The organism is Lysinibacillus zambalensis, assembly GCF_040183165.1.
Lineage (GTDB): Bacteria > Bacillota > Bacilli > Bacillales_A > Planococcaceae > Lysinibacillus > Lysinibacillus zambalensis.
The window spans coordinates 173,015-284,316 of sequence record NZ_JBEGDG010000004.1; the positions used below are offsets into that span (position 1 = coordinate 173,015).

112 protein-coding genes, 1 tRNA gene, 1 riboswitch and 1 other annotated feature (1 of these 115 cut by a window edge) are annotated in these 111,302 nt (G+C 37.7%); of the genes, 87 read left to right on the forward strand and 26 right to left on the reverse strand.

Annotated features, from left to right (window positions below; all coding sequences use genetic code 11):
* The 11 genes from mutM to ABNX05_RS07985 all read left to right on the forward strand — a co-directional run.
* Positions 1-98: the 3' portion of a bifunctional DNA-formamidopyrimidine glycosylase/DNA-(apurinic or apyrimidinic site) lyase gene (gene mutM, locus ABNX05_RS07935; RefSeq protein WP_349659226.1), read on the forward strand. 775 nt of this gene lie to the left of the window's left edge; only the last 98 of its 873 coding nucleotides appear in the window; its start codon lies off the left edge, out of view; it ends in the stop codon at positions 96-98.
* A 13-nt stretch (positions 99-111) separates the two neighbouring features.
* Positions 112-705: a dephospho-CoA kinase gene (gene coaE / locus ABNX05_RS07940; RefSeq protein WP_349659227.1), complete on the forward strand. Its 594-nt coding sequence runs from the start codon at positions 112-114 to the stop codon at positions 703-705.
* Between the two features lie 620 nt (positions 706-1,325).
* Complete coding sequence (locus ABNX05_RS07945) at positions 1,326-2,348, forward strand: glyceraldehyde-3-phosphate dehydrogenase (protein ID WP_349659228.1); 1,023 nt, start codon at positions 1,326-1,328, stop codon at positions 2,346-2,348.
* Positions 2,349-2,544: 196 nt separating this feature from the next.
* A complete protein-coding gene (gene nrdR / locus ABNX05_RS07950; RefSeq protein WP_049667519.1) occupies positions 2,545-3,015 on the forward strand; it encodes a transcriptional regulator NrdR in 471 nt (156 codons plus the stop codon).
* Positions 3,016-3,030: 15 nt separating this feature from the next.
* Positions 3,031-4,413 carry a replication initiation and membrane attachment family protein gene (locus ABNX05_RS07955; protein ID WP_349659229.1) on the forward strand — a complete coding sequence of 461 codons (1,383 nt, stop codon included), beginning with the start codon at positions 3,031-3,033 and terminating at the stop codon, positions 4,411-4,413.
* Positions 4,414-4,415: 2 nt separating this feature from the next.
* Entirely contained in the window at positions 4,416-5,354 is a 939-nt protein-coding gene (dnaI, locus tag ABNX05_RS07960) for a primosomal protein DnaI (RefSeq protein ID WP_349659312.1), read from the forward strand.
* A 518-nt stretch (positions 5,355-5,872) separates the two neighbouring features.
* Positions 5,873-7,804, forward strand: a complete 1,932-nt coding sequence (gene thrS / locus ABNX05_RS07965; RefSeq protein ID WP_349659230.1) for a threonine--tRNA ligase — start codon at positions 5,873-5,875, stop codon at positions 7,802-7,804.
* Between the two features lie 864 nt (positions 7,805-8,668).
* On the forward strand, positions 8,669-9,172 hold the full coding sequence (gene infC, locus ABNX05_RS07970) for a translation initiation factor IF-3 (RefSeq protein ID WP_024363824.1): 504 nt from the start codon (positions 8,669-8,671) through the stop codon (positions 9,170-9,172).
* 31 nt (positions 9,173-9,203) lie between these two features.
* The gene (rpmI, locus tag ABNX05_RS07975; protein WP_004226312.1) at positions 9,204-9,404 is read left to right on the forward strand and encodes a 50S ribosomal protein L35; all 201 of its coding nucleotides are present in this window, start codon (positions 9,204-9,206) and stop codon (positions 9,402-9,404) included.
* A gap of 58 nt (positions 9,405-9,462) precedes the next feature.
* Positions 9,463-9,822 (forward strand): 50S ribosomal protein L20, encoded by a 360-nt coding sequence (gene rplT / locus ABNX05_RS07980; RefSeq protein ID WP_053592414.1) that lies wholly within the window; start codon positions 9,463-9,465, stop codon positions 9,820-9,822.
* A gap of 93 nt (positions 9,823-9,915) precedes the next feature.
* Positions 9,916-10,176, forward strand: a complete 261-nt coding sequence (locus ABNX05_RS07985; protein ID WP_349659231.1) for a DUF1294 domain-containing protein — start codon at positions 9,916-9,918, stop codon at positions 10,174-10,176.
* An 80-nt stretch (positions 10,177-10,256) separates the two neighbouring features.
* Here ABNX05_RS07985 and ABNX05_RS07990 read toward each other — a convergent pair whose 3' ends face one another.
* A complete protein-coding gene (locus ABNX05_RS07990) occupies positions 10,257-10,652 on the reverse strand; it encodes a sigma-w pathway protein ysdB (RefSeq protein WP_079561567.1) in 396 nt (131 codons plus the stop codon).
* Positions 10,653-10,755: 103 nt separating this feature from the next.
* Here ABNX05_RS07990 and ABNX05_RS07995 point away from each other — a divergent pair, with 103 nt between their 5' ends.
* From ABNX05_RS07995 to ABNX05_RS08005, 3 genes are all read left to right on the forward strand, one after another.
* Complete coding sequence (locus ABNX05_RS07995) at positions 10,756-11,241, forward strand: dUTP diphosphatase (protein WP_349659232.1); 486 nt, start codon at positions 10,756-10,758, stop codon at positions 11,239-11,241.
* Positions 11,242-11,335: 94 nt separating this feature from the next.
* On the forward strand, positions 11,336-12,424 hold the full coding sequence (locus ABNX05_RS08000) for a M42 family metallopeptidase (protein WP_079561565.1): 1,089 nt from the start codon (positions 11,336-11,338) through the stop codon (positions 12,422-12,424).
* A 289-nt stretch (positions 12,425-12,713) separates the two neighbouring features.
* Positions 12,714-13,328, forward strand: coding sequence for a cysteine peptidase family C39 domain-containing protein (locus tag ABNX05_RS08005; RefSeq protein WP_349659233.1), 615 nt, complete (start codon positions 12,714-12,716; stop codon positions 13,326-13,328).
* A gap of 134 nt (positions 13,329-13,462) precedes the next feature.
* Here ABNX05_RS08005 and ABNX05_RS08010 read toward each other — a convergent pair whose 3' ends face one another.
* Positions 13,463-14,458: a serine hydrolase domain-containing protein gene (locus ABNX05_RS08010; RefSeq protein ID WP_349659234.1), complete on the reverse strand. Its 996-nt coding sequence runs from the start codon at positions 14,456-14,458 to the stop codon at positions 13,463-13,465.
* 23 nt (positions 14,459-14,481) lie between these two features.
* Positions 14,482-14,829, reverse strand: coding sequence for a MarR family transcriptional regulator (locus ABNX05_RS08015; protein ID WP_349659313.1), 348 nt, complete (start codon positions 14,827-14,829; stop codon positions 14,482-14,484).
* Positions 14,830-15,147: 318 nt separating this feature from the next.
* Between ABNX05_RS08015 and argF the strand changes: the two genes are divergently transcribed.
* The 9 genes from argF to ABNX05_RS08060 all read left to right on the forward strand — a co-directional run bounded on the left by argF (position 15,148) and on the right by ABNX05_RS08060 (position 23,336).
* Positions 15,148-16,113: an ornithine carbamoyltransferase gene (gene argF, locus ABNX05_RS08020; protein WP_349659235.1), complete on the forward strand. Its 966-nt coding sequence runs from the start codon at positions 15,148-15,150 to the stop codon at positions 16,111-16,113.
* 375 nt (positions 16,114-16,488) lie between these two features.
* Complete coding sequence (locus ABNX05_RS08025) at positions 16,489-17,415, forward strand: LysR family transcriptional regulator (RefSeq protein WP_349659236.1); 927 nt, start codon at positions 16,489-16,491, stop codon at positions 17,413-17,415.
* Positions 17,416-17,716: 301 nt separating this feature from the next.
* Positions 17,717-19,045 (forward strand): LLM class flavin-dependent oxidoreductase, encoded by a 1,329-nt coding sequence (locus ABNX05_RS08030; RefSeq protein WP_349659237.1) that lies wholly within the window; start codon positions 17,717-17,719, stop codon positions 19,043-19,045.
* 48 nt (positions 19,046-19,093) lie between these two features.
* Positions 19,094-20,101 carry an LLM class flavin-dependent oxidoreductase gene (locus ABNX05_RS08035; protein ID WP_349659238.1) on the forward strand — a complete coding sequence of 336 codons (1,008 nt, stop codon included), beginning with the start codon at positions 19,094-19,096 and terminating at the stop codon, positions 20,099-20,101.
* Between the two features lie 12 nt (positions 20,102-20,113).
* Positions 20,114-20,386: a glutaredoxin family protein gene (locus ABNX05_RS08040; RefSeq protein WP_349659239.1), complete on the forward strand. Its 273-nt coding sequence runs from the start codon at positions 20,114-20,116 to the stop codon at positions 20,384-20,386.
* Between the two features lie 15 nt (positions 20,387-20,401).
* A complete protein-coding gene (locus tag ABNX05_RS08045) occupies positions 20,402-21,226 on the forward strand; it encodes a transporter substrate-binding domain-containing protein (RefSeq protein ID WP_349659240.1) in 825 nt (274 codons plus the stop codon).
* Positions 21,227-21,252: 26 nt separating this feature from the next.
* Complete coding sequence (locus ABNX05_RS08050; RefSeq protein ID WP_349659241.1) at positions 21,253-21,957, forward strand: amino acid ABC transporter permease; 705 nt, start codon at positions 21,253-21,255, stop codon at positions 21,955-21,957.
* A 12-nt stretch (positions 21,958-21,969) separates the two neighbouring features.
* Positions 21,970-22,677 (forward strand): amino acid ABC transporter permease, encoded by a 708-nt coding sequence (locus ABNX05_RS08055; RefSeq protein ID WP_349659242.1) that lies wholly within the window; start codon positions 21,970-21,972, stop codon positions 22,675-22,677.
* 146 nt (positions 22,678-22,823) lie between these two features.
* Positions 22,824-23,336 carry a GNAT family N-acetyltransferase gene (locus tag ABNX05_RS08060; RefSeq protein ID WP_079563197.1) on the forward strand — a complete coding sequence of 171 codons (513 nt, stop codon included), beginning with the start codon at positions 22,824-22,826 and terminating at the stop codon, positions 23,334-23,336.
* 76 nt (positions 23,337-23,412) lie between these two features.
* Here ABNX05_RS08060 and ABNX05_RS08065 read toward each other — a convergent pair whose 3' ends face one another.
* Together ABNX05_RS08065 and ABNX05_RS08070 are read right to left on the reverse strand one after the other, a co-directional pair.
* A complete protein-coding gene (locus tag ABNX05_RS08065; protein ID WP_349659243.1) occupies positions 23,413-24,024 on the reverse strand; it encodes a hypothetical protein in 612 nt (203 codons plus the stop codon).
* The gene (locus tag ABNX05_RS08070; RefSeq protein WP_349659244.1) at positions 24,021-24,656 is read right to left on the reverse strand and encodes a hypothetical protein; all 636 of its coding nucleotides are present in this window, start codon (positions 24,654-24,656) and stop codon (positions 24,021-24,023) included. The genes ABNX05_RS08065 and ABNX05_RS08070 overlap by 4 nt, the downstream gene beginning before the upstream one ends.
* A gap of 230 nt (positions 24,657-24,886) precedes the next feature.
* Here ABNX05_RS08070 and ABNX05_RS08075 point away from each other — a divergent pair, with 230 nt between their 5' ends.
* From ABNX05_RS08075 to ABNX05_RS08095, 5 genes are read left to right on the forward strand one after another with little or no spacing between them, the layout of a single operon-like run.
* The gene (locus ABNX05_RS08075; RefSeq protein ID WP_349659245.1) at positions 24,887-25,519 is read left to right on the forward strand and encodes a hypothetical protein; all 633 of its coding nucleotides are present in this window, start codon (positions 24,887-24,889) and stop codon (positions 25,517-25,519) included.
* Positions 25,516-26,115: a hypothetical protein gene (locus ABNX05_RS08080; RefSeq protein ID WP_349659246.1), complete on the forward strand. Its 600-nt coding sequence runs from the start codon at positions 25,516-25,518 to the stop codon at positions 26,113-26,115. Before ABNX05_RS08075 ends, ABNX05_RS08080 begins: the two co-directional genes overlap by 4 nt.
* Positions 26,115-27,257 (forward strand): ABC transporter substrate-binding protein, encoded by a 1,143-nt coding sequence (locus ABNX05_RS08085; RefSeq protein ID WP_349659247.1) that lies wholly within the window; start codon positions 26,115-26,117, stop codon positions 27,255-27,257. Before ABNX05_RS08080 ends, ABNX05_RS08085 begins: the two co-directional genes overlap by 1 nt.
* 13 nt (positions 27,258-27,270) lie before the next feature.
* Positions 27,271-28,272 (forward strand): FecCD family ABC transporter permease, encoded by a 1,002-nt coding sequence (locus tag ABNX05_RS08090; protein WP_349659248.1) that lies wholly within the window; start codon positions 27,271-27,273, stop codon positions 28,270-28,272.
* Positions 28,269-29,090, forward strand: coding sequence for an ABC transporter ATP-binding protein (locus ABNX05_RS08095; protein WP_349659249.1), 822 nt, complete (start codon positions 28,269-28,271; stop codon positions 29,088-29,090). The genes ABNX05_RS08090 and ABNX05_RS08095 overlap by 4 nt, the downstream gene beginning before the upstream one ends.
* 59 nt (positions 29,091-29,149) lie before the next feature.
* Here the strand turns inward: ABNX05_RS08095 and ABNX05_RS08100 are convergent, their stop codons facing one another.
* Positions 29,150-30,529, reverse strand: a complete 1,380-nt coding sequence (locus tag ABNX05_RS08100) for an FAD-binding oxidoreductase (RefSeq protein WP_349659250.1) — start codon at positions 30,527-30,529, stop codon at positions 29,150-29,152.
* Between the two features lie 77 nt (positions 30,530-30,606).
* Positions 30,607-30,816, reverse strand: coding sequence for a small acid-soluble spore protein SspI (sspI, locus tag ABNX05_RS08105; RefSeq protein WP_079563188.1), 210 nt, complete (start codon positions 30,814-30,816; stop codon positions 30,607-30,609).
* 490 nt (positions 30,817-31,306) lie between these two features.
* On the opposite strand from sspI, the gene ABNX05_RS08110 reads away from it, so the two are divergent.
* From ABNX05_RS08110 to ABNX05_RS08120, 3 genes are all read left to right on the forward strand, one after another.
* Positions 31,307-31,828, forward strand: coding sequence for a sigma-70 family RNA polymerase sigma factor (locus ABNX05_RS08110; protein ID WP_349659251.1), 522 nt, complete (start codon positions 31,307-31,309; stop codon positions 31,826-31,828).
* 263 nt (positions 31,829-32,091) lie between these two features.
* On the forward strand, positions 32,092-34,188 hold the full coding sequence (locus tag ABNX05_RS08115; protein ID WP_432760132.1) for a bifunctional diguanylate cyclase/phosphodiesterase: 2,097 nt from the start codon (positions 32,092-32,094) through the stop codon (positions 34,186-34,188).
* Between the two features lie 156 nt (positions 34,189-34,344).
* Positions 34,345-34,644, forward strand: a complete 300-nt coding sequence (locus tag ABNX05_RS08120; RefSeq protein WP_349659253.1) for a hypothetical protein — start codon at positions 34,345-34,347, stop codon at positions 34,642-34,644.
* A 129-nt stretch (positions 34,645-34,773) separates the two neighbouring features.
* On the opposite strand, the gene ABNX05_RS08125 is transcribed toward ABNX05_RS08120, so the two are convergent.
* The 3 genes from ABNX05_RS08125 to ABNX05_RS08135 form a co-directional block, all read right to left on the reverse strand.
* Positions 34,774-34,965 carry an H-type small acid-soluble spore protein gene (locus ABNX05_RS08125; protein ID WP_079563186.1) on the reverse strand — a complete coding sequence of 64 codons (192 nt, stop codon included), beginning with the start codon at positions 34,963-34,965 and terminating at the stop codon, positions 34,774-34,776.
* A gap of 12 nt (positions 34,966-34,977) precedes the next feature.
* Entirely contained in the window at positions 34,978-35,139 is a 162-nt protein-coding gene (locus ABNX05_RS08130; protein WP_197144730.1) for a YfhD family protein, read from the reverse strand.
* Positions 35,140-35,364: 225 nt separating this feature from the next.
* Positions 35,365-36,780: a LysM peptidoglycan-binding domain-containing protein gene (locus tag ABNX05_RS08135; protein WP_349659254.1), complete on the reverse strand. Its 1,416-nt coding sequence runs from the start codon at positions 36,778-36,780 to the stop codon at positions 35,365-35,367.
* A gap of 605 nt (positions 36,781-37,385) precedes the next feature.
* Between ABNX05_RS08135 and ABNX05_RS08140 the strand changes: the two genes are divergently transcribed.
* Positions 37,386-37,520 (forward strand): BBE domain-containing protein, encoded by a 135-nt coding sequence (locus ABNX05_RS08140; RefSeq protein ID WP_349659255.1) that lies wholly within the window; start codon positions 37,386-37,388, stop codon positions 37,518-37,520.
* 13 nt (positions 37,521-37,533) lie between these two features.
* Here ABNX05_RS08140 and ABNX05_RS08145 read toward each other — a convergent pair whose 3' ends face one another.
* Positions 37,534-37,929, reverse strand: a complete 396-nt coding sequence (locus tag ABNX05_RS08145; protein ID WP_349659256.1) for a (deoxy)nucleoside triphosphate pyrophosphohydrolase — start codon at positions 37,927-37,929, stop codon at positions 37,534-37,536.
* Positions 37,930-38,179: 250 nt separating this feature from the next.
* On the opposite strand from ABNX05_RS08145, the gene ABNX05_RS08150 reads away from it, so the two are divergent.
* The 5 genes from ABNX05_RS08150 to ABNX05_RS08170 all read left to right on the forward strand — a co-directional run bounded on the left by ABNX05_RS08150 (position 38,180) and on the right by ABNX05_RS08170 (position 47,893).
* Positions 38,180-38,944 carry a TrmH family RNA methyltransferase gene (locus ABNX05_RS08150; protein WP_349659257.1) on the forward strand — a complete coding sequence of 255 codons (765 nt, stop codon included), beginning with the start codon at positions 38,180-38,182 and terminating at the stop codon, positions 38,942-38,944.
* 1,074 nt (positions 38,945-40,018) lie between these two features.
* Positions 40,019-41,056 carry a phenylalanine--tRNA ligase subunit alpha gene (pheS, locus tag ABNX05_RS08155; protein ID WP_197144733.1) on the forward strand — a complete coding sequence of 346 codons (1,038 nt, stop codon included), beginning with the start codon at positions 40,019-40,021 and terminating at the stop codon, positions 41,054-41,056.
* A 12-nt stretch (positions 41,057-41,068) separates the two neighbouring features.
* Positions 41,069-43,486, forward strand: a complete 2,418-nt coding sequence (gene pheT, locus ABNX05_RS08160) for a phenylalanine--tRNA ligase subunit beta (protein ID WP_349659258.1) — start codon at positions 41,069-41,071, stop codon at positions 43,484-43,486.
* Positions 43,487-43,726: 240 nt separating this feature from the next.
* Positions 43,727-45,694: a methyl-accepting chemotaxis protein gene (locus ABNX05_RS08165; RefSeq protein WP_349659259.1), complete on the forward strand. Its 1,968-nt coding sequence runs from the start codon at positions 43,727-43,729 to the stop codon at positions 45,692-45,694.
* Positions 45,695-45,925: 231 nt separating this feature from the next.
* Positions 45,926-47,893: a methyl-accepting chemotaxis protein gene (locus ABNX05_RS08170; protein ID WP_349659260.1), complete on the forward strand. Its 1,968-nt coding sequence runs from the start codon at positions 45,926-45,928 to the stop codon at positions 47,891-47,893.
* Positions 47,894-48,017: 124 nt separating this feature from the next.
* On the opposite strand, the gene rnhC is transcribed toward ABNX05_RS08170, so the two are convergent.
* A complete protein-coding gene (gene rnhC, locus ABNX05_RS08175) occupies positions 48,018-48,944 on the reverse strand; it encodes a ribonuclease HIII (protein WP_349659261.1) in 927 nt (308 codons plus the stop codon).
* Between the two features lie 133 nt (positions 48,945-49,077).
* On the opposite strand from rnhC, the gene zapA reads away from it, so the two are divergent.
* From zapA to ABNX05_RS08255, 16 genes are all read left to right on the forward strand, one after another.
* Positions 49,078-49,338: a cell division protein ZapA gene (zapA, locus tag ABNX05_RS08180; RefSeq protein ID WP_079563177.1), complete on the forward strand. Its 261-nt coding sequence runs from the start codon at positions 49,078-49,080 to the stop codon at positions 49,336-49,338.
* Positions 49,339-49,343: 5 nt separating this feature from the next.
* A complete protein-coding gene (locus tag ABNX05_RS08185) occupies positions 49,344-49,883 on the forward strand; it encodes a CvpA family protein (protein WP_079563176.1) in 540 nt (179 codons plus the stop codon).
* Positions 49,884-49,942: 59 nt separating this feature from the next.
* Positions 49,943-51,652 (forward strand): DNA polymerase/3'-5' exonuclease PolX, encoded by a 1,710-nt coding sequence (polX, locus tag ABNX05_RS08190; protein WP_349659262.1) that lies wholly within the window; start codon positions 49,943-49,945, stop codon positions 51,650-51,652.
* 18 nt (positions 51,653-51,670) lie between these two features.
* Positions 51,671-54,037, forward strand: coding sequence for an endonuclease MutS2 (locus tag ABNX05_RS08195; RefSeq protein WP_349659263.1), 2,367 nt, complete (start codon positions 51,671-51,673; stop codon positions 54,035-54,037).
* A gap of 21 nt (positions 54,038-54,058) precedes the next feature.
* Positions 54,059-54,472, forward strand: a complete 414-nt coding sequence (locus tag ABNX05_RS08200; RefSeq protein ID WP_197144741.1) for a DUF350 domain-containing protein — start codon at positions 54,059-54,061, stop codon at positions 54,470-54,472.
* A 531-nt stretch (positions 54,473-55,003) separates the two neighbouring features.
* On the forward strand, positions 55,004-55,957 hold the full coding sequence (locus ABNX05_RS08205; RefSeq protein WP_349659264.1) for a nuclease-related domain-containing protein: 954 nt from the start codon (positions 55,004-55,006) through the stop codon (positions 55,955-55,957).
* Between the two features lie 708 nt (positions 55,958-56,665).
* Positions 56,666-58,357: an AMP-binding protein gene (locus ABNX05_RS08210; protein ID WP_349659265.1), complete on the forward strand. Its 1,692-nt coding sequence runs from the start codon at positions 56,666-56,668 to the stop codon at positions 58,355-58,357.
* Positions 58,358-58,521: 164 nt separating this feature from the next.
* Positions 58,522-59,103, forward strand: a complete 582-nt coding sequence (gene fadR / locus ABNX05_RS08215) for a fatty acid metabolism transcriptional regulator FadR (RefSeq protein ID WP_079563171.1) — start codon at positions 58,522-58,524, stop codon at positions 59,101-59,103.
* A gap of 14 nt (positions 59,104-59,117) precedes the next feature.
* The gene (locus ABNX05_RS08220; RefSeq protein ID WP_197144744.1) at positions 59,118-59,891 is read left to right on the forward strand and encodes an enoyl-CoA hydratase; all 774 of its coding nucleotides are present in this window, start codon (positions 59,118-59,120) and stop codon (positions 59,889-59,891) included.
* 117 nt (positions 59,892-60,008) lie between these two features.
* On the forward strand, positions 60,009-60,782 hold the full coding sequence (locus ABNX05_RS08225) for an electron transfer flavoprotein subunit beta/FixA family protein (RefSeq protein ID WP_197144745.1): 774 nt from the start codon (positions 60,009-60,011) through the stop codon (positions 60,780-60,782).
* 51 nt (positions 60,783-60,833) lie between these two features.
* Positions 60,834-61,811, forward strand: a complete 978-nt coding sequence (locus ABNX05_RS08230; RefSeq protein WP_197144746.1) for an electron transfer flavoprotein subunit alpha/FixB family protein — start codon at positions 60,834-60,836, stop codon at positions 61,809-61,811.
* Between the two features lie 331 nt (positions 61,812-62,142).
* Positions 62,143-62,376 (forward strand) — a binding site (T-box leader).
* Positions 62,377-62,541: 165 nt separating this feature from the next.
* Positions 62,542-63,891 (forward strand): amino acid permease, encoded by a 1,350-nt coding sequence (locus tag ABNX05_RS08235; RefSeq protein WP_197144747.1) that lies wholly within the window; start codon positions 62,542-62,544, stop codon positions 63,889-63,891.
* A 133-nt stretch (positions 63,892-64,024) separates the two neighbouring features.
* Positions 64,025-64,336, forward strand: coding sequence for a thioredoxin (trxA, locus tag ABNX05_RS08240; RefSeq protein WP_004226420.1), 312 nt, complete (start codon positions 64,025-64,027; stop codon positions 64,334-64,336).
* A 491-nt stretch (positions 64,337-64,827) separates the two neighbouring features.
* Positions 64,828-66,624, forward strand: a complete 1,797-nt coding sequence (gene uvrC, locus ABNX05_RS08245; protein ID WP_349659266.1) for an excinuclease ABC subunit UvrC — start codon at positions 64,828-64,830, stop codon at positions 66,622-66,624.
* Between the two features lie 627 nt (positions 66,625-67,251).
* A riboswitch (Lysine riboswitch) is annotated at positions 67,252-67,430 on the forward strand.
* A 216-nt stretch (positions 67,431-67,646) separates the two neighbouring features.
* Positions 67,647-68,873, forward strand: coding sequence for an aspartate kinase (locus ABNX05_RS08250; RefSeq protein ID WP_349659267.1), 1,227 nt, complete (start codon positions 67,647-67,649; stop codon positions 68,871-68,873).
* 125 nt (positions 68,874-68,998) lie between these two features.
* Positions 68,999-70,258, forward strand: a complete 1,260-nt coding sequence (locus ABNX05_RS08255; RefSeq protein WP_349659268.1) for a methyl-accepting chemotaxis protein — start codon at positions 68,999-69,001, stop codon at positions 70,256-70,258.
* Positions 70,259-70,308: 50 nt separating this feature from the next.
* On the opposite strand, the gene ABNX05_RS08260 is transcribed toward ABNX05_RS08255, so the two are convergent.
* Complete coding sequence (locus ABNX05_RS08260) at positions 70,309-70,743, reverse strand: YslB family protein (RefSeq protein WP_349659269.1); 435 nt, start codon at positions 70,741-70,743, stop codon at positions 70,309-70,311.
* Positions 70,744-71,015: 272 nt separating this feature from the next.
* On the opposite strand from ABNX05_RS08260, the gene ABNX05_RS08265 reads away from it, so the two are divergent.
* From ABNX05_RS08265 to ABNX05_RS08325, 13 genes are all read left to right on the forward strand, one after another.
* Positions 71,016-71,630, forward strand: a complete 615-nt coding sequence (locus ABNX05_RS08265) for a succinate dehydrogenase cytochrome b558 subunit (protein WP_197144751.1) — start codon at positions 71,016-71,018, stop codon at positions 71,628-71,630.
* Positions 71,631-71,697: 67 nt separating this feature from the next.
* Positions 71,698-73,452 carry a succinate dehydrogenase flavoprotein subunit gene (gene sdhA, locus ABNX05_RS08270; protein ID WP_349659270.1) on the forward strand — a complete coding sequence of 585 codons (1,755 nt, stop codon included), beginning with the start codon at positions 71,698-71,700 and terminating at the stop codon, positions 73,450-73,452.
* 5 nt (positions 73,453-73,457) lie between these two features.
* Entirely contained in the window at positions 73,458-74,237 is a 780-nt protein-coding gene (gene sdhB, locus ABNX05_RS08275) for a succinate dehydrogenase iron-sulfur subunit (RefSeq protein WP_132357129.1), read from the forward strand.
* Between the two features lie 386 nt (positions 74,238-74,623).
* The gene (locus ABNX05_RS08280; protein ID WP_349659271.1) at positions 74,624-75,082 is read left to right on the forward strand and encodes an acyl-CoA thioesterase; all 459 of its coding nucleotides are present in this window, start codon (positions 74,624-74,626) and stop codon (positions 75,080-75,082) included.
* A gap of 168 nt (positions 75,083-75,250) precedes the next feature.
* Complete coding sequence (locus ABNX05_RS08285; protein ID WP_004226437.1) at positions 75,251-75,472, forward strand: helix-turn-helix domain-containing protein; 222 nt, start codon at positions 75,251-75,253, stop codon at positions 75,470-75,472.
* A 75-nt stretch (positions 75,473-75,547) separates the two neighbouring features.
* A complete protein-coding gene (locus tag ABNX05_RS08290) occupies positions 75,548-76,000 on the forward strand; it encodes a MarR family winged helix-turn-helix transcriptional regulator (protein WP_053484913.1) in 453 nt (150 codons plus the stop codon).
* A gap of 10 nt (positions 76,001-76,010) precedes the next feature.
* Complete coding sequence (racE, locus tag ABNX05_RS08295) at positions 76,011-76,808, forward strand: glutamate racemase (RefSeq protein WP_349659272.1); 798 nt, start codon at positions 76,011-76,013, stop codon at positions 76,806-76,808.
* Positions 76,809-76,940: 132 nt separating this feature from the next.
* Entirely contained in the window at positions 76,941-77,690 is a 750-nt protein-coding gene (rph, locus tag ABNX05_RS08300) for a ribonuclease PH (RefSeq protein WP_349659273.1), read from the forward strand.
* Between the two features lies 1 nt (position 77,691).
* On the forward strand, positions 77,692-78,285 hold the full coding sequence (locus tag ABNX05_RS08305; RefSeq protein WP_349659274.1) for an XTP/dITP diphosphatase: 594 nt from the start codon (positions 77,692-77,694) through the stop codon (positions 78,283-78,285).
* A gap of 12 nt (positions 78,286-78,297) precedes the next feature.
* Positions 78,298-78,801 carry a metallophosphoesterase gene (locus ABNX05_RS08310; RefSeq protein WP_349659275.1) on the forward strand — a complete coding sequence of 168 codons (504 nt, stop codon included), beginning with the start codon at positions 78,298-78,300 and terminating at the stop codon, positions 78,799-78,801.
* A 132-nt stretch (positions 78,802-78,933) separates the two neighbouring features.
* Entirely contained in the window at positions 78,934-80,394 is a 1,461-nt protein-coding gene (locus ABNX05_RS08315; protein WP_349659276.1) for a protein adenylyltransferase SelO, read from the forward strand.
* 1,149 nt (positions 80,395-81,543) lie between these two features.
* Positions 81,544-81,723, forward strand: coding sequence for a DUF2639 domain-containing protein (locus ABNX05_RS08320; RefSeq protein WP_349659277.1), 180 nt, complete (start codon positions 81,544-81,546; stop codon positions 81,721-81,723).
* A gap of 61 nt (positions 81,724-81,784) precedes the next feature.
* Complete coding sequence (locus tag ABNX05_RS08325) at positions 81,785-82,474, forward strand: YqjF family protein (RefSeq protein ID WP_349659278.1); 690 nt, start codon at positions 81,785-81,787, stop codon at positions 82,472-82,474.
* A 14-nt stretch (positions 82,475-82,488) separates the two neighbouring features.
* Here ABNX05_RS08325 and ABNX05_RS08330 read toward each other — a convergent pair whose 3' ends face one another.
* Positions 82,489-83,154, reverse strand: a complete 666-nt coding sequence (locus ABNX05_RS08330) for a hypothetical protein (RefSeq protein WP_349659279.1) — start codon at positions 83,152-83,154, stop codon at positions 82,489-82,491.
* A 61-nt stretch (positions 83,155-83,215) separates the two neighbouring features.
* On the opposite strand from ABNX05_RS08330, the gene ABNX05_RS08335 reads away from it, so the two are divergent.
* The 4 genes from ABNX05_RS08335 to ABNX05_RS08350 all read left to right on the forward strand — a co-directional run bounded on the left by ABNX05_RS08335 (position 83,216) and on the right by ABNX05_RS08350 (position 84,649).
* Positions 83,216-83,398, forward strand: a complete 183-nt coding sequence (locus tag ABNX05_RS08335; RefSeq protein WP_349659280.1) for a hypothetical protein — start codon at positions 83,216-83,218, stop codon at positions 83,396-83,398.
* Between the two features lie 261 nt (positions 83,399-83,659).
* Positions 83,660-83,733 (forward strand) — tRNA-Arg (locus ABNX05_RS08340).
* Positions 83,734-83,871: 138 nt separating this feature from the next.
* Complete coding sequence (locus ABNX05_RS08345; protein WP_349659281.1) at positions 83,872-84,018, forward strand: hypothetical protein; 147 nt, start codon at positions 83,872-83,874, stop codon at positions 84,016-84,018.
* A gap of 91 nt (positions 84,019-84,109) precedes the next feature.
* The gene (locus ABNX05_RS08350; RefSeq protein WP_349659282.1) at positions 84,110-84,649 is read left to right on the forward strand and encodes a tyrosine-type recombinase/integrase; all 540 of its coding nucleotides are present in this window, start codon (positions 84,110-84,112) and stop codon (positions 84,647-84,649) included.
* Between the two features lie 174 nt (positions 84,650-84,823).
* Here ABNX05_RS08350 and ABNX05_RS08355 read toward each other — a convergent pair whose 3' ends face one another.
* A complete protein-coding gene (locus tag ABNX05_RS08355) occupies positions 84,824-85,387 on the reverse strand; it encodes a DUF6241 domain-containing protein (RefSeq protein ID WP_349659283.1) in 564 nt (187 codons plus the stop codon).
* 676 nt (positions 85,388-86,063) lie between these two features.
* On the opposite strand from ABNX05_RS08355, the gene ABNX05_RS08360 reads away from it, so the two are divergent.
* The 3 genes from ABNX05_RS08360 (at position 86,064) to ABNX05_RS08370 (ending at position 88,504) form a co-directional block, all read left to right on the forward strand.
* A complete protein-coding gene (locus tag ABNX05_RS08360; protein WP_349659284.1) occupies positions 86,064-86,264 on the forward strand; it encodes a hypothetical protein in 201 nt (66 codons plus the stop codon).
* A gap of 434 nt (positions 86,265-86,698) precedes the next feature.
* Entirely contained in the window at positions 86,699-88,057 is a 1,359-nt protein-coding gene (locus tag ABNX05_RS08365) for a lytic polysaccharide monooxygenase (protein ID WP_349659285.1), read from the forward strand.
* A gap of 159 nt (positions 88,058-88,216) precedes the next feature.
* Positions 88,217-88,504, forward strand: a complete 288-nt coding sequence (locus ABNX05_RS08370; protein WP_049667586.1) for a hypothetical protein — start codon at positions 88,217-88,219, stop codon at positions 88,502-88,504.
* A gap of 195 nt (positions 88,505-88,699) precedes the next feature.
* On the opposite strand, the gene ABNX05_RS08375 is transcribed toward ABNX05_RS08370, so the two are convergent.
* From ABNX05_RS08375 to fdhF, 3 genes are read right to left on the reverse strand one after another with little or no spacing between them, the layout of a single operon-like run.
* Positions 88,700-89,746, reverse strand: a complete 1,047-nt coding sequence (locus ABNX05_RS08375; protein ID WP_349659286.1) for an Mrp/NBP35 family ATP-binding protein — start codon at positions 89,744-89,746, stop codon at positions 88,700-88,702.
* 12 nt (positions 89,747-89,758) lie between these two features.
* The gene (locus tag ABNX05_RS08380; protein WP_337989154.1) at positions 89,759-90,235 is read right to left on the reverse strand and encodes a helical membrane plugin domain-containing protein; all 477 of its coding nucleotides are present in this window, start codon (positions 90,233-90,235) and stop codon (positions 89,759-89,761) included.
* Positions 90,236-90,239: 4 nt separating this feature from the next.
* The gene (gene fdhF / locus ABNX05_RS08385) at positions 90,240-93,173 is read right to left on the reverse strand and encodes a formate dehydrogenase subunit alpha (protein ID WP_349659287.1); all 2,934 of its coding nucleotides are present in this window, start codon (positions 93,171-93,173) and stop codon (positions 90,240-90,242) included.
* 617 nt (positions 93,174-93,790) lie between these two features.
* On the opposite strand from fdhF, the gene ABNX05_RS08390 reads away from it, so the two are divergent.
* The 3 genes from ABNX05_RS08390 to moaA are packed head-to-tail and all read left to right on the forward strand — an operon-like array spanning position 93,791 to position 96,028.
* The gene (locus ABNX05_RS08390; protein ID WP_079563076.1) at positions 93,791-94,138 is read left to right on the forward strand and encodes a Na-translocating system protein MpsC family protein; all 348 of its coding nucleotides are present in this window, start codon (positions 93,791-93,793) and stop codon (positions 94,136-94,138) included.
* A 12-nt stretch (positions 94,139-94,150) separates the two neighbouring features.
* On the forward strand, positions 94,151-94,987 hold the full coding sequence (gene fdhD, locus ABNX05_RS08395) for a formate dehydrogenase accessory sulfurtransferase FdhD (RefSeq protein ID WP_349659288.1): 837 nt from the start codon (positions 94,151-94,153) through the stop codon (positions 94,985-94,987).
* A gap of 24 nt (positions 94,988-95,011) precedes the next feature.
* Positions 95,012-96,028, forward strand: a complete 1,017-nt coding sequence (gene moaA, locus ABNX05_RS08400) for a GTP 3',8-cyclase MoaA (protein WP_349659314.1) — start codon at positions 95,012-95,014, stop codon at positions 96,026-96,028.
* Positions 96,029-96,125: 97 nt separating this feature from the next.
* On the opposite strand, the gene moaC is transcribed toward moaA, so the two are convergent.
* Genes moaC through ABNX05_RS08415 form a run of 3 tightly spaced genes read right to left on the reverse strand, consistent with a single transcriptional unit; the run spans position 96,126 to position 97,682 of the window.
* Positions 96,126-96,608 carry a cyclic pyranopterin monophosphate synthase MoaC gene (moaC, locus tag ABNX05_RS08405; protein WP_349659289.1) on the reverse strand — a complete coding sequence of 161 codons (483 nt, stop codon included), beginning with the start codon at positions 96,606-96,608 and terminating at the stop codon, positions 96,126-96,128.
* A complete protein-coding gene (locus ABNX05_RS08410; protein WP_349659290.1) occupies positions 96,601-97,191 on the reverse strand; it encodes a molybdenum cofactor guanylyltransferase in 591 nt (196 codons plus the stop codon). Before ABNX05_RS08410 ends, moaC begins: the two co-directional genes overlap by 8 nt.
* Complete coding sequence (locus ABNX05_RS08415; RefSeq protein WP_349659291.1) at positions 97,188-97,682, reverse strand: MogA/MoaB family molybdenum cofactor biosynthesis protein; 495 nt, start codon at positions 97,680-97,682, stop codon at positions 97,188-97,190. The genes ABNX05_RS08410 and ABNX05_RS08415 overlap by 4 nt, the downstream gene beginning before the upstream one ends.
* Before the next feature lie 120 nt (positions 97,683-97,802).
* Between ABNX05_RS08415 and ABNX05_RS08420 the strand changes: the two genes are divergently transcribed.
* The 5 genes from ABNX05_RS08420 (at position 97,803) to moaD (ending at position 101,628) form a co-directional block, all read left to right on the forward strand.
* Entirely contained in the window at positions 97,803-98,819 is a 1,017-nt protein-coding gene (locus ABNX05_RS08420; protein ID WP_349659292.1) for a thiazole biosynthesis adenylyltransferase ThiF, read from the forward strand.
* A gap of 14 nt (positions 98,820-98,833) precedes the next feature.
* Complete coding sequence (locus ABNX05_RS08425; RefSeq protein WP_349659293.1) at positions 98,834-100,126, forward strand: molybdopterin molybdotransferase MoeA; 1,293 nt, start codon at positions 98,834-98,836, stop codon at positions 100,124-100,126.
* Positions 100,093-100,617 (forward strand): molybdopterin-guanine dinucleotide biosynthesis protein B, encoded by a 525-nt coding sequence (mobB, locus tag ABNX05_RS08430; protein WP_349659294.1) that lies wholly within the window; start codon positions 100,093-100,095, stop codon positions 100,615-100,617. Before ABNX05_RS08425 ends, mobB begins: the two co-directional genes overlap by 34 nt.
* A gap of 305 nt (positions 100,618-100,922) precedes the next feature.
* Positions 100,923-101,402 (forward strand): molybdenum cofactor biosynthesis protein MoaE, encoded by a 480-nt coding sequence (locus ABNX05_RS08435; protein ID WP_349659295.1) that lies wholly within the window; start codon positions 100,923-100,925, stop codon positions 101,400-101,402.
* The gene (gene moaD / locus ABNX05_RS08440) at positions 101,395-101,628 is read left to right on the forward strand and encodes a molybdopterin converting factor subunit 1 (RefSeq protein ID WP_349659296.1); all 234 of its coding nucleotides are present in this window, start codon (positions 101,395-101,397) and stop codon (positions 101,626-101,628) included. The genes ABNX05_RS08435 and moaD overlap by 8 nt, the downstream gene beginning before the upstream one ends.
* A 111-nt stretch (positions 101,629-101,739) precedes the next feature.
* On the opposite strand, the gene modB is transcribed toward moaD, so the two are convergent.
* Positions 101,740-102,396, reverse strand: a complete 657-nt coding sequence (gene modB / locus ABNX05_RS08445) for a molybdate ABC transporter permease subunit (RefSeq protein ID WP_349659297.1) — start codon at positions 102,394-102,396, stop codon at positions 101,740-101,742.
* A 3-nt stretch (positions 102,397-102,399) separates the two neighbouring features.
* Positions 102,400-103,185, reverse strand: a complete 786-nt coding sequence (gene modA, locus ABNX05_RS08450; RefSeq protein ID WP_349659298.1) for a molybdate ABC transporter substrate-binding protein — start codon at positions 103,183-103,185, stop codon at positions 102,400-102,402.
* Positions 103,186-103,583: 398 nt separating this feature from the next.
* On the opposite strand from modA, the gene ABNX05_RS08455 reads away from it, so the two are divergent.
* Positions 103,584-104,492, forward strand: a complete 909-nt coding sequence (locus ABNX05_RS08455) for a substrate-binding domain-containing protein (protein ID WP_349659299.1) — start codon at positions 103,584-103,586, stop codon at positions 104,490-104,492.
* A 52-nt stretch (positions 104,493-104,544) separates the two neighbouring features.
* On the opposite strand, the gene ABNX05_RS08460 is transcribed toward ABNX05_RS08455, so the two are convergent.
* The gene (locus ABNX05_RS08460; RefSeq protein ID WP_349659300.1) at positions 104,545-105,597 is read right to left on the reverse strand and encodes an ABC transporter ATP-binding protein; all 1,053 of its coding nucleotides are present in this window, start codon (positions 105,595-105,597) and stop codon (positions 104,545-104,547) included.
* 448 nt (positions 105,598-106,045) lie between these two features.
* On the opposite strand from ABNX05_RS08460, the gene ABNX05_RS08465 reads away from it, so the two are divergent.
* Positions 106,046-106,246 (forward strand): cold-shock protein, encoded by a 201-nt coding sequence (locus ABNX05_RS08465; protein WP_053484870.1) that lies wholly within the window; start codon positions 106,046-106,048, stop codon positions 106,244-106,246.
* Between the two features lie 274 nt (positions 106,247-106,520).
* A complete protein-coding gene (locus ABNX05_RS08470) occupies positions 106,521-106,859 on the forward strand; it encodes a hypothetical protein (protein WP_349659301.1) in 339 nt (112 codons plus the stop codon).
* Between the two features lie 62 nt (positions 106,860-106,921).
* On the opposite strand, the gene ABNX05_RS08475 is transcribed toward ABNX05_RS08470, so the two are convergent.
* Positions 106,922-108,298 (reverse strand): MATE family efflux transporter, encoded by a 1,377-nt coding sequence (locus tag ABNX05_RS08475; RefSeq protein WP_349659302.1) that lies wholly within the window; start codon positions 108,296-108,298, stop codon positions 106,922-106,924.
* A gap of 517 nt (positions 108,299-108,815) precedes the next feature.
* Here ABNX05_RS08475 and ABNX05_RS08480 point away from each other — a divergent pair.
* The 3 genes from ABNX05_RS08480 (at position 108,816) to ABNX05_RS08490 (ending at position 110,382) form a co-directional block, all read left to right on the forward strand.
* Positions 108,816-109,193, forward strand: a complete 378-nt coding sequence (locus ABNX05_RS08480) for a hypothetical protein (RefSeq protein ID WP_349659303.1) — start codon at positions 108,816-108,818, stop codon at positions 109,191-109,193.
* A gap of 49 nt (positions 109,194-109,242) precedes the next feature.
* Entirely contained in the window at positions 109,243-109,782 is a 540-nt protein-coding gene (locus tag ABNX05_RS08485) for a TlpA family protein disulfide reductase (RefSeq protein ID WP_349659304.1), read from the forward strand.
* A gap of 96 nt (positions 109,783-109,878) precedes the next feature.
* The gene (locus ABNX05_RS08490) at positions 109,879-110,382 is read left to right on the forward strand and encodes a DinB family protein (protein WP_349659305.1); all 504 of its coding nucleotides are present in this window, start codon (positions 109,879-109,881) and stop codon (positions 110,380-110,382) included.
* A gap of 108 nt (positions 110,383-110,490) precedes the next feature.
* Here ABNX05_RS08490 and ABNX05_RS08495 read toward each other — a convergent pair whose 3' ends face one another.
* Positions 110,491-110,793, reverse strand: coding sequence for a hypothetical protein (locus tag ABNX05_RS08495; protein WP_349659306.1), 303 nt, complete (start codon positions 110,791-110,793; stop codon positions 110,491-110,493).
* Positions 110,794-111,302: the final 509 nt, after the last annotated feature.

Sequence of the window (111,302 nt, forward strand, 5' to 3'; positions counted from 1 at the left end):
TGTATGGGAAGAAGATGTGTCCAACGTGTGGAACTGCAACGAGCCAAATGACGATAGGTGGGCGCACATCAGTCTTTTGCCCAAATTGTCAACATTAAAGGGGATTTAACTATGATTATCGGACTAACAGGAAGTATAGCGAGCGGAAAAAGTACAGTAGTAAAAATGATGACAGCACTTGGTTTACCAATTGTCGATGCAGATATTGTAGCGCGTGATGTTGTTGAACCAGGAACGGAGACTTTAAAGCTAATTGTTGAAAATTTTGGACAAGATATATTGCTAGAAGACGGGAGTTTAAATCGTGCTAAGCTGGGCGATATTATTTTTCACGAGCCTGTTAAGCGTAAAATGTTAAATGATATTATGCATCCTGCTATTCGTAAGGAAATGTTACGCCAGCGTGATGCGTATATAGAGGACGGAGAAAAGCATGTTGTCATGGATATTCCACTTTTATTTGAAAATAAATTACAGCATTTTGTTGAGCGCATTATTGTGGTATCGGTTAGTGAAGAGGTACAGCTACGTCGATTAATGGAGCGTAACAACTTATCAAAGGAGGATGCACTAGCCCGAATGCATTCTCAGTTACCAATGTCAGTCAAAGAAAAAGGTGCTCATGCGGTTATTTACAACAATGAAAAATTAGAACAAACAGAGCAACAACTGAAAAAAATCCTGACATCTTGGGACGTATTATAATTAATTAAAAATCTGTAAATTCATTCGATGCGTAGCAATGACATATTGCTACGCATCATTTTTTTCTCAACACAATCTAAGAATAGACTTATAACAGAGACCGATATTGTGCATCTGCTATTGCTTCTGCTACGCTTTCACACAGAAAAATATTATTATGAAGTTTCATCACTGTAAATTAGAGTGATATGCCAGAAGATATACACTTTGTGAAGTGGTTGATTGGAGTGGAGGCTAGGCGACTCCTTGGGGATTAGCGTCACAGATGAGACCCTGCAGCGAAGCGAAGCGGCTCATCGGACGCCCCCAGGAAAGCGCCCGGCCGGAACGGAAATCAACCCCTTGTTTTGCCGAAGAGCCATACTATATTTAATATGACACCCTATTTCATAGACGTTATTGTGTTTTAAAAACATGGATGCATAGCAAAAACACTTTGCTATGCATTTTTTTGTGAGTTTATACCATAATAAGGACTAATTTAGGCGATTTTATTTTTCAGAAAATAAGAACTTTAATATTATGAATATATAATGTTCATCTTTTTTGAAATTGTGTTATACTAATCACCATAAAGTATATAATTAATCTGAGTTTGCACTCACAGGAGGATTTTATAAATGACAGTATCAGTTGCTATTAATGGTTTCGGACGTATCGGACGTATGGTTTTCCGCCAAGCGATCGTACAAGAAGGTTTAAATATCGTTGCAATTAACGCCAGCTATTCAGCTGAAACGTTAGCACATTTGATTAAGTATGACACAAATCACGGAACGTTCGAGGGTTCAGTGGAGCCTGCAGGCGATGCTTTAATCGTAAATGGTAAACGTGTTCAAATTATTAGCGAACGCGACCCATTAAAATTACCATGGGCAACAATGGGTGTGGATATCGTTATTGAAGCAACTGGTAAATTTAATGATCGTGAAAAAGCAGCAATGCACTTAGAAGCAGGCGCGAAGAAAGTAATCTTAACTGCACCTGGTAAAAACGAGGACGTAACAATTGTTTTAGGTGTAAATGATGAGAAACTTGATATCACAAAACATGATGTTATTTCAAATGCTTCTTGTACAACAAACTGCTTAGCACCAGTTGCTAAAGTATTAAATGACACATTTGGTATCGAAAACGGTTTAATGACAACAGTTCACGCTTATACAAATGACCAAAAGAATCTAGACAATCCACATAAAGATTTACGTCGTGCACGTGGTTGCGCACAGTCTATCATTCCAACATCTACAGGTGCTGCAAAAGCATTGAAATTAGTGTTACCGGAATTAGAAGGCAAAATTCATGGTATGGCACTTCGTGTTCCGACACCAAACGTATCATTAGTTGACCTAGTAGTTGATTTAAATACTGATGTAACTGTAGATTCTATCAACGCTGCATTCGTTAAAGCAGCTACTGAAGGTCCAATGAAAGGTATTTTAAACTTCTCAGTTGAGCCTCTAGTATCTTCTGATTACAATACAACAACTTACTCTTCAACAGTAGATGGACTTTCTACAATGGTATTGGGTAACCGCAAAGTGAAAGTGCTTGCTTGGTACGACAATGAGTGGGGTTATTCAGCACGCGTTGTAGATCTTGTTAAAAAAGTGGCAAAAGCATTAGAAACGGTTAATGCATAACCAAGCAAATATGTTGAGCACATTGAAATCCGAGTGATTTCAATGTGCTTTTTGTATTAGATTGTAAAATCTATGCTTGTACTTTCTGCTTTCAAGGCTTATCATGAGCACACTATCGTCAATGCGCTTTTCTTATACATAGGAAATTTGTTATAATAGAAATACTAAAATGTTGTGAAATCAGGAGAGTAATTATATGAGATGTCCATCTTGCCAATTTAACGGAACGCGTGTTGTGGATTCGAGGCCAGTTGATGATAATAAAGAAATTCGTAGACGTCGTGAATGTGAGTCATGTGGCTTCCGCTTTACAACGTTTGAAAAAATTGAAGAGACACCGTTAGTTGTAGTGAAAAAAGAGGGTTCACGAGAAGAATTTAGCCGTGAAAAGGTACTTCGTGGACTTATTCGTGCTTGCGAAAAACGACCTGTTTCTCTTGAAGTTCTTGAAGGACTAGTAATGTCTATTGAAAAAGATCTTCGCCGTATTGGGAATTCTGAAGTCCGATCTGAGGATGTAGGGGAAATGGTAATGGATCGCTTAGCGAAAATCGATGAGGTTGCATATGTGCGCTTTGCATCGGTATATCGTCAATTTAAGGATATCAATGTCTTTATTGAAGAAATTAAAGAAATTATCCAACGTCAAACAGAGCAGAAATTATAGGGAATAGAGAGGGGAATGACGTTGATCCATTTGTATAAGGAATTACAGCCTGCTGATTCTTTTGACATTCGTCTACCTCATGCACTTTCTACGCAGGAACGTCAATTAGTAACGCTATTTTATCAGCCTTTAATTGGAGCGGAACCAATCAGCCTTTATTTAACATTATGGGCAGAGGCTGAGCAAATGCCAAAGCAGCAAATGACACATTATTATTTAATGAATGTGTTAGGGCTTCCTATTGGCAAAGTATTTGAGGCACGTATTGCGCTTGAAGCAATTGGCCTGTTACACACATGGAAAAAAGAAGATGATGGCGAACGGAGCTTTTTATATGAGCTGATACGTCCACTTGATGCGGATAGTTTTATGAAAGACCCACTGCTGTCGATGTTTTTATTTAGTAAAATTGGGGAGCAAGCTTATCGGAAGTTACGTCAACGTTTTATTCCATCTACAAGAGATGCAGAATTTAAAGATGTATCACGTGCCTTCATAGATGTTTTTAAGCCTGTAAGTACAAGGATTCCAGATGATTTACATGCAGATACTAGTCGTAAGGATACACAGCAAAAGATATATCCGTTTTATTTTGACCAGTTTGACTTTGAACTACTGCAAGCGGGCTTATCGGAGCAATTAGTCCCGGCAAGCCTACTAACATTTGAGGTGCGTGAAACAATAGCGAAATTAGCATTTTTATATCGCTTAACGGTACTCGATATGCAAAAGGTAGTAATTCTGGCATTAGATGATGATCTAGGTATTTCATTGGAACGTTTACGTAAGGCCGCTGCGGATTTTTATAAGCTAACGGTATCAAAAGAACCACCAAAGCTTGCTAGAGTGACTGAGCCGTCATCCGTAGAAGAACCCGGCCAAAAAACAAAGGACCAGGAGCTTCAGCAATATTTAGAGACGACTCCACCAGTGCAAGTATTGCGAGATATCAATAATGGCAAAGAACCGCTACAGACCTCCGTACAGCTTGCAGAGAGTTTAATTGTCCAGCATGGAATGCCGGTAGGGGTTGTTAATGCTCTTCTGGAATATGTAATGCTAACAACTGATATGAAGCTACCTAAGAAATATGTGGAAACGATTGCGGATCATTGGGTACGTAAAAATATTCAAACAGCAAAAGAAGCAATGGAGCTAGCACGTAAAGAACATGATAAGTACACTACGTGGAAAAATAAACCCCAGTCTTCGGCAAAAAAGAACTCTTACACAAAAAATCGCCGAGAGGAAAAAGTACCAGATTGGTTTTATAAGCGTAATGAAAAATCAGAGGAAGTATTAAAAGATACAACAAATACTGGCACTACTGATTTTGAAAAGGAAAGACAAAAGATACTGGAAAAATTAGGTAATATTCAAAATAAGGTAGGTGAATGACAATCGAACCGATTAATGGACCATTAAAAAGAGCAATTAAGGTACCATCATTTCAAGAACGATATGAAGCGATGCGTAAAGAAATATTAGAAAACCCTCGTGTGCAAGAGTTTTTAGCTGAACATATGGATGAGTTAAGCTATGATGCGGTTGAACGTAATTTACCGAAGCTCCATGAATTTATTAGTCAATCTACAGTCTGCTGTGGCTGTGACAATACAGAAAATTGTACAAATTACTTAAAAGGTTTTTTACCTACTTTACGTGTAGTAAGGAGTACTGTTGAAATTGATTATGTACGATGCGAGCAAAAGATACGTGAAGATGAGCGCCGTGATGTTGCTAATATGATAGCAAGTATGCATATGCCAAAGGATGTGCTACAAGCTACTATAAGTGATTTATTTATTGATGATCATACACGTGTTGACATTGCAAACCGTGCGGCTGATTTTGTTCAAAATGTACTAGATACAGGGAATTTGCCTTCTAAAGGCTTTTATTTGTATGGTCAATTTGGAGTGGGGAAATCTTTTGTGTTAGGCGCATTAGCTAATGAACTTGCGAAGGCTAAAGTAAAGTCAGTTGTAGTTTTTGTGCCTGAATTTTTACGAGAAATGAAAAATGCAATTGGCGATAACACATTGAATGAAAAAATAGACTATGTGAAAAAGGCACCAGTGCTAATGCTTGATGATTTAGGAGCCGAAACAATGACTGCTTGGACGCGAGATGAAATTTTAGGGACTATTTTCCATTACCGCATGGCAGAGCAATTGCCAACATTCATTACATCTAATTTTAATTACGATGAGTTGGAGCATCATTTAGGACAGTCACAAAAAGGTGACATAGAAGTCGTGAAGGCTGGACGTGTTATGGAACGTATTAAAGCCTTGACAGAGCCGATTAAAATGGGCGGGCAAAATAGACGTATGTAAGATTGGCAGTTGCATTTTATGACAATCGAGCGTATACTGTCACATATAATAATTAACTTCTTTCAACTGGTGTCCAAACACTTACTGAAAAAGTTAAAGCCTTCGGATTATGCCGAGGCATAATTGATCAAATGCATTGATGAGGACATGAATTTTGTGTAAGGCTTTTAGAGAGGGAAGTCATTGGCTGTAAGCTTCCTAGTTTGAGCACATTATTTACTACCTGCTGAGCAGCGAAAGGGATAATCTTTCGCCGGTCCCTAGCCCGTTAGCTAGCCTTGAGCTTCGTCTGACTATAAAAAGTCGGAAGGAAGAAGGGTGGAACCACGAGCATACGCTTCGTCCCTTTCGTAGGGACGGAGCTTTTTTTATTTTCGTTCAGTGGAAAATAGTGGTGAACGAATGCGGATGTAGTTCCTTTTCAGTGAGTGTCCAAACACCTATTGAATGAGGATCAATTCCGGGGATTCTTTGACTTCAATCATGCATCACAACAAAACTATAAGGAGTGCAGAAAAATGTCAGATATGATTAAATTAACTTTCCCAGATGGCGCTGTAAAGGAATTTGCAAAAGGCACATCTACTGATGACGTAGCATTATCGATTAGCCCAGGACTTCGTAAAAAAGCATATGCGGGTAAAGTAAATGGTGTCTTAGTCGATTTAAAAACACCAATTGAAGAGGATGCAACAATCTCAATTATTACTCAGGATGATGAGGAAGCACTGGAAATCTTACGTCACTCTACTGCGCACTTAACAGCACAAGCGATTAAACGTTTATACCCAGATGTTAAACTTGGTATCGGTCCAGTTATTGAAGGTGGCTTCTACTACGATATCGATTCACCAACTCCAATCACTGCTGAAGACTTACCAACAATCGAAAAAGAAATGAAAAAAATTATCGCTGAAAACCTAGAGATAGAGCGCAAAAATGTTAGCCGTGCAGAAGCACAAGCGATCTATGAAAAAATCGGCGATGAATATAAATTAGAATTACTTGAAGCGATTCCAGCAGATGAGCAAGTTTCTATTTACCATCAAGGTGAATTTTTCGACCTTTGCCGTGGTATCCACGCACCATCAACTGGCAAGCTTCGTGAGTTTAAACTTCTTTCATTAGCTGGTGCTTACTGGAGAGGTAACTCAGATAACAAAATGCTACAACGTATTTATGGTACAGCTTTCTTTAAAAAAGAAGAATTAAAACATCACCTACAAATGCTTGAAGAAGCAAAAGAACGTGATCACCGTAAAATCGGTAAAGAATTAGAGTTATTTACAACTTCTCAAAAAGTTGGTCAAGGTTTACCGCTATGGCTACCAAACGGTGCGACAATCCGTCGTGTTATTGAGCGCTATATTGTAGATAAAGAATTATCTCTTGGTTATAAGCATGTTTATACACCAGTACTTGGTTCTAAAGAGCTGTATCAAACTTCTGGTCACTGGGATCATTACCAAGACTCTATTTTCCCACCAATGGAAATGGACAATGAAACATTAATTATGCGTCCGATGAACTGTCCTCACCATATGATGGTGTACAAAAACAGCAAGCATTCTTATCGTAACCTACCATTACGTATTGCTGAGCTTGGTACAATGCACCGTTACGAAATGTCAGGTGCTGTTTCAGGTTTACAACGTGTACGCGGGATGACTTTAAATGATGCACATATTTTCGTTCGTCCAGACCAAATTAAAGTGGAATTCCAAAAAGTAGTACAGTTAATTTTAGAAGTTTACAAAGACTTCGATTTAAATGATTACTCATTCCGTTTATCTTACCGTGACCCAGCGGATACTGAAAAATACTTCGACGACGATGCAATGTGGGAAAAAGCACAAAGCATGTTAAAAGAGGCAATGGATGAGCTTGGCTTAGATTACTTTGAAGCTGAAGGTGAAGCGGCATTCTACGGTCCTAAACTAGACGTGCAAGTAAAAACTGCAATTGGTAAAGAAGAAACTTTATCAACAGTTCAGCTTGACTTCTTATTACCAGAACGCTTTGACTTAACTTATGTAGGAGAAGATGGTAAACCACATCGTCCAGTTGTTATTCACCGTGGTGTAGTATCAACTATGGAACGCTTCGTTGCCTTCTTAATCGAAGAATACAAAGGTGCATTCCCAACATGGTTAGCACCAGTACAAGTTGAAGTCATTCCAGTTTCAAACGAAGCACACTTTGATTATGCTAAACAAATTGAAGAGCAATTAACTGCAGCAGGCTTACGTGTTGAAATGGATGACCGTGAAGAGAAACTAGGTTACAAAATTCGTGAAGCACAAATGAAAAAAATCCCGTATATGCTTGTTATCGGAGATAAAGAAGTAGAGGCTGCTGGCGTAAACGTACGTCGTTACGGCTCAAAAGATTCAGAAACAATTAGCTTCCAAGACTTCTTATCTAACATTAAAGCAGAAATTACAAAATAATTTTAACTTCTATTAGCATGATGGTTGATATAAGTTAATTGAAGTGAAGACTGGACGACTCCATGGGGGATTGGCGTCACAGATGTGACCATGTAGCGCATCGGACGCCCCCAGGAAGCTCTGTTCTGTGCGAAAGCGAAGCGGCAGCAACAAATGTTTTACCTGTGCGAAAGCGAAGCGGCAGCAACAAATGTTTTACCTGTGCGAAAGCGAAGCGGCAGCAACAAATGTTTTACCTGTGCGAAAGCGAAGCGGCAGCAACAAAGCGCCCAGCCGGAACGGAAATCAACGACCTCACATCAGGATGATAACCACTATAATGGTTTAGATTAAAAGTTTTTAGGTTACTTTATCTTCATTCAGAAGAAGATTCCCACTTCTAAAGGTGTAGAGATAAATGGGTATGTGGTTCCTTTTTAGTGTGTATCCAAACTCATACTAAATGAAGATAAATCCTCCGGCGGATGTCACGGATTTTGAAAGGAATGAATTGTGCTGGCACAATTCAAAATCCGGACGCAATTACGCCAAGGCGAAATTGTTTTAGAAATAAGCTAAAAAACATTTGACAGCATATTAAAGTACATGTTAATATAGTTAAGGTTAATGAATACAAAGTTTGTGGTTGAAGTAGAGGCTGCCCGCTTCTCACCTGATACAACGCTCTTGGGCTGTGAACAGGTATGACACGTTGAATTGTTTTGCGTAGACTTGCGCATGCACATATAGCGGGCGGACATCTTCAAAGTGTCCGCCCTTTTTTTATGGACATGACAAGATGATGTACCGTTCAACCGGGCAAGACTTTGCCCAAACCATGTATTCGCGACAACTACTTGGAGGTGGATTACTATTAGCAAAGACATGTATGTAAACGAAGGCATTCGCGCACGTGAACTTCGATTAATCGATCACAATGGTGACCAGCTTGGTGTAAAGACACGTAACGAAGCGCTAGAAATCGCCACTCGTGTAAACTTGGATCTTGTCCTTGTGGCCCCTCAAGCCAAGCCGCCAGTCGCTCGTATCATGGACTATGGTAAATTTAAGTTTGAACAGCAAAAGAAAGACCGCGAAATTCGTAAAAATCAAAAGGTCATCGTAATGAAAGAGGTTCGTCTGAGCCCAACAATCGATGAGCATGATTTCCAAACGAAGCTACGTAATGCGATTAAATTCCTTGAAAAAGGTGATAAAGTTAAATGTAGCTTACGTTTCAAAGGTCGTGCGATTACACATAAAGACATTGGTCAACGTGTGTTAGATCGTTTTGCTGAAGCTTGTGCTGAAGTATCGACGGTTGAACAAAAACCGAAGATGGAAGGCCGAAGCATGTTCTTAGTTCTTCAACCAAAGAACGAGAAATAATATTAGACGAACAGTTTAGGAGGAATTCGACATGCCAAAAATGAAAACTCACCGTGGAGCTGCGAAACGTTTCAAAAAAACGGGTTCAGGTAAATTAAAATATGACCGTGCTTATGGAAGCCACTTATTCGCAAACAAATCTACAAAACAAAAACGTCACCTACGTAAAGCAAACATCGTTTCATCTGGTGACTTCAAACGCATCAAATCATTACTTGTTTACATGAAATAATTTGACAACACAAAATAACTAATATTCATTTTTTAATGAAAAGCAGGAGGTAATTCATATGCCACGCGTAAAAGGCGGAACAGTGACGCGCAAACGTCGTAAAAAAGTATTGAAATTAGCTAAAGGTTACTACGGTTCAAAACATACATTATATAAAGTTGCTAACCAAGCAGTAATGAAGTCAGGTCAATATGCATACCGTGACCGTCGTCAGAAAAAACGTGATTTCCGTAAATTATGGATCACTCGTATCAACGCAGCTGCTCGCATGAACGGTCTTTCATACAGCCGTTTAATGCACGGATTAAAAGTTGCTGGTATCGAAGTTAACCGTAAAATGTTAGCTGACCTAGCTGTAACTGATGCAGCAGCATTCACTCAATTAGCAGACACTGCAAAAAAAGCAGTAGCTAAGTAATTTTTGACAAAGTTATTGAAAGACTGATGGATTTATCCGTCAGTCTTTTTTGTGTTAGAGTAGTAGTAAATAGAAAATTTAAAGGAGTATTCAATGGGACAGGCATTATTAGCGTATATGGCGATTGTTTCTATCGTCCTGCTTGTTATGATGGGCATGGATAAATCAAAAGCAAAAAAACATGAATGGCGTATTGCAGAACGTTCACTATTTACATTAGCAATTGCTGGAGGTGCAGTAGGTGGCGTGCTAGGAATGTATTTATTCCGTCATAAAACACGACATAACAGCTTTGCATTTGGTTTCCCAATGCTAGCAGCTATTCAAATTTTTATCCTAGTACAATTATGGTGATATAACCGGAAAATGTTCCGACAAATCACAAAAAGATTCCGATAAAACCTGAGAATGTTCCGATAAATAAAAACACATCCTCATTCTGAGGATGTGTTGTGCATAAGCTTTTCAATGGGCTGCTTCCAATTTATTTTTGCGCTCGGATAGTTCAATAGAATTTCTTGCTGTAAGTATACAAAGTCTTTTTTCGTAAAACCTTGCAGTGTAGCGGCGTCACGGGCGCCAACGAAAATCGTCACAACTTCAAAGGCATCTTCAGTCGTGCCGAGGTATTTTTCACCTTCGAAAAGAGCACCCTTGTAAGAGATGAAGAAATTTTTCCGGACATTTTTGACGTCATCATAAAAATAATATTGGCCTTTTTCATAGGCCTCATCAAGTTTTCGCTTAGGATCGGTTATATAACGAATCGCTTTATAAAATACATAGATAATAAGCGTAATAACAGCAAGACGAATAAGTAACGGCAACATTTTTAATTTCCCCCTTGAAGAAAGGTTATTCCTTCCTATACGATTGTAAGGGACAATTAGTTTCACTTTATATAAATATTTTTAAGAAATTTAGGAGAAAAATATGAATTTACAAAAATTGTTTAAAATGCAAAAAGAGCTTGATGATTTCATCGAAAAAACACAAAATATTGAACGTGATGTATTTAAAGAAAAAGGTTTAGCCTTAATGGTAGAGCTAGCCGAACTTGCAAACGAGACACGTTGCTTTAAGTTTTGGAGCACAAAGGGAGCTTCAGAACGTGATGTGATTCTAGAAGAATATGTGGATTCGATTCATTTTATATTATCACTTGGCCTATTAAAAGGTTTTACAGCGATAGAAAAATGGCCAGTGATTGAAGAGAAGAGAGATTTAACAGAGACATTTTTAATGACACAAGACAATATTTTAAGTTTTATTAGTCAACCAACTGAGGATAGATATTTAGTGATCTGGCAATGCTATGGATTACTTGCGTATAATCTAGGCTTTACGTTTGAGGACGTAGTTGCGGCATATATAGAGAAAAATGAAGAAAATTATAATCGTCAGCGTTCGGGGTATTAAAGTAAGAAATCCAACAATTTTCAGACGATTTAACTAGGAATATTTCGGTAAACGAAGTATAATAGAGGAGATATAAGAGTCGGGAGGTAAAAGGATGACACAGCTAGATTCAACATTACAAATGTTTAAAGATTTAACAGATGCGAATGGTATTGCAGGTAATGAACGTGCACCGCGCGAGGTCATGAAAAAATACATTGGACCATATGCAGACTTAGTTGAACAGGATAATTTAGGTAGCGTCATTGCTAAAAAAGTTGGCGATGAAAATGGCCCTAAAATTATGGTTGCAGGTCATTTAGATGAAGTAGGCTTCATGGTTACTCAAATCGATGACAAAGGGTTCATCAAATTTCAAACTGTAGGCGGCTGGTGGAGCCAAGTTATGCTTGCACAGCGTGTAACAATTACAACACGTAAAGGCGATGAAATTATTGGGGTTATTGGTTCTAAGCCACCTCATATTTTACCAGCAGATGTACGTAACAAAGTGGTAGACATTAAAGACATGTTTATCGATGTTGGTGCAGCTTCAAAAGAAGAAGTGCTTGAATGGGGCGTACGTCCTGGCGATATGGTAACACCATATTTCGAATTTAATGTGATGAAAAACGAAAAATACTTATTAGCAAAAGCATGGGATAACCGCATTGGTTGTGCAATTGCCATTGATGTTATGAAAGCTTTGCAAAATGAAAAGCATCCAAACATCCTTTATTCTGTAGGGAATGTTCAAGAGGAAGTAGGACTTCGTGGTGCGAAAACAGCTACACATAAAATCCAACCAGATATCGGATTTGCTGTCGATGTAGGTGTAGCAGGAGACACACCAGGAGTAACTGCAAAAGAATCAACTAGTAAAATGGGTGCTGGTCCACAAATCGTTGTTTACGATGCATCGATGGTCTCACACCGTGGCTTACGTGAATTCGTATTAGATGTGGCTGATGAGCACAATATTCCATATCAATTCGAGGCAATGGCTGGTGGCGGTACAGATGCTGGTTCTATCCACGTAACTGCAAATGGTATACCAGCACTATCAATCGGTATTGCTACACGTTACATCCATTCACATGCAGGTATTTTACATCGTGATGATTATGATAATGCTGTAAAATTAATGGTGGAAGTTATTAAAAAATTAGACCGTGATGCAGTGAATAAAATTATTTTTGACTAAGCGTGGAAAGAACTAAATAGATATACCATAATTTTGCCTTCTAACAAAAATGTTAGGAGGCTTTTTTGAAAAATAAAGGACTTGCATACTAGAAGTTCAATCATACACGCCTGTTAAAGATACCGAGACGATATGGGGAGGTCTAATTCCTGAGTACCAATATTTGTAAATGTGTTACACTCTAGATATAATAACTGATTATTCAGTTATTCAACTGATTGGGTAGGGTTAGTGAAAGAAGTACTTGGAATAATGTTGCGATTTGGACGCAAAGTGATGGGGGAGTAGTATGTTTATAGTTAGAACAGCTATTTTATGGATTATTATATCAACGATCATTAATGCATATTTAATGACATTACCCATACCTGTTTTACGAAAAAGAGATTATCCGGCTAGCTATCTAATTAAACACAATAATAGGATAGATATACAAAACAATAGGGAATGTGCAGCGTTTTCAACAGCATATGTGTTGCGTCATTTTGGAATGGAGGCCGATGGTGATGAGTTATATACTAATTTCCCTAGTAAAACGAGGTCAGGCAATGTATATCCAAAGGGAATCCGTACGGTGTTAAGAAAAAAGGGATTTAAAACAAGCTATTATAAAGGAAATATAAATACATTAAAGTACGAAATTAGTAAAGGGACTCCCGTAATTGTTTTTATTAAAGTACATAAGGATCGTAATAATTTGCATTTTGTCCCTGTCGTAGGATATGACAAGGAGTATGTCTACCTTTCAGAATCACTAAGGGAACTGGCGAATTGTAATGATGATAACAATAGCTATAATCGAAAAGTTCCTATTAATGAATTTAGGAAATTGTGGAATGTGAAAAATATTAATATGGTTCATTATAGCAATACTTACATAACTGTAGACGCCACACAGAGCTAATGATATTTTTACTCTAACAGCCCTCAAACTTAAATATTTGAGGGCTGTTTTTTATGTCGATAAACTAAGAAGGTTAGGTGATAAATTCAAAATTGTTATCGATATTTTAACAAAAGATAAATTCATATAATCATCTATTGAACCTTTAAAAGCTGCAATATATCTTTACCAATTTGACTAGGGTTTGCCGCCAAAATAGGAGATCGATAATTTGATAAAACAACGACGCCTGTTTGTTGTGCTTTATCAAAACCTAAATAACTAGAGAAAGCTTTCGTCGAACCATTATGCCAAATGATATTGTGATCGAGTTGCCATCCTAGACCAATACCTATATTTTCTGAAAAAGTTTCAGTCGTTTGATGGGTTAATGTATAACCTAAATTTTCATCACTTAAATGTACTTTCGTAAATTTTAATAGATCATTAACAGTTGAACGGACTGCCCCTGCTGCCATAAATTCATTCATTTGGAGTGGTGGCTTTTTATGTCCAAGGATAGTATATCCTTGCAATACTGCCTCTGCTTGATCGGTAGGGATAGAGATAAACGTATTTGGCATATTTAAAGGATCTGTTAATCTTTGTTTGATAGCAGTTTCAAAATCAGTATGAAGTGTATTAGCTAAAATATATCCTAAAAGCCCCATTCCTACATTAGAATATCGAAATTTAACTTTTGGCTCGTCTGTATGCGTTATAAAATAATGTATAGTCTCGTCCAGTGAATATTGACAAAAAGGATCACGAGGTGTTTGCGCATCAAAAACATTGTAAATGTTCTTCAGCACGCCTATTCCCGGTAGCCCAGAAGTATGATTGGCTAAACGTTTGAGGGTAACTGGATGAGTATCGGGAATTGTGGAAAAGTATTTGCCTATAGAATCTTCGACATGGATTTTTCCTTCCTGAATCATTTCCCCTAATATGGATGTAGTAAAAACTTTAGAAATCGAGCCAACTTCATATATATAAGACTTTTCTTCCAGTATAAAATTCGAGCCACCGAAAGTAAAAGTAGCTTCCTGACCTTGAGAAATGATACCAATGGATAAAGCAACATTTGGGCGAGTTTTTATATAAGGATAAGCAATTTTAAAAATGTCCTTTTTTAAATTATGTAAATCCACAAGAATACCTCCATTATGAACGCTTATTTTTTTCCTGCTCCTCTGAAATAATAGAATGTAATTTCGAAAGTATGTCCTTTAATTGTAACAAAGTCCTCTCGATGGAGCTTTGAATAATATTTATAAATAAGAGCAAGCTCAATTTCCTCCTGCTTTTGAAAATAAGGATGCCCCTGTTCATCTAGTTCTATAATCACTAATCTACGATCCTTTTTACTCATAGTTCTTTTTATAAAACTTTCTTGCTCCAGCCTATTTACTAATTGGCTAACAGCACTCGCGGATGTCCCCATTAACTTTGCTAATTCATAAGTTTGAAGGGGCCTTTCGTCTGAAGAAGATTTAAAAATACCGCTTGTTTTGTAGTTAATGTTTCATCCAACAAAGAGGAAAATTCTTCGGTTAACCTTAAATTGGTTTCATATTAACTTGATTAATCTCCTTAATAAGATGTACCAATTCCTTATCCATACGTTTTACCACCAAAATAATTAATATATATAAATTATAAATATGTATTAACAATAATGCAATTTCCTTGAATATGCATAAATATTCGATTATTCGCATTTTTGACACATCGGAAGATAAAATTCTAACTTTTTAAAATAAACATAAAAATTCAGTTGATTTTATAATTATGCATTGTTATACTAATCCCAACAGCAACGAAACAAGGAGTGAAGGCTATGAAATTACTTGAGGAAGTACAGCTAAAGTTAGTAACTAGCTTAAAAGATAAGGACTTATTAACCCTGCTAGACTATACAAGTGAAGAGGTTCAGCAGTTAGTTGAGTTATCGACACAGCTAAAAATGATTACTAAAGAAGGAAAATGTCCGAAGCTACTTGAAGGTAAGACACTCGGTATGATTTTTGAAAAACATTCAACTCGTACTCGTATTTCATTTGAAGTAGGTATGAACCAATTGGGCGGAAAAGGTATGTTTATGCATGCACGTGATTTACAGATTGGTCGCGGTGAATCTGTTTATGATACAGCACATGTGCTATCAGGTTATTTAGATGGCATTATGATTCGAGCGAATTCTCATGCAATGGTTGCAGAGCTTGCAGAGCATGCATCTATACCGGTAATAAATGGATTAACGGATATTTATCACCCATGCCAAGCTTTAGCGGATTTAGAAACAATCTTTGAACATAAAGGTGAACTAAAAGGGCTTAAAATTGCGTATGTTGGAGATGGCAACAACGTGGCACACTCATTAGTAGTCGCTTCAGCGCATGTAGGAATGAATGTGGCAGTGGCAACACCGGTTGGCTATGAATGTGACGCAGAAGTGATTGCGAAGGCACAGGCTATCGCAGCAGCAAATGGTAGCATAATTACAATTACAAATGATCCTGTGGAAGCAGTTTTAAACGCGGACGTAGTATACGCTGATGTATGGACGTCAATGGGGCAAGAAGAGGAAACTGCAAAACGTTTACAAGATTTTACTGGGTACCAAATAAATGATGAGCTTGTCGCATACGCAAAGCCGAATTATATGTTCTTGCACTGTTTACCAGCCCATCGTGAAGAAGAAGTAGCGTCATCTGTTATTGATGGTCCGAATTCCTATATTTTTGAGCAAGCTGAAAACAGACTTCATGCGCAAAAAGCGGTACTTGCATCAATTCTAGCATAGAACTTTAATTGCTCTACATTGAGTAAGCACAAATTTGCTTTATAGCTATACTTCTCGATTTGAGAAGTACTATATAGACAGAGTTCATATTGGCAACAGGGGGTGTCAATGTGAATAACATAACGGTGGTTGCAGACAGAGGGCTGTAAACCACGCGCGATGTATGTGATCAAGATGGATGACCACATCGCTACATAATAAAGTAACCTGGGAGACGCTAGGTTGCTTTTTTCTTGTTACGCTGCCTTTCAAGGGCGCTCTTTGAATAAACAGTTACTTTGTAAAAATATAAAACCTAGTTTTCCAATCTTTTATAGAGAATTAAAACAATTATCTATATAATAAGATAAATAAGTAATTTGAGGAGGGCTCCGGTTGAACATTGATCATATCGAGGCATTTTTATATGTCGTGCATTATAAAAGTATCCATAAGGCCGCCAATGCATTATTTTTATCTCAACCGACTGTGACGGCTCGTATTAAATCATTGGAGCGAGAGTTGAATGTCGAGTTATTCCATCGCGATGGGCGAAGTGTAATATTATCAGATAAAGGGAAGGACTTTGTTCCATTTGCGACACAGATTGTGGAAACTTTTCAACGAGGGAAAAAACAATTAGAGGAAACGCAGGAATCTGATAAGGTGTGCATTGGTACAAATGGAGTCACAGCACAATATTTTTTAGCTTACGCTTTGCCGAAATGGAAGAAAGACTTTCCGCATTTGCATTTTCAAATCATCACAGGTTCAACAGCGGTAATTTTAGAGAAACTGCAAAGTCACCAAATCAATATGGGTCTTATTCAATATGTTCATACGGAAGGAATTTACAATGAGCTATTGCTAAGTAATGCGGTTAAACTTGTGATGCATCGGGAGCACCCCTTTATACAAAATAATGTAATGAATGCAAAGGAACTGGCACGACAGAAAATGGTGTTTTTTGAATGTGGGGCTTTTGATTGGAATTATGTGCATAAAATGTTTGAGGTAGAGGGCGTATCAGCAAATATTGAAGTGCGAACGGATCATTTAGAAGTAGCGAAAGAATTTATCCGTACAAGGGAGTATATGAGCTTCTTACCACATCTTTGTGTAAAAAAAGAGCTTGAAAATGGTGAATTTGTTGAGGTTGATGTTAAGCATTTACTTGATATGAATCAGCACATTTTTTTAACGTATAAAAATAAAGAGACGCTCGCACCAGCTTTTTGGAAAACAATAGTAGAGACAGCTGTACAATTTGAAAGCCTTCAAGAAAATTTAGCTACTTTCAGCAGTGGTCAACCACTTCCTTAGGTGGTGAGATGAATGCGGGTGTCCGGATTCGGCTTTGTACTTGCACAAAGAACTCCTTTCCGATTCCGTAATATCCGCCGGAGGCTTACGATTATGCCGAGACATAATTGATATTGATAAAATATTTTATAAGACAGTAAAATTTTTTCTATTATGTAGCCCATTGCAAATTGTATAAATGAACGGTATTATCTTCCTCAATCCTATTTTATTTATGATTTCATAAATAAAGTATTTTTTTAAACTTAAAACATACTTAACCACTATGTTTAGTAAAAATAAAATTTGAGGAGGAGTAAATATGGTGAGACAGGACAAAATTCGATTCGGGGCTATTATTCATGGTGTAGGTGGTAATATTTCAAGCTGGCGTCATCCTAAGGTTGCTAGCAATCAAAGTGTAAGCTTGCCGTTTTATATTCAACAGGCACAAAAGGCTGAGCAAGGGAAATTTGATGTTGCTTTTATTGCGGATGGTTTGTTCATCAATGAAAAATCGATTCCTCATTTTTTAAATCGATTCGAGCCACTAACTATTCTTTCGGCGCTAGCAGTAGCAACTAAAAACATCGGGTTAGTAGGCACTGTATCAACCTCCTATAGCGAACCATTTACAGTGGCGCGTCAATTTGCCTCGTTAGATCACATTAGTGGGGGGCGTGCAGGATGGAATGTTGTCACGACCCCGTTAGAAAGCACTGCCTTAAACTACAATAAAACAATTGAGCAGCACCCTAGTCACGCAGAGCGCTATCTTATTGCTGAGGAATATTTAGAAGTGGCAAGGGGATTATGGGATTCATGGGATGACGATGCTTTCATTGCAGATGTAGAAAATGATGTATTTTTTGATCCGACTAAGCTACACACATTAAATCATCAGGGCCAATATTTTTCAGTACAAGGTCCGCTAAATATTGCGCGCTCTAAGCAAGGGCAGCCCGTTATTTTCCAAGCGGGTTCTTCAGATGCAGGAATTCGATTAGCCGCAAAGGATGCAGACGCAATCTTTACACATGGTACGTCATTAGAAGAGTCACAGAAATTTTATAAAAGAGTAAAGACTGAGGTTGCAGCATTTGGACGCAATCCAGATGAAGTTAAAATTTTCCCAGGAATTTCTCCGATTATTGGCGATACGCTCGAGGAAGCGGAAGCGAAGTATCAAGAAATCGTTGAGCTCGTTTCGATAGAGCGTGCACTTGCTTATCTTGGTCGATATTTCGATCATCATGATTTTACACAATATGATGTAGATGCTCCGTTCCCAGAGCTTGGTGAAATAGGAGCAAATAGCTTTAAAAGTACGACTGATTATATTAAAAAATATGCCAAACTAGAAGAGTTAACATTGCGACAAGTTGCTTTACGTGAAGCAACCCCAAAAACGGCGTTCTTTGGCACAGCAGAGCATGTTGCTAATTTCGTACAGGAATGGTTTGAACAAGAGGCGGCTGATGGTTTTATTATAGGTGTTACTGTACCTGGAGCACTGGAGGATTTTGTAGATAAGGTTGTGCCGATTTTACAGGCTAGAGGGCTATATCGTGAAGAATACGAGGCAGACACATTACGTGGTAACTTAGGTTTACCATTTAAAGAAAGCCGTTATATCAAACAATCTGTCTAAAAACCTAGTAAACATATATGAGTAATTGTATTTAGAGGAGGTAAGTGTATGAGCTATTCATTAGGTATATTAGATCAAAGTCCGATTATTGAGGGTGCTACAAATGAGCAGACCTTACAAAAAACGGTGGCTCTAGCACAAAAAGCAGAGAAATTGGGTTACTCACGTTTTTGGGTGTCAGAGCACCATAATACAGATACATTAGCGGGATCATCTCCAGAGGTATTAGTATCTTATCTACTTGCTAAAACAAAGTCTATCAATATCGGGTCGGGTGGAGTGATGCTTCAGCACTACAGCCCATACAAAGTAGCTGAAAATTTTCATGTTCTCGCATCGTTGGAGCCCGGGCGAGTTGATTTAGGCATAGGGAAGGCACCGGGCGGTTTACCCCTCTCTACGAAGGCGTTGCAATATGGCACGCTCAATCAAGGCGAAGATTTCGAGGGAAGATTATCATTTTTGCAGCAATTAATTGATCAAACTGTACCATCTGAGCACGAGTTATATGGAGTGCAGGCAACGCCGATTCCAAAGGTAAAGCCAGCATTATTTTTACTTGGGGCAAGTCCACAAAGTGCCGCCCTTGCAGGCACATTAGGCATTGCGTTCGTCTTTGCTCGATTTATTAATAGTGACAATGACGTGTTAGCACAAGCAGTTACAGCATATCGCAAGCATTATCCAAACGGTCATTTCGCTGTTTCTATCGCAGCCTTTGCAGCCCCTACAAAAGAAGAGGCGAAAGAGTTAATTGGTGATCAAAAAATTACGAAGGTGCATTTAGCGAGTGGTAGAAGCCTAACATTACAATCGGTAGAACTTGCAGAGAAATTTGGGCAGGAATCTGGAGAGACATTTACGGTGAAGCAATATGATGCAGATATTGTATACGGTACTCCAGAAGACATTAAAACGGTATTAGATGACTATCATGTGCGTTATCAAATTGATGAGTTTATTTTGCATACGCCTGTGTTGAAGGAATTTGAACGGGAACGATCATTTGAACTTTTAAGTCCAGTAAATTTGCAGCAAAAAGAAGCGGTAAGCTAGGAGGAAATGAACATGGCAAAAAATATAGATGTAATTGTTTGGTCGAAGCAAGGCTGTAGCTATTGTGATGAAGTGAAAACATATTTACAACAACAAGGCATTTCATACAAAACAGTGGATGTAACACATCAGGATGCATTTCGTGAAATTCTTGAAATAAAATATGGTGTCCGTTATGTCCCGGTTGTCGAAATTGGAGCAAATGGCGTCTTTAAAGCAGTAACAGAAATTGGGTTGGAGCATTTAAAAGCAGTACTTGCTGTTGATCTACCATCGCATGCATAAGAAGAGAGGGAGTTTATGAAAAAATTATCGTTTTATCTACTATTATTGCTAACTTTACTTTTAACAGCTTGTACAAATACGGAAAAGTCCGAAGGGGATACTAGTGAAAATAGTGCAGCACAAGGTGGCAAGGACGTTCAAAAAATCATTGTTGGTACAGGAACCCAATTTCCAAATATCTGTTTCATAGATGATAAGGGGAATTTAACAGGATATGATGTAGAGCTTGTTCGTGCCATTGATGAGAAGCTACCAGAATATGAATTTGAATTTAAAACAATGGAATTTTCAAATTTATTATTAAGTTTAGAGACAAGGAAAATTGACTTTATTGCCCATCAAATGGAGGTCAATAGTGAACGAGAGGAGAAATTCCTCTTTAATAAAGAGCCCTATAATGTATTCCCATTACAAGTAACAGTCAATGCAAAAAACAATTCTATTCAATCCATTGATGATTTAAAGGGGAAAAACATTAGTGTTTCACCAACTAGTAACTCGGCTGTCTATATAGAGAAATACAATAAGGAACATAATTTAGGCGCTAATATTATCTATTCTTCCGGCTCGGTTGATATTCACAATCAACTTGCGACAGGTCGAATCGATGCAATCATTACAACACCATTTGCAGTAAAGTACTATAACGAAAGTAATGAGGCGCAGGAGAAGGTTGTAGGAGATGCTTTATTAAATTCAAAAGTTTACTTCTTATTAAATAAAGACGAGGCTGTCTTGCAAGAGCGACTGGATGATGCAATTCGAGAATTAAAGGCAGACGGCGTCATTAGTAAGCTAAGTAAGAAATGGCTAGGTGACGATTATACGGTAGACTTCTAAACGAAATAGGAGAGGGAGAAGGAAGTATGGCTAATGATTTTGACTTCACACTAATTGCAAAAGTACTTCCAATATTGCTTCAGTATTTACCAGTAACACTTGAAATTTTAGTGTTCGCCACTATTTTAGGCATGCTGCTCGGTATAGTGATCGCTATACCAAAGCTGCTACACATACCAGTTTTGAAGCAAATCATAACGATTTATATTTCGTTTATTCGAGGTACGCCGATTTTAGTGCAATTGTTTTTAGTGTTTTACGGTATACCAGCATTATTGAAACTTGTGCATATTGATGTAACAAGAATGGATGCTATGTATTTTGTAATTATTACTTATACGTTGAGCAATGCTGCATCGTTTGCAGAGATTTTTAGAGCGGCAATTTTAACAGTTGATCGTGGACAAATGGAGGCAGCTTATTCAGTTGGATTAAGTGGAATACAGGGCTTTATTCGCATAATTCTCCCTCAGGCGATTCGTGTGGCCTTTCCCAATATGGCAAATACGATGATAAGTTCATTAAAGGATACGTCTTTAGCATTTTCAATTGGCGTTATGGATATGGTGGGACGTGGAGAAACGCTAATTGCTTCAACGACAAGAGCACTGGAAATATATTTGGCGCTGGCCATCGTTTATTATGTCATTGTTATTTTGTTAGAAAATGTATTAAAGCGCAATGAACGGTATCTTAATCGATATATGCCTAAGGAAACTGCATCTAGTTAGGGGGTACTGGCTATGACAATAGATATTGCTTTTATTTTTGAAGCGTTAAAAGAAATTAGTAAAGTATTGCCGTTAACGTTGTTCATGGCAGTTACACCTGTCTTATTGGGCACTTTAATCGGCATTATTGTTGCATTTATTCGGATACAACAAACCAAATTTCTCGCACCATTGTTTAATTTTTACGTATCTTTTTTTAGAGGCACACCTATCATTATGCATATTATGCTTGTTTATTTTGGCATACCAATTGTTGTTGATGTCTTTGCCAAGGCTTTAAAACTTGAGATTCAATCAAGCTCTATACCTATTTTATTTTTTGTTATTTTTGCTTTGACGCTAAGTGCAGGAGCTTATGCTTCCGAAATAATTCGGTCCGGTATTTTAAGTGTACCAAAGGGACAGTTAGAGGCAGCATATGCAGTCGGTTTAACATTTTCACAGGCGATGCGACGCTATATATTACCCCAAGCATTTAGTAAATCCATCCCTAATTTCACAAATGTCTTTATTGGTTTCTTACATGCCACGTCACTAGCATTTTTCCTTTCAGTTAAAGAGTTAACTGGGATTGCGAATATCGTTGCTTCTATTAATTTAAAATTTTTGGAGGCATTTATCGCTGTCGGGCTAATTTATTGGGGTGTTTCAGTTATCATTGAATGGCTTGCCCATCGTATTGAAAAAAGAGTAACTGCCTATAGTAAGGGCGGCATTTAACTCCTTTTCGGCGAATGTCTTTTGTACCGAAAGCGTAGCGACAGGTATTCAAACTTTCGCTGAAAAGAGTACCTCAGGCTAAGAGACGTAATTATGCTGAGGCATAATGGATATATAGATGATTAAATAGAAAAGGGGATTGAACAATGGCAGTAGCTGAAATAGTGATTGAGCATTTGAAAGAGGAAGACTATGCCCGGTATTTAGAGGTTCTAGTAGAGAGTTATGCACAATATGAAAAAGAATATGAAAACCCAGAGAACTGGGCATCGTACTTAAGTGATATTCGCGCATCTGTTGGTAATCCAAATGCAGAAACCATTTTAGTAGCAAAGCGTGGCAATGAGATTTTAGGGGGACTGCAATTATTTACAGATTCCGAAAAAGCGTATGGTCTGCCGGAGCTTGACATAAAGTCTACCATTGTACGCTTACTGGGCGTCCATCCTAAAGGTAGAGGGCTAGGTATTGCTAAAAAATTGTTGCATGAAAGCTTCGACTTTGCACGCAATCGTCAGGATCAAGCATTATATTTGCACTCAGGTGATATTATGCAGGCTGCTATTAATCTTTATTTATCGCTGGGCTTCGTAAGAGATGAATCTAAAGAGTTTTATAAGGGAGGTAAGCTTGTAAAAAGTTTCCGCTATGATTTATAAATTTTCGTAAAATTTTTTAGGCCATAGGAAAGGGTTGATTCACCCTTTTCTATGGCCTTTACTTTTAAATCAGCGCTTATAAAATTTTTCCATAGGCTAAATACGGGAAAAATCCTTCAAAGAAACGCTCGGTTGCTGGCATAAAGTAAGATCCGAAATGGAAATCAGGATCTAATGTCGTAATAATCCATGTTCCGCCAGTAGAGGTAGTATCAATATATAAAACAGCACCACCATCTTCCATCGAAATTAAAATATCTGCATTCTCAGGAGGCCAGAAGACGCCATGTTGATGCCATGTGCAGTCAGCGAGTGTTAAATAACCGTTAAATAGAGGGTGTTTTGGTTGTTGTAATACTAGACCACTTGAAGCATCTTTTTCAAGCCACCACCAAAAATTCGTTGGTCGTTCTTCCCATTGTTGTGCTGGTAGCCAATTCCATGGCTGTGGTCCAAATGCAACTACAATTCCACCTTTATCAGCAAATGATTGTATTTTTGTCACGCTAGCAAGTAACAGTTTGTGATTTAATTGAGAGGGAACAATTAGTACGTCTAAGTCGTCGATGTCCGTTTCTAGGAAATCGGGATGATAAATTAATTTTTTTATATATTGATTGAATTTTGGCTCGTGGAACGTCCGATAATGTGACTCATTACCACTATATATAACACCGATTTTTCTCATTGTACTGTGCTCTCCTTTAATGATTGTACTTCTGCTTCAAGCCATGCTAAAAATTGTGGGCGAATAAGGTCTGTTGATTTGTTTTCATTAGCATAGCCCAGTAAATCCCGTCCTGCATGGACTAAGATGGTACCATTTGTTGTAGAACGATCTACATATGTAACCGCCTTACCATTTGAGAAAGTAAGTAATATTTCTGCATCTTCTGGTGCGTGATGATAACCACGTGCAAAAAAGCCAGCAACTCCTTTTTTAAATGTCATATCTTCGGTAGTTACACCTTGGAAAATAGATGAATCTGCAGTCGGAAAAACCTCATAATCTTTATAATTACGAATAAGCTGTGGCATAAATGGACCACAGCCTGGTAGCCATTCGCGGAATAGATGGCCACAATACACTACGATTTTTTTCTCTTCTAAAAAGGCAGCAATCTTCTCACGTTGACTATACAAAAATTCTTGATCAATAAAGTTTGGTATTAGGATAACATCCACATTCTCCAAATTTGCATATGCAAAATCATATTGATCAATTATTTTTGATTCATTTCCTGTATCTTTTTGCATACGACCATTCACACCGAAAGCATGTCCAGGGTCTAGTTTTAGTATCGAAATCGGGTCACTCATATTTTATTCCTCCAAAAATAAAGTTAAGTAATAAATTATATTGAAAAAGCATTTTATGCCTTTTGAATATATTGTTCGAGGAAAAAATTCCCTCTAAAATGTCTTGGAAACAAAAGGAAGAGCATAAAACTAGTTTGACAATGATAATCATTATCACTATACTGTAATATGTATTTAGATGCAAATGATAATCATTTTCAATAAAGCTAAGATAGAAAGAAGGGTTCGTTTTGCAACCAATTGCTTATGTTGGTATTGATATACAGTTTTCGAGACTGACAGATGAGGATCGAAAGCGAGGATTAACATTTTTATATTTATACGATTTACCGTATACCGATTTACGTGCCTACACAGGCCTAATTATTACTAATTTAGTAGAAGAGCAATTTTTATTAGAGCATAAAGATGTTTTGAATCAATATTTGTCTCAGGGAGGCGTTATTTTTTCACTTACAGAGACATCATTACCTTGGCTAGTAGGAGTTCCTAGCTGGAAGCGTTCTCCGATTCCGTTAAAGGATCGTGAAATAATTATAAAAGAGCCAATACATCCATTATTCGCAGGTATTGATGCTTATGACATTAACTACCGTAAAGGAGTTCGAGGATTTTTTTCTCGTGGTTATTTCGAAAAGATTCCACTGCATGCAGAAGTACTTGTGACGGATCAAAGTGGTGCGACGATCATATATGTGGATCGTGATTCAACAAATGGCACAATTTTTGCAGGTGCAGGGACGGATATTTATCGGGTATTTATCGATGAAGATAATTCCTCGCGATATTTAAGTTTGCAAATGCTTACATGCATCCGAGAAGAGTATGAGCGCAATCAATTGAAGGGAGTGGAGACACAATGATTGGTATCGTAACAAATGGATTACCCTTTCAAAACCGATTTTTTGAAGACCGAGAATTTCAATATTTATATGATGATATTTTACATATTCGTGAATTACATCGATATAATTTAGCAGATTATGACACATTGATTTTATCATGCCGCCTTGATATTCCCCATTTGAGACGTTATCAATCCCAGCTTATCTCATTTATTGAATCGGGTAAGCGACTCATTATTTTTGGTGAGATTTTAGATAATTGGTTTCCTACAATTGATTGGGAGGATTCGGAAGTGAATTTCAGCTGGTGGGTACGCGAAGACGGCGATTTACCAATGAGCGAGCGAAATACGACACATCCATTATTTACCTATATAACGCTTCATAATATGAAGTGGCATTATCATGGTTCGTTTTTACCACCAGTTGGTGCGCAATCATTACTAGACATACCAGGTGGTCGTTCACTATTTTATATCGACAACGTAAGTTTTAAAGGTGAATTAGTTGTCACAACACTAGATCCAATGTTCCATATTGGGCTTGGTTTTATCGATCAGTCGAAGCCCTTTTTACACGGAATGGCAAAATGGTTAAGAGAGGAAGAGAGTTAATGAAAAAATATGGTTATTTAGCTACGCTAGCATTAACAGCAATGCTTGCAGCATGTGGCAGTCAAGATGGAGGATCAGCGTCAAATCAATCTGCTGAATCTTCAAAAGCGGAAGTTCAGTCAACAGTAGAGGAAAAAATTGTGACGGATCAGCTTGGGCGTGAAGTAACAGTACCGGGCAAAATTGATCGTGTCGTGACAGGAGGAATATTACCTTATTTCTCTACATGGTATGTCGCTACAAACTCAACGAAAGAAATTGTTGGTATGCATCCAAATTCGTATAATGCCGCGAAAAATTCAATTTTAGCCAAAATCTCACCAGATGTTTTAAAAGCAGAAACATCATTTATTCAAAATGGTGAAGTGAATGTGGAAGAATTAATGAAAATAAATCCACAGCTCTACGTTGAAATTGCAACAGATGAGAATTCAATTAACAAAATCACTGAAGTGGGAATTCCAGTTGTTGCTGTAAAAGCTATTGATGCGGCAGCTGCTGAGCCTCTAGCAACATTCAATAGTTGGTTGACATTAACGAGTCAAATAACAGGAACAACTGACCGTGCTGATCGCTTTTTAGATGAAGGTAAAAAAGTGCAGTCCGAACTTAATTCTAAATTGAAAGATGTTGCCACAAAGGACAAGCCACGAGCAATGATTTTACATATGCATAATGATAAATCAATTACTGTCGGTGGTAGAAATTTCTTCGGTAACCAGTGGCTTAATGCAACTGGAGCTATAGATGTAGCTGAAAATGATGTAGACGGAAGAAAAGAAGTAAATATGGAGCAAATCTATGCTTGGAATCCAGATATCATTTATATCACTAACTTTACTGAAACACAGCCGGAGGATTTGCTTGAAAACAAGGTGGATGGTCAGGATTGGAGTCAGGTGAAAGCTGTTCAAGATGGAAAAGTTTATAAAATTCCATTAGGTATTTATCGTTGGTTCCCACCAAGTGGTGATGCGCCATTAATGCTAAAATGGATGGCACAAAAAAATCACCCAACGTTATTCAACTATAAAATTGAAGATGAGATTAAAGCTTACTATAAGGATTTCTATGAATTTGATGTTTCAGATAAGGAAGTCCACTCTATTTTAAATCCTTCTTCAGATGCAGCGAAATATTAAGGACTGATTGTAAATGAAGAAATGGAAAATGTTACTTTTATGGTTGCTACCGATTTTTGTAGCAATCGTCTCTCTCGGTGTTGGACGGTTTGAGGTAAGCTTGGAGCATATTATTAAAATCCTAGCTTCTCAAGTATTTCCTGTTGAGCAAACATGGACAAATATGGAAGAAACTGTAGTTATGAATATTCGGTTACCTCGAATCTTACTTGCACTATTAATTGGCGGTGGTTTATCGATTGCGGGTGCAGGCTTTCAAGGTATGTTTGGGAATCCACTAGTATCTCCTGATATATTAGGTGTTTCTGCGGGTGCAGGGTTTGGAGCATCGCTTGGGATATTATTATTTGGGCAAAACTTTATTGCACAAATGATGGCGCTGATTTTTGGATTAGGTGCAATTGGCTTTACGTATTTAATTGCAGGGGCAAAGAAAAATGCACCAATTTTTATGTTTGTCTTAGCTGGTGTTGTTACGTCTGCACTCTTTAATGCATTAATTTCCTTAACAAAATTTGTGGCTGATCCAGAAGAAAAACTTCCAGCCATTACTTACTGGTTAATGGGGAGTCTTGGTACCGCGACCTATAAGGATTTATATATTGGTGGACCACTAATATTAATGGGAATTTTACTTTTATACTTGCTTCGTTGGCGATTGAATATTTTAACATTGCCGGAGGACGAGGCAGCATCAATGGGAATTCCCGTTACTCGTTTAAAGTGGTTCGTCATTTTAGGAGCGACTTTAATTACAGCCGCATCCGTGGCAGTTGCTGGTATTGTTGGGTGGGTCGGTTTAATTATTCCACATGTTGCACGTATGCTAGTCGGGAATAACAATCAATTTGTATTACCTGTATCTGTAGCTATTGGTAGTATTTATTTATTAATAATTGATGATTTAGCTCGTTCATTAACAGCAACAGAAATACCTTTATCTATTTTAACAGCAATTATTGGAGCGCCTTTCTTCGCTTATTTATTACGCCGTTCAGGAGGAGGCTGGGCATGAAAATTGAAGTGATAAACGGTAATTATCATTATGAAAAAAAACGAAAAAGATTACCTGATTTATATGCACAAGACATCAATTTCACGTTGGAGCCAGGTGAAATAATGGCGATTCTAGGTCCGAACGGAGCAGGGAAAACGACGATGTTAAAATGTATAACTGGGTTACTTGAATGGAAAAAAGGAGAAACTTTCATAGACGGCAAATCGCTTGCAACATTAAATCGTAAAGAACTATGGAAACGTGTTGGATATGTACCCCAAGCGCATAAAATGGTATTTGGATTTTCTGTAGAAGAGCTTGTCGTTATGGGGAGGGCTCCGTATATTAGTACCCTTGCTCAGCCATCTGCGAAGGATTTGGAAGCGGCTCATCAAGCACTTGAAATGGTTGATATTTTACATCTTGCTAAAAAATCATGCAATGAAATTAGTGGTGGTGAATTGCAGTTAGCTTTAATTGCAAGAACGCTTGTTTCTGAACCAGAAGTTTTGATTTTAGATGAACCTGAGTCGCATTTGGATATTCAAAAACAAATAGTTATTTTACAAACGATTAAGCGTTTATCAAAGGAACGTGGAATCTCATGCATAATTAATACCCATTACCCAAATCATGCATTTTATCTAGCAGACCGAGTCTTGATGACTGCAAAAGAAAAAGGCGTCATCTACGGTAAAGTACAAGAGGTAATGACAGAAGTAAGGATGAAGGAATTTTTCGGTATTGAGTTGAAAAAAGTAATATTTGAAGAAGGAGATTACCTGGTTGAAACGATGATACCAAGTGCATTAGGGACTGAGCGTAACAGTCGATAATCTCCAAAAATAAACACGGTCCCTCCTTTCATGGCGAGATCGTGTTTTAAGTATCTACCTTATATGTTGAAAATTTTCCCTGGATTCATAATGTTATGTGGATCAAGTGCTGCCTTTATGCTCTTCATCACTAATAAAGACGTTCCATGCTCTGTAGACTGATATTTCATTTTCCCAATACCAACACCATGTTCACCGGTACAAGTGCCACCACGCAGTAAAGCAAATTGGACGATATGTTCATTGAAGCGGTTGGCTTTTGCTTGCTCCTCAGCATCGTTTGGATCTAACATTAACAAGGCGTGGAAGTTACCGTCTCCTACGTGACCTACAATTCCGCCTGCAAGACCAACTTCCTCAAGCTGTTCACGAGCATACAAAACGGACTCAGCAAGCATAGATATCGGCACACAAACATCAGTCGACATAAGCTTTTTCCCCGGATAGGCATGGATATAAGCATAGGCCAATGAATGGCGCGCCTCCCATAGCTTATTACGAGCTGCATTGTCATGTTCAAATTCAACAGAAAGACAGCCAAAGTCCGCAAAAATTTCTCTAGCAAATTCTATATCTGCATGCATACCAGCTTCATTTCCGTAAAATTCTAAAAATAGTGTCGGTTTCTCGTCATAGGATGTTTCATTATAAATATTTGCTTGTTTAATAGAGGCTTCATCGACCAGTTCAACACGGCCAATTGAAATGCCCACTTGCAGCAATGCGGTTACTGCATTGACAGCATCGCCAACTGTCGCAAAAACTGCACGTCCCGCCGCTACAAATTCGGGTATACCATAGACTTGTAAAGTCAACTCTGTAAAGCAACCTAGCGTACCCTCAGAGCCAATGAAAAGGCCATTCAAGTGATAACCAGAAGAAGACTTCGCTGCTAAGCTACCGGTATGAATGACTGAACCATCTGCGAGTACAACCTCTAAATCTCTTACTTGATCGCGCATAACACCATAACGCACTGCGGTTGTTCCACTGGCATTCGTTGCCGCCATTCCACCTAGTGTAGCATCAGCACCCGGGTCAACTGTGAATTGAAGTCCGTGTTTTTTTAATTCTTTATTCAATTGGGCACGTGTTACACCCGGTTGTACTTTTACTAGCAGGTCGTCTGGTCGAATTTCTAAAATAGCATTCATTTCAGAGAAATCGATAGAAATGCCATTTGCAATGGGAATTGCATTACCTTCTAAACTTGAGCCAACACCAAAAGGTACGACTGGTACACGTTCCGCATGCGCAAATTTTAAGATGGCACTGACATCGGCCGTGGAACGAGGAAAGGCAACGACATCTGGTAAGCTCATTGTATGATGAGATTCATCCTTTCCATGTAGCTGTCGCACCGTTTCGTTTGTTGACACCTGTTCTTCAGATAAAACTTTTTTTAGTTGATTTACTATTAATTCTACAGCAACAGTCATTCCAATCCCTCCTAATTTTCTGATAAATTAAACTTTATCATGCATTTATAGGAAATGGAATGAACTGCTATAAAAAATTAGTGAGCAAAGGCTTTTTCTAATTTTTGGGTAAATGCATCCTGCTCAGCAGGACTAGATTGCTGCCACCATTTTTCGAAAAACACACCAAGCCCTGGAAGTAAATGCTCTTCACCACGGCTAATTGCATCCTCGACAATATCTTTAAATTCAGCCGCTGATTGTCCATGTACGTTTGTCGTAATCGCATCTCTTATTTGAAAATTCATCTATTTCGCCTCCTTAGTAGTAATTTGTCCAACTCTTTAAGAAATATGTATAGAATTACAGTTCAACTATGCCACGGCATAATTGTAGCTGCCGCTTTGCTTTCACACAGATAAACAATGCGTCCATAATCGGCTTTGTGCTTAGGTCTGCGTGAGGGCCGACACGATGTCGAACATTTTGGTAATGCCACAGGACGTGGCGTTTAGGTCAGTTCGCCGTTATCGAATGGATGTGGTGATTTTCGGCTAACATCCCCTAAGAACTCCTTTCCGATTTCCATGACATTCGCCGGAGGCTTTAACTTCTGAAAGAAGTTAAAACATATCATTTTTTAAATATCACACTATTGTTGCGTATAAATATTAAAAAGTGCTTATAAAAACTTGCTGATCATATTGATAAAAGGGCTGTTCGACATCCTTATAGCCTATTAACTAAGATAGAGGCACCTAGGAATAATGGACTGTGCACAGTCGACAGGACAATAGGATGACAACACAGCATAATAAAAAGTTATCAACTGAACTACCATTTGATGAAGTATTAGAATTAGTCCAGCCGATGATCACATCAATTTTGTTAAAGTGCCAAATTTATAAGGATTTTGAGTATTATCGTCATATAGCATCCATAGCCGTGTGGAATGCTTGGCGTAAAGCAGATCAAACAAAAGGACTGTTTTCTGCTTATATTTATACAACCGTTAAAGGAGAAATTTTAAAAGAGCTTTCAAAGGAAAAGAGTTTTGAAAATATGAATACACCTATGGATCATGAAACGATAAATTATATTCGAGATCATGATATAAGTGAAAGAAATCCAGCTCTTTTAGAATGGTTTATGTCTCATTTGAAATTAGAGGAAAGAAAAATAGTACTACTTTTTTATGTAGAAGGTTATAGTTACTTGGAAATTGCTAAAGAACTAGGTGTATCTGTCGAGGCAGTTAAAAAAAGACGTACAAGAATAATGATTAAGCTTCGCGAGTTGTTAAATTCTAAAGAAGAATAATGCTATAAAGCAATAAAGGTATGCTAATATCAGTGAAAAATGAATATTGGCATACTTTTAAAATTTGCATACAACTTCCAATAAAAATGCTATGATTTGTAAGAAGTCAAAGAAAAATACAATTTTTAATTTTATATTCCCTTTGGATAGAACATATTACCTATCTAATTTGATATATATTGGTTGGAGGGTTTCTGTTGGAGAATAGGTTGAATCAATTTGAGATAAAAAAGAAAGAGATTTGGTATATAGTATTGCCACTAATGCTAGTGTTACCTTTGTTAGGTTTAAGTAATCAAGTACTTGGTTCTTTTAATGAAGAAAGTTACATTTGTTTGAATTTGATTATACAAGTACTAACTATTGTATTTACAATGGCAATCGCTATTCAATCGTGGCTCGTTTTTTCACATTTATTATCAAATCAAACATTATACATAGGTAATTTATTTTTTATCATCGCCTTGTTTGAATTAGTGAACTTGTCATTGACTCAATATCCAATGGCTGAAACACTATATTTGGAAATATGGTTGGATTTAATAAAGCGTTTATGCTTATCAATCGGTTTTCTCTTTATTATTTTAAAGCCAAAAAAACGCTTAACGATGAAAGATCGTAATTATTCATATAGCAGTTCCTTATTATTTGTACTACTGATTCTTTTTCTAGTGTATCTCTCTTCAAAATATTTTTTACTTGAAGAACAATTATTACTGAAAGCAAACGCTATTGTTCATTTGTTGTCTGCTGTCTTACAAGGTGTAACGATAGTGATTTTAAGTAAGTATAAAGAAAAGCTGCCTAAACGAGTTATGTGGCTAATTAGCGCAGCAATGTATTTAATTATTAGTGATATTTTCTTTGCATTCATCAAAGATTTAAAATCAATTTGGGGCTTTTCAGCATTAATTTATCAATTTTTTGCATTCTTCTTTTTCCTAAAAGCTATTTACTATACAACTGTTGAAAAACCATTTCAGCAACTTTTAAAAATACAGCGAGATCTTGAGCATTCACAGCAGGAGCTTCATTTTCAAGCTTTTCACGATGACATTACAAAGCTTCCAAATGAACATTTATTATTGAAAACCTTAAAAGAGGATTTACATGACAATAGTCGTCAAAAAGCAATCATTGCGATTGAGATTGATCGCCTTGCCGCTATCCGCTCATCTATAGGTATTAATTATTCTAATACAATGATGAAGCTCGTAGCAGAGAGAATTCAAGCTATATTACCACCTCATTATTTTGCAACAAAGCTTCTTGAGGGGCAGTTTATTATTTATATTAATCATGTGAAGACGAGGGAAGAGTTAGTACAATTTTGCTTGAATTTGAAGAGCGCTATGAAAAGACCATTACAAGTACACCTATTCACACTCACTGGGAATCTTAATATTGGGATTGCCCCGCATGAAGAAAATTGCTCAGGTGAAGAGCTTTTAATGCATGCGCAGTTAGCAATGAGAGAAGCTAGCCAAATACCTCAAAGAGTTCTTTTTTATAAGCCGTATATGTCAAATGGTCTTGCTGATCGTCTATTGCTTGAACAAGAGCTCCATAAAGCATTAGCTAATGAAGAATTTTACTTAGATTTTCAGCCACAAGTAAATATAAAAACGGATAAAATTGACTCTGTTGAAGCACTAGTACGATGGCGTCATCCAACCCGTGGCTTTGTTTCACCTGAACAGTTTATCCCGATTGCAGAAGAATCTGGCCTTATTATCCCTTTAGGGAAATGGATTTTAGAGACGGCGTGCGCTCAAGCAAAAATATGGAGGGAGCAAGGTTTACCACCAATGAAGGTTGCCGTAAATTTATCTATCGGACAATTATTCCAGCAAGACTTAGTGCATATGGTACAAGAAATTTTACAATGTACAAAATTAGAACCAAAATACTTACAATTAGAAATTACGGAAAGTATGACGATGAACATCGATCAAATAACGCAGCTACTTCATGAATTAAAGACAATTGGTATCCAAATTGCTGTTGATGACTTTGGGACAGGGTATTCGTCGCTTTCATATTTAAAAGATTTTCCGATTGATTGTTTGAAAATTGACCGGACGTTCGTACGAAATATTCAACATAATCCAAATGATGAAGCCCTCGTTTCTATGATTTTATCCATGGCAAAGCATTTAAGATTAAAGGTTGTTGCCGAAGGAATTGAAGAAGTGGAGCAACTTGCTTTCCTCATAGACGGTGGCTGCGATTATATCCAGGGCTATTTATTTAGTAAGCCGATTTCCGCAGAAGAGATTTCCAATAACTTTAAGGAGTTACATAGGCGAGCAAGAGATGTTTTAAAAGAGTTCAAATATGAAGAGGATTTCGTAATATAAAGTTAGGCTTATCAGAGACGGGAAATAGAGCGACGGATGGAAGGGCGATAGCGACGGATGGAAGGGCGATAGCGACGGATGGAAGGGCGATAGCGACGGAAAGAAGAGTCGGGGCGACGGAAAGAAGTCGGAGCGACGGAAAGAAGAGCCGAAGCGATGGAAAGAAAAGCCGAAGCGACGGAAAGAAGAGCCAGGGCGACGGAAAGAAAAGCCGAGGCGATGGAAAGAAAAGCCGAAGCGACAGAAAGGAGTCGGGGCGACGGAAAGAAGAGCCGAAGCGACGGAAAGAAGAGCCGAAGCGACGGAAAGAAGAGCCGAAGCGACGGAAAGAAGAGTCGAGGCGGCGGAAGAAAAGCCGAGGCGGCGGAAAGAACCGCCAAAGTGGTGGTAGAACGGCCAAGCGTGGATAGGACCTCCAAAATCGTGGATAGAAATTGGAATGGCATGCCAGAATAAATACTCATTTTACCGAATTGCAATACTTTTTTAGATAGGATACTTACCTTAGTTCATTGATTTAATAGTTTTTCACAACATAAAAACTGCTTACTTCAACTTCATCATTGAAAGTAAGCAGTTTTATATTTAATGTGCGAGGTACTCTTCCTTTAATTCTCCTATGTCCACTTCGGATCGTTCTTCCAAAGAACGCCGTAAATGAACAGTTGCTGTTTTACCATCATCGTGAAGCTTGTCAATCCAGATTGATACGCCATTATAGCTTACTTCATATTCTTTTGGTGAGGCGACAATTTCTTGTGCACGTTCAAAATCCACTTGAAGCCCCCCTTATTTTTTTGTCTTACCTTCTTTAGTAACCGTATTAATCAGGTTCATAAACTCTTGAGAAAATTCTTCACTAACTTTGTTTGGTGCTATTTTTTGGTTTTTTGGCGTTTGAGGTAATGACCCTTTGTTTGCGCTTTGACCTTGCTTATTGTCTCTTCCCATGTTTAGTTTCTCCTTTCGTTTTGATATTTCTTAATATGGCTTTGATTTGATTTTTTATCATGGGAAAAACTAGGGAAAGATAAGAATTTATTGTAGAAATGTTTAGAACTTTTTGGGTTAATAATAAAGCCTTAAATGCGCAAACTAAGTTATAATAACGCCTTCCTAAAACGGTTCATCGGACATCCTAGAAAGCGTCTAGTCTAGCGAAATTACCCTCATGTTTTATAATGAAACTTTTTTAATGGAAAAATCATTATTTAATAGCGCCCAGTTTTGAGGGAAAGGAAAACCTAATGCCCAATAACTTATACCTCGAAGATTATATTGCTTCGTCATGTCAAACTTAGCTTGTGCACTTCTAGCATCTTCAAACCATACCTCGTGATTTCTACCTTGTTCATCGACATAACGGAAATATGGTGACTGTGCGGTTCTATCATATTGAATGGTTGCGCCATATTTTCTTGCTCTGTTAAGTGCTTCTTGAGAGCTAAATGTTTCTGCCTCTTGACCTTTAACATGTGGTAGAAGCCAATCGCGAGCATAAATTTCAAAGCCTAAAAATATTTTGTTAGCAGGTATAACTGATAATGCATATTCCACAACTTTTCTCATTTCGTTAATAGGTGAAATTGCTTGTGGTGGACCAAGTCGATATCCCCACTCATATGTCATCAAAATAACAAAGTCTGCAATTCTTCCGTGTGCTTCATAATCATGTGCCTCGTATAAAGTGCCTGTCTGAGTTGCGCTCGTTTTTGGCGCAAGTGCCGTTGATACTAGGAATCCTTTTGGGTGAAGGGTATCAACAGCTAATTGAAGGAAAGTGTTATAATTTTCCCGATCTGCTGGAAGAACGTTTTCAAAATCGACGTTTAGAACTTTATAGCCCTTTTCCTGCATCACTTGTAAAGTGTTGTCGATAACCTTTTTCCTTAATTCTGCACTAGATAAAATAACATGTGATAAGTTGGAACCGGCTTCTGTGGAAGAGAAATTCGTAAGTGTCAGCATAGGAGTGACGTTTTTGACAATGGCAGCATCAATCATTTCTTTATCCTTTATAGGCTTTAGTGTTCCATCCTCCTTCACCATATAAGCAAAGGGGCTAAAATAAGTTAGTAAATGACCAACCGCGTTTATCGACTGCACAGCTTCTTTAGGCTCTTCATACGTATAAGCATTTACTTCAATGGAAGGCTTTGTTCTCGGAATAATCAAATGCGTACCAGCATAAATCATGTTTGGATTTGTAATTTCATTTTCTAAAACAATTGCTTGCACAGTCGTTCCATACTGCGTGGCAATTTGCGATAAAGTCTCCCCTGGTAGCACAATATGTGTAATGGGTGGAATAATTAGTGTAGTGCCAGGTGTTAAAACATCTGGATTCGTTAAATGGTTTTCTGTGATAATCGATTGCATAGTCACCCCATATTGTTGGGAGATTGACCATAAGGTATCACCCCTTTTTACAATATGGGTTGTGTAAGGGGAAGGGATAACGAGTGATTGTCCGATTACTAATTGGTTTGGATTAGATAAAGCGTTTAATTGGATAATGGAGTTGATAGGTACAGAATAGCTGTTTGCAATTTGCCAAAGCGTTTCACCAGCGCTCACCACATGAATAATCATTAGGACACCTCCTTAGTGGTTTCAATATAGCATCATATGTATGAATAAAGGGAATGAGCATTTATCTTTCATTTTTACGTGATAAAAATTACAAACTTCATATTCTCAAGGTGAGTTTATAGGTACAACATCTGAGCTAAAGAAACCACTCCATCTATAAAAAAGCAGGTTCACCAACGAGCATATGGATAAAGGAAGGACCGTATATTAAAGCTGTAGAGTTTTTTGATTTACCGAGCGGCAATAAAACAGCTCTTCGTAAAAGGTCAGGATCCTTTATTGAAACGCCATTCCCTCATGCTGCCATTGTATAAATGAAAGAAATTTTTTCTAACGCACCCAATAGAAATGTATCCATTTGGCAGCAATCGCTTAGAGGGGCAGTAAGTCAAATTACATCAAGTCGAACAGCTTATTATTATGGAAATGCTTTAATTGTTTAGGAGTATATTACATTGTGGAAAAAGCTAAAGAGGAAGAAAAAATATTCATTGGGTAGAAAATTTAAGGCGGGCTTTATCACCTTTCACAACTGGAGATGATGTAAATTTACCAGATCGTTTTATAAAAATTGGCCAACTGCCTATTATGGTCGTAATCTTAGAATGCTTAGAGAAGTAAAGGGAAAATACGATCCGTTAAATGTATTTAATTTTCTTCAAAGTATTCCACCACCTGCTTTAAGTCCAATTGATGAAGACGACTACTCAGTGGGAGATGAAGAAAATCCCACTGAATAAATTCTCTTTACCACTACTTTTCTACAAGTATTTTATTTATCGCTGGAATATCAGCAGGAGCAAAATTAAGATTTAGAAGTTCATGTCGAGGAACCCATCTAATGGCAGTATGTTCTAGTAGAACCGGCTCTCCTTGTACAATCGACGCTTTAAATGTTTCTAAGCGTACTATAAATTTTTCGTATTCATAAATGGTATCCTCAACCTTTTCTCCAACTTGTATAGAGCAATTAAATTCCTCTAATATTTCACGGGATAAAGCTTGCTCAGGCGATTCGCCCTCTTCGATTTTACCACCAGGAAATTCCCAATAATTTGCTAGTACCATATTAGGATTTCTTAACGCACAAAAAATTTCATGCTTTTCATTTTCAATAATGGCACCTACTACATGTACATTTTTTTTCATTTGTTTTCATCCCCGTTGCGCATTGTTAAAATATTGAAAATTATAACATATATCACTGGATATCTAGTAGGGAATAATATTGCTCATTTACATAGCGTGGGGTTGATTTCCGTTCCGGCTGGGCGCTTTCTTTCCGATAATTGGTAAACGGAGAGATAACAATTAAACTGTTTTTTGCATGACTATGTAATTGTCGTTTTCTACTGTATAATAATGAACATTATATAGGAAAAAGGCGGTACGAGGAACGATGAAAAAAATTGAATCTACGCAAAATGCGTTAGTGAAATATTGGAAGAAACTAGCGACGACACGGAAAGAGCGTGAAAGATCTGGAGAATTCATAGTAGAGGGATTCCATTTGGTGGAGGAAGCATTAAAAAATAAGGAGCAGGTGCTGCAGCTAATTGTACGTGAAGGTGTTGATTTACCAATGCTTTGGCCAATCGATAATGTAGCGACAATAGAAGTAACAGCGGCTGTTGTCAAAGAGTTTGCTGAAACAGAGACATCCCAAGGTGTATTTGCAGTTTGTAAGCAGCCTTTGTTAAAAGATGATGTAATGGCTTCATGGCGCAAGGTGCTACTAATTGACGCCGTCCAAGATCCAGGAAATATTGGGACGATGATTCGTACTGCTGATGCCGCTGGTTTGGATGCAGTAATTCTCGGGAAGGGCTGTGCTGATCTATATAATCCTAAAACGCTTCGCTCTGCACAAGGATCACATTTCCATATTCCTGTCCTTCGTGGTGATTTAGAGGAATGGATTGAGCAGCTACAAGATAATGATGTACCTGTATTTGGTACTGCTTTAGATGAGGATGCAGTTGTCTATAGTGATATTGAACATACTGGTTCATTCGCTATCATGATGGGGAATGAGGGTAGTGGCATTCAACCACAACTACTTTCAATGACAGATCAAAATATGATTATTCCAATTTTGGGACAAGCAGAGTCTTTAAATGTTGCAGTAGCAACAGGAATCGTTTTATATGGATTTGTAAAGTAGTAAATCAAAGCAATTACAACTGTGGTTATAAGTATACGGTGACATCTGTTGGCCAAAGTGGCTCATCAGACGCCCCCAGGAAGCTCTGTGCGAAAGCGAAGCGGCAGCAACAAATGTTTTAACTGTGCGAAAGCGAAGCGGCAGCAACAAATGTTTTAACTGTGCGAAAGCGAAGCGGCAGCAACAAAGCGCTCAGTCGGAACGGAAATCAACCACACGTTATGGTGATGATCCTAAAAATTTCCGTTAGAACCATTATTATCGATGGCAATAGGCACATGGCTCTTGATTTGAATTGGTATAGTATTGTATAATCACATGTAAAATGTATATATGAATACTAAATGCTTTGACCGGGAAGTAGTAAAGATTGTGAATGGACGACAGGGAGCGTAGGCCGGAGATTGAGAGCCAGCGCCGTACCAATGCAGTTTTGAATTCATCTCGCGAGCAGCTACCGGGACCAGCGAAATGCTGTAAAGGTTTGCCGGCTTTAATCTAGTCGTTATGTCAATGAAGTGATTGTGAGGAGTTTGCCTTGCAATAACTAGGGTGGTACCGCGAATATGTCCTCGTCCCTTTTTTAGGGGCGAGGTTTTTTTGTGCCATCGAAGTATCGGCATTTATCTTCATTCAGCAAATCTTTTTGAGCGAAAGTGAAACGTTAGCTACAAATGTTTTATGTACCGAAAGCGTAGCGACAGGTACAGAAGGCTCCCACCTTTGAAGGTGGTGAGATAAATGCGGATGTGGTTCCTTTTCAGCTGGTTCAAAAAACTACTGAATGAATATAAAGCCTCCGGCGGATATCACGGATTTTCAAAGGAATGAATTTAAGGATGTTAGCCTAAAAATCTTCGCATCCTGCGAAAACGGCTGACTGACCTGCATCGGTAAAAACGCCAAGTCCTGTGGCATTACCGAAATGACCGACATCGTGTCGGCCCTCGTGTTGCTGACGCTACGTTAGCACTGCGCTTTCGCACAAAAAACATCTGCAGGCCTGGGCACAATTCAAAATCCGGACGCGATTACGCCAAGGCGAAATTGATTTAATCAAGGAGGGTTTATTACATGGAAGAGCAATTAAAGCAATTAGAGCAAGAAGCACTTGCTAAAATTGAAGCGGCAGCAAATTTAAAGGAATTAAATGATGTGCGAGTAGCATATCTAGGGAAAAAAGGACCTATCACTGATTTATTAAAGGGGATGGGGAAATTATCAGCTGAGGAACGCCCGAAAATGGGTGCCTTAGTCAATACAGTTCGTGAAAATGTAACTGCTGTATTAGAGGAAAAGGTTACGGTACTAGAGGAAGCGGCAATTGCTGAAAAATTAGCGAGTGAGTCGATTGATGTCACTTTACCTGGTCGTGAAATTAAAGTTGGGAATCGTCATCCATTAACACGCGTTATTGAAGAAATTGAAGATTTATTTATCGGTATGGGCTATGAAATTGCAGAAGGTCCGGAAGTGGAGAAGGATTATTATAACTTCGAGGCACTGAACTTACCGAAGGGACACCCTGCTCGTGATATGCAAGATTCGTTTTATATTTCCGAGGAAATATTATTACGTACGCATACATCTCCTGTGCAAGCTCGCACAATGGAAGAGAAAAAAGGTGAATCGATTCGCATTATTTGCCCAGGGAAAGTATTCCGTCGTGACAACGATGATGCTACACACTCTCACCAATTCATGCAAATTGAAGGATTAGTGATTGGTGAAAACATTCGCATGAGTGACCTTAAAGGTACGCTTGATACATTAGCGAAAAAAATGTTCGGTGCAGACCGCGAAATTCGACTTCGCCCAAGCTTCTTCCCGTTCACAGAGCCATCTGTTGAAATGGATATTTCTTGCTTCAAATGTGGTGGTTCTGGCTGTAACGTATGTAAAGGTACAGGTTGGATTGAAATTTTAGGAGCTGGTATGGTGCATCCAAATGTACTTGAAATGGCTGGCTATGATCCGAAGAAAGTATCAGGCTTTGCATTCGGTATTGGTGCTGAACGTATTGCAATGTTGAAATATGGTGTCGACGATATTCGTCATTTCTATACAAGTGACACACGTTTCTTATCACAATTTGAGCGAACAGAGGCGTAAGGAGGATAAAAAATGTTAGTATCATTAGAATGGTTAAAAGATTATGTAAGTGCACAGGATTTAACGTCTGAACAGTTAGCTGAAAAAATTACGCGCTCTGGAATTGAAGTAGATGCAGTAATTGATCGTGCTAACGGAATGGATAAAATTGTTGTCGGCTATGTCGTTTCAAAAGAGAAACATCCAGAAGCTGATAAATTAAATATTTGCCAAGTGGATGTGGGTGAAGCTGAGCCACAACAAATTATTTGTGGTGCTCCAAACGTTGATGCTGGTCAAAAAGTAATTGTCGCTCGTCCAGGTGCACATTTACCAGGCGGCATTAAAATAAAAAAAGCAAAACTTCGAGGACATGAATCAAACGGTATGATTTGTTCATTACAAGAGGTAGGAATCGAAGGTAAACTTGTACCTAAAGCATATTCTGAAGGGATTTATGTGCTTCCTGCCGATGCTGAGGTTGGTTCAGATGCCCTTGCTATTTTAGGTCTACGTGACACAGTATTAGAGCTTGGCCTAACACCAAACCGTTCAGATGCATTGTCAATGCTAGGTGTAGCGTACGAGGTTGGGGCAATTCTATCTGAAGAAGTGAAGTATCCAGAAATCGCCTACAGCACATCTTCTGAAAAAGCTGAAGACATGTTAAAGCTTCGAGTGGAAGATTTACAAGCAAACCCAATGTATGTAGCAAAAGTTGTGAAAAACGTAAAAATCGCAGAATCACCTATGTGGCTACAAAATCGCTTAATGGCAGCAGGTGTACGCCCGCATAATAACGTTGTCGATGTAACGAACTACATTTTAATGGAATACGGCCAACCGCTTCATGCCTTTGACTACGATAGCCTAGCAACAGGTGAAATTGTAGTGCGTAAAGCAGCAGAGGGCGAAAAAATTACTACTTTAGATGAGCAAGAGCGCACATTAAAAGCTACAGATTTAGTCATTACAAATGGCAAAGAGCCGGTAGCTATCGCAGGTGTAATGGGCGGTGCAAACTCTGAAGTAAATGATTCTACAACAACAGTTGTAATTGAATCTGCTTACTTCGACGGATTATCTGTACGTCAAACATCGCGTCATCTTGGACTTCGTTCAGATGCTTCTGCTCGCTTTGAAAAGGGTGTAGATCCTAACCGTGTGTTACCTGCTGCAGAGCGTGCTGCAGCGCTACTAGCTGAATTAGCTGGTGGTGAAGTGTTAGAAGGAACGTGCATCGTTGATGAACTAGATAAATCACCAGCACGTGTTGTCGTTTCGCCAGATTTCATTAATGAACGTTTAGGTATGAAAATTTCACTAGAAGAAATGCTATCTATTTTAGAGCGTCTTAAATTTGGTGTAGAAGCAGCAAATGGTTTACTAATCGTTGATGCACCAACACGTCGTCAAGATATTAAAATTGAAGAAGATATAGTAGAGGAGATTGCTCGTCTATACGGCTATGAAGAAATTCCGCTGACTTTACCAGAGGGAGCAAACCAAGTAGGCCGTCTAACACCATATCAAGCGAATCGTCGAGTAGTTCGTAATTATATGGAAGGCGCAGGTCTTTACCAAGCTGTAACTTACTCACTAACTTCAGAGGCATTGTCACAACGCTTTGCATTGAAAGCTGAGCCAGTAACACGTTTACTAATGCCGATGAGCGAGGACCGTTCAACTCTACGTCAAAGTCTTATCCCGCATTTAATTGAAGCTGCTGCTTATAATGTTGCTCGTAAGGCTGACAATGTGGCATTGTATGAAATTGGTTCAGTATTCCTTGGTCAAACAGAAGAAGGGCTACCATATGAGGAAGAGCATGTGGCGGCAGTAGTAACAGGCAAATGGCTTGACCATGCTTGGCAGGGTGAGAAAAAAGCAGTAGATTTCTTCGTCTTAAAAGGCATTGTAGAAGGTGTTATCGGTAAGCTTGGTTTAGAGGACCGTATTTCATTTGTGAAAGCTGAAGTAGATGGATTACACCCAGGACGTACTGCTAGCATTCTTTTTGATGGTGAACAAGTCGGCGTTATCGGTGGATTACATCCAGCAGAACAAAAAGCATGGGGTGTAAAAGACACATATGTAATGGAGATGAATCTCGTAACATTATTAAATGCTAATGCAAAAGAAGCACCTCTTGCCTATACACCAGTGCCTCGTTTCCCAGCAATGTCTCGTGATATTGCGCTTATCATGAACCGTGCAACAACTGCTGGTGAAGTTATTACTGCGATTCGTTCTGCAGGCGTGAAATTATTGAAAGACGTTCGTGTATTCGACGTATATGAAGGTGAAAAAATGGAAGCTGGTAAAAAATCAGTGGCATTCTCCCTAACATACTTCGATCCAGAACGTACATTAACAGATGAAGAGGTTGTTGCAGCACATAATAAAGTGTTAAAAGCTATTGCAACAATTGAAGGCACAGAAGTACGCTAAATTAATAATTTTTTTGTGAGCTGTCTCGTAATGAGGCAGCTTTTTGTTTTGTTAACATCATTAGACTGTTATAAGGTTGTTTTCACAGGAGTATGAGAAAAAGGAGAGAAGATACTTTAAGCTAATTCCATATCTAAGTTTTTCGTCAATATTTAGAAATAACAAAAAATAAATTTTTGACCCATATTAACTGTATAGTAAGTTTTGGATAGAAAATTTTACTATGGGGTGATAGCTAATATGAAAAATCAACGAAAAAGAAGAGGCCTTTCCGTGCGAGCCCGATTAATATGGGCGTTTGCTTTGACACTTTTAATCCCCAGCATTGCTATTGGTTCGTTTTCGTATTTGAAGTCTTCTGATCAATATCATAAGGAATTAAGTGAAAGCTCACGCGAAAATGTAAATTTATTAAATACACTCATCTCAAATGAGATATCACCTATTCAAAGTGATGTGGAATATTTAGCTGCTTCTTTTAATAAGAATGTGCAAGATGCAGATGCTTTAAAGGAATTAGAAAAATATAATGCTTTACATAGCAACGTCTCTGTTGTCAACTTGGCAATTGAGGGGCACAAATTTATGCGTGAGCCACAAGCTGAATCTTCAACTGATTATGATCCATTTACGCGACCATGGTACTTAACGGCTATTGAATCACCTGGCAAAAACGTTATGATTGATCCATATAAATCAACAATTACAGGTGAATTAATATTAGCAGTATCAGCTGGTTTACAGGATCGTTCAGGGGTTATTTCTATTGGTTTAAATTTGGACGGAATTTCCGAGCTAGTGAAATCAGTGGAAATTGGTGATAATGGCTATGCTACTTTAGTAAATGCCAATAATCTTATTATTGCTGATCCACAGTTAGAGGTAGGATCAGAGCTCAAAAAGTCATATATAGAAAAGATGCAAGGAAAAGAAGATGGTAGTTTTACCATTAAGGAAGATGGAAAAGAGTATCAAGTGTTCTTTACTACCAATAAACTAACAGGTTGGAAAATTGTTGGTACTATGGATTTAGCAGATGTAGGAACTGTTACAAAACCAATTTTAACAAACACTGTGACAGTCATTGTTATTGCTCTTATCATATTTGGAATCATTGGTGCCTTCATTATAAGATCAATCATTCAGCCATTACAAAAGTTGTCAATAGTAGCTGAGCAGGTAGGAGACGGTGATTTACGCAATTTAATTGAAATTAAAAGAGAAGATGAGATAGGTAAATTGGCGGATATATTCAATAAAATGATTCTATCTTTGCGTGGTGTAGTTGGTAACATTGGTGAGGAATCAAATCAGTTAGCTGCATCATCGGAGGAACTTACTGCAAGTACATCGGAAAATAAACGAGCTACATCACAAATTGTTGATTCCATTCAAACATTTGCTGAAACGGTTGATGTGCAAGCAGAAACAATTAATGATAGCACTAACGCTGTACTTGAAGTGTCTTCATCGATTCAACAAATTGCAGTAAAGGCCGATACCGTTAATGAAATGTCGAATAAAGCAATGGAGGCTGTTATGATAGGAGACAAAACTATTCAAACAGCAATTGGCCAAATGGAAATGATTCAAAGTACTGTTCAGGAACTGGAAAGTACGGTTCAAACATTAAGTAATCGTTCAAATGAAATCGGACGTATTGTAGAGGCTATTACGCAAATTGCTGATCAAACAAATCTTTTAGCTTTAAATGCTGCAATTGAAGCTGCTCGTGCTGGTGAGCATGGAAAAGGTTTTGCAGTTGTTGCTGATGAGGTACGAAAGCTTGCAGAGCAATCCGCACAATCGACAATGCAAATAAAAGATATCATTGGTTATATTCAAGCCGATACAAAACTAGCGGTTGAATCAATGACTGCTGGCTCAGCTGAAGTCGTAAAGGGAATTGAAGTAACAAATATGGCAGGAAAGTCATTCAAAGAAATTAATAATAATGTACAAAGCGTAACCTACGAAATAGGAGAAATTTCAGAGACAGCAAAAGTTATTTCTGAACACTCCAATCAAGTGGCAATCGGAATTGAAAGTGTGCTTCTGCAAACAAATGAAAATACAGCAAATGCACAAAATATTTCCGCTGCAACAGAGGAACAGCTTGCTTCTATGGAAGAAATCGCTGCATCGGCCGAAGCCCTTGCTAAAATGTCTGAAAATCTACAACAAACGATTAAACAGTTTAAATATTAAGGCTAAACAAAAATCCAATTATAATAATTCTTTTGTGAGCTGTCTCGTAATGAGGCAGCTTTTTTAGTTGGAAAGCCGTCAGGCGAACGTATTGAGTAACAGCTACTGCATACTTTTTGGATATTTCGCGTTTTTAATAATATTTTGAAATAACAAAAAATAAATCTTGAGTATTTATTATGTGTATAGTAGAAATTGGATAGAAAAAAATAGTAAGAGGAGATAATGATTTTGAAAGAGTATCGAAAACGAAAAAGCTTATCTGTGCGTGCTCGGTTAATCTGGGCTATTACAATGACACTCTTAATTCCGAGTATTGCAATTGGTACATTCTCATACTTGAAATCAGATAATTTATATTATAACGAATTAAGTGATAAATCTCGTGAGAATGTCGATTTAATAAATACTTTAGTTACAAAAGAAATTTCCCCAATCATAAGTGATGCAGAATATTTGGCTGCTTATTTTAATAAGGATTGGCAAGATGCAGCAGCATTAAAGGAATTAGATAAATACAATGCTTTACATAATAGTGTTTCAGTAGTTGCGTTAACTCTAGAAGGCCATGGTTTTTTACGAAATCCATATCATGAAATGCCTTCTGATTATAATCCATTTTTGCGTCCTTGGTATTTAAAGGCTATAGAGTCGCCGGGTAAAGGCGTCGTGATGGACCCATATAAATCAAATATTTCAGGCGATTTAACTTTAACTGTAGCGGCAGAATTGCGTGACAAATCCGGGGTAGTTTCCATAGATTTGAAACTTGGCGAAATTGCGGAGCTCGTAGATGCTGTAGAGATTGGGAAAAGTGGCTATGCCTCATTAGTGAATGCCAATAATCTTACGATAGCAGATCCGAATGTTGAAGTAGGAACTAAGCTGAAAGATTCGTACATAGAAAAGATGCAAGGAAAAGAAGAAGGTAGCTTTACAATTCAGGAAGATGGCGAGGAGCATCAAGTATTTTTCTCTACTAATAAACTAACAGGGTGGAAAATTATCGGTGTTATGGATGTAGCGGATGTCACAGCTGTCACAGCGCCAATTTTAAAATCGACTATAGCAGTCATTGTTACTGCTTTAATTATTTGTGGGATCATAGGTGGCATGATCATTGCCTCAATCATTCGTCCACTAAAAGAACTATCTACAGTTGCTGAACAAGTAGGAGAAGGAGATTTACGTAATTTTATCAACATAAGAAGAGATGATGAAATTGGGAAACTGGCTACTATTTTTAATAAAATGATTTCTTCGTTACGTGAAGTAGTTGGTAATATTGGTGAGAAATCGAATTTATTGGCCAATTCTTCAGAGGAGTTGACTGCAAGTACTGCAGAGAATAAGCGAGCAACATCACAAATTGTTGATTCCCTTCAAAAACTTTCTGAAACGATTGATATGCAAGCAGAGACTGTTAGTGAAGGTAATAGTGCTGTACTGGAAATGTCATCATCTATTCAGCATATTTCTGCAAAAGCAGGTGCAGTAAGTGATATGTCTAATAAAGCTATGGACGCTGTTATGATCGGTGATGAGACTATTCAAACAGCTGTTCAACAAATGACCATGATTCAGAATACTGTACAAGCACTAGAAAATACAGTGCAAACATTAGACAAGCGTTCTCACGAAATTGAGCACATTGTTGAGGCTATAACCCAAATTGCTGATCAAACAAACCTATTAGCTTTAAACGCAGCAATTGAAGCTGCACGTGCGGGTGAACAAGGAAAAGGTTTTGCGGTCGTAGCTGAAGAGGTACGAAAGCTAGCTGAACAATCCGCACAATCCACGCTGCAAATTAAGGATATTATTTCGCAGATTCAAGAAGATACAAATCTAGCAGTTGAATCAATGGCTGCTGGTTCAGCTGAGGTCGTCAAGGGGATTGATATAACAAACATGGCAGGAAAGTCATTTGAAGAGATTCGTACGAATGTACAAAGTGTAACCTCTGAAATAGGACAAATTTCAGAAGCATCTAAAGTTATGTCTCAACACGCCAATCAAGTGGCGATGGGGATTGAAAGTGTGCTTGAACAAACGAATGAAACTACAGCAAGTGCACAAAATATTTCCGCTGCAACTGAGGAGCAACTTGCTTCTATGGAAGAAATCGCAGTATCAGCCACTACCCTAGCTAAAATGTCTGAAAATCTTCAACAAACGATTCAACAATTCAAATATTAGTTGAAACGAAAACTTTTTGATAAGTTTTGTATATAAAAAATTTCGCTAACTTCAGTAGAAAGCAAGTTGTATAAAACTTGTTATCTGCGTGAGTATAGCGAAATTTTTTGTCTATAAGTCCAATTTATTTCATCTTTTTAGCTTTCTCGGTATTCGCAAAATGCCATTTCGTAATGCAACGTAAAAATTCCTCACCTTGTTTTCGCCAAATGCGAGCTGCTAAGGCATCTACTTTTGCTGAAGCCCCCTTCAACAACTCTATCCCGGCAATCTCACTCAGTCGGTCCATTTCTTTTAAAAACGCCGCACGAGCTAATATCGATGCAGTTGCTACTGAAACATGTAATTGCTCGGCCTTCGTAGAAAATAGCACATCATCTCGAACAATATCTCGTTCATTTTTTAAATAATTGTAATACACGCCACGTTCCGCAAACTGATCTATCAAGATCTGTTCTGGTTTTTCGGGAGCCATTTTTGACAGTGTATTTTTAAGTGCCTTATTATGCATCATAGCTTTCATTTTACCTTGTGAGTAGCCTCGTGACTGTAATTCGTTGTATTTTTCATTGCGTAGTACAAGCACACTATGGACGCAAGCTGCACGTAAATCGGGTGCTATTTTACGCATGTAATCATCTGTTAGCATTTTGGAGTCTTTGACACCAAGTTCGTTAATAAGCGCAATTTTTGATGTAGGGACATATACGGCCGCAACTGTAATTGGACCAAAGTAATCGCCAGTACCCGTTTCATCTGAGCCTAGTACCGACATCGTAGCAAAACCTTCTGGCAGGGCGTCACCCTTTGCTCCAATCGATGATGTTTTCTGTGTGTTTGTTACTTCTACGTCTCCCCAGCGTGCAGCTTCTCGCTCAGCGCCTCCCCCTTGGAACATTAATTTTCCTGATTTGTACATCGTAATGGCTGTATCAGGGAGCTTTGCAGCAAAGATTACCCCTGGTGCTTTACGTTCTACAAAATGATTTGCGTAGTAGGACATCACCTCTTTTTGTATATTTGTTGATATTGAAAGTACAATATTTGACATTTCCTCGTTCCTTTCTGTCCTCGTTGTTCACAATTTTATACCTTTCATGGTATGATAATAAATAGCTTTTTTGTGTAAGTTGCTCACAATCGGAAAAATCGTGAGCACAAAAATTAAAAAGGGGGGTGCGACTATGGGAAATCAAGAAAAGAATAAAATTTCTGTGGAAATATATGGTCATACATATAAAATGGTCGGCTCTGAATCCATTGGACATATGCGACTTGTCGCTTCTATTGTTGATGACCGTATGCGCGAAATGAATGTACATAATCCCTCTCTTGATAGCACAAAGCTTGCCGTTCTTACAGCAGTAAATACCGTTCACGATTATTTACTATTAAAAGAACGAATGGAGCAACTAGAAGAAGAAGTGAAAAAATTAAAGGGTTGAAGTGAATGTTAGATCTAATCATATTAGCGGTACTATTAGCCGGGCTCATCGTTGGAGCAAAACGTGGTTTCATTGTACAGATGATGCATATCGTTAGCTTTATAGTTGCCCTAATTGTTGCGTATATCTATTATAAACCATTAGCACAAAAAATGGTGTTTTGGGTCCCGTATCCAGGGGTAACGGATTCAGGTAGTCTTGGAGTAGTCATTGATAGCCTGGATATAGACCGAACTTTTTACCGTGTTATTGCATTTGCTGTCATATTCTTTGCGGTGAAAATTACAATGCAAATTGTGGCATCGATTTTTGATTTTATAGCGTATTTACCTGTATTAGGTACAGTGAATCGTTGGCTGGGAGCATTGTTAGGCATGATTGAAAACTATTTAATTATGTTTATCTTGCTTTACATTCTTGCTTTATTACCAGTTGATTCTATCCAAAGTTTAATGTCGAAGTCGTTGTTAAGTGGTCTCATTTTGGAGCATACCCCAATTATTACGAGCATGTTCCAAAACTGGTGGTATATTTATATGCAATAGCAAACTGTGCACTTCTCTCGGTTTTGAGGGAAGTGTTTTTACGATAGGAGGAATTCCCAATGAACAAAAAAACAATTATTCGCACACTAGAAAAGATTGCGTTGTATATGGAATTGCAAGGGGAAAATCCATTCAAAGTGTCGGCCTTTCGAAAAGCTGCTGGTGCACTTGAGGGAGACGAGCGCTCATTGAGTGAGATGGAAGATGTAACAAAGCTTAAAGGTATAGGTAAAGGTACAGCTGCTGTTATTGAGGATTTAATAACAAATGGTGAATCGAGCTTATTAAAAGAATTAGAAGACATTGTACCAAAAGGATTGTTGCCGTTATTAAAACTTCCAGGCTTAGGTGGTAAAAAAATAGCTAAGCTTCATCAAGAGTTAGGAATTGATTCTGCCGAAAGTTTAAAGGCAGCTTGTGAAGCTTGTAAAGTTCGTGAGCTAGCAGGCTTTGCGGCAAAAACAGAAGAAAAAATTTTAAAAGAACTTGCAAATTTATCAAATCGATCAGAACGTTTACCGATTTGGCAGCTTGAGCCTGTTGTTTTACAAATTGAAGCGCTTCTAGGTAGTATGGAAGAAGTTGAGCGTTTTTCTGTTGCTGGAAGCTTCCGCCGAGCAGCAGAAACAAGTAAAGATATTGATTTTATTGTTGTAACGAAAGCAGTTGAGGCTGTACGTGAAAAGCTACTGAATGAGCTTTCTGTACAAGAAGTAATAGCTGCTGGTGATACAAAGATTTCAGTTATTTTAGATTTAGAAGAGCCTGTAAGTGTAGATTTTCGATTAGTGAAAGCTGCTGAATATGCAACGGCCTTACATCATTTCACAGGCTCGAAAGATCACAATGTCCGCATGCGTCAGATTGCAAAAGCCCGTGGTGAAAAGATTAGTGAATACGGTGTGGAACAAGCGGATGGCACTGTTTTAACGTTTAAAGATGAAGCGGAATTTTTTGCGCATTTTGATTTACCATTTATCCCACCTAGCTTGCGTACAGGAACAACAGAATTTGATAAAACGGATGACATTCAACATCTTGTGAAGTTAGAAGATATTAAAGCAGATTTACATATGCATACGACGTGGTCTGATGGTGCATACTCTGTAGCTGAAATGGGCGAGGCATTAATAGCACGTGACTATCAATATAGCGTTATTACCGACCATTCACAATTTTTAAAAGTAGCAAATGGTTTAACGCCAGAGCGTTTAACAAAGCAACGTGCTGAAATTGAGGCATTTAATGAAGCACATCCAGATTTCCATTTATATGCGGGGACAGAAATGGACATTTTGCCAGATGGTTCACTCGATTTTGAAGATGATGTGCTGAGAGAGTTAGACTTCGTCATTGCCTCTATTCACTCTAGCTTTACGCAATCGCAGGACAAAATTATGGCGCGCTTACTGACGGCGATACAAAATCCGTATGTTCATATGATTGCACATCCAACTGGCCGCATTATTGAGGATCGTACTGGCTATAATCCTGATATGGAGCAATTAATTGCTTGGGCGAAGGAGTATGGTAAAATTTTAGAGTTAAATGCGAATCCATATCGTCTTGATTTATGTGTTGAGCATTTAGAAATGGCTTTAACAGCTGGCGTGCCCGTAGCAATCAATACGGATGCCCACGATATTGCTCATTTACGCTTTATGGATATCGGGGTACGCTACGCAAACAGAGCATGGTTGAAAAAGGATATGATTGTGAATACATGGACGCGAGAACAATTTGAAGCGTTTATTCGACGAAATAAATAGGTTGAGGAGGTGTTCTCAGTGATTGCAGAACGCGCATTGAAAACACTAGAATATGATAAAGTACGTCAGCAAGTGGCTACATACTGTACTTCTTCAATCGGTAAATCTGCCGTTGATGAACTTGTACCACAGACAGACTATGAAAAGGTTGTACAATTATTAGAAGAAATGGATGAAGGACTGTCCATTTTACGTGTTAAAGGCAATGTACCAATGGGTGGGATTTTTGATGTACGACCAGCTGCAAGGCGTGCACAAATCGGGGGCATGCTTTCAGCGATGGAATTAATGGAAGTATCAAGTACGATTCGAGCTAGTAGAATTCTTCGTAATTTTATTGAAGATATAGAATCAGAAGAAGTGATTGATACTCCTCATTTCATCGCCAAAAAGGAAGCAATGCCTGTTTTGACGGGCTTGCAGCATGAAATCAATAACTGTATTGATGAAAATGGCTCAGTGCTAGACTCTGCAAGCCAAACGTTGCGATCCATTCGCCAATCTTTGCGCGCTGAGGAAGCTAAAGTACGATCTAAGCTGGAAAGCCTTACACGCGGGAGCAATGCTTCAAAAATGCTCTCAGATACACTTGTAACGATTCGAAATGATCGCTTCGTTATCCCTGTTAAGCAAGAATACCGTCATCATTATGGTGGAATTGTGCATGATCAATCATCTTCTGGTCAAACATTATTTATCGAGCCAGATTCGGTTGTTCAAGCGAATAATGAAATTCATCGCTTAAAAATGAAAGAGCAAGCTGAAGTTGAACGCATTTTACTTGCATTAAGTGCGATGGTCGAGGAAGTAGCTCCAGATCTATTTAACTTAGTAAAAGTACTAGGCGAGATTGACGTCATTTTAGCTAAAGGCAAGTACGGTCAAGCGAACAAATGTACAATGCCTAAAATGAATAATGATGGCTACATTCGACTTGTGCGTGCACGTCATCCACTATTACCGATTGAAACGGCCGTTGCTAACGATATTGAATTCGGGAAAGATATAACGGCAATTGTCATTACAGGACCAAACACTGGTGGTAAAACTGTCACTTTAAAAACAGTTGGATTGTGTACATTAATGGCACAGGCTGGATTACCAGTGCCTGCACTTGATGGTTCTGAACTTGCTGTTTTCAAACAGCTTTTCGCGGATATTGGGGATGAACAGTCAATTGAGCAATCACTGTCAACATTCTCTTCTCATATGGTCAACATAGTAGATATCTTACAAAAGTTTGATGATGAATCACTCGTACTATTTGATGAATTAGGTGCCGGTACGGATCCTCAGGAAGGGGCTGCTCTAGCCATCTCCATTTTAGATGAAGTACATGGTCGCGGTGCCCGCGTGATGGCAACGACGCACTATCCTGAGCTAAAAGCATACGGCTATAATCGTCCAGGAGTAGCTAATGCGAGTGTAGAGTTCGATATCGAGACATTGAGTCCAACATATCGCCTACTAATCGGAGTACCAGGTCGCTCCAATGCATTTGAAATTTCAAGTCGCTTAGGCTTACCTGAGTCGATTATTGACCGTGCGAAAAGCTTTACAGGTACAGATCGCCATGAGGTGGAGTCCATGATTGCTTCACTTGAAGAAACTCGTCGCCAATCAGAAGATGACGCAGAACGCTCTCATGAATTAATGATAGAGTCTGAAGCCCTACGCAAAGAGCTACAAGGAAAACTACAAGCTTACGAAGAACGTAAAGAGGCACTCGATAAAAAAGCGAAAGAAAAAGCACGTAAAATTGTTGATGAAGCAAAAAGAGAAGCAGAATCAATTATTGCTGAGCTTCGAGAAATGCGCAAAAATGCAGACCAAGTTGTTAAAGAGCATGAACTTATCGATGCTCGTAAACGATTGGAAGAAGCTACACCGCTTGAAAATAACAAAGTGCTGAAAAAAGCAGCACAAGTAAAGGCCCGTGCACAAAACTTAGTTGTCGGAGACGAGGTAAAGGTGTTAAGCTATGGACAACGGGGAACATTGCTCGAAAGAGTATCGAATTCCGAATGGGTTGTCCAAATGGGTATTTTGAAAATGAAAATCTCCGATAGTGACCTAGAGTACATTAAACCAGAAAAAGAACCTGTACAACGTATGGCTGGTGTAAAAAATCGCAGCAATCATGTGAAATTAGAATTAGATTTACGCGGCGAACGATATGAAGATGCTATTTTACGTACAGAAAAATATATTGATGATGCCTTGCTTGCTAACTATGGGCGTGTATCAATTATTCATGGTGTCGGTACAGGTGCACTACGTCAAGGAATTCAAAGCTATTTGAAAAAGCATAAGCGTGTAAAATCCTTCCGTTTTGGTGAAGCCGGCGAGGGGGGCTTAGGCGTCACAGTTGTGGAATTGAAATAAGCTGTAAAGGGGACGGAGAAAATGCTGAATTCTAGCTTTTGGCGATATCCAATTATCGAAACGGCAGGATATTTTAGTGTTGTCGTATTGTGTTTAGTCGTCTCGATGGCATTGTTCGAAGTCGTTACGAAATATAAAAATTGGGAAGAAATTAAAAAAGGTAATATCGCTGTGGCACTCGCAACAGGCGGGAAAATACTGGGAATCTGTAATATTTTTCGCTTTTCCATTGCGCGCCATAGTACTTTAAGTGAAATGATTGGCTGGGGCCTTTTTGGTTTTACATTATTAATTGTGGCATATTTCTTATTTGAATTTATGACACCACGTTTTAATGTCGATCAAGAAATCGCAAATGATAATCGCTCAGTCGGCTTCATTTCCTTTACCATTTCAGTCGGTCTATCGTTTGTTATTGGGGCAAGTATTGCATAGGAGTGTAATGACATGGAAAAATTAGCAAAAGTACTAATCGTTGTCTGCATCGCATTTTTGGCAGTCGGTGTCTATTATATGATGACCGTTTAAACAAAAAACGCATCCTTTTATGAGGATGCGTTTTTTTATTGATAGGGTGAAGAGAAGAACTGCTACTCGGATAGCGGGGGCAGGGGAAAGTGATCGGGTAACTCGGAAAACTGATCAGGTAGCGAGAAAAAGTGATCGGGTACCTCGGAAAACTGATCAGGTAGCGAGAAAAAGTGATCGGGTAGCTCTGAAAACTGATCAGGTAGCGAGAAAAAGTGATCGGGTAGCATAGAAAACCGCTCAGGTTGTATCGAGTCAGTAAAGTGTAGAATCACTCAGAAGTGTAACACCCAGGCAGTAAAAATCTAGGTATCCACAAATTTTCTTAAATATAAAATATCGCGTACATTTAATCGCTTAAATTTTTATTTTATAAAAAGCTATATGCAAAGGTAAAAATAATTGCTATATTCAAGGCAAAAAGAAGGGAGTACCTTCATGTTATTAAAACCATTTGAGCAAGCAGCAATGATAACTGGATTACGTGCGTTGGTTCAGCGATTGGATTCGAGTCATCCGCTTCATTTAAAAATTTCTCAAGATTTACAGCAGTTAGAAGCAGGTGATTTTGGAGAGCAGAGCATTATAAGAGAATTACAAAAGCTATCTCGGAACCTTGAAATCTATATTTTACATAATATTACTTTATTTGAACCTGTTCCTATTCAACTTGATGTCGTAGTTATTACTCCGTATGCTGTTGTTATAATTGAAAGCAAAAATATACGAGGTAATATAGAATTGAAGCGTAGCCCAAGGCAAATGGTCCGTGTTTTAGAGAATGGAGATAAACATATTTTCAATCACCCAGAAATTCAACTCGATGAATATATTTTTGGCTTAAGTGAATTTTTCAAACAGCTAAATTTGCAAGTAGATATATTCGGTATCATAGTTTTCCCCTTTAATAATGCTGAAGTTTACTACGAAGAAGGTAAGTATCCAGTTTTAATGAGGCGTGAATTAACATATTTTCTTAGACAACATATTAGTAATAGTAAGTCAAAAAGTAAGATTCCAACATCAAAAATAGCCAACCTTTTACGTAAGCATCATCGTGTTTTTCAGACTCCCCCACTATGTATACATTATAATATTGATCCCAAAGGTATTAAAAAAGGTATATTTTGCAGACATTGTTATCAATTTAATTTAATCCGGCAAAAACAAAGTTGGTTTTGCCCGAAGTGTAAGATATATGATAAAACCGCGGCTAATCAAGCATTGCAAGACTACTGTTTATTAATCGATGAGAAAATTAATACGCAAACTGCTCGTTATTTTTTAGAATTATCAAATCGACATCTTGCGAAAAGAATAGTACAAGAATACTCCAATAAAAAGGAGGGACACAATAATCAAACCGTTTATTATTTGAAGGATAGGCAATGATGCAGGAGAAATTAGCTCCTGAAGTTTCGAAAGCTGCTTGGGTAGTGTCAAAAAACTGATCAGGTAAAGAGAGAAACTGCTCGGGTAGCTCCAAAACTGATCAGGTAAAGAGAGAAACTGCTCGGGTAGCTCCAAAACTGATCAGGTAGAGAGAGAAACTGCTCGGGTAGCTCCAAAACTGATCAGGTAGAGAGAGAAACTGCTCGGGTAGTTCCAAAACTGATCAGGTAGAGAGAGAAACTGCTCGGGTAGTTCCAAAACTGATCAGGTAGAGCAAGAAACTGTTCGGGTAGCTTCAAAAACGGCTCAGGTGCGGAGAGGAAGCGGCCAGCTGATTGTGTCATCGCATTTAATAAATAACAACCTTAAAAAAAATCATAAGTTACATCAACCTCATATGAATCATCGCAAAATACTACTAAAACCTATTAATATTCCTTCATCTATCTAAAAAGTTAGCATTAAAAAATTATTCTTCTAATATAGAAATATGAACTCAGTCTTGAGTATGAAAAAAGCAAGAGTGAATGAGTATTCATAAAGTACATCGATCCAAACCCTAAGAAATGTAGTTATATAAATGTTGTTAAATGCATAATAATTAATCGTAAATGCATTTATTTTCTATTTTATGTTTGAAAGAGTATTTCTTTTTCATTATAATTAAAATAAGAGTTTACAAAGTTTGGGGCAAAGGGGAGAGGACGTATGACAACAAAACCATGGCTATCAAATTATCCTGAAGAAGTACCATCGTCTTTAACGTTTGAGGAAATTCCTGTGCAAGAGTTTTTGACACGCGCCTATAAAAAGAATCCATCCAAAGTTGCGATTCATTTTATGGGAAAGGATTTGACGTATACTGAGTTATATGAGTCAGCGCTTAGGTTCGCAAACTATTTACAAGCCCTTGGGGTGGAAAAGGGAGATCGAGTAGCGATTATGCTACCAAACTCACCACAAAGTGTAATCGCTTACTACGGGGCAATGTATGCTGGAGCGATTGTCGTACAAACAAATCCACTTTATACTGAGCGTGAACTTCAATATCAAATGGCTGATTCAGGTGCGAAAGTAATTTTATTGATGGATATTTTGTATCCACGTGTTATGAAAATTATTAAAGAAACTGCGCTTGAAAATGTAATTGTCACAGCTATTAAAGATTATTTGCCATTCCCTAAAAATTTGGTGTATCCATATATTCAAAAAAAGCAGTACGGTTTTAGTGTCAAGGTTGAACATAGTGGTCAAAATCATTTATTCACAGAAATTATGCGCTCCGCTCCCATCAAAATGATTGATATTCCATTTGATTTTGAAGAGGACATTGCACTGCTTCAATATACAGGTGGAACGACTGGCTTTCCTAAGGGTGTGATGCTAACCCATAAAAACTTAATTGCTAATGCAACGATGTGTGATGCATGGATGTATAAATGTATACATGGAGAGGAAACCATTATGGGCATTCTACCATTCTTCCATGTCTATGGTATGACTACTGTTATGTTATTATCCGTTTTCACGCAAAATAGAATGGTGTTATTACCAAAGTTTGATGCAGAGACGGCGTTGAAAACGATAGATAAGCAAAAACCGACTCTTTTCCCAGGTGCACCGACCTTATATATTGGTCTATTAAATCACCCGGATATTGCAAAGTATGACTTATCATCTATAAAAGCATGCTTAAGTGGTTCTGCTTCATTGCCAGTAGAAGTGCAGGAGAAATTTGAAGCGGCTACAGGGGGAAAGCTTGTAGAAGGATATGGTTTAACAGAAACTTCTCCTGTCACACATGCTACACCTATTTGGGGAAAGCGTGTCATGGGCTCAATTGGTTTACCTTGGCCAAATACGGATTCAGTAATTTTACGTACAGGGGATACAGAGGTGCTTCCAGTCGGTGAGGTAGGAGAAATAGCTGTAAAGGGGCCACAGGTTATGAAAGGTTATTGGAATCGTCCTGAAGATACAGCAGCGTCGTTCGTAGATGGCTGGTTTTTAACAGGCGATCTGGGCTATATGGACGAAGAAGGGTATTTCTATGTAGTTGACCGTAAAAAAGATATCATTATCGCAGGTGGTTTTAATATTTACCCTCGTGAAGTAGAGGAAATATTATATGAACGAGAGGAAATCCAAGAATGTGTAGTTGCGGGCATACCGGACCCGTATCGTGGAGAAACAGTAAAAGCTTATATTGTTTTAAAAGAAGGATATTCGATTACGGAAGACGAATTAAATAAATATTGCCGTCAAAACTTAGCCGCTTTCAAAGTTCCGCGCTATTATGAGTTTAGAGATGAGCTACCGAAAACGGCTGTTGGGAAAATTTTGCGTCGCTCGTTAGTAGACGAGGAAAAAACAAAAATGGTGAATAAAGAAGCAAAATAAATACGTGGTAAAGTATTGACAAGCAAAGTTGTAAATTATAATATGAAAATATGAATGAATGACCATTCATATTTTCATATTTTTTTAGGTTACCACGTCACATCCTTCGCAATAGATCAGCATGAATGGGGCGTGTGCAAGTTTTTTTAGGTGGTGATATAAAGGTGAAACGTGATAAGCCAAAATATAAGCAAATTATTGATGCAGCTGTCATCGTTATTGCAGAAAATGGGTATCACCAAGCACAAGTATCGAAGATTGCTAAACAGGCAGGGGTGGCCGATGGAACAATCTATTTATATTTTAAAAATAAAGAAGATATATTAATTTCTGTCTTTAATGAAAAAATGGCTGTTTTTGTAGAGTCATTACAAGATATAATAGAAAATGGAAGTACGTCTAAGGACAAACTTTCACGAATGATCGCAAATCATTTTAATGTTCTAGCGACAGATCGATACCTAGCGACCGTCACACAATTGGAACTACGACAATCGAATAAAGATTTACGACTAAAGATTAATTCGGTGTTAAGAGAGTATTTAAAATTACTGGATCAAATTTTAATCGAAGGTATGCTATCAGGTGAGTTCAATCAAACGATGGATGTGCGCTTGGCGCGTCAAATGGTGTTTGGAACCATTGACGAAACTATTACGTCGTGGGTTATGAATGAATATCGATATGATTTGATAGAACAGGTTCCAAAAGTTCAGGCATTAATCTTGAACGGTATTAAAGCTTAAAAGGATGTGGAGAAATGGAATTTCTAAGTTGGAAAGCAGAGGATGGAGTAGCGATTATTACAATTGCACGCCCACCAGCAAATGCATTATCTCGTGGAATCATCTCCGAAGTAAATGCTGTGCTAGATGAAGTAGAAAATGATGACACTGTACGTGTCCTTGTACTTCATGGCGAAGGTCGTTTCTTCTCAGCAGGTGCAGACATTAAAGAGTTTACAGAGGTTGTTTCTGGTGATGAATTTTCAAAGCTAGCGAGCAATGGTCAACAAGTTTTTGAGCGAGTTGAAACGTTCTCTAAACCTATTATTGCTGCAATTCATGGTGCTGCACTAGGCGGGGGCTTAGAATTAGCGATGAGTTGTCATCTGCGCTTTGTGACAGAGTCTGCGAAATTAGGACTACCTGAATTACAATTAGGTCTTATTCCAGGTTTTGGGGGTACACAACGTCTACCACGATATGTAGGAGTTGCAAAAGCTGCAGAAATGATGTTCACAAGTGAGCCGATTTCTGGTACAGAAGCTGTACAATGGGGTTTAGCAAATCGTGCATTTACAGATGAAGCATTACTAGAAGAAACGTTAAAGGTAGCAAAGAAAATTGCGAAGAAGAGTCCGGTAGCTTTAAAAGCTGCTATTCAAACATTGCAATATGCAAAGCATGCTTCATTCTATGAAGGGATTGAGGCGGAAGCAAAATCCTTTGGTACAGTATTCGTTTCAGAAGATGCAAAAGAGGGAATTCAAGCATTTATTGCAAAACGCGAGCCTGTGTTTACTGGTAAATAATATTCCATCAGTGTCGATAGCGACTTGAAAGAGTGTTATCGACGTTATCGACACTGAAAATATATAATATTTATAAGTTTACTTAGAAATAAAAATCGTTTCAGGGGGTATGGATATATGAATATTTTTGCATTAATTAAACGTACGTTTGATACAGAAGAAAAAATCGTTGTGTCGGGTGGTAAAATCCAAGAGGATGGCGCAGAATTCATCATCAATCCTTACGATGAATATGCCATTGAAGAAGCTATTCAAGTACGAGACGCTGCAGGCGGTAAAGTAACAGTTGTTTCAATTGGTGGCGAAGATGCAGAGAAGCAATTACGCACAGCACTTGCAATGGGAGCTGATGAAGCGGTTCTGATTAATACAGAAGACGATCTAGATGAATTGGATCAAAATGCAGCAGCATATATTTTGGCTGAATATTTAAAAGATAAAGACGCTGATTTAATTTTATCAGGAAACGTTGCAATTGACGGAGGCTCTGGTCAAGTAGGACCTCGTGTTGCAGATTTACTAGGCATTAACTATGTTACAACAATTACAAAGCTTGAAATTGATGGAACATCTGCGAAAATTGTACGTGATATTGAAGGTGACTCAGAAGTAATCGAGACATCTTTACCACTTTTAGTAACAGCTCAGCAAGGTTTAAACGAGCCACGTTACCCATCTTTACCAGGGATCATGAAAGCGAAGAAGAAACCGCTTGCAGAACTTGAGTTAGATGATTTAGATATCGATGAAGATGATGTAGAAGTTAAGGTAGAAACAGTTGATATTTTCTTACCAGCTCAAAAGGCTGCAGGTCGTATTCTTGAGGGCGAACTTTCTGCTCAAGTAAAAGAGCTAGTAAACCTACTTCATACAGAGGCAAAAGTAGTTTAAGTCATCTGATGACACAAATCGAATCTTAAAGGGTAACGGAGGGAATATACTATGTCAAAAAAAGTATTAGTATTAGGTGAAGTTCGTGAAGGAAGCTTACGTAATGTTTCTTTCGAAGCAATTGCGGCTGCAAAGCAAATCGCTGATGGCGGTGAGGTTGTTGGTGTTCTTTTAGGAGATGCTGTAGCAGGTTTAACGGGTCCATTATTTGAATATGGTGCTGACCGTGTTGTAACGGTAGAGCATCCACATTTAAAACAATATACATCTGATGGCTATGGCCAAGCTTTATTAGCTGTAATTGAGGAAGAAAAGCCTACAGGTATCGTGTTTGGTCATACTGCAAACGGTAAAGATTTATCACCAAAAATTGCAAGTAAATTACAAGCGGGTCTTGTATCTGATGTAACGTCTATGGAAGGTGCTGGTGATGATGTTGTATTCATCCGTCCAATTTACTCTGGTAAAGCTTTTGAAAAAGTGAAAGTAAAAGACGGCTTAGTTTTAGCTTCAGTTCGTCCAAATAATATTGCGCCGTTAGAAAAAGTAGCAGGAAAATCTGGTGACATCACTTCTCTTACTGTAGATATTACAAACCTTCGAACAATTATTAAAGAGGTTGTACGTAAATCTTCAGAGGGTGTCGATCTTTCAGAGGCAAAAGTAGTTGTAGCAGGTGGTCGTGGCGTAAAGTCAGAGGATGGCTTTGAACCATTAAAAGAGCTAGCAGATTTACTTGGAGGTGCAGTTGGAGCTTCACGTGGTGCATGTGATGCTGAATATTGTGACTACTCACTTCAGATTGGTCAAACAGGTAAGGTAGTAACACCGGACCTTTACATTGCAGCGGGTATTTCTGGAGCAATTCAGCACTTAGCGGGAATGTCAAATTCAAAAGTAATTGTTGCGATTAATAAGGATCCAGAGGCAAATATTTTCAAAGTTGCGGACTACGGTATCGTAGGCGATTTATTTGAAGTAGTGCCTCTTCTAATCGAAGAATTTAAAGCGTTAAAAGTGAACGCATAATAAATGTGCAGGGAGGATGTATCTTCCCTGCTTTTTTTGTTGAATTTTTTGACTTTTTAAAGTTATTGCAAAATAAAATGTTGACATAATTAATTTTTGAACGTATAGTGATGAATATTAAATTAACTTATTTCAGCGGATCAAACACTCACTGAAATAGAGGAACTCAGTCTAAGAACGCCACGTCCTGTGGCAACGACTGAGTGACCGACATCCTGTAGGCCCAAAGCCTCCGGCGGATGTCACGGAATCAGGAAGGAGTTCTTTGTGCAAGCACAAAGCTGATTCCAGACGCAATTATGTCGAGGCATAATTGATTTTTATTCAAAAAAGAAACGCAAAGATTAGGAGTAGTAAAAGCTCATTATTTGGTGAAGAGAGCTGCGGGTTGGTGCAACGCAGTCCAATAAGACTTTGAACTTGCCTATGAGCGGTGGAATGAATGGGATTTTCATAATATTCTATTTGTTGAACGGTTAACCTTCGTTACTAGGTTTTTAAGTAGGGTTCTTAAAGAACCAATTAGAGTGGTACCGCGGTTTGCTTATGGCATATCGTCTCTTCTTTCATTTGTTAATGAAGGAACAGACGATATGCCTTTTTTTCGTCTAGGCTAAAGCGATCCCTTGGGCAAAAGTGGAGGAACGTTTACTTTTGCTTCGGGCTCTCCAGCGCTTGTCGGATGTAAACGAGCTCTTTAGCGCATTTGTTGATTTTAGGAGGTAAGGAAATGGAAAACGGCAATCAGAAATTAAAAAGAACGATGACCTCACGGCATATTACGATGATGGCTTTAGGTGGTGCCATTGGTGCAGGGTTATTTAAAGGAAGTAGTGCAGCTATTGATATGGCAGGGCCATCAGTACTTATTGCGTACTTAATTGGTGGGATAATCCTGCTGTTTGTAATGCAAGGTTTAGCAGAAATGGCAGTCCGTAATAGCGAAGCCAGAACATTTAGAGATCTAGTGCAAGCCGTTTTAGGAAAGTATCCAGCTTATTTCCTAGATTGGATTTATTGGAAAATGTGGGTGTTGAATATTGCTGCAGAATCTATAGTTGCGGCCATTTTTATTCAATATTGGTTGCCAGATTACCCGATTTGGATACTTGCATTATCTGTTTCAGTGTTAGTTACAGCCGTAAACTTGTTATCAGTGAAAGTCTTTGCTGAAACTGAATATTGGCTGGCGTTAATTAAAATTACCGTTATTGTGGTGTTCATTATAGCGGGATTAATTTTATTGCTTGTTACTTTTGGTAATCATACAGCTGTTGGTTTTTCTAATTTAACGGAACATGGTGGTTTCTTCCCGAACGGATCAATGGGATTGATTTCTGCAATGCTTGTAGTTATTTACTCTTATGGTGGTACTGAAATTATTGGTATTACATTAGCTGAAACGAAGAATCCTGAAAAAGTAGTGCCAAAAGCTGTTCGTAGTACATTAGTACGTATTGTAACCTTTTATTTAGTTCCTTTCTTTATTATCGTTAGCTTGATTCCTTGGAATGAAGTAAATGGGGTGCCGGAAAGTCCGTTTGTGATGGTCTTTAAAATGGTTGGGATTCCTGGTGCTGACCATATTATGAACGCTGTTGTTATACTCGCAATTATTTCGTCAATGAACTCAGGGCTTTATGGTTCATCACGAGTTCTGTATACACAAGCTGTAGACGGGCGTGTTCCTAAAATCTTTGCATATTTATCAAAACGAAAAGTTCCGGTATATGCCATATTAATGTGTACCTTCGCTTTATATATAGCTGTAATATTTTCTTTATTTGCGGGAAGCAGAACTTTTGATTTCCTAATGGGTTCACTTGGATATACCGTGTTATTTATTTGGCTAATTATTGCGATTGCACATCTGAAATCGCGTAAAAAACAGTCAGAAAAAACAAGTACTTATGCAGTAAAATGGTTCCCTTACACAACTTGGATAGCTATTATTGCGTTAAGTGCAATCCTAATTGGTATTATTTTTACAACATCTATTATCGTAACAGGTATTACTTTAGCTATTTATCTCTTTATTACGTTAACCTATGTCTTTAAAGGTCGTTTTCAAGAAAATTAGGAAACACTAAAAATGAACTTAATGCCTTAATCGACCTGAATTTTCATAAATTATGCATACTAGGCAGATTGTTCGCTCAAGAGAATTTATCCATGCTATACTACAAACATAGTAAGTTTAAGGAGGATTTCAAATGGCAATTGTACATGCAACAGATGCAACTTTCCAAGATGATATTAAAGAAGGGTTAGTACTAGTAGACTTTTGGGCTGCTTGGTGCGGACCTTGTAAAATGATTGGACCAGTTCTTGAAGAAATGGATGCTGCAGGTAGTGCGGCTAAAATTGTAAAAGTAGATGTAGATAACAACCAAGGTACTGCAGCGCAATATCAAATTATGTCTATCCCATCTTTACTACTTTTCAAAGACGGTGAATTAGTAGACAAAACTGTTGGTTTCCAACCAAAAGAAGCGTTAGAAGCATTTATCGCAAAACATGCTTAACTTCTTTCAGCGAAGTCTCTCACCTCTACAGTTGGTGAGATGAATGCGAATTTTAGCTTCTTTTCAGGGGTGTCCAAACACCCGCTGAAATTGAGGAACCCAGTCTAAGAACGCCACGTCCTGTGGCAACGACTGAGTGACCAACTTCGTGTTGACCTAAAGCCTCCGGTGGATGTCACAGAATCGGAATAGGGGATGTTTGCCTAAAATCATCGCATCCAGGCGATAACGGCTAACTGACCTGCATCGGTAAGAACGCCACGTCCTGTGGCATTACCGAAATGACCGACATCGTGTCGGCCCTCGTGCAGGCCTAAGCACAAAGCCGATTCCGGCCGCAATTATGCCGAGGCATAATTGATTCTGTAAGAAAAAAAGAGTCGAGCCATCAATAGATGTGCTTGGCTTTTTTTCGTTATATAATAAAAAGAGAGCTATGGATAGGGCAATGTGGTATGCAAAGCTCTATAAAAAGGGGGGGCAGGTAGGCGATGAATGATTTAATTAAACGAAAGCTTGAAATTTTACCAGATCAGCCTGGCTGCTATTTGATGAAAGATCGACAAGGTACTATTATTTATGTCGGGAAAGCAAAAGTGTTGAAAAATCGAGTTCGCTCGTATTTTACTGGTACGCATGAAGGGAAAACACAGAGACTTGTAAGCGAAATAGAAGATTTTGAGTACATTGTAACATCCTCCAATATCGAAGCATTAATTTTAGAGCTTAATCTTATAAAACTACATGACCCGAAATACAATGTTATGTTGACGGATGATAAAACGTATCCGTATTTAAAAATTACAAATGAAAAACATCCACGACTTATTACAACACGAAAAGTGAAAAAGGATAAGGCAAAATATTTTGGTCCATACCCAAATGCGTATGCAGCAAGTGAGACGAAAAAGCTGCTAGATCGTTTATATCCTCTTCGAAAATGTGTACAACTTCCTTCAAAGGTTTGTTTGTATTATCACATGGGGCAATGTCTAGCTCCTTGTGTGAAAGAGATTGATGTTGACACTTACAACGATATGATTGAAGATATGACAAAATTTTTAAATGGTGGGGTTGAAGAAGTTAAAAAAGAGTTAGAGGTAAAGATGCTAGCGGCCGCAGGAAATTTAGAGTTTGAACGTGCAAAGGAATTTCGCGATCAAATTGCACATATTGATACAGTCATGCAAAAGCAAAAAATTGTATCAAGTGATACAACAAACCGTGATGTATTTGGTTATGCAGTCGAGAAGGGCTGGATGTGTGTGCAAGTTTTCTTTGTCCGTCAAGGAAAGCTCATTGAGCGTGATGTCTCGATATTTCCGATTTATCAAGATGCAGAAGAGGAATTTTTAACATTCGTTGGGCGCTTTTATGACAAGCTAGAGCATATTAAGCCTAAAGAAATTTTTATCCCCCAATCTATTGATGCGGATATTTTAACGGAATTATTAGAAGTAAAGGTACTAACACCAAAACGTGGGCAAAAAAAAGAGCTTGTTGATTTAGCGATTAAAAATGCTGAAATTGCTGTAGCAGCGAAGTTCCAGCTTATTGAACGTCAGGAAGAACGCACAATAGGAGCATGTGAGGCGCTCGGTGAAGCTATGGGCATTTCTGTGCCTTTACGGATCGAAGCTTTCGATAATAGTCATATGCATGGAACAGATGCTGTATCTGCAATGGTTGTATTTATCGATGGAAAACCTGCAAAGAAGGAGTATCGAAAATACAAAACACGTACAGCTGCCAAGCACGATGATTACGGGGCAATGCGGGAAGTGATCCGTCGTCGTTACACACGAGTATTAAAAGAAGGTCTACCTTTACCAGATTTAGTACTAATTGATGGCGGGAAGGGGCAAATGGAAGTCGCACGGGAAGTATTAGAGGATGAGCTCGGCCTTGTCATTCCAATTGCCGGATTAGCAAAAGATGACAAGCATAATACGTCTCAGCTTCTATTTGGTGATCCACCTGAAGTAATTGCATTAAAGCGCACAAGTGATGGCTTCTATTTACTGCAACGAATTCAAGACGAAGTACACCGCTTTGCTATTACTTTCTTACGACAGCAGCACGAGAAGCATGCTATACAATCTGTCCTCGATCAAATAGAGGGAGTTGGTCCAAAGCGAAAACAGCAATTACTTAAGCATTTTGGCTCTGTCAAAAAAATTCGTGAGGCAAGTGTGCAAGCATTACAGGAAGCTGGGATGCCGGCTAGTCTAGCTAGCAATATCCATACTTATTTTCATTCTGCAGAAAATACTACCTCTGAAGGGTAAGTGAGATGAGTGTAAATGGAATTCCTTTTCGGTGGGTGTCCAAACACCTGTACCTGTCGCTACGCTTTTGGTACAAAAGACATTTGCTGAACGAAAATAGAGCCTCCGACGGATGTCATGGAATCGGAAAGGAGTTCTGAGGGGATGTTAGCCTAAAACCATCGCATCCATGTGATAACGGCTAACTGACTTGCATCGGTAAAAACGCCACGTCCTGTGGTATTATCGAAATGACCGATTTCGTGTCGGCCCTCGTGTCGCTGTCGCTACGTTAGCACTGCGCTTTCGTACAATAAATATCTGCAGACCTAAGCACAAAGCCGATTTTGGACGCATTGTTCATCTGTAGCGAAAGCAAAGCGACAGCGGCAAATGTTTTCTGCGCGAAAGCAAAGCGACAGCGACAAATGTTTTCTGCGCGAAAGCAAAGCGGCAGCGGCAATTACGCCAAGGTGAAATTGATTTTAATCAAGAGACATTGTCAAAGGATTAGACGTATGCTAAGGTTTGTATATACATAGCTATTCAATATAGCAATGTCATACACAGCATCTTAGTTATAAGTAGTTTCTACTTATTAAATTGGAAATTTCTTCGCTAAGATTCAATTAAATACAATCACTATTTAGTGATGATAGAGGTGCAAGGTTCAAGAGTAGTACATACGAGGACGAACAAGTCCAGTGAAAATGTATGAAAGGGGAACTTGCCGAAGTGGAGCATCGTTGTTTCCGATGCTGTGCTGGTTTTACATTTAAGAGATGTAAGACTGTCGATTCTAAACGTTTCGGAGAGCTATCACACATGCGCAAGTTACTTTTATTGTACATGTTATAGGCGGCTTTCACGTTATGTGAGAGCTGCCTTTTTAGATTTCTCGAAACAACATTTTTTCAAGGCTGTTACTCTTACCTAAGAGTTGAAGGATGTTATTTGCTTTTGCGATGTTTTTTGTGAAAGCTGCAAAATTTTAGCTACTTTATAATCAGCGAAATGATTAAATACGAAGGAGAATGAAAAGAATGGAGAGAATTGTGATGAAATTTGGTGGTGCTGCATTAGCATCAACTGAACACATTCAAGATGTTGCAAAAAAGGTAATTGCAGAAAAGGAAAGTGGTTTTGATATTGTCGTTGTCACTACAGCAATGAGAGGGACGTCTAAAGAATTAGCAAAGATGGCTTGTAATCTATCAGACAATGCGTCTAAACGTGAACTAGACGCACTATTGTCAACAAGCTCACAACTATCAAGTGCATTAGTGGCAATTGCTTTGCAGGAAGAAGGTTATGATGCAGTGTCATTAACAGGCTGGCAGGCAGGTATTCAAACCGATGTGGTGTATGGCAATGCACGAATTGATGTGATAGAAGCTATTCGAATAGAAGAGTATTTAACTCAGGGGAAAATCGTCGTCGTTGCAGGGGAACAGGGGATCGGCAATTCACGGAATATTACGACGCTTGGTAAAGGTGGTGCGGAGACGACGGCTTTAGCTATTGCTGCAGCATTAGAGGCAGAGCGCGTAGATATTTATACGAATGTGGATGGAGTCTATACAGCTGATCCAAGTCAGATTGCTGGGGCACAAAAGGTAAAAGAAATTTCATATGATGAAATGCTAGAGCTATCAAACTTAGGATCACAAATTTTACACCCACGGGCTGTAGAAATAGCAAAGAAGTTTCAAATCCCAGTTATCATTCGGTCAAGCGAAAAAGATACAGAAGGTACTTTATTGAAGGAGGAAGTTGAAATGGAGAAAAATTTAATTGTACGTGGTGTTGCCTATGAGTCAGACGTAATTCGCCTAACGGTAGGGTATGATGCTTATTCTAATGCTTCGCTAGCAGATATGTTCACAATACTTGCAGAAAATCGCATAAACGTTGATATAATCGTACAAGCAATAATTGATGGCTTAAAGCCGACTGTATCATTTACTATTTTAAAAGAGGAGTTCGCTGATGCATTACGTGTCCTAGAAGATAGTAAAGTATCACTAGGGTTTAGTTTTGCTGATTTTGAAATCGGTTTAGCGAAAGTCTCTATTATTGGCTCAGGAATGGCATCTAACCCAGGAGTGGCAGCCCGTATGTTTGATCGATTACGTCGTGAAGATATCCCTGTGAAAATGGTAAGTACATCTGAAATAAAAGTGTCTGTCGTTGTTCCTCAGGACGAAATGATTCGTGCAGCAACTGCATTACATGACGAATTTAATTTAGAACAAGCGCTTTACATATAATATGAATAGGGTGTGTCATTAAATGGCACATCTATTTTTGTTTACATTAATTTCATACTTTATCCAATTTAGTTGTTATATAATAAAATGTGACATGTTTTTCCAAAGGGAAGGTGGGAGTTAATATGGTGTTATTCGGTTTATTTCAAAAGCCAGTGGATGAAAGCGTTGAGCAACACAACGATTTAGAAATACAAATATTAAAAAAGCGAATTTTGGAATTAGAACTTGAGCATGACAGTATTGATGTGAAAAATGCGATTTTAGACTTTGTACTAGCGCATATGGAGTTAATTAATTTTCAAACGGCGCTAAAGGTTCAAAATGTCTCAACAAGTGTAGGGGATATTTCAGCAATGAGTGAAGAAATGTCGTCAAATACAGAAGAGATACTTGCAGTTGAGCAAAATGTTAATGCAAACATTCAAGAAATAAAACAGCATTCATTACTCCTTGTAGAGGAAATGGAAGCGTCCATTACAAAAGGTGAACTGGTTCAGGAGTTGTTGTCTAAAGGAGCTCATTCAACAGAGCAGTTGTATAATGAAATAACTAAAATGGATGATATCGGTAAAGGTGTGACTGGGATTGCTGATCAAACACAACTACTATCCTTAAATGCCTCTATAGAAGCTGCACGTGCTGGTGAACATGGAAAAGGATTTAATGTTGTTGCGATGGAGGTAGGGAAGTTAGCTAACAGCTCGAAAGGTTCATTGCAAGAAATGACGAAGATTCGATCAGTCATTGATAAGAAATTACATAATACAATAACAAATATTAAAGAAGTCGAACATTATTTAACTGACTTTTTAAGTATCATGAAGAGCAATATTACTAATTTGACTGTAACAAGTAAAAATATTGAAGAAGCAGCACATGGCATTGATCAAATGACAGTCGCATCAGAAGAAAATGTAATAGCTGTAGGACGTTTAGCGGAAACAACGACGGAATTATCTCATACTAGTGACTTCTCGGATATAATACAAAATCAAGTATCTGAAATGTTAAAAGCTATTGCTCCTACAATCCGTAAGCCTAAAGAGCAAACGGTAGTTAGCCAATTGGCAGCAAGGTTAATGGATCATGCAAGCTTTTTAAGAAATGCTTTACAAAAGGCTGGCCTAAAAGAAATTATAAAAACGCATCATGAATGTAAGTTTGGGGAATGGTATTATGGCCATTTTGAGGAATATCGGAATTTGCCAGAATATCTTCATATAGAACAACCTCATGAATTAGTACATATGGCTGCACAAAAATTAGTGAATGAACTGTCAATCAAAAACTTAGAGGAAATGATTCAATACTCACTAAATATTTTGGAAGCGTTTATTTCGTTAATAGATGTACTTTTAAAAGAAAGACATGCCCACCTATAAATATTAAAAGGATTGTCATCCATAAATTTGGAATGACAATCCTTTTCGTTTTATTCTGAAGGAACGGTGTTCATGATTCGTTCCTTGACGTCCCATTTAACTGTAAATGTAACATTCTGTTGCTTTTCACGTTTTTCATCATAGCATTCAGTTAAGTAACCTTTTGCTTGCTGGATTTGTTCAGCTATAAATCCTGCTTCGAGTCTAAAGCTACGAAGACCGATTTGTAACAGTTCTGAATCATTTGTCAACTGGAATGTACGTCCATCCTTCGATTCCTTGACAAGCTCTAAATTACCCCAGCAGGCATCTGCGAAAAATGCGATAAGTTCATCTTGACTTTTACATGGGAACTTCCGAGCTAGGTCTTTTCCTGCCCAGTAAAGAACATCACCTTCATGTTTACCAAGAATGGAAGATAAAATATAATCGCGAATTATCTCATAGCCAAAAGCTGAGATTGTAGGTGATGAAGTGTTTAACATTTAAATCCTTCTTTCTTAGAATTTTCTTATAATTCGACACTGATAAAGTAAAGATAGGTTTTTCGAGAAAAAACGACGCATCATGTACTAGATTGTTTCTTTAATAAGGAATACGAAAAACTCTTAGTTGCCTTGACGCTCGTAGCTCTTGAGAGTACAATAAACATGTCATAATATTGTACCATGATGAAATACACAGTCAATGAAGTATCAGTTACAAAATGATGACTTCTTTTGATGTGATATTTTAAGTACTAAGGGGGGTAACAGTCTTGTCGAAAGATCGAGAGTTTTTATGGCGTCGTTTACATTCTCTACTTGGTGTGATTCCAGTAGGTCTGTTTCTGATGTTCCACTTGTCAATGAACTTCACTGCTGTTGGTGGTGAACAAGCTTACAATAATGCAATAGGTAAGATGGATTTAATTCCACACAATCTTCTGTTAGTAATTGAATGGGTAGTTATTTATATCCCATTACTGTTCCACGCATTCTATGGTGTATTCATTGCATTCACAGCTTCACCAAACACAGGGCGTTTCAGCACATACCGTAACTGGATGTTCTCATTACAACGTTTCACTGGTGTATTCTTAGTGATTTTCATTGCATGGCATATTTTCCAAACACGTATCCAAAAAGCGTTAGGTTCAGAAGTTGAATACAATATGATAGCAGATATCGTATCGAATCCATTCATGCTTGGATTCTACATTGTTGGTATTATATCAGCAACTTTCCACCTATCTAACGGTTTATGGGCATTCCTAGTAAGCTGGGGTATTACACAATCTCCTCAGTCTCAAAAGGTTGCTACTTATGTAACAAACATTATTTTCGTAATTCTAAGTGTAGTTGGTGTAGCTGCTATTTTAGCTTTCGTTTAATGTAATAGAAGCTACTATAGAATACATGGCAATCATTGCAATTTTTTAAGAGGAGTGAGAAATAATCATGGCGAAAAGCAAAATAATTGTTGTTGGCGGCGGTCTAGCTGGTCTGATGGCAACGATTAAAGCAGCTGAAGTTGGTACTGAAGTTGATTTATTCTCATTAGTTCCTGTAAAACGCTCACACTCCGTATGTGCGCAGGGCGGAATTAATGGTGCGGTAAATACAAAAGGTGAAGGGGATTCTCCTTGGATCCACTTTGATGATACAGTATACGGTGGGGACTTCTTAGCGAACCAACCACCAGTTAAGGGTATGTGTGATGCAGCCCCTGGTATTATACATTTAATGGACCGTATGGGTGTTATGTTCAACCGTACACCAGAAGGTCTTCTTGATTTCCGTCGTTTTGGTGGTACATTACACCACCGTACAGCATTCTCTGGTGCGACGACTGGTCAACAATTACTATACGCACTAGACGAGCAAGTTCGTTCTCACGAAGTAGCTGGTTTAGTTAACAAATATGAGCACTGGGAATTCCTTGGTGCAATCGTCGATCCTGACGGCGTTTGTCGTGGTATCGTAGCGCAAGATATGCGTACAGAAGAAATTAAATCATTCCGTGCAGACGCTGTTATTATGGCGACTGGTGGCCCTGGTATTATCTTCGGTAAAACAACAAACTCTGTAATTAATACAGGTTCTGCTGCTTCTATCGTTTATCAACAAGGTGCTTCTTACGCGAATGGTGAGTTCATTCAAATTCACCCAACAGCTATTCCTGGAGATGACAAAAACCGTCTAATGTCAGAATCAGCTCGTGGTGAAGGTGGCCGTATTTGGACTTATAAAGACGGTAAACCTTGGTACTTCTTGGAAGAGAAATACCCTGCATATGGTAACTTAGTACCTCGTGATATTGCAACACGTGAAATTTTCGACGTTTGTGTAAACCAAAAACTTGGTATCAACGGTGAAAACATGGTATACCTAGATCTTTCTCATAAAGATCCACATGAGTTAGATGTAAAACTTGGTGGTATTATTGAAATCTACGAAAAATTCGTAGGGGATGATCCACGTAAATTACCAATGAAAATTTTCCCAGCAGTTCACTATTCAATGGGTGGATTATGGGTTGACTACAACCAAATGACTGAAATTCCTGGTTTATTTGCAGCGGGTGAATGTGATTACTCTCAACATGGTGCAAACCGTCTTGGTGCGAACTCATTATTATCTGCTATCTATGGTGGTATGGTTGCTGGTCCAAACGCAGTAGATTATGTTAAACATCTTAAAAAGCATGCTGAAGATCTTCCGCAAGAGATTTTCGATGCTCGCGTTAAAGAAGAACAAGCTAAGTGGGATGCTATCATGAAAATGGACGGCACAGAAAACGCTTACTTACTTCATAAAGAGCTTGGTGAAATGATGACAGCTACTATGACAGTAGTACGTTATAACGACCAACTTGAAGATACATTAAACAAACTTGATGAATTCCAAAAACGTTGGGAAAACATTAACATCAACGATACACAAAAATGGAGTAACCAAGGTGCTCACTTTACGCGTCAGTTGAAAAATATGATTTACCTTGCGAAAGTAATGACAAAAGGTGCGTTATTACGTGACGAATCTCGTGGTGCACACTATAAACCAGATTTCCCGAACCGTGATGATGAGCAGTTCTTAAAAACTACAATGGCGAAATTTGACCCAACTACTGGTAATCCAATCATCACATACCAAGAAGTCGACGTTTCATTAATTCCACCACGTAAACGTGATTACTCTGCGAAAGGAGACTAAGAATTATGAATATCGCAGCTAATACTGGAAGAATGGTCAAAGTTGAAATTTTACGTCAAGATACACAAGGTGGCAATGGCTACTGGCAGAAATTCGAAATTCCTTACCGTCATGGTATGAACGTTATTTCTGTATTAATGGAAATTCAAAAGAATCCAGTTATGTCAAATGGTGAAAAAACAACACCAGTTGCATGGGATATGAACTGTCTTGAAGAAGTTTGTGGTGCATGTTCAATGGTTATCAATGGACGCCCACGTCAATCTTGTTCAACGCTTGTTGACCAATTGACTGAGCCAATTAAACTTGAGCCTATGAAAACTTTCCCAGTTATTCGTGACTTACAAGTTGACCGTGAACGTATGTTCAATGCACTAAAAAAAGTTAAAGCATGGGTTCCAATCGATGGTACTTATGATTTAGGTGAAGGTCCACGTATGCCAGAAGGTAAACGTCAATGGGCTTATGAATTATCTAAATGTATGACTTGTGGTGTATGTATGGAAGCATGTCCAAACGTGTCTGAAAAAGCTTCATTCATCGGACCTGCACCATTATCACAAGTACGTCTTTTCAATACTCACCCAACTGGTGCAATGATTAAAGACGAGCGTTTAAATGCGATCATGGGTGATGGAGGCCTTGCAAACTGCGGTAACTCACAAAACTGTGTAGCTGCTTGTCCAAAAGGTATTCCTTTAACAACATCTATCGCATCATTAAACCGTGCAACTACAGTGCAAATGTTCCGTAACTTCTTCGGTTCTGACCACTACGTTGACTAATAGTACAAGCTTTTACTCAAAAACTCCCCTACACATAATGTGTGAGGGAGTTTTTTTCTATGGAAAATATTAAATAAATTTATAGATTTACTACTTGTAAATGCTCGATTGGCAAAGACTGATAAAACGCCCGCTGACTAATGTTTCGCATGATAGGGAGTTCTCAATAGGGGCATTTTTATGAAAAACTAAATAGGATGTTTTAAGTACAGTATAGAAAGACTTTGTTGCATAAAATAAGGGATTTTTAAATATAACGAGCTAAAATGTAAATTTTCTATGATAAAATAGTATTTTGCTTTATAATGAATGCATATTCATTTATCAATCGCTAATTCTATCTACTGTTTGGGAAGAGGCGAATGAAAATTAGGGGGATGGCTAAGATGAAAGCAAATTATATCGGAAATTTTCAGGAATGGACTAAGGATTTTGCATTTTATATTGAGATCCGTGTACGTTTTTCAGAAACGGATATGTACGGTCATATGAATAATACAGTTAGCTTTACATATTTTGAACAGGCACGAATCGATTATTTCCGCCATTTAGGTGTTCTCATGCCATCAGCAATGGATGAAAATATAGAGGGGATTCCGATTGTAGCTGACTTACAGTGTGATTACGTGAAGCAAGTTTTCTTTGATGATGTGCTCAGAATTTATACGAAAGTAGCGACAGTAGGGAACTCATCAATGGATATTCATTATTTAGCGAAAAATCAGCATGATGAGGTTTGCTTTACAGGTAGGGGGACGGTAGTGCAAATGAATCCTCGAACTGGGAAGAGTGTACCCTTATCTGAAGAGACAAAAACTCAGCTAGCAAGCTTAGTGATCATATAATGATCTCTCGACGGTTGAAATTGCATTTTCTCATTGAATTTATTCTTTTATGGAAGCAATTTCCGATTTTTTTTAGGAAACACGAGATATTAATGAAAATAGCCGTCACCGCTCCTCATTCCTTAACATAAGTTACAATACGTGCGGGGGAGGAGGGTGTAACTGAAAATGAATGGCTCTCATCATCGTTCTCTTTTAACAAACCGAGAACGTGAAATATTTGCGCTTTTATTAGCTGAAAAAACAACGAGGGATATTGCAGAGCAACTTGGTATTAGTGAAAAAACAGTGCGAAATCACATTTCCAATACAATTCAAAAGTTAGGTGTAACAAATCGATCTCAAGCGTTAATTGAGCTGTTACGCTTAGAAGAATTTAAATTAGACTAAAAGGACACTTGCTATTTTAGAAAAAAAACGACAAAATAGAACTATTCAACGTATTTTTAGGAGTGAAATAGTTATATGTCGGATGAAGTAACAAAACACTCACCTGAAACCGTTGCAACGGTTGAAAAGGAATTACGCTATATAGCGGCGATTGTGAAGCAAAAAGGAAGAGAGATTGTTTCACAATATGCGATTACGCCGCCACAATTTGTTGCATTACAGTGGTTAGAAGAGCTTGGCGATATAACAATTGGCGACCTGTCAAATCGACTATACTTAGCTTTTAGTACAACAACAGATTTAGTGGACCGTATGGAGAAAAATGAATTAGTTAAGCGAGTGCGTGACGAAAATGATCGTCGTGTCGTTGTTGTTCATCTTCTCGAAAAAGGCGAACGTATTATTCAAGAGGTTATTGAAAAAAGACAGCAATATTTGCAAGAGAAGCTTGTTGGTTTTAACGAACAAGAAGTCGCGCAATTATCAAGCTATTTAGAAAAACTACATGTACACATGAAACAGGATTGAGGCGGAAAGTATGAATGCCCCGATAGGCGTTATTGACTCAGGAGTAGGCGGTTTAACCGTAGCAAAAGAAATAATGAAGCGATTACCAAATGAAACGATCTATTACATTGGTGATACAGCAAGATGTCCGTATGGTCCAAGAACTCGACAAGAAGTGCGGAATTTTACTTGGCAAATGGCAAAAGCACTAGAAAAAATGAATATCAAAATGCTCGTCATTGCTTGTAATACAGCGACTGCAGTAGCACTCGAAAGTTTACAAAGAAATATGCCTTTTCCGGTACTAGGCGTTATTAATGCTGGCGCACGTGCAGCTGTAAAGAAAACGAAGCGACATGAAGTCGTTGTGCTTGCAACTGAAGGAACAATTAAAAGTGGGGCGTATGAGGAAGCCTTATTATCACTGAATACGTCAACTCATATAATTCCACTTGCTTGTCCAACATTCGTACCACTTGTAGAAAGTGGCGAATATAAAGGTGAATTTGCAAATAATTTAATTGCGGAAGGCTTAAAGCCACTGAAAGATGAACAATTTGATACGGTCATACTAGGATGTACGCATTATCCAATTTTGCAAAAACAAATTGAAGCTGTTGTGGGAGAAGAAGTTTTTGTACTATCTTCCGCAGAGGAAACAGCGAAGGATGTTCAAGAAATGCTTGCTTATAATGGCACTTTGGCTGACCCAGACGCTGTGCCTGCTCATAAATTTTATGCAACGGGTTCTGTGCCAATTTTCCGTTCAATTGCTGAAAATTGGCTTGAGCAAGGTACTCTTCAAATAAAACGTATGACATTAAAATAAAAAATCAGCTTAGCTATGAGCTAGGCTGATTTTTGACGTTTTTTAGCATAGTACATAAGGAATGAGCACTTTTTTGAAGATCAAAATTATGTTAAGATGAGTGCGCGAAAGTATTTAGGAGGAACGAAAAATATGACAAGATTTGATGGAAGAAATGTAGATGCGCTGCGTCCGGTGACAATAGATAGTGAGTATTTATTGCACCCAGAAGGCTCAGTTTTAATTCAAGTAGGTAATACGAAAGTAATTTGTACAGCAACGATTGAAGATAAGGTTCCTGGTTTTTTACGTGGACAAGGCAAAGGGTGGATCACTGCAGAATACTCGATGCTACCTCGTGCAACAGCGCAGCGTACAGCACGCGAATCATCTCGTGGTAAAGTCAATGGCCGCACAATGGAAATTCAACGATTAATCGGTCGTGCATTACGTGCAGTCGTGGATTTAGAAGCACTTGGTGAACGAACTGTATGGATTGACTGTGATGTGATTCAAGCAGATGGCGGGACACGTACAGCTTCAATTACAGGAGCATTTGTAGCGATGACACAAGCAATTGCTAAGTTTGCTGAAGAAAAACAATTTAAAAAATTCCCAGTAACGGACTATTTAGCTGCAACAAGTGTTGGTATTGTAGAGGATCATGGAGCCGTTTTAGACTTAAACTATGTTGAAGATGTCGCTGCTGCTGTAGATATGAATATCGTCATGACGGGAGCAGGACGATTTGTTGAGCTTCAAGGTACAGGTGAAGAAGCAACTTTTTCTCGTGAAGAGTTAAATGAACTACTAGAGTTAGGTGAAAAGGGCATTCAACAATTGATTGCACTTCAAAAAGAGACACTAGGTGAATTAGCTAACAAAGTGGGAGGTAATGAATAACATGAAACAAGTAGTAATTGCGACAAAAAATAAAGGAAAAGCAAAAGATTTCGAAGCGTTATTTGGACCGCTTGGCTATGAAGTTGTAACGATGTTTGATGTAGCCCCAGAGATGGAAATAGACGAAACAGGTACTACCTTTGAGGAAAATGCTATTATAAAGGCAGAAACATTAGCAAAAGAGCTTGGTACAATTGTTATTGCTGATGATAGTGGTTTAGCTGTTGATGCATTAAATGGTGAACCAGGTGTGTATTCTGCACGTTACGCTGGTGATCATGATGATGAAGCAAACATGGTTAAACTACTAGAAAACTTAAAAAATGTCGAAGATGAAAAGCGTACAGCACGCTTCTGCTGTTGCATTGCTATTGCAGGGCCTGGTTTTGAGACGACAACAGTTTTTGGTACTTGTGAAGGTGTTATTGCTCACGAAAAACGTGGCACAAACGGATTTGGTTATGATCCAGTCTTCTTTGTCCCAAGCTTAAACCGTATGATGGCAGAGCTTACAGCCGATGAAAAAGGAGCGATTTCCCACCGTGGGAATGCGATTCGTAAGTTAAAGGAACAATTACCTAATCTTATAAAATAAGAGGTGATATCCATGCAAATACTTGTCATGAGTGATACACATGGCGATAGTAATGTGATTGAAAAAGTTCGTGGCTTTTACCCAAATATCGATGCAGTCATTCATTGTGGAGATAGTGAACTTCCTTTCTCCCATAAAACATTGGAGGGAATGAAGAAAGTCCGAGGGAATTGTGACATTGATAAAGCTTTCCCTGATGAAGTAGTATTCGATTTAGAGGATGCTACAATCTTTGCCACACATGGCCATTTATTCAATGTTAAAACTTCTATCTTGTCTTTATCCTATCGTGCCAAAGAAGTAAACGCGCAAATTGCGTGCTTTGGTCACTCTCATGTTCTTGGGGCGGAAATGATTGATGATGTATTATTTTTAAATCCGGGGAGCTTATTAAAACCACGAGGTCGTAAAGAAAAAAGCTTTGCCCTTGTAGAGGTTGAAGATACTTATTTTGAAGTAAAGTTCTTTACGGATGATAATAGCTGTATTTCCACCCACAAGTTTATGCGAAAATGATGCAACAAAAACGCTTAAGTTATAGAAACTCTAAGCGTTTTTTGTTTTATTCCAATGCAAATGGTAAAAATGGCTATGAATTGTTTATGATGAAGTAGAAAAAATAAATATAAACGAAACAAAGGAGAAAACATGGAAAATACAATGGGATGGAATTTTGATAATAGCTATACCCGCCTACCAAGCATTTATTATACAACAATCAATTTAAATCCAGTTCGCTCACCAAAGTTAATATTATTAAATGAATCAGTAGCCAATTCACTTGGATTAAACAGTAATGCTCTGAAAAGCGAAGAAGCGGTAGCAATTTTTGCAGGTAACAACAATCCAGTAGGAGGCACACCTATTGCACAAGCTTATGCAGGGCATCAATTTGGTCATTTTAATATGCTAGGAGACGGCAGAGCACTGTTATTAGGTGAACAACTAACACCAGCTCATGAACGCTTTGATATTGCACTAAAAGGCTCAGGAAGAACGCCTTATTCCCGCGGCGGAGATGGCAGAGCAGCACTTGGTCCAATGCTACGTGAATATATTATGAGTGAAGCTATGTATGCACTTGGTATTCCAACTACTCGAAGTTTAGCTGTCGTGACTACAGGCGAAACGATTCTCCGTGAAACAGAGCTTCTAGGCGCAGTTTTAACGCGTATTGCAAGCAGTCATTTGCGTGTTGGAACTTTCCAATATGGAGCGAATTTTGGAACGGAGGAGGAGCTAAAAGAATTGGCAGATTATGCTTTAGAACGGCACTTTCCTAATGCTGATAAAGCTCAAAACCGTTATTTAACCCTACTACAGGAAGTTATAAAGAAACAAGCTTCTCTTATTGCAAAATGGCAGCTAGTTGGTTTTATTCATGGGGTCATGAACACAGATAATATGGCCATTAGTGGAGAGACAATTGATTATGGTCCATGCGCTTTCATGGATACTTATGATCCAGCGACAGTATTTAGCTCGATTGATCGACAAGGTCGTTATGCATATGGTAACCAGCCTAATATCGGAGGATGGAATTTAACACGATTTGCCGAATCATTAATACCGTTAATCCATGAGGAGGAGGAAGAAGCTATACAAGTAGCTCAAGAGGCTCTAAAGCAATATCCTCAATTGTATTATGCAAACTGGGTAGCAGGTATGCGAGCAAAGCTAGGGATATTCAACGAAGAAGATCAGGACGTGGCACTAATTGAAGAGCTTCTAAAGTTAATGCAACAACATCAAGCAGACTATACGAATACATTTATCGCATTAACCTTTGAAAAATTCACTGAATCAGCGTTATTCAGTACAGAAGAATTTAAAAAATGGCATAAAAATTGGCTTGCAAGACTAGAAAGACAGCAAGAAACAAAAGACATGACTCAGCAATTAATGCGTGAGCATAATCCAGCGGTTATTCCACGAAATCACCGTGTAGAAGAAGCATTAGAGGCTGCTGTAGAACGAGAAGACTATAGTGTAATGGAACTATTACTAGAAGCTCTTGCTCAACCTTTTGCACATACTCAAGAGCAGCAGGAATACGCGACATTACCAACACCATCTAACCAACCATATCGAACGTTTTGTGGCACATAAGTGGAGAATGAGGGAATAGAGCATATTAGATAAAGTATGGCTCTTCGGCAAAATGAGTGGTTGATTTCCGTTCCGGCTGGGCGCTTTGTAGCTGCCGCTTCGCTTTCGCACAGATAAAACATTTGTAGCTGCCGCTTCGCTTTCGCACAGATAAAACATTTGTAGCTGCCGCTTCGCTTTCGCACAGTTAAAACATTTGTTGCTGCCGCTTCGCTTTCGCACAGATAAAACATTTGTAGCTGCCGCTTCGCTTTCGCACAGTTAAAACATTTGTAGCTGCCGCTTCGCTTTCGCACAGTTAAAACATTTGTAGCTGCCGCTTCGCTTTCGCACAGATAAAACATTTGTAGCTGCCGCTTCGCTTTTGCTACAGAAAACATTTATTGTTGCTTTTCGCACAGAGCAAAGCTTCCTGGGGGCGTCCGATGAGCCGCTTCGCTTCGCTGCAGGGACTCGGGCCAACAGAGTTTTTTTTGTTGTGCGAAAGGCGTAGTGCTAACGAAGCGGCAGCTGCACGATGTTGGTCACAAAGGCGTTATCGTAGGACGTGATGCGCTTAGCCTTCGTTCCTCTTTCGCTGATCAAGGAGTCGCCCATCCTCAACTCCAATCAACCATTTCACAAAGCATAGGACACTAATTTGTGGCTATAAAAGGAATTTTGGTAATGGAGGTTTTTGTGCGAAAGTGTAGTTCTAACGTAGTGGCAGCAATTTATGTGCTGGAGCAAAGCGTTAGAATTAACAGGTGTACAATTGCGTCACTGTAATTAGTCTTTTCTTTTAATTATGGTGAGAAGCAATAGGGTTCACCTTTGAAATGTATAAAATTTATAAAGTTCTACGGTATTGCTGATTGGAGTGGAAGGCTATTCGACTCCCGTGGGAAAGCGAGATAGACGAGACCCTGAGGCCAACATGATGTTGGTCCACGAAGGCATTGTTACAGGGCGTGACGCATTTAGCCTTCGTTCCTTTAGCGGAGGAAGCGGCTCGACGCTCGCCCACAGGAAAGCGAGTAGCCTGGAATGGAAATCATCATTTAAAGTGCCACAACATTCACCAAAAATTCTTTGACCATTTTATTTTGAAAAAATTGTCACTACATAAATTCCTGAGCATACGCTATGTATGAATAGTAGTGAAGGGGAATGTGTACAGTGCATAAGTATTCAAAAGGTTGGTTTGTAAAGCAACTTCGAGATCATGGTATTTTGGTGCATCCACAATTTAAAAGTCATTTAGGCAATTATAAAGAATCCGAACTGCGCAATTTATATTACCGATATGTTGAAAAAGAAACGGAAACGTTAGATTCAGAACAAAAATAATCATGTTCGTTTGAATAACTCCTTCGTAGGAAATAATTTAACTACAGAAAGGAGTTATTTTATGTGGAGTAAATCGTGGGTTTTGACGCAAATTTGGCAAGATGTGTTGTTCTTACATTGGCCGGTATCACCTAAGGATTTAGAGCAGCACATTCCGCAAGAGTTACAATTGGATCTCTATGAAAATAACGCTTGGCTTAGTGCTGTCATTTTTAAAGTTAATGGACAACGACTAAGATTCCTACCACCATTACCAGGAGTGGATTCCTATTTGCAGCTTAATGTACGGACATATGTTACATATAACGGCATGAAGGGAGTCTATTTTTTAAATTCCGATATTACGAATCGTTTTATTGTACAAATAGCTACAAAGGGCGGTTTAACATATCGTCATTCTAAAATATGTATCAAACAAAAAGAGAACCAATTATCGTTTACAAGTTTATATTACGGTGCACTGGCAGAAAGGTTGAAAATTTCATATCAACCGATTGCCAGTGAAATAATTAGTTCTACCTTTGATAAATGGTTAGTGGAACGTTATCATTCTTGGTCAAAGTGGAAAAATTCTTTATTTCGCATAGATATAGAGCATCTGCCATGGCAGCTACAACGAGTCCACATTAATATTGAAAGAAATACAATAGCGCCATTTGTGAAGGAATCAATACAAGGTATTCAACCGATTGCTCATTATTCAAAGAGTAAACAGGCTAAAATTTTCTCGCCAACTTTGGAAAAGAAATAACCGATTTATTGACGTTAATAAAAGAGGTAATAAAATTGCTTAACAATGGCGCTTGCAATCATATCCGACATAGCAAGTGCCTCTGCTTCAATGTCATCAAAAACTTCAACATCTTCTTGATAGTTTTTCTGAATCATAGTCACGGCTTCTTTTTTGGTTAAAGCTAGATGTGTATAGAACATTTTTTGCACTTCCTCCATACTCAAGTATGGATTAATTTCACTTAAAAATATGGCAATGTCGTCAGCATTACGATACCATTCTTTTTCCTTTGCATCCGCTGTTGCTGTATCTCCTTTGGCAGCTGCAGTTACTAGCTGCGCAGCAATAAGAAGATGTTCTTTAATCAGCTCAGCATAACGATCAGCAATTTGGTCGCCGTAAAAAGGACGTAGACAATTGCCTAAGTCCGTCGCATTTTGTAACAATCGCTTCTGCACAAAGGGTAAATCAGGTAAGCCAAACACTATACTAATAATCGTCATCCTCGTCCAATTGACATGCTCCATCCATAATAAACGATTCATAGCCATAAAATCTGCTTCAGCCCTACTGATATAGCGACGAGGATCGTTCTGCGGCTTTAAAAAGTGGCGAATAGGTGCAGTATATTGCGTGGAAGTAGCTTTATATAACGCACTTAAAGGACTAACGTAATATCCACTTGAATATGGGTACAATGTATATCCACTCCCTCTAGTTTTTCCTTCTACTGTAGAATACTCTGGGGTATTTCCATATATGAAAAAACAATGTTATGAAAAGAGTGAATACGGCTATTTTTCATACATCTTTTTCTTTGTCATCCCACCATCAACTATTAGATTAATGCCTGAAAAAAATTATTTGTTTGAATCAAATCATTCTATTCACCCAACGTTACATCATAAAAAGATTTATGTTGAAATTTACCCGCCATATTAATTAAAATATGAATAGTACCGAAATAATCAAATTTGTATTACCGCCAGTTACGACGACTACTACATAGCTTCCACCAGTTTTGTTGCTTTTTTTTATTTAGCAAAAGTAGGGTAGAGAGATGGCATAATGAGGTACAAGAAATCATATAATATTATTAATGAGGCAAACCTTGCCTTCATAGTAAAATTAATGTTGACTTTATCTTAAAAAGGACATATAATAAATATTGTCCTTGATATGGACTACATAAAATAACATCATGTCTCAGTAGCTCAGCAGGATAGAGCAACGGCCTTCTAAGCCGTCGGTCGGGGGTTCGAATCCCTCCTGGGACGTCACAAAACTTTGAAAAACTCAATAGTACCAACGGTTTGTCGAGTGTAGGTATTACTAAAGGTTTTCGAACCTAACGTAAAAATTCCCAATAAATCGTTACAATCAACTTCCAATATAATTATTGGAGGTTTTTTGTTTTGACAAAGAAAAAAGGTATATTTGATGTTGCTATCGACATTGATGTTCTAAAACCGAAAGAAGTAGCACCAGAACCAAAAGGAATGACTACGGAAAATGCTCTTGAAAAAATGCTCTTGAAATTGTTGCTCTTCAAATGGAGTTGAATGGTTATCGGGACGTATATTAAAAGATTATAAATTAATTTTTAATCAATTCGTTGAAGCAGCTGGAATTAAATACGTTGAAGAAATCAATGTGAATACAATTTACAAATGGTTTGAAAGCTTGAACGTAACAGATTCTACAAAATTAACTCGATTAAAATGTCTAAAGGCAGTATTGGGTAAATGTCACAATAACGGTTGGTTACCTATAAAATTCTGGTTAAACATTCAAATAAAAGTCGATAAAGTTGTTAAAAAGGGTGCTAATGCAGATGATTTGAATATTTTGCTTTCACTATTGGATACCTCGCCGTTTATTGGTTTACGTGATGCCATAGCAGTTCTTACAATGTATAAAACAGGTGTCCGTATAAAAACCTTAGGCATGATTGAAAGCAGCCACATTGATTTTGAAGAAAAGGTATTAACTTTGCCTGGCAGTATAATGAAAAATCATAAACTGTTAAAACTGCCATTAGATGAACAACTTATGGATCTATATAAAGTGCTAATCGAACAAAATAATAAAATTCGCTCCCTTTTTTCCGCGATGCTTAACTTTGATATTTCCATAATGAAAACTCCACCTTTAAATTTGTTTTCATTAGTAATTGGGGTAGATTTTAAGTAAATAAATTTATAATAACAGATTGACGTAATGGGGTTCAATTAAAAAAATCTCCTATTTTTTGTCCGTAAAATGATGTTCTATATATTGTATTTCTTCAAATTTTGTAAACCTACTAACATAAAATATTTTAATATTTTCATATGGTTGTTCTAAAGATGAATAAAAAAATAGCACTCATTGCTGAGAGCTATTATTTGATTCGTCTTGATTGTCAGGTTTATCTGTGAAGTATTCTTTTATATAGTACATTTCTTCCTCTGGTGTGGACAAACGACTTGCTTTTCCTGGAGCTTCTTCATCTCCGCCATGAATTTCCCAAACTGCATTATGATCTTCAACTGCTTTAGAAAAATCACCTTTCGACCATCTTTCCAATATTGAGATGTAAATCTCATTATATTTATAATCGTTCATTTTACATACAATCAGCAATCGTTCAATTTTTTCTTGTGTTATTTGCTCACGACCCCATTGGGCACCAGATTGAACTTTTTGGTGAGACATGCTGTGAATGGCTTCGCTCACTTGGCTTTCTACTAAATTATCAGGATAAAGCAATTCTGCTTTTGTTTTACTTTCAAGAATTTCTCCATCATTTCCAACAACAACTGCTTTTACTTTTTCTTCCTCGGGTGTAGGTTTCTCCACTTGTTCGGTGAATTTGAAGTAACTAAATGCTCCACCGAAAATGATTAAAATTACAATGATACTGATAACCGATTTTGTTTTTCTCTTCATGTTATTACCCCTCAGTAATTTTTTATCATTATGTAATTATATATTGGATTAAATTATGTAATTAGGATAATAATAACAGAAAATTAAGGCGAGGTTCAATGGATATTTAACCAACTCAATTTTTAGTTGGTTAAAATTCGGCAACATTAAGAGGAACAGTGGTTACCGTATAAACTTCTTAACATTTTTGTTAGAAAGTTTGTGGCATTTTTGCCATTAACTTAAGGATGTGCATAATGTTCTCCCAAGGGTGTGAACATTATTCAGATCCTCCAAGGATGCGATTAGTGTTCGCACCCTTCAAGGGTACATATATACGTAATGAAGCGGTCTAACTGCAGAAATTGAAACGCCTTTTAACTAACCGTTAGGAGGTTTTCTTGCGTGGTCTAAAAAAGATGGTTTAAATGTAATACGGATATAAACAGAATAATTAGCGTGGAGGTAAGTTAGAACTCGATCGTTGTTAATCCGAAGTCATCGCTATTTAACGAAGAAAATATATTTGTAGCACTTAACTGCTATTTGGTTAAATGCAATTATTCACATGTAATAAGTAAGTTCACACTAAACTATTTTTAATGCTTTCTCTCCCCACAACGATTCTTTTATAAAATTAGAATAATTTATATAAAAAACGGAAAGAATTGGTGTAAAAATGTTGGGGTTGATAGGTATGCAATTTGATAAAGAAAAAGAAGTTTACTGCTACAGCTGCCGTAAAAAAACTGTATTTACACGTAAAGATATGAATAATAAAAGTGGGGTAGACAGTCATTGTAGTGAATGTTCTGGTATTTGGTTTGAATGGCAAAATCGAGCGGTGGAGAGAGAAATGGAAAAGTGGATTGAATATAATAAAGGGCTCGCAAATTAGAATAAGGCTAGTTTTCCTCGTTCGAATAAGAATAAGTATTGCTAATCTCATTACTAATAGTTTATATATATTTTAGATAGATAGTAAAGAAGCAAAAGAGTCAGTTTGGAATTGAAAGTACTTCTTGTGAAAATAGCTCATGCCTAGGAAGCAAGAGCTTTTTTTAGTCTTTATTTATTTGTCGAAATTGTGAAAATGACAAATTTAACTTGAACACTTTATGAACATTTTGATAAAATCCGTAGCACTTCTAAATGAAATATAACAAAATGATAATGTATTTATTATATTTAGTACTATTTCTCTATGTGTTTTAAGGAAAAACATACTCGACTAATATACCTTTTATCATGTTTATTTACAGTTTGCTTATTAGTACATTAGTAGCTATTATACCAATAGAAACACAATTTCAAAATAAGGAGATTAGTAATATGAACATTAAATTCACAAAATTAGGTAAGAGTAAAAAAGGGATAAGTGCTGCATTATTAGCAGCAGGAATCATGGGGATTGCAATGGCACCAAATGCATCTGCCCATGGGTTTGTTGAAAAACCAGCTAGCCGTGCTGCTTTATGTAGCCAAAGTTATGGCGCGCTTAACTTGAGTTGTGGAAGGGTTATGTATGAGCCACAGAGCTTAGAGGCAAAAAAAGGATTTCCACAAGGTGGACCAGTTGATGGTAAAATTGCATCTGCAGGAGGTCAGTTTGATGGCATCCTAGATCAACAAACTGCAACTCGCTGGTTTAAGAATATGATTACAGGGGGACCGAATACCTTTACATGGAAGTACACTGCATCACATTTAACAAGCAAATGGCACTATTATATTACGAAAAAAGGATGGGATCCTAATAAGCCATTAACCCGTGCTGATCTTGAGCCAATTGGAACTGTTGAACATAACGGTACTGAAGCATCAACTAATTTAACGCATACAATTAACGTACCAACTGATCGTAGTGGCTACCACGTTATTTTAGCTGTTTGGGATGTAGCGAATACTGCAAATGCTTTCTATAATGTCATTGATGTTAATTTGATGAATAATGTGGAAATAGATAAGGAAGCTCCATCTCAAGCAACTGGATTACAAGCAACGAAAGTTACTTCTAACAGCGCTGAGCTAAAATGGAATCCTTCTACAGACAATGTAGGTGTAAAAGAATATCAAGTATTACGTGATGGTAAAGTAGTTGGAAATGTGGTGGGAACTACATTCACAGATAAAAATTTAAAAGCAGAAACAAAATATACATATACAGTAAAGGCAGTGGATGCAGCTGGAAATGTTTCTAAAGAAAGTGAGTCTACAGTTGTAGAGACAATGAAAGCAACTCTAGATACAGAAGCACCTACTCAACCAACTGCATTGCATACGATGGGAGTTACATCATCAAGTGTAGACTTAATGTGGAGCGCATCAGAGGATAATGTAGCAGTTGACCATTATGTTATCTATAGAGGGACATCGGAAGGACAAATGACTGTAGTTGGAACATCGAAAACTACATCCTTTATGGACAAGAATCTTCAATCAAATACAGCTTATAAGTATGCGGTCACAGCCGTTGATGCAGCTGGAAATGAATCTATTAAAAGTTCTATTTTCACTGTAACTACAAAAGAGCAAGGGTCGTCTTATGAGCAATGGAGCCCAAGTAAGGCGTACACAAAAGGTGATAAAGTAGAGCACCAAGGTAAAGTATATGAAGCGGTTCAAAGCTATCAAGGATATGGAGATCCGAATTGGATTTTCGCATTGTCTTTATGGAAAGAAGTTAAATAAAAAGTAAAGTCCTAAAAAGTCTTGCTTATGCAAGGCTTTTTTCAAATTTAGTTAAAGACTTTAATAATCCAAATGTCTAAGAAACGAGAGAAGAGAAATCTTATAAAAAGAGATATAATATAATAGGAAGAAACTCAAGATAGAAAGATGGATTTTAAAATGAATGAACAATTAGTAGATTGGATTACACGTTTTCAAAAGGAGAAAGATATAGAAGCTCTCGCAAACTTAAAAGACTATTGCTACTATATGATTGAACCTTTAATTGAGGAGTTTACGGAGAAATACGGTGAAGATGCTGGGGAGTTATTACGGTTAAAATGGGATAAACGTTTTTATTTTATTTTTACAAAGTATCAATTAAATGTTGGGCTGCCTTTAGATTCTTTCGTTAAAAATACGTACCGTTTTTATTTTATGCAGGTTTTAAAGAAGGCTGGCTATTGAACTAAATAGTAGGGAGTATTTCAAATTTGAACATGGCTCCATAAAAAAATCCTTGTCTCATGTTAAAAGCGAGACAAGGATTTTTGTGTTTTATCATGCTCTTAGGCGGAAGATTAACTGCCTGTAAAAGCCTGCTTGGTGAAGACTATTCATCAGTAGGGGATGAAGAAAACGCCTACTGATGAAAATTTCACTTTATTGATACATCAAATCTTCTGCAAGGTGGGTAAATACTTCACCGATAATAGAGTCTTCGTCGTAAACGGAAGAACCTGTATTTTCCTCAGGTTGCGCAAATGGAATTTGAGCGATGATACTTGTCTGAAGCTCATCTGCTAATTTTTCTGCGCCACCTTGACCGAATAAATAGTTCTTTTCACCATTTGAATTTTCGAAATAAGCCATGTTTTCAACAACACCAAGAATTGTGTGTTTCGTATGTTGAGCCATCAGACCTGCACGAGAAGCAACATGAGAAGCTGCAAGGTGTGGTGTTGTGACAATGATTTCCTGTGCTTGTGGAATCATTGCTGCCATGTCAATGGCTACATCTCCTGTACCAGGTGGTAAATCGATGAGGAGATAATCTAATTCATCCCAATGTGTATTAACAAGGAAATTACGAATCCATTTGTTGAGCATTGGACCACGCCACATGACAGGTTGGTTTTCGTTTGTGAAAAAACCCATCGACATGATTTTTACACCATGGCTTATTACTGGAATAGCTGTTTGGTCAAGCATTGTTGGCTTTTGATGGATCTTCATCATAGCTGGAATACTAAATCCATAGATGTCTGCATCTAAAATACCAACACGTTTGCCAAGACGGGCAAGGGCTACTGCTAAGTTAATCGTCACAGTAGACTTACCGACGCCCCCTTTACCACTAGTAATTGCAATAAATTTGACACCGGAATCGGGTAGAAGCATTGTAGGCATACCCTTATCCGTAACTTTTTCTGATTTTAAAGAAGCTGTTAAACTTCGACGTTCTTCATCAGTCATAGAACCAAATGTAATGGAGATTTTTGATGCACCGATCTCTTTCAACGCTTCTTCAACATCTTGTTGGATTTTTGCTTTTAAAGGACAACCTTGAATAGTCAAAATAATATCTAGTGAGATATCCGTACCGTTAACTTGAATATTACGTACCATATTCAAGTCAACGATGCTTTTATGAAGTTCTGGGTCATCAACTTTCTGCAAAGTTTTTAAAATGTGCTCGTTCGTTAGCATATAACCATCCTCCTATTTTAGGCCTTTGCCTAGCCCTTTTAAGAAGTGAGCGCCAAAATTTACAGCACGATTAACATCAGGATCGTTAAGCATTTTGAACAGCTTAAAGGCACTAACTTTTTCATCAGATTCAACAGCTTTGTTCGCTTCATCTAAGCCAGAATTTAAGCCTTCAATTAGCTTTGTTGTTGTTTCTGGGTTCAGTTCGGTTAATGCTCCCGCAACACCCATTAAGTTGTTGATGATATTCGTAACAGGCTTACGAGTTAATTGACCAAGAGCAATATGGGTAACCTCTTCTTTTGCTTCTAGTAGTTTCGTAGCTGCTTCTAGTGCTCCGATATCATTTAGTTCTGCCATGATCGTAAAGACCTGGTTAACCATTTCTTCATTCTCAGAAAGAAGTTGCTTTAAATTCTCTAACTTTTCTTCCTTTAGTTGTTCTTCTGTTACTTGCGCTTTTTTAATTGTCGTAATTGGTGCTGCCATGAAATCACTCCCTTTCGTTAGTTGTTAAGTGAACGTAGCCAGGACGATTCCATTTGCGTTCTACCTCAACACCATTTTGTGGATGACGTTTTTTATAACGCGGGTTTGTTCTAGGAAGTGGAGATTTTCCTTTTTGTTTCAATACTTCTACGCGTACTTTTGTTTGTTTGTACGCTGGTGTCGATGTATTGATATCTCCTGCTGGGCCCGTTAAGAAATTAATCGCCGAATCTTTGCTAACAGAGTTCATAGGTAAGAAAAGTTCATTTCCTTGTACGCGATCTGTTACTAGGGCATTTAATTTTAATGCGCCTTGAGGAGACACTAAACGAAGAAGAGCTCCATCTTCAATGCCGCGTTCTTTTGCTAGTTCTGGTGATACTTCAACAAAAATTTCAGGTACTTTCGATTGAATACCTTTTGATTTATTTGTCATATTTCCTTCATGGAAGTGTTCAAGCATACGACCGTTGTTAATATGGCAATCATATTGCGCTTCATATTCAACCGGTCTGATCCAATCATTTAAAGCAAAGCGAGCTTTTTTGTCAGGGAAGTTAAAGCCATCTTCATATAGTAAAGGTGTGTCTTTACCATCATGGCTACCCCAACAGAAGCTACCCCAATTTTCTAATACATCATAGTTCGCTTGCGAGAAGAATGGAGCAAGACTAGCCATTTCAGCAAAGATTTCACTTGGGTGACTGTAATTCCAATCAGCACCTAGGCGACGGGCTACTAATTGAAGGATTTCCCAATCGGCTTTTGATTCACCAAGTGTTGGTAATACTTGATATAGTCGTTGTACACGACGCTCTGTATTCGTGAAAGTACCTTCTTTTTCAAGAGAAGGTGCTGCTGGTAAAATAACATCCGCATATTGTGCTGTACGTGAAAGGAAGCAATCTTGTACAACAAAGAAGTCTAATTGTGAAAGTACTTTATCTACATGGTTAGCATCGCAATCTACAAGTGCCATATCTTCCCCAACTAAATACATTGCTTTCATTTTACCTTCCATGATAGCATCTAACATTGCCATATTCGTACGACCTGGTTCAGGTTTGATTTTCACGCCATATGCTTCTTCAAATTTCTTACGTGCTTCGTCGTCTATTACTTTTTGATTACCTGGTAATAGATTTGGTAGTGTACCCATATCACAAGCACCTTGAACATTGTTGTGACCACGAAGAGGGTAGGCACCTGCACCTGGACGACGATAGTTACCAGTAGCTAGAAGTAGGTTAGAGATTGCAGCTGATGTATATGAGCCACCTGTATTTTGTGTAACACCCATACCCCAAAGTACACATGTACCGTCAGCATCACGAATCATTTCAGCAACATTTATCAACGTTTCTTTTGAAATGCCCGTTTCTTTTTCTGCATATTCTAGTGTGTATGTTTCAAGTACATCTTTAAAATCATCAAAGAAGTGCACGTTCTCTTTAATGAAGGCTTCATCGTGCCAACCTTGATCGATCATATATTTTGTAACGGCCATTAACCATACTTGGTCTGTTCCTTGTTTTGGGCGCATGAAAATATCAGAACGCTCAGCCATTTCATGTTTACGAACGTCGGCAACAATTAATTTTTGACCGTGTAACTTATGGGCACGTTTTACACGAGTAGCTAAAACAGGGTGACCTTCTGCAGGGTTTGCCCCAACAATAATAACAAGGCCAGCTTTTGCGATATCTTTGATCGTGCCAGCGTCGCCACCTATACCAACTGTGCGTAGTAGGCCATCTGTAGCTGGAGATTGACAATAGCGTGAGCAGTTATCAACGTCGTTTGTTTCGAATAATTGACGAGCCATTTTTTGAATTAAGTAGTTTTCTTCGTTTGTAATTTTTGAAGAAGAAATAAAGCCGACAGAACCAGAACCGTGTTCTTTTTGAATGCCACCTAGTTTAGTAGCAATTAAGTCAAGAGCTTCATCCCATGAAGATTCTACAAATGCATCATTTTTACGAATCAATGGTTTTGTAATTCGTTCTTCAGAGTTGATGAAGTCCCAACCGAATTTTCCTTTTACACAAGTAGAAATAGCATTTACAGGACCTTCAGAAGGCTGCACTTTTAAAATTTTGCGGTCTTTTGTCCACACTTCGAACGAACAACCTACTCCACAGAAAGTACAAACTGTTTTTGTTTTCTTCGTACGTTTACTACGCATAGCAGCTTCGACTTCAGAAACAGCGAAGATACCGCTATAGCCAGGCTCGACTTCTTTAATTAAACTAATCATCGGATCTAATGTTTCTTGCTTCAGTCCAGTCATAAAACCAGCTTCACCAAGCATTGATTTTTCCATTAATGCGTTACATGGACAAACGGTAACACATTGTCCACAGCCTACACATGAAGAATCGTTAATGGCAACGCCTTCATCCCAAACTACTTTTGGTCTTTCAGCTTCCCAGTCAAGAGATAATGTTTCGTTAACTTGTAAGTTTTGACAAACCTCTACACACTGTCCACATGCGATACATTGGTTTGGATCATATCGATAAAATGGGTGCGACATGTCTACTTCGTGAGGTTCAACTTTTGGTTGATAAGGATATTTTTGATGTTCAATTTCCATTAATTCTGCTGTGTTATGTAATGTACAATTGCCGTTGTTATTATCACAAACTGTACAATACAGCAGATGGTTTTCTAGTAGACGATCCATCGCTTCTGTTTGTGCAGCTTTCGCTTTATCAGAAGTAAGTTGGATATCCATGCCGTCTATAGCTTTTGTTGAACAGGAGCGAACTAACTGTCCGTTTACTTCAACGATACATGTATCACAGGTTTTGATAGGGTCAACAGATGGTACATGACAAATTTGTGGGTGGGCGATGCCATTTTGATTAATGGTATCAAGTATTGTAGCTCCCTCTGCTACATCATACGATTGGCCATTAATGTTAATTTTAGTCAAGGTGATTTCCTCCTTTTGTTCTTTGAGACTTTTTTGGCAACAGGTTAATACTGGGGATATACCGAGAATAGGACTACGAGTTTTTTATGTTGAATGTCTTGTTCATTTAAAAAAATGGTCTTGTTATAATGTCATTTCCCGATTTATCCATTTTCTACATTAAAATAGATGTAGGAACATGTATTACGAGTTGTCAATGTTGATATTGCTGAAAAATAAAAAAATCCACCATGAAAAGGCACGTTAAAACATGCTGATTAGTCATGGTGGATAAAATTCTTAACAGGCCTTGCTAAAAATTCAATCTACTTTTATTTTTTATTCAATATAACTATAGAATATAAATATTAAAACCACCATGCCAAAAGTTCAAACCTATTTGTATAAAACCATGACATAAGAATCAAAATACTTTCATTCCATACATAATATCACTTATTATAGCCTTTTCAGCTAAAATGGACAATAATTATAATAAAAATTATTGATTGAGAATAATTATCATTGAATATTTTCTCTTTAATTTTTATTTAAGTTGCTATATTATTAACAAACTATAAGGGTGACCCCCATGAACATAGGATAAAAAGATTAATTACGTTGGGAGAATCGTTAAAATGTCAAAAAAAGTGCATGAATTCAACGACATTATTCGAAAACTACGCAAAGATATATTTGGAAAAGGACCGGAGCGTATTCATACGGTTTTCATCGAGAATATGGCCGTGTCAACTTTATATGGTAATATCACACCGACAGAAAAGTTTATTGCGAGTACACCTGAAGGGTTAAAAATGGTCCATGCTGCACGTACTAGGATGATTCAAGATTTGTATACTAAATCACCTCCAGAAGGCATGGAAGAATTGATGGGCACTAAGTTACTCCATTTATTTTCAGATATCAAAATTGAAGAAGATTTTGCTATTTCCGTATTTGTTTTTGAAAATAATATTAGTGAATAAAGGGGATGCCATATGGAACGAGCAGTAGTAAGAGACATAATACGTGTTGAAGGTAATCAAATCAAAGAAGTAAAAGATACTGTTGTCACAGAATATGCTGTTACAGTGAAGATTAATGAGCAAGAATTTGTGACGATGGTTTGCACACCAGAGTATGTAGAAGATATGGTTATTGGCTATTTGGCTTCTGAACGAATTATTCGTAATTACGATGATATTGAAGAAATTTGGCACCAAGAAAAAGAAGGCTTTGTGCATGTTAAAACAAAGCGTGTGAATCCTTACTTTCAACAAATTCAAAATAAACGTTACATAACTTCTTGTTGTGGCATGAGCCGCCAAGGTTTTGTTTTTGCTAATGATGCATTAGTAGCAAAAACAATGGAAGGTATTCATGTGCGTATTACAACAGATGATTGTTTTCGTTTAATGCGCGATATGCAAGATTTGGCTGAAATCTTCAAACAAACTGGTGGTGTTCATAATGCAGCACTATGTGATACGAATGGAGTTTTATTAAGCCGAATGGATATTGGGCGCCATAATGCCTTAGATAAAATTTATGGTTATTGCCTAAAAAACAATATTAGCATTCAGGACAAAATTATCGTGTTTAGCGGAAGGATTTCATCAGAAATTTTACTTAAAGTATCGAAAATTGGCTGTGAAATTGTTTTGTCTAAATCTGCTCCTACAGAATTGGCATTGCAATTGGCAGAGCAACTCGGTATTACGACGGTAGGCTTTATTCGCCAAAATACACTTAATATTTATACACATAAGGAACGTATTCATTTACCTCCAAATGAGTTAGAGCCCCCGGAAACAATTACGCCAAGGCGAAATTGATCAAAATGAAAGGAAGAGATTAAAATTACTAATCTAAGAGACCAACTACAAAGACCATTAAGAGATTTAAGGATATCAGTAACAGACCGTTGTAATTTTCGTTGTCAATATTGCATGCCTGCAGAAGTATTTGGTCCTGATTATGCTTTTTTACCGTCCGATAAAATATTGAGTTTTGAAGAAATCGAACGATTAGTAAAGATTTTCGTTTCATTAGGTGTGAAAAAAGTGCGTATTACTGGTGGTGAGCCTTTACTACGTCGTGATCTGCCAAAATTAATTGAACGTATACATCGCATAGTTGGAGTAGAGGATATTGCTTTAACGACTAATGGCACATTGTTGAAAAAATATGCAAATGAATTGGCGAGAGCTGGTTTATCACGAGTAGCTATTAGCTTAGATTCTCTAAACGAGGAACGTTTTTTCGAGATGAACGGTCATCGCGGAAAAGTGAAAGCGGTATTAGAAGGTATAGAAAAAGCGGCAGAAGCAGGTTTACAAGTTAAGATCAATATGGTTGTTCAAAAAGGAAAAAATGACCAAGATATCGTTGCGATGGCAGAATATTTTAAAGAGAAACAGCATATTCTTCGCTTTATTGAATATATGGATGTCGGTAATTCAAATGGTTGGCGGCTAGATGACGTTCTGTCGAAGAAAGAAATCGTTGACCAAGTCCATCAATTTTCTCCACTCCATCCTGTCGACCCTAATTATAAAGGGGAAGTAGCTACACGTTATCAATATGAGGATGCCAAGGGTGAAATTGGCGTGATATCATCTGTAACAGATTCTTTCTGCTCAACTTGTTCGCGTGCCCGTATTTCGGCAGAAGGAACTTTATATACGTGTTTATTTGCAACAGAGGGAACGAGTTTACGAGAATTGTTAAGGTCTGGGGAAGATGATGAAACTATCACCCAATACATTTCGGATGTTTGGGAAAATAGAAAAGATCGCTATTCCGATGAACGAAACGAACAGACGATGGAAAAACGGAGAAACTCAAAAATTGAAATGTCACACATCGGTGGTTAGACGAAATAGAGTGGTATTAGTTGGTACTAGCTTGTTAGTATTAGTGGCTTATAGTTAAAGAGCAGAAAAAAACGGCACAATGCCGGATTTTTTCTGTTTATTTATGCACAAAGTCACCACTTTTTCCGCCTGTTTTTTGAACAAGGTAAGTTTCTTTAATGACCATAGACTTGTCGACTGCTTTACACATATCATAAAAAGTCAGTGCAGCAATAGATACAGCAGTTAGTGCTTCCATTTCAACACCTGTTTTACCACTACATTTCACTGTAGCTTGAATGTGTAGTTCGTAACCAACATCTGCTTTTGTATAGTCAAATTGAAGGTCGGTTCCTTGTAACATAATCGGATGGCACATTGGGATAATATCAGCCGTTTTTTTAGCACCTATAATCCCAGCAATTTGTGCCACTTGAGTTGGGTCGCCTTTTTTTATGCCTCCTTGTTGGATGGCTTCATAAACCTCATCAGATAACGTGATTTTACTGCGAGCGATCGCTGTACGGTTTGTGCTTGTTTTTTCTGAAATGTCGACCATTTTAGGACGACCTTCTTCATTCCAGTGTGTAAAATTACTCATTATTAGATTTCCTTTCAAATGTTTGTAGCCAATCTTGTTGTGAATTGATATTGATAAATGTTGAGCTGTCGTCTTCAAAGAGAACATAACACACTTGAAGTTGCTCTAACAAGGCTTTCATACTTCGCTTGTTTTGGTGAACTAATTGATGTGCTTTTGGTAAAGCACTGCGTCGATATAAAGCAGCAAGAGGTTGTAATCTCGAAGCTTGTTTAGGAACAATAGCCTCATAACGATCATCGATAAATGTTAGCATAGTTTGGACAAATTCTGCATTAATAAAAGGCATATCACTTGCTATTACGAAAAACCACTCTACTTCTGGGAAGTTTGTCATGATATGATGCAAAGCAAATAGAGGTCCTTGATGAGGCTGTTTTTCGATGCTCCATTGGACATCTTCTTCTACAAACTTCGATTGCAAGCTAGCATTCGTAGCAATAATTAAAGGATGTAGTTGATTTTTTTTGAAGGCTATGAGACTTTGCTTATATAAAGGCAGACCAGCAAATAATTCAAACATTTTCGGTTGACCATACCGAGAAGATTGACCGCCAGCTAAGACAACACCAGCTATTTTCATATGCGATTCAACTCACCGACAAAATGTTGCACAGTAGGAAGAATCAGTTTTGTCATGGCAAGTGTCACGGCATTCGTGGAACCTGGTAGCACATAGATAGCCGTTTTATCGAGACTACCTGCTGTTGCACGACTAAACATAGCTTTTGGGCCGATTTCTTCATAGCTTAGTGTTCGAAATAACTCACCAAATCCCATCATTTCTTTTTCGAAAAGAGGGAGAATCGTGTCATAAGTTTGGTCTCTAGGTGTAAACCCTGTTCCACCTGTTACGATAATGGTATTAATGGTAGAATCAGCGCACCATTTTTGTACATGGTTTGAGATTTCAAGTGGTTCATCTTTTGATATTTGATAGTCTGCTAATTCAAATGAAGCTTCTTGAAGCAATGTTTGTATACGCTGACCACCATGATCATCCGCCTTCGTGCGTGTGTCACTTACTGTTAAAATGGCAGCTCGTATAGGAAATTGACTATGTGTAGGATGCAAGATAAAAGGCCTCCTTTTTAAAGAGTTGATATTGTTTTTGCTGAAAAACATTGCTTTTATTATAAAGCTATAAATGAAAAGGTCAAACTAAAATTCATAGAAAGAAAGGCAAAAACGTTTATGCATAATAGATATTCTAGACAACAATTATTCAGCCCAATCGGAGAACAAGGGCAGTTATTACTAAAACAAAAGCATGTCCTAATGATAGGAGTTGGTGCTTTAGGAAGTGCTAGCGCAGAGGCTCTAGTAAGGGCAGGCATCGGAAAATTGACGATTATTGATCGTGATTATGTAGAGTGGAGTAATCTACAAAGACAACAACTATATACTGAGCAAGATGCACAAGAAAAAGTCCCTAAAGTCATCGCTGCAAAAAAAAGACTACAAAGCATTAACTCTGAGGTAGAAATCAACGAATATATAGTTGATGCGTGCACAGAGCAATTAATTTCACTGCTTGAAGACGTAGATATGATGGTAGACGCAACGGATAACTTTGATATTCGCTTTATGATGAACGATCTTGCACAAAAATATCAAATTCCTTGGGTTTATGGTTCTTGTATTGGCAGTTATGGCGCTACTTATACGATTGTACCAGGTAAAACACCTTGTTTACATTGTTTGCTAGCAGCGATACCCAATACGGGAATGACATGCGATACAGTAGGAATTATCAGTCCGACTGTTCAAATCGTAGCAGCTTATCAAGTAGCTGAGGTATTAAAGTATTTAGTAGGCAATGAAGAAGCATTACGAAAAAGTTATTTAACTTTTGATGTTTGGCAAAATCAACACTATGAAATAAACGTTGAAAAAATTCGTAATCATGATTGCCCATCTTGTGGGAAAAATCCGACTTATCCGTATTTGTCATATGAAAATCAAACAAAATTAAATGTATTATGTGGTCGGGATGCTATTCAAATACGTCCACCTAAACCGCTTCACTATAATTTGGATCAGCTCGCTATCCAACTTCGTCCTTATGGTGATATTCAACAAAATCCCTATTTATTATCTTGCCAAGCAGAAGATTATCGACTAGTGATTTTCCAAGATGGACGAGTTGTTATTCACGGTGTAAAAGATATGCAAAAGGCTAAAACCATTTATTATCGTTTATTCGGATAAAGGAGTGTTCTAAAATGTTAGAAAAAAGAAAACCAATTGCTGTTGCGGAAGCTGTTCAACGTGTCATGCAGTTTGCATTCCAAGAAAAAGTAGAAACCGTATCACTACAGCAAGCACACGGACGTTTTTTAGCAGAAGATATTGCTGCAGACCAAGATGTACCAGCCTTTGATCGCTCACCATATGATGGTTATGCTATTCGCTCGGTCGATAGTCAGGAAGCCTGTTCAGAAAATCCAGTAACCTTTAAAGTAGTGGGGGAAATTGGTGCTGGCTATGTATTTGAGGGCTTAGTAGGTGATCGAGAAGCGGTACGCATTATGACAGGAGCTCCTATCCCTCGCGGATGTGATGCAGTCGTTATGCTAGAATTAACGCAAACTTTTGAAGAAGACGATCAACGCTATATGTCAATTAAACGCTCTTATGAAGCAGGAACAAATATTTCCTATAAGGGTGAGGACGTTCAAAAAGGCGCAATCCTTATTGAAAAAGGGCAATACATCAATCCGGGCGTTGTCGCATTACTTGCTACTTTTGGTTATGATCAAGTTCCTGTTTTTCGAAAACCAATCGTAGGCGTTATTGCAACAGGAAGTGAATTGCTAGAACCAAGTGATGCATTACAGCCAGGGAAAATTCGTAATAGTAATGCCTATATGATAATGGCTCAAATTGAACGTGCTGGGGCAACCGTCAAATATTTTGGTAAATTTAGCGATGAGTTAAATTTATGTATTCAAGCTGTGGAAAAAGCTCTTCAGGAAGTAGATATATTGATTACAACAGGAGGGGTATCAGTAGGTGATTACGATTACTTACCTGCCATTTATGAAGCCATTGAAGCACAAGTACTGTTTAATAAAGTGGCGATGCGACCAGGTAGTGTAACAACTGTTGCGGCTCGAAATGGTCAATTATTATTTGGACTTTCAGGTAATCCATCAGCTTGCTATGTTGGGTTTGAACTATTTACAAGACCTATTATTCGAACAGCATTCGGTAATAAGCAACCACATTTACGAAGAGAACAGGCTGTTTTAGGTGCGGACTTTAAAAAACCGAATCCGTTTACTCGTTTTGTACGTGCTAATGCTTCGTTCGAAAACGGTCAATTAGTTGCAGTTCCTTCTGGTTTTGATAAATCTAGTGCGGTTTCTTCTTTAGCGGAAGCTAATGCCTTTATTGTATTACCAGGTGGATCACGTGGATACGAAAAAGGAATGCAAGTGGTTGTCTTAATGTTAGAAGATTTGCAGGGAAGTGAGTGGCCATGGGACAACATCGAAAAATCCTACAAATCGTAGGCTATCAAAATAGTGGTAAGACGACGTTAATGGAACAGCTCATTACACAAGCCACAACAGAGGGTTTTCGTGTAGGAACAATCAAGCACCATGGACATGGTGGTATCCCTATGATCGAAAGTTCAAAAGATAGTGTTTGTCATGAGAAGGCTGGTGCAAGTGTCACAGCAGTTGAGGGAGAAGGTACTTTGCGCATGAGTATTCACCAAAGTAACTGGCAGCTTGCTGATATACTAGCTATTTATGAAACATTTAATATGGATATCATTTTCATAGAAGGCTATAAAAATGAAGACTTTCCGAAGGTTGTTCTTTTGCGCCAGGCGGAAGATGAATCTTTGCTACAAAAAGTAAGCAATATCATCTGTGTTCTTTATTGGCCGACATATCCACTAAATAAACCTTTAGATTATCCAACTTTTTCAATTCAGGATAAAGCGCAATATATGGAATTTTTAACTTCTTTCATCAGAAGTCTCCCACCTTTATAGTGATGAGATAAAGGTGGATTTAAGTTATTTTTTAACGGGTAACCATACACCTGCTTAAATATAGGAACTCAGTTTAAGAACGCCACGTCCTGTGGCAACGACTGAGTGACCAACATCACGTTGGCCCAAAGCCTCCGGCGGATGTCACAGAATCGGAAAGGAGTGCTTAGGGGATGTTAGCCTAAAATCATCGCATTCATGCGATAACGGCTAACTGACCAGCTTCGTGCAGGCCTAAGCACAAAGCCGATTCCGGACGCAATTATGCCGAGGCATAATTGATTACATGAAATGAGGAGAAATTCATGACTATACCGTTGTTTGATATCGTTGATAAACCGATTGATGTTGAAGAAGTTAGACAAAAAGTTACAGATCGAAATGCTGGTGCAATCACTGTTTTCATCGGAACAGTACGTGAAATGACGAAAGGCAAGAAAACACTGCATTTGGAATATCAAGCCTATCCATCTATGGCTATTAAAATGTTTGAACAAATATCTAAAGAAATACAAGAGCAATGGCCAGAAGCGAAAATAGCCATTACACATCGTGTTGGCCATTTAGAAATTTCGGATATTGCCGTAGTCATTGCGGTTTCATCACCACATCGTAAAATAGCCTATGAAGCAAATGAATATGCTATTGATCGTATAAAACAAATTGTGCCAATTTGGAAAAAAGAGTATTGGGAAGATGGGACCGAATGGATTGGTGATCAATTAGAAAATGTCCCTCATCCAAAAGGAAATCCATCAATCAGTGAGGAGGAATCTTGTGATTAACATATTATTATTTGCTCACTTACAAGAAAGTATAGGCGAGTCAAAATTATGTGTAGACCTGTCAGATAGAACAATTGGACAAATTAAAGAATGGATGAAAATACAATATCCACTAGTTTCTTTACAGCATGTTATGACAGCGGTAAATGAGGAATTCGCAACAGATGCAACGGTTGTAAAAAAAGGGGATACAGTCGCGTTTATTCCACCCATTAGTGGAGGATAAAAAGAAAAGATGTAGTTGGTCCAGTTTAGTGAACCGACTACATCTTTTATCATATTGATCCAGAAAAAGCTCGTCAGTAGGGGAAGACACTCTACTGGATAAAGTTTTACTTTATGCCTTTATGAGATGAACGCTCAGAAGCATAAGGAAGGAAATGCCTATCATACAAATCACCCACGACCAAGCAAGTGACATGTTACCTGAACCAATCGCCATGTAAATAGCAAGTGGCGTCGTTTGCGTTTTGCCTGGGAGGTTACCAGCAAACATTAAGGTTGCACCGAATTCACCTAAAGCTCGTGTGAAACTTAAAATTCCACCTGAGACAATTGATTTTAATGCAAGAGGGATAGAAATAAAGAAAAAGACTTGCCATTCTTTTGCACCATCAACACGTGCAGCGTTCTCAATGTCCTCATCAACAGATTCAAAGCCGGTCTTTGCTGATTGATACATTAAAGGAAATGCAACAACAGTAGAGGCTATGACTGCCGCCCACCATGTGAACATAACGGGTTGGTTAAAAAACCATGTAATTAAGTTACCTAGCACACTGTTTTTACCAAAAATAATAATTAGAAGAAACCCTATTACAGTAGGGGGCAATACTAGTGGTAAAAGTAACACTGTTTCTAGAAATAATTTTCCTTTGAAATTACGTTTTGCCATCCATTTACCAAATAGAATACCAGTTACTATCACAATTATTCCTGACACAAGAGCTATTTCGACAGAAAGTTTTAGAGGTGACCAGAAATCAGTACTCATCTATTAATGAGTCCCTTGAAACCCATATTTTTTAAATACTTTCATCGCTTCATCACTTTGTAAATAGTGATAAAAATCTTCCGCTTCTTTTGCATGCTTACTATCTTTGATAACACCTACAGGATAAATAATAGGTGTATGCATATCTTCTTTGGCTGTAGCAACGACATCGACTTTTTCTGATACAAGAGCATCTGTTTTATAAACTAGACCTGCATCGACATTTTCAGTTTCTGTATATGTAAGAACTTGTCGTACGTCTTTTGTATACACTACTTTTGATTCTACATGTTCCAGAAGATTCATGTTTTTCAATGTTTCTATACCGTACTTGCCAGCAGGAACCGTTTCTGGTGTACCAATGGCTATCTTATCGGCTTTCGTTAAGTCTTCAAATGATTGAATCGGTTTTTCATTTTTCTTAGGAACAATTAATACTAATTCGTTCGTTAAAAGATCTGTTCCTTGTTTTTTATTGATTAAATCTTCTTGAACTAGCTCATCAAATTTATCTTCGGCTGCTGAAAAGAAAAGATCAACAGGAGCACCTTCTAAAATTTGTTGTTGTAAAGCACCAGAGCCACCAAAGTTAAATGTAATTTTAATAGCATCGTGCTCATTTTCATAGGCTTTTTGAAGCTCTTCTAACGATTCTTGTAAACTAGCTGCTGCGGAAATCGTTAATTCAACAGGTTCTTTTGTTTTATTGTTGCTTTCTTGGTTACCGCAGCCTGCTAAAATGCCGACCAGTAGTAGCAATGAAGCTATCAAACTATAAAACTTTTTCACTTTGTTTATACTCCTTTTATAACTCGTTATAACAAGACATAACTAATTATAATTAGTTATGTCTAAAAAAGGAATACCAAATCGTTAGAAACATTCAAGATATTAATAATATGGTTCATCACCAAAAGTTGTGGATGAGTTTTGTTAAACGTTATACTATGTAAATAAGTTGATCTTCGTTCCGGCTGGGCGACTCCTTGGGGATTAGTAATAAAGGAACGAAGGCTAAAACCATAACATCCTGTGATAACGCCTTCGTGACCAACATCGTGCTGCGAAGCGGCAGCAACGAAGCGTCCAGTCGCAACGGAAATCAACCACACGTTTTGGTAATGGTTCAAAAATATTATAATTACGTTATTTTAGAATCAATAGAATCATAAGGGGAGATTTTTTACATGTCACATGAACATTCCTATACGATTGAAGAGGTTGCTCAATTATTAAAGGTTTCAAAATTAACGATCTACGATTTAGTGAAAAAGGGAGATTTACCTGTTTTTCGTGTAGGTCGACAAATGCGCGTAGATAGAACCGATTTACAATTATATATACAAAAGAGCAAGTCAGGAGCAACTACTACCTCGACTATTCCTTCTACAAACAAAAAAGTTATTATTAGCGGACAAGACTTAGCTTTAGACTTATTAGGAAAATATATAGAGAAAAAACAATCCAATAAAGTATTGCGCTCTCATGAAGGTAGCTTTAATGGTGTTATGGCGCTATATAATGGGGAAAGTGATATTGCTAGTTTACATTTGTACGATGGTGATACAGGGGATTATAATACACCTTATTTGAAAAAGATTTTTGTAAGTCACTCTTATATTCTTATCAATCTGATTTCACGCCGAGCAGGTTTCTATGTAAAAAAAGGAAATCCATTGCAAATTCAATCAATCGATGATTTTAAGACTAAATCACTAAAATTGATGAATCGTGAAAAAGGTTCAGGTGCTCGTACTTTCTTAGATGAGCAATTACGTATTCATCACATATCACCATCCTCTATTGAAGGGTATAACGAGGAAGAAATGAGCCATATCGATGTAGCTTCTGCTGTCGCAAACGGAAATGCAGACATTGGAATAGGCATTGAAAAAATATCAAAACTCATAGATGTAGACTTTATACCACTTGTTAGAGAACGGTATGATATTGTCCTATTAAAAACTCCCGAAAACCAACTGCTGATTGAAACGGTAAAAGAGATTTTAAATTCACCAGATTTCCAATCAGAAGTAGTCGCCTTAGGAGATTATGATGTCAGTCAAATGGGACAAGTAATATATGAAACTCTTTAATAATGAAAAAAACTTGCCGATAAGGCAAGTTTTTTTACATTGATCGGAATAGCTATAATAATACTTCTGTTTCTGCATCAAAAAATAGTAGGTGTTGAGGCTGGAGAGAAAGTGTTTCTCCGATTTTAAAGCTATGTTGGCCACTCCATTTAATCGTCCATGTTTGATCTGCCAATCGAACAATGATATGCGTTTCATGTCCTAGCTGTTCAATATTTACTATAGGAAGATGCAAAACGTCTCCTTTTTGGAGATGCTCTGGCCGAACGCAGACTGATAATGGTGTATGTTGAGGTAAACGTGCATAAACATCGGTTGGAAGCTTCATATAAAATTGATTTTCAATAATGAGCGTAGAATCTTCTAAAACTGCACTTGCCATGTTTATAGCTGGAGAGCCTATAAAGCTTGCGACAAATAAATTTTTTGGTTGATTATACAATTCTAGAGGTGTTCCAATTTGCTGAATACATCCTTTATGTAAAACCATTATTCGATCCCCCATGGTCATTGCTTCTGTTTGATCGTGGGTTACATAAATAGTTGTTAAGCCCAATTTTTTTTGTAGTTGTTTGATTTCTGTCCGCATTTGTGTTCGTAATTGTGCATCTAAATTGGATAAAGGCTCATCCATCAGGCACAGTGGAGATTGGCTAACGATAGCACGTGCAAGAGCAACACGTTGACGTTGACCTCCGGATAAAGCTTTTGGTTTTCGATGTAAATAATCTGTCAGCTTTAACAATTCAACACTTTCTTGCAAACGTTTCTGCTGCTCTTGTTTATGAACACCTTTTCTTTTTAAACCAAATAAAATATTTTGCTCCACTGTTAGATGTGGGTATAGTGCGTAATTTTGGAAAACCATTGATAAATTTCGTTCTTGAGGGGGAGCCATATCTAATGTTTCCCCATTTATTTGTATGGTGCCAGTCGTCATTTTATCTAAGCCAGCAATAAGGCGCAGAAGTGTACTTTTACCTGAACCAGACGGGCCTACTAATACAAAGAATTCACCTTTTTCAACCGTTATGTTAATATCTTTTAATACAGGTGGCTGGGCATTGTATGCTTTTTCGACATGCATTAGCTTAATAAAACTCATTTGTTAAACCTCATTTCAAATGATAACTAAAACAAAAGTCATTGTAACATATTCTTGTGGCACACATTATGATAGAGATGTTAAAGCAGTACAAAATCTTAAAAAGAAGCTAAGTAGTTCAATGAGGAATCAGCATTCATTAATCTAGGTGATTCAACGCTCGCGCTGAACGTCTTCAAAGGTGTTAAATGGCAACTTCAATGCGTTTGTTGAACTGATTTTTGTATCGTAGTAAGTTGGTTTGAGAATAGATTTTAAAAAAATTAGCTTTTGCACTAGACAAATACGTTTTTTTTATATATAGTATAATTAATAAAATCGTTTTCAAGAGAACAATAAATTCACATATTACAAAGAGTAATCGTGTTTTATTTGATGCTTTTTGTAATATGTGAATTTTCTTTTGGTAATATGATTTTAATTAATACAATTAATGGAGGTCATTCAAATGACACAAGGTACAGTAAAATGGTTTAACTCAGAAAAAGGTTTCGGTTTCATCGAAGTAGAAGGTGGAAATGACGTATTCGCTCACTTCTCAGCTATCCAAGGTGACGGCTTCAAAACTCTTGAAGAAGGTCAAAAAGTTGAATTTTCAGTAGAAGAAGGTCAACGTGGACCTCAAGCTACAAACATCGTAAAACTTTAATTTTAATGATGTAACCATAAAAAAGGCATCCTTTCAGTAGGGTGCCTTTTTTTTATGCATAAAAGGAAGTGATGGAAAGTGGAAAAGTGGGGTAGTACTACCTATTTTTATTCCATCTCAAAATTCAACTCATCGAACATTAATTTAATTTCTTTCCTATTAACGGAAAAAGAATGCACAAAATAGTAATTAAATTTAACTAAAAATGTAACTTAATTCCTGTTTAATCGTATACAAAGTAATAGGGGGTATAAAATTTAGGGGGAGAGTTTATATGCGTAGTAAAAATTTAATTATTATGATAGTGGCATTTATTGTAGAAGTTTTAATTTCGTATTTTATTGCTTCATTTTTCTCCGTAAGGTTTATCGAGATAATGTTTTTCACTGGTATAGCTTTTGCTGGGGGCAGTTTTTACTTTTCGAGTAGTGGTGGAGCTATGACTAGGTTATTTACATCTCAAGTTAGTGGGCAAACAGGCATAATTCAGAAAAGGGAAAAGTTCACTTATCAACTAGGTCCGATATTTATTACGTCAGTTATATTCTTTTTAATTGGTTTAGTACTCTTTCTCTTATTAGTTTGGGGAATAATTCCTCCTGTGGAAGTTTGAAATACTTATAAAATTGCTGTAGACAAAGTAATGTATAGCTTTGTCTACAGCAATTTTAATGATTAATCGCTTAGCATTGCTTTTAATGTTCGTTTTTGCCAGCCTAGCTTGAAGTATGCGTATTGTAATACAAAATGCACACAGAAGGCAGCAGGGTAAGCTAACCAAACACCATTAAGCTCGAATGTAGTGTAGTGCGATAAAACAAACGCTAATGGCACCTCGACTACCCAAATCGCGATAACTAGGAAAATTGTAGGCCATAAGACAACACCTGTAGCTCGCATTGTAGCCGAAACTGTTTGTGTATGGCCAAAAATTAAATAGCTCCAAAATGCAATATATAGATAATTCTTTGCAATCAGTACCGTATTCTGTTGATCAATAAAGAAAGATAAAATAGGCTCCGCAAATAAATACATAAATAAAATAATCGTGCCACCTAAAATATAGTTAATCAGCACACCTAGTTGACGAATTTTTTTAATCATTTCTGTAGAGTTAGCTCCTAAAGCTTGCGCTACAAATACAGATGTCGCAATCGCGATACTCATCGCAGGCACCTGTGCATAGCTAGCCACTTGATTGACAACACCGTAAGCGGCAGTAGCATTGGAGCCGTAAACATTAACGAAGCCTATTACAGCAATTTCTGCTACAGAGATTGCAACCATACTAATGCTTGCTGGAATGGCTAACTTTAATAATGAAGCTAAAATATCCTTCTTTAATGTAAAATGCTGTAATATCGATTTGTCTAGGCGCAAAATATGCTTTGTTCTATGCAAGTAGGCAAATAATAATAACATCGTTACTAGATTGGATAAAACAGAGGCATAAGCAGCACCGTTTAAGCCAAATTCAGGTAGACCAAGCCAACCAAAAACTAATGGTGGTAGGAATGCAATATTTAAAATAACGCTTATAACTAAAAATAGAAAAGGTGTTTTAGAGTCACCTACACCACGCATAAAGGTAGTGTACACCATATACCAAAACATAATCGGTAGGGTGAAAAATAAAATTTGAGCATAGCTAATACTCATATCTAAAATGTTTGCAGGTGTTTGCATAAAACGTAAAATCCATTCAATGAAAAAGCCACCAAAAATTGCGACGACAATTGATATAATCGTCGTGAAGGCTAGTGTTACCCCAACAACTTCCTTCATCTTCTCATGATTGCCTGCCCCATATGTTTGCCCTACTAAAATCGAGCTACCAGAGCCAATCCCAATAGCAAATGCCATTAAAAAGAAGAAGAATGGGAAAAATGCTGAAATCGCCGCTAGCGCATCAACTCCTAAATTACGTCCAACTATAAACATGCCAAAGACTTGCCCTAAAGATTGCAGCACATTCGCTAGCATTACAGGTATTAGAAAATTAAAAAAAGCTTTCTGTAGCTTTTTATCATCATGTAAAATTTGTTGGTCCATTTTTATGCCCTCTTGGGTTTTAATAACCCATTTCTTTTTAAATATGTGATAGCTTGCGCAGGTGTTGGTCAATTAGCCCACCATCCGCACTTAAAACTTGATTAGAGATCTTAATATTCGTTCGTTTTCTGTACATGACTTCCGCTGTCATTGCATCCCCTATAAGCCAAAAACGGGGTTTCATCATAAAAATGTTCGTAGCGATAAGCTTCCTTATGCTTGCCTTTAATGTATAGTTATTTTCATCAATTTCAACCCCTTGGAAAATATTTAAATTTAGTTTAGTAAATGTACCACCAGAAAAAAATGAAGTCAATATTAGTGTGGGAATTTTTTCGTATTGTTACATAATGAGGCGTAAATGGTCTTTAAAGGGTTCGTTGCGGTTATAGAGTAGAGCGAATTTATGGAATTGATTAATGTGGTAAATAATTTATATAATGGTAAAAGTAAGTGATAATTGATACTCAAATAAAAGGGGTATCCTCTATAATAATTAATGAAGGAGGTAAATAGAATGATGATCCCATCTACAAATAATAATTACATAAATACAATAAAAAAAGATGAACTAAATGGACTATCTCCAAATTTATTTTTAGATAAAAATAAACAGAGTAAAGCGAAATATGAAATTAAAAAAGAAGATGGTTATATTCGTCATTATGTCACAAATTTAAACGGTGAAAGAGTAATGATTAAAGAAATCAAATTACCAAAGGGACAAGACACAGAACAAAGCGCAGGCGAGATGCTCGATGTTTTAATAGAAAACTTATTAAAACAATTTACAAAAATAGTAGATCATCAAAATGCTACTAAATTATTTAAAACAGGATTAGCTGGTCAAAATGCCAAAGAAAAGTTAATAGTATCTTATCAAAATTCAATCTAGGTATGCTTGAAGAAAAATAATATTTAAAGGGTAATGTAGGTGATCATTTATGCAATTTAAAAAGCGTTTAGGTTTATATTTCTCAGCTTTATTAATCGTATTACTTGTTGGAATTGTTTTGAAAGATGTATTCCTAAAAGAAACAACAGTTAACCCATTAGTAGAAAATGAAGATGGAACAAAACAGCTTGCTTTTGATGCAAAGTTAACACGATTAGACGAATCAACAACAACATTTAAAGAATACAAGGGAAAGGTCTTAATCGTTAACTTTTGGGCATCTTGGTGTGGACCTTGTCAAGAAGAGGCTTCTGAATTTAGGGATTTTTATAATAACAAATCTGAAAATGTTGAGCTGTTAGCGATTAATACAACTTCTGTTGATAGTATTGAAAATGCTATTGAATTTCAAGAGTCATACAATTTGAATTTCCCTATATTTCTTGATTTAGATGGTACACTTCAAAAATCATTTGGAGTAGTGGCATATCCAACAACTTTTATTTTCGATTCTAAAGGTATATTAAAGAACAAGATAAAGGGATCGATGAATCAAAAACAATTAAATGATTATATTGATAAACTCTAATAATTTGTAAATTAATCACTTCCTTTACGATGGGAGCATTTATATGTTGGCGTCATTTTTAAGGAAATTATTAACGCAAGAAAGAGGAGGATTATTATGTATCAGACATTAAGTGGTTTTTTTAAGTCTTGGGAGTTTGAAGCCGATTGTACACAGAAGTTATTGAATAATCTAACTGATGAATCACTTAAGCAGGAAATAACGTCTGAAAATTGGACTTTAGGACGTATTGCTTGGCATACGGTCACTGCAATTCACATTATTACTTCGAATACAAGTTTAACATTTGATGCTCCAACTAAAGATTATCCTGTTCCTACTTCAGCGCAATTTATTGCAAATAGCTATTCTCAAGCTAATAATGCGTTTATGCAAGCGGTAAAAACAAATTGGACTGATCAAACCCTTCACGAGCACATTCAATTTTTCGGTCAAGACATGCAAATTGGTACACTTTTAATGTTCTTGATTCAACATCAGAATCACCATCGGGGACAAATGACGGTTCTTATGCGACAGGCGGGGTTAACTGTCCCCGGCATTTATGGTCCGGCTAAAGAGGAATGGGCAAATTTCGGTATGGACGCTCCGGAAATGTAAAATGAAATAAATGAGGATGAGGGACCAGAGCATTAAAACATGGAAGTGTATAAGGTAAGTAAAAGGACTTGTTGATAAATCATAAAAACAAGTCCTTTTTTTATCATGTTAAATACTGTCGTGAGCTTTGTCTTTCATTGTTATTACCTTTAGTAGATTCTTCTTCTGGATAAATAAAATAACTAAGGCTTGTATTGTCATTGCTAAGACAAGGAGAATGAAGTGTGAATTGTGGTACAAAATTATTGAAAGAAAATAAAATATTGGTGCAGACGAAAGGTACGAAATATATTGGTTTTTAGTTACTAAATAAATAATAGTTGAAATACAAGTTGTCACCAAAAGAAGTTCGAGTAAAATTCCGATTGAAGCACTATCAATATAATACTGTAAATCGTTTACATAGGACATATTAAAAAGATCCCCCTATATCTATAAAAATATTTAACTCAATTGTAACATATTAACAAATTCGATGTATAGCTAATAATAGGGGATATTAGGGTGATGGAAGAGCTATTGAGCTATTTAAAGCCGTGGATTTTACGTAATACGAAATCATTGGTAATTAATATAATTGCCTTCGAAGCGATAGCTATAATTACGCCAAGGCGAAATTGATACCAGTTGATTGGAGTGGAGACTGGACGACTCCTAGGGGGATCACAATCGAGGAACGAAGGCTAATAGCATCACGTCCTGTGATAACGCCTTCGTGACCAACATCCTGCCGCTGTCGCTACGTTAGCACTACGCTTTCGCGCAAAAAACATCCTGCCGCTGTCGCTACGTTAGTACTACGCTTTCGCGCAAAAAACATCCTGCCGCTGTCGCTACGTTAGCACTACGCTTTCGCGCAAAAAACATCCTGCCGCTGTCGCTACGTTAGCACTACGCTTTCGCGCAAAAAACATCCTGCC

What these genes read in the sequence shown, in the direction of transcription:
- coaE (WP_349659227.1), top strand. Translation starts at nt 112, where the DNA reads ATGATTATCGGACTAACAGGAAGTATAGCGAGCGGAAAAAGTACAGTA.
- ABNX05_RS07945 (WP_349659228.1), top strand. Translation starts at nt 1,326, where the DNA reads ATGACAGTATCAGTTGCTATTAATGGTTTCGGACGTATCGGACGTATG.
- nrdR (WP_049667519.1), top strand. Translation starts at nt 2,545, where the DNA reads ATGAGATGTCCATCTTGCCAATTTAACGGAACGCGTGTTGTGGATTCG.
- ABNX05_RS07955 (WP_349659229.1), top strand. Translation starts at nt 3,031, where the DNA reads ATGACGTTGATCCATTTGTATAAGGAATTACAGCCTGCTGATTCTTTT.
- thrS (WP_349659230.1), top strand. Translation starts at nt 5,873, where the DNA reads ATGTCAGATATGATTAAATTAACTTTCCCAGATGGCGCTGTAAAGGAA.
- infC (WP_024363824.1), top strand. Translation starts at nt 8,669, where the DNA reads ATGTATGTAAACGAAGGCATTCGCGCACGTGAACTTCGATTAATCGAT.
- rpmI (WP_004226312.1), top strand. Translation starts at nt 9,204, where the DNA reads ATGCCAAAAATGAAAACTCACCGTGGAGCTGCGAAACGTTTCAAAAAA.
- rplT (WP_053592414.1), top strand. Translation starts at nt 9,463, where the DNA reads ATGCCACGCGTAAAAGGCGGAACAGTGACGCGCAAACGTCGTAAAAAA.
- ABNX05_RS07985 (WP_349659231.1), top strand. Translation starts at nt 9,916, where the DNA reads ATGGGACAGGCATTATTAGCGTATATGGCGATTGTTTCTATCGTCCTG.
- ABNX05_RS07990 (WP_079561567.1), bottom strand. Translation starts at nt 10,652, where the DNA reads ATGTTGCCGTTACTTATTCGTCTTGCTGTTATTACGCTTATTATCTAT.
- ABNX05_RS07995 (WP_349659232.1), top strand. Translation starts at nt 10,756, where the DNA reads ATGAATTTACAAAAATTGTTTAAAATGCAAAAAGAGCTTGATGATTTC.
- ABNX05_RS08000 (WP_079561565.1), top strand. Translation starts at nt 11,336, where the DNA reads ATGACACAGCTAGATTCAACATTACAAATGTTTAAAGATTTAACAGAT.
- ABNX05_RS08005 (WP_349659233.1), top strand. Translation starts at nt 12,714, where the DNA reads ATGTTTATAGTTAGAACAGCTATTTTATGGATTATTATATCAACGATC.
- argF (WP_349659235.1), top strand. Translation starts at nt 15,148, where the DNA reads ATGAAATTACTTGAGGAAGTACAGCTAAAGTTAGTAACTAGCTTAAAA.
- ABNX05_RS08030 (WP_349659237.1), top strand. Translation starts at nt 17,717, where the DNA reads ATGGTGAGACAGGACAAAATTCGATTCGGGGCTATTATTCATGGTGTA.
- ABNX05_RS08035 (WP_349659238.1), top strand. Translation starts at nt 19,094, where the DNA reads ATGAGCTATTCATTAGGTATATTAGATCAAAGTCCGATTATTGAGGGT.
- ABNX05_RS08040 (WP_349659239.1), top strand. Translation starts at nt 20,114, where the DNA reads ATGGCAAAAAATATAGATGTAATTGTTTGGTCGAAGCAAGGCTGTAGC.
- ABNX05_RS08045 (WP_349659240.1), top strand. Translation starts at nt 20,402, where the DNA reads ATGAAAAAATTATCGTTTTATCTACTATTATTGCTAACTTTACTTTTA.
- ABNX05_RS08050 (WP_349659241.1), top strand. Translation starts at nt 21,253, where the DNA reads ATGGCTAATGATTTTGACTTCACACTAATTGCAAAAGTACTTCCAATA.
- ABNX05_RS08055 (WP_349659242.1), top strand. Translation starts at nt 21,970, where the DNA reads ATGACAATAGATATTGCTTTTATTTTTGAAGCGTTAAAAGAAATTAGT.
- ABNX05_RS08060 (WP_079563197.1), top strand. Translation starts at nt 22,824, where the DNA reads ATGGCAGTAGCTGAAATAGTGATTGAGCATTTGAAAGAGGAAGACTAT.
- ABNX05_RS08065 (WP_349659243.1), bottom strand. Translation starts at nt 24,024, where the DNA reads ATGAGAAAAATCGGTGTTATATATAGTGGTAATGAGTCACATTATCGG.
- ABNX05_RS08070 (WP_349659244.1), bottom strand. Translation starts at nt 24,656, where the DNA reads ATGAGTGACCCGATTTCGATACTAAAACTAGACCCTGGACATGCTTTC.
- ABNX05_RS08080 (WP_349659246.1), top strand. Translation starts at nt 25,516, where the DNA reads ATGATTGGTATCGTAACAAATGGATTACCCTTTCAAAACCGATTTTTT.
- ABNX05_RS08085 (WP_349659247.1), top strand. Translation starts at nt 26,115, where the DNA reads ATGAAAAAATATGGTTATTTAGCTACGCTAGCATTAACAGCAATGCTT.
- ABNX05_RS08090 (WP_349659248.1), top strand. Translation starts at nt 27,271, where the DNA reads ATGAAGAAATGGAAAATGTTACTTTTATGGTTGCTACCGATTTTTGTA.
- ABNX05_RS08095 (WP_349659249.1), top strand. Translation starts at nt 28,269, where the DNA reads ATGAAAATTGAAGTGATAAACGGTAATTATCATTATGAAAAAAAACGA.
- ABNX05_RS08100 (WP_349659250.1), bottom strand. Translation starts at nt 30,529, where the DNA reads ATGACTGTTGCTGTAGAATTAATAGTAAATCAACTAAAAAAAGTTTTA.
- sspI (WP_079563188.1), bottom strand. Translation starts at nt 30,816, where the DNA reads ATGAATTTTCAAATAAGAGATGCGATTACGACAAACGTACATGGACAA.
- ABNX05_RS08110 (WP_349659251.1), top strand. Translation starts at nt 31,307, where the DNA reads ATGACAACACAGCATAATAAAAAGTTATCAACTGAACTACCATTTGAT.
- ABNX05_RS08115 (WP_432760132.1), top strand. Translation starts at nt 32,092, where the DNA reads ATGCTAGTGTTACCTTTGTTAGGTTTAAGTAATCAAGTACTTGGTTCT.
- ABNX05_RS08120 (WP_349659253.1), top strand. Translation starts at nt 34,345, where the DNA reads ATGGAAAGAAAAGCCGAAGCGACGGAAAGAAGAGCCAGGGCGACGGAA.
- ABNX05_RS08130 (WP_197144730.1), bottom strand. Translation starts at nt 35,139, where the DNA reads ATGGGAAGAGACAATAAGCAAGGTCAAAGCGCAAACAAAGGGTCATTA.
- ABNX05_RS08135 (WP_349659254.1), bottom strand. Translation starts at nt 36,780, where the DNA reads ATGATTATTCATGTGGTGAGCGCTGGTGAAACGCTTTGGCAAATTGCA.
- ABNX05_RS08140 (WP_349659255.1), top strand. Translation starts at nt 37,386, where the DNA reads ATGCTTAGAGAAGTAAAGGGAAAATACGATCCGTTAAATGTATTTAAT.
- ABNX05_RS08145 (WP_349659256.1), bottom strand. Translation starts at nt 37,929, where the DNA reads ATGAAAAAAAATGTACATGTAGTAGGTGCCATTATTGAAAATGAAAAG.
- ABNX05_RS08150 (WP_349659257.1), top strand. Translation starts at nt 38,180, where the DNA reads ATGAAAAAAATTGAATCTACGCAAAATGCGTTAGTGAAATATTGGAAG.
- pheS (WP_197144733.1), top strand. Translation starts at nt 40,019, where the DNA reads ATGGAAGAGCAATTAAAGCAATTAGAGCAAGAAGCACTTGCTAAAATT.
- pheT (WP_349659258.1), top strand. Translation starts at nt 41,069, where the DNA reads ATGTTAGTATCATTAGAATGGTTAAAAGATTATGTAAGTGCACAGGAT.
- ABNX05_RS08165 (WP_349659259.1), top strand. Translation starts at nt 43,727, where the DNA reads ATGAAAAATCAACGAAAAAGAAGAGGCCTTTCCGTGCGAGCCCGATTA.
- rnhC (WP_349659261.1), bottom strand. Translation starts at nt 48,944, where the DNA reads ATGTCAAATATTGTACTTTCAATATCAACAAATATACAAAAAGAGGTG.
- zapA (WP_079563177.1), top strand. Translation starts at nt 49,078, where the DNA reads ATGGGAAATCAAGAAAAGAATAAAATTTCTGTGGAAATATATGGTCAT.
- ABNX05_RS08185 (WP_079563176.1), top strand. Translation starts at nt 49,344, where the DNA reads ATGTTAGATCTAATCATATTAGCGGTACTATTAGCCGGGCTCATCGTT.
- polX (WP_349659262.1), top strand. Translation starts at nt 49,943, where the DNA reads ATGAACAAAAAAACAATTATTCGCACACTAGAAAAGATTGCGTTGTAT.
- ABNX05_RS08200 (WP_197144741.1), top strand. Translation starts at nt 54,059, where the DNA reads ATGCTGAATTCTAGCTTTTGGCGATATCCAATTATCGAAACGGCAGGA.
- ABNX05_RS08205 (WP_349659264.1), top strand. Translation starts at nt 55,004, where the DNA reads ATGTTATTAAAACCATTTGAGCAAGCAGCAATGATAACTGGATTACGT.
- ABNX05_RS08210 (WP_349659265.1), top strand. Translation starts at nt 56,666, where the DNA reads ATGACAACAAAACCATGGCTATCAAATTATCCTGAAGAAGTACCATCG.
- ABNX05_RS08220 (WP_197144744.1), top strand. Translation starts at nt 59,118, where the DNA reads ATGGAATTTCTAAGTTGGAAAGCAGAGGATGGAGTAGCGATTATTACA.
- ABNX05_RS08225 (WP_197144745.1), top strand. Translation starts at nt 60,009, where the DNA reads ATGAATATTTTTGCATTAATTAAACGTACGTTTGATACAGAAGAAAAA.
- ABNX05_RS08230 (WP_197144746.1), top strand. Translation starts at nt 60,834, where the DNA reads ATGTCAAAAAAAGTATTAGTATTAGGTGAAGTTCGTGAAGGAAGCTTA.
- ABNX05_RS08235 (WP_197144747.1), top strand. Translation starts at nt 62,542, where the DNA reads ATGGAAAACGGCAATCAGAAATTAAAAAGAACGATGACCTCACGGCAT.
- trxA (WP_004226420.1), top strand. Translation starts at nt 64,025, where the DNA reads ATGGCAATTGTACATGCAACAGATGCAACTTTCCAAGATGATATTAAA.
- uvrC (WP_349659266.1), top strand. Translation starts at nt 64,828, where the DNA reads ATGAATGATTTAATTAAACGAAAGCTTGAAATTTTACCAGATCAGCCT.
- ABNX05_RS08250 (WP_349659267.1), top strand. Translation starts at nt 67,647, where the DNA reads ATGGAGAGAATTGTGATGAAATTTGGTGGTGCTGCATTAGCATCAACT.
- ABNX05_RS08255 (WP_349659268.1), top strand. Translation starts at nt 68,999, where the DNA reads ATGGTGTTATTCGGTTTATTTCAAAAGCCAGTGGATGAAAGCGTTGAG.
- ABNX05_RS08260 (WP_349659269.1), bottom strand. Translation starts at nt 70,743, where the DNA reads ATGTTAAACACTTCATCACCTACAATCTCAGCTTTTGGCTATGAGATA.
- sdhA (WP_349659270.1), top strand. Translation starts at nt 71,698, where the DNA reads ATGGCGAAAAGCAAAATAATTGTTGTTGGCGGCGGTCTAGCTGGTCTG.
- sdhB (WP_132357129.1), top strand. Translation starts at nt 73,458, where the DNA reads ATGAATATCGCAGCTAATACTGGAAGAATGGTCAAAGTTGAAATTTTA.
- ABNX05_RS08280 (WP_349659271.1), top strand. Translation starts at nt 74,624, where the DNA reads ATGAAAGCAAATTATATCGGAAATTTTCAGGAATGGACTAAGGATTTT.
- ABNX05_RS08285 (WP_004226437.1), top strand. Translation starts at nt 75,251, where the DNA reads ATGAATGGCTCTCATCATCGTTCTCTTTTAACAAACCGAGAACGTGAA.
- ABNX05_RS08290 (WP_053484913.1), top strand. Translation starts at nt 75,548, where the DNA reads ATGTCGGATGAAGTAACAAAACACTCACCTGAAACCGTTGCAACGGTT.
- racE (WP_349659272.1), top strand. Translation starts at nt 76,011, where the DNA reads ATGAATGCCCCGATAGGCGTTATTGACTCAGGAGTAGGCGGTTTAACC.
- rph (WP_349659273.1), top strand. Translation starts at nt 76,941, where the DNA reads ATGACAAGATTTGATGGAAGAAATGTAGATGCGCTGCGTCCGGTGACA.
- ABNX05_RS08305 (WP_349659274.1), top strand. Translation starts at nt 77,692, where the DNA reads ATGAAACAAGTAGTAATTGCGACAAAAAATAAAGGAAAAGCAAAAGAT.
- ABNX05_RS08310 (WP_349659275.1), top strand. Translation starts at nt 78,298, where the DNA reads ATGCAAATACTTGTCATGAGTGATACACATGGCGATAGTAATGTGATT.
- ABNX05_RS08315 (WP_349659276.1), top strand. Translation starts at nt 78,934, where the DNA reads ATGGAAAATACAATGGGATGGAATTTTGATAATAGCTATACCCGCCTA.
- ABNX05_RS08320 (WP_349659277.1), top strand. Translation starts at nt 81,544, where the DNA reads ATGTGTACAGTGCATAAGTATTCAAAAGGTTGGTTTGTAAAGCAACTT.
- ABNX05_RS08325 (WP_349659278.1), top strand. Translation starts at nt 81,785, where the DNA reads ATGTGGAGTAAATCGTGGGTTTTGACGCAAATTTGGCAAGATGTGTTG.
- ABNX05_RS08335 (WP_349659280.1), top strand. Translation starts at nt 83,216, where the DNA reads ATGAAAAAACAATGTTATGAAAAGAGTGAATACGGCTATTTTTCATAC.
- ABNX05_RS08355 (WP_349659283.1), bottom strand. Translation starts at nt 85,387, where the DNA reads ATGAAGAGAAAAACAAAATCGGTTATCAGTATCATTGTAATTTTAATC.
- ABNX05_RS08360 (WP_349659284.1), top strand. Translation starts at nt 86,064, where the DNA reads ATGCAATTTGATAAAGAAAAAGAAGTTTACTGCTACAGCTGCCGTAAA.
- ABNX05_RS08365 (WP_349659285.1), top strand. Translation starts at nt 86,699, where the DNA reads ATGAACATTAAATTCACAAAATTAGGTAAGAGTAAAAAAGGGATAAGT.
- ABNX05_RS08370 (WP_049667586.1), top strand. Translation starts at nt 88,217, where the DNA reads ATGAATGAACAATTAGTAGATTGGATTACACGTTTTCAAAAGGAGAAA.
- ABNX05_RS08375 (WP_349659286.1), bottom strand. Translation starts at nt 89,746, where the DNA reads ATGCTAACGAACGAGCACATTTTAAAAACTTTGCAGAAAGTTGATGAC.
- ABNX05_RS08380 (WP_337989154.1), bottom strand. Translation starts at nt 90,235, where the DNA reads ATGGCAGCACCAATTACGACAATTAAAAAAGCGCAAGTAACAGAAGAA.
- ABNX05_RS08390 (WP_079563076.1), top strand. Translation starts at nt 93,791, where the DNA reads ATGTCAAAAAAAGTGCATGAATTCAACGACATTATTCGAAAACTACGC.
- fdhD (WP_349659288.1), top strand. Translation starts at nt 94,151, where the DNA reads ATGGAACGAGCAGTAGTAAGAGACATAATACGTGTTGAAGGTAATCAA.
- moaC (WP_349659289.1), bottom strand. Translation starts at nt 96,608, where the DNA reads ATGAGTAATTTTACACACTGGAATGAAGAAGGTCGTCCTAAAATGGTC.
- ABNX05_RS08410 (WP_349659290.1), bottom strand. Translation starts at nt 97,191, where the DNA reads ATGAAAATAGCTGGTGTTGTCTTAGCTGGCGGTCAATCTTCTCGGTAT.
- ABNX05_RS08420 (WP_349659292.1), top strand. Translation starts at nt 97,803, where the DNA reads ATGCATAATAGATATTCTAGACAACAATTATTCAGCCCAATCGGAGAA.
- ABNX05_RS08425 (WP_349659293.1), top strand. Translation starts at nt 98,834, where the DNA reads ATGTTAGAAAAAAGAAAACCAATTGCTGTTGCGGAAGCTGTTCAACGT.
- mobB (WP_349659294.1), top strand. Translation starts at nt 100,093, where the DNA reads ATGGGACAACATCGAAAAATCCTACAAATCGTAGGCTATCAAAATAGT.
- ABNX05_RS08435 (WP_349659295.1), top strand. Translation starts at nt 100,923, where the DNA reads ATGACTATACCGTTGTTTGATATCGTTGATAAACCGATTGATGTTGAA.
- modB (WP_349659297.1), bottom strand. Translation starts at nt 102,396, where the DNA reads ATGAGTACTGATTTCTGGTCACCTCTAAAACTTTCTGTCGAAATAGCT.
- ABNX05_RS08455 (WP_349659299.1), top strand. Translation starts at nt 103,584, where the DNA reads ATGTCACATGAACATTCCTATACGATTGAAGAGGTTGCTCAATTATTA.
- ABNX05_RS08460 (WP_349659300.1), bottom strand. Translation starts at nt 105,597, where the DNA reads ATGAGTTTTATTAAGCTAATGCATGTCGAAAAAGCATACAATGCCCAG.
- ABNX05_RS08465 (WP_053484870.1), top strand. Translation starts at nt 106,046, where the DNA reads ATGACACAAGGTACAGTAAAATGGTTTAACTCAGAAAAAGGTTTCGGT.
- ABNX05_RS08470 (WP_349659301.1), top strand. Translation starts at nt 106,521, where the DNA reads ATGCGTAGTAAAAATTTAATTATTATGATAGTGGCATTTATTGTAGAA.
- ABNX05_RS08475 (WP_349659302.1), bottom strand. Translation starts at nt 108,298, where the DNA reads ATGGACCAACAAATTTTACATGATGATAAAAAGCTACAGAAAGCTTTT.
- ABNX05_RS08480 (WP_349659303.1), top strand. Translation starts at nt 108,816, where the DNA reads ATGATGATCCCATCTACAAATAATAATTACATAAATACAATAAAAAAA.
- ABNX05_RS08485 (WP_349659304.1), top strand. Translation starts at nt 109,243, where the DNA reads ATGCAATTTAAAAAGCGTTTAGGTTTATATTTCTCAGCTTTATTAATC.
- ABNX05_RS08490 (WP_349659305.1), top strand. Translation starts at nt 109,879, where the DNA reads ATGTATCAGACATTAAGTGGTTTTTTTAAGTCTTGGGAGTTTGAAGCC.
- ABNX05_RS08495 (WP_349659306.1), bottom strand. Translation starts at nt 110,793, where the DNA reads ATGTCCTATGTAAACGATTTACAGTATTATATTGATAGTGCTTCAATC.